Raw genomic sequence first — 115,343 nt, forward strand, 5'->3', positions numbered from 1 at the left:
TAAGTACCCTATAAAAGTTTAAAAAAATACCCTAATATCAGAAAATATGATATTAGGGTATTTTTAAGGCTCTTTTTTTAGAATGTCCTTGACACAGGGTCCACTTTATTAACGGAATGTATGTTTAGCTTCTTTTATTGGTTTATTGTTAACTGGTTCATCTTCAGCATCTTTAATTCCAGGTTTATTATGTCGTTTATTCAAATCATGTTGTATATTCATCTTTGTAGCTTTATTTGGCATTAAAAACTCCCCTTTCTAGGATTATATTAACCACCAGGGACAGTTTTTATTCTAAACTTTTAATATTTGATTTTTTTACATATTAAAGTTTGAACTTCTTTACTATCTCGTCTAATTTAGCCACAATCTTCTCAAGATTTTCAGCGGTATTCGATATTTCTTCCATTGCACTAGTTTGTTCTTCCATAGATGCAGATATTTCCTGCGTTGAGGCTGCAGATTGTTCTGATATTGCTGACATTCCTTCTATCGATTGTAATACCCTATCTTTATTTCTGTCTACATTACTGATATTAGAAACCAAGGTATCTATTTGAGTAATCATATTAGCAATAGCTTTTTCTATTACATTAAAAGATTTTTGTGATAGCTCCATAGATAAATTTGCTTCTTTATTTATATTTGCTCCCTTATTTATATTCATTGTTACTTTACTAATTTCTCCTTGAATTTCTCCAATCATATCTGTAATTTCATTAGTAGCTTCAGCGGTTTTCTCTGCAAGTTTCCTCACTTCTTCAGCTACTACTGCAAATCCTCTTCCAGCTTCTCCAGCTCTTGCTGCTTCAATAGCGGCATTTAGCGCCAAAAGATTAGTTTGTTCTGCTACAGCTTGTATTGTGCTTATAATTTCTCCAATGGAATTTGATTTATTTGCAAGCTCAGATATATTTTCCACTACTTCCTCATTAGACTTATTACTTTCTTTAAATCTTTGAGTAAGCACCATCATAGATTGTAGTCCCTCTGCATTTACTAATTTAGTCTCATTAGAATAATCTTTTAAAAGCTTCGAACTATTTACAGCAGTATTAATTTCTTCCGCAAGATTTGTGAGCTCCCTAGCACCACTTTGTGCATCTTGTACTTGGTTTGTTGCTCCCTTTGCTAGTTCCTCAATTGCCACAGATACTGCTTCTATTGATTGAACAGTTTCATCTGTAGCAATCGTCATATCTTTTGAATATTGCAGAACCTCTTGAGAATTGTTTTGCAAATTAATGGTTATGTCCCTAAGTGCACTTCTTAAGTTAACAACCGCTTTTCCAATAATGCCTGTTTCATCTTTATATTCTAAAACCTTTTCATAACTTTTGTCATAAACTAAATCGAGTTTTGCTGTCTTATCCACTAGCTTACTTATAATTAAAATAGGATTAGATATTTTTTTACTAAAATAAAATGCAATAATTACAGATAACCCTATAACTGATATAGCTAAAATTATAAAGTAGATTACACTCTCAATAAAGGATTTAAACAAAGTGGTCTTTTCCTTTGAAATAAATTTATCTATATCGTCCACATAATTACCTGTACCAATAACCCAATTAAAATCTTTAAAGGCTTTACTATATCCTCTTTTGGGTAATGGTGTTTGTTCTCCTTTTTTAGGGAACCAATAATCTGTATATCCACCTTGTTCTTTTAATCCGTTTTCTATAATTTCTTTGATAATATATTTTTCTTTTACATCCTTTAACTCAAGTCTGTTTGTGCCTTCGGAGACTCCACCAAGAAGAACTACATTTACTCCCTCAACGGTATCTATCCAAAAATACCCACCTTCTCCATATTTCATTTCACGTGTTAAATCTGCTCCAAGCTTCTTAGCCTGTTCTAAAGTCATTTCTCCGGCTTTATATTTTTTGTTAATTCCCTCTAGCATGGTTATAACGTTCTCTACTCCATTTTTGATTTTTTCATCATAATCATTTCTAACGGTGGCATCAATGGTTGTAATATTATTATTACTTAAAACTGACATTCTATAGGCCGCCATTCCCCCAATTAATATTGCTGTTAATAGTACTAATAAAACGTTTAAAGCAATTATTTTAGTGCTTATTTTTCTCATCTACCATCACTCCCTCTTTTAGTGAGTTTCCCCCCATATGTTTTATAAAATCCAACAAACTAATGTACATTTTTTATAATTAACTAAAAATATGTAATTTTATGTATTATAAACTATTATTTTAATTATATTATACATTATATGTAGAAAATGTACACTATAGATGTTCCAAATTTATGTACAATACTCATTTATCAGCCATATCCAGTAGCTTTTTACTTATTGATGTTTTAAATAGATAACAGCTAATCAATATAAAAACCCTATTAGACTTAATAATATAGAAATTCTATAATTAAATTGTTATGGAATAATTTTAAAAGAGTTTTAAGGAGGGTAATACACTATGAATGATTTACCTAAAATATTTAATGAATTCAATGAAGCAAGACAAAAGGGGTTTGTTGATGTAAAAAATTTAAAAGATGATGGAAAAAAAATAGTAGGAACTTATTGCACATATAGTCCCTGGGAGCTTATAATGGCTGCCGGTGCTATTCCTATTTCACTTTGTAGTATGAGTGATGAGCCTATTGCTGAAGCTGAAAAGCACCTTCCGAAAAATTTATGTCCACTTATTAAATCAAGCTATGGCTTTGGTTTAACAGATAAATGTCCGTATTTTTATTTTTCAGATATGATAGTTGGAGAAACTACTTGTGATGGAAAGAAAAAAATGTATGAATATCTTGGACAAATTAAACCAATGCACGTAATGCAATTACCCCAAACTAACAAGGGGGAGGCGGCCTTTAATGCTTGGAAAAATGAAATGATTTTATTTAAAGAGAGATTAGAAAGTGAATTCAACGTAGAAATCACTCAGGAAAAGCTTAAGGAAGCCATTAATCTTAGAAATAGAGAAAGAAAAGCACTAATAGACTTTTATGAACTAGGGAAAATGTGCCCACCTCCTATTACTGGAACTGAAATGTTACAAGTTCTATATGGTGCTACTTTTAAAACAGACAAAGAAGCCCACATAAAAACTCTTACAAAGTTCACCCAAGATATAAAAGAAGACTATGAAAATGGTAATAAAAAAGTAAGTGAAAACACAAAAAGGATATTAATTACTGGTTGTCCTTTAGGGGGAGCTACTGAGAAAATCATTAAAATCATAGAAGAAAATGAGGGCGTAGTTGTTTGTTATGAAAACTGCACAGGGATAAAAGCAACTCAAGAATTAGTAGATGAAAGCATTGATCCAATAGACGCTCTAACTAAAAAATATTTAAACATACCTTGTTCATGTATGAGCCCTAATGATGGAAGAATAAATTCTCTTTCAACTTTAGTAGATGAATACAAAGTGGATGGTGTAATAGATGTAATTCTACAAGCCTGCCATACTTATAGTGTGGAAAGTTATTCAATCAATAAATTTATGAAAGAAGAAAAACATACTCCATATATGAGTTTAGAAACAGATTATTCTCAAAATGATGTAGGACAACTGAAAACAAGAATTGCTGCATTTATTGAAATGCTATAATTTATAAACTTATATAAACAATTAAAAAGAACTGCTCATCTCTAACAATGAGTTCGCTTTTGAGGTGCATATAGAGTAATTATCACATCAAATAGCATATGTTTTAACAATAGAATAAGCAGAAGGTTTAACACAACCTTTCTGCTTATTCTTATTTTATAATATTTAGTTAAACTTAAAATTTTTGACCTCACTTAATTCGGATTTAATGAATGTTGTGAACTATGTACAAACATAGATTATATTTATAACAAACGATTTATAAGGAAAACTCTAATTGAAAATCTCTTATGTCACTTTCGTATAGTTCTTTGTTTATTTCTTCCGCCTCTTTACATCCTATTGCAAAATAAAATGCAATTGTTTCCTCAGCCGAACCAGCACAAATATAAATTTTATCTGCGTTCCATTCACTTGCTATATTTACAGAAAGCATAAATAATTTTTTACCTATTCCTTTATTTCTATATTCTAATGTTATAAACAATTGGTCTAATAAAACATAATTATGCCTTTCGCCAAAGAACTGGCGATTAATTGTTGCAAATCCTAATAATTTATTATCGCTATCAAAAGCACCAATTGCACTTCCCCCATTTAAAATAGTTTCTTTTAAATGGCTAATGTGATATTCATAACCATTCGGCCAATCGCAATCTTGGTAATTTATTTCTACTAACTGCCTTTTTCCATCTACTTCTCTCCATGCTTTTCCTATATATTGAGATGGGTCCATTTCATTTATAAACCGACACTCTTCTACTGATAATTTTCTGTATATAACACTACTCATAAATTACCTCCACATATCTATAATTTTTGCCTTATACAAGAATTAATTCATAATCAAATACAAGGCTGTATGTATCTTGTTTTTAGAATATAGACAACCTATAAGGAAATTATAACATGTTTTCTACATATTAGTAATAAAATAACCTGCAAATAATGTAATAAGGCAAAATTAAAGATTTTATTTGAAATATATTATATCGTTTAGCTCAAGTTTTTTATTTGTTATACCTAATTGTTGAGCAGGGGTTAAGAGTTGTTTATTTAATGTTTTGTAAGGCATACAAAAATTATAGTATGTCCTTAATATTGTAATAGAATATTGTGCATATTTGGGGTTAAAATTAGCATAAACGTAACTTTTTCCATCTGCTCTTGCTGTAGTTAACGGTCTTTCAAGTATTGATAATCTACGATGGATTTGTTGCATAAAAGAGTTAACTGCATAATTATTTACTTTTATGAGTAACCTCGCTAAATGTTCTGTGTCATATCCAGAAACATTAGTTGTACAGTTTATAATTCTTGTACCTTCATCAATGGATGGTAGCGGGTGTTTGAGCGGTCTGTTAGCCCATACTGGATAACTATGTCCTTCATGTTCTATAAAGTTATGGAACTTATGAAATTTTAACTTCTTCGCCATTTTTAAAATGGCAAGATTGGTTTCAGATATATTATTAATCCCATTTATCTTCTTCCATTCTTTTAATGACTCTCTTGCTTCAACATATTCATTAAAGGATTCTTTCTTTGTTTTTCCTTTCTCAACTTGGCAAAGAAAATGTAAAGCATTGCCTTCTTTAATTTCAGGAGCAAAACCCTAAATAATGGTGTTATTATCGAATTATCATCATCTGAAACAAATCTCCATTTATTAGCCTTTATTGTATTCTTAATAAGCCAGTAGTGAGCAAATGCAGTATATGGAGATATAATATGTAAACCATCAATATAACTATCTCTGATATTGAATTTTCTGTGTTTTTCTTTATATTCTTCATATGATTGTGTATCGTTAGCTGTTGGTACTTGTGGACAGTATGAAAATCTATATTTTGCATTTTTACAGGCAAAATCATATAGGTGGTCTTCCTTTAGTAATTTTGTATCAGATGTTATTTCCTCTTGTGTTATATTTCAATCATAAGCAATATCTGCTCTAAAGATATATTTTAAATTTGAATCTCCACTCACTACAATGTAGGTAGGAAACTTCAATTCTTCTACGTCATCATATCTTGTCCCTCCTTTGCCACATCTTCTAACATTATTTAAACTATAAACCATTTTATCAGTATTTAACCATATTCTTTCAAAAGTGTGATTTTCAAACGCTTTACGTTCATGGCTATCCAGGAATTCAAGACATTTTTTATAAAGCCACTCTAATTTATTATAATATGTAGTGGGAGAAACCTGTAGTATTTCACAACTTCTTTTAACAGGAGTACGGTTCAATAAGAGTTTAGCAAATAAAGGTATAATATCATTTTTCTTTTGATGATAACCAAAATTTTCTTCTCTCAAAGGAAGTACATTAGTCATTTTACCACAAGATTTACATTGCCATTTTATTGAGTTTGAACTGCTTTTACCCCTTTTTCTAAAGCTATCTACATTTATATATGGGGTATCTCTTTAAGATTGCATTGCTCTCTATGAAAGTTATATTCAGGAATCCAATCTACGATTTTATCAATGTGTATCAACCGCTTAATTTCTTCTGCTATAGACCAATTAGAATAAGCAGTAGTAGTACATTCTAAAGATATTCCTCCTACGGTATCTGTCTTATTAGGATTGCAAACCATCTTTTTCTTTTCACCCATACCTGACAACTTATACCTAAAAGGTTTATTCTTTATATTATCAAATCTAACTTGTGATTCACCTAACCACTTACAAAATGGATTACTACAATAGTTGAGTTGGATAATATGAATTGTATCATTTATAGATATAGTAATTGGTGTAAACAATGTACCTCTATACTTTTTAGCAAAATCGACAGGTGATAAAATAGGATAATCTTTGTCTCTGTTTTCAATATCCTCATTGGATACAGGTGGCATTATTCTTACTAGAGTGTCGTCTTTCACAATAAGGCGTTTAAGTTTAGCCATGTTGTTCATCCTCTATATTTTGATTTGGGAATGTTTTAGTATATACACGTTTTTTATTTCTTTTATTATGTATCCAATTAAGAAAATTACTATCATCAATAATATTTTTTAAAAATATGTCTACAATTTCTTCCTCGCTGTATCCTGTATATTCAGCATAGTATCGTACAATTGCTCTTGAATGTTCAGATACTATCCAATTTACCTTTTGACCATTTTTATTCTTTGGTTCAATGAAATTCATTTATTAGCCTCCATAAACTTATGGAAGAATAAATATTGATGTTAATTGCAATGTTAATAAGTATAACATTATTAAAAATAACGTTATTAAATCTTCTAATATCAACAAAAATAACGTGCTAATTGTAATGTTAATTAGCACGTTAAATATCATGTTATTTTATTAAATGCACCTCAAAAGCGAACCCGTTGCATCTCTAAAGCAGTTCTCTTTAATTATATAAAATACTATTACTAAGCTCACCAATCATTTAGAATATATTAACGAATAAAGTTCATGAATATTTTTTCTTCTCTTTCTGGTGCTTTAACACTTTCTTTTCCATTTTCAACTAATTTCATAAGCCATGCCATATTCTTACCAAGCACTCTCATGATTTGAGCACCTTCTTCATCTTGCAATGCTTCTCCAGGTCTTGTTCCATTAATAACATTCCAATAATTTGAAGTTGGCATTAACATTTCCGAATAATTAATAAAATTATTCAACTGGTTAAAAGTCGGAATCCCGCCTGCACGCCTTACAGCAACAACAGATGCACCAACCTTATGTCTTAACATTCCATCATTATTACCTGCAACATAAAAAGCTCTATCTAAAAATGATTTCATTGTTCCTCCCATTGCTGAGTAATGAACAGGGGATCCTAAAATTATTCCATCTGCACTCTTCAACTTTTGAATCCACTCATTAACCTCATCACCTGTAAGCACGCATTTTTCATTTTTATTTTTCGCACATTGATTACAAGCAATACATCCTCTAATTGACTTATTACCTACATGTATGATCTCTGTTTGTATTCCTTCTTTTTCTAGTTCATTTAAAACCATCTTAATTGCGTGATAAGTGTTTCCTTCTTTATTTGGACTTCCGTTAAATGCTACAACTCTCATTAGTCTTACCTACCTTCCAATTATATTACTTTATACAAGTTGATTTCTGATTGGCTTTCTTTGAATTCTCCAAATTTTGGAACAATACTAGTGAAATGTTCTGATTTATTATGTAGGTTAATTGCTTCACTATTTTCCCAGACTTCTATAAATGTTAATATATTGCAATTATTTGAATCCTCATATAAGCTGTAAGATATACATCCACTTTCTTTTCTGCTTTCATTTACAAGCCTTTCCGCTAAAACTTTAAATTCCTCAGCTTTACCTTGCTTTATCAAATTTTTTGCAACTATAGTTATCATTAAATTCACTCCTCACAATTTTGTAAATTAAACACATTTCTATTTTAAAGTATACGCTATGAAGAATTATAGAACAAGTACGCACTTTTTTGTAAGGTAACTTACCAAAAGGTATGAATTGTTGTATCATCGGGATTCTTAACATATTTTTTTATATGAATTTGATACTATAGCTCAAATGTTATATACTAATGTTTATTTATAATGTTTACTCTTCATAAATTTTTAATAAGGCAGTGATAACGATGATCATACATAATGGTAAAAATTACGTTTGTAATATTGATCTTGGAATGGAGTTAATTCGTGGCAAATGGAAAGCAGTTATCTTATGTCACCTAAATGATGGTCCAAAGAGATTTTTAGAACTTCAAAGAATAACTTGCGGTGTTAGTCAGAAAGTTCTTAATGAGAAATTACAAGAGCTCCAAAAGGATGGTTTAATTTTAAAAATAGTTTACCCTGAAGTTCCTCCTAAAGTGGAGTTTCTACTAACCGAAATTGGTAAAGACCTTTTCCCGGCATTAGAAATGATACAAAATTGGTCAATTAAGAATTTTCCTAGTGCAAATGAATTATTTTAGTTAGTAAATCTATAAAAATAAGATAGCCTCCCCCTTACTAAACCGTCCTTAACATAAGGTCCATTTTATAACAGGAAAGGCTATCTTTTCTTATAAATCAAACTTCTACAAAGAAGCTATTACATTATAAACTCCATCATCATTATTGCTCTCAGCAATAAAGTTAGCATGTTTCTTAACCTCTTCTGGAGCATTGCCCATGGCATAACTATGGTGAGCTGCTTTAAACATAGTCAAATCATTATAATAATCTCCAAAAACAATGGTGCTTTTTTTATCTATTTTAAATTTATCTTGAAGTATTTTTATAGCATTTCCTTTACTTATACCTTTATTCATTATATCTATCCACTTGCCTCCAGATACAACAAATTCAAGCTTGCCATTCAAGTTTTCTTTTAGATAATCAACTATAGGTGAATTTACACCATCAGCCATATAATAAGTAATCTTATATATTGTTTTTTTTACTTCACTAAAAGATTTTAGTATTATTACAGGCACCCCACAAGATGTAAATTCATTCAACATAATTTCTGATGGATTTACTATATACGCTTCATTTTCTCCAGCTAAGAATAATTCTTCTCCCAACTCTGGTTTTAAATTTATTACGTGCTCTAGTTCTTCCTTATCAATGCTGTTTGCATAAAGGGTCTTCCCTTTGTTATTATACTTAACAAGAGCTCCATTATGAGCAATGAATATCATATCCGTATTTACCTTGTCGAAGTTTTTGCTCAGTTGAGAGTAAAACCTACCACTGGCTGCTGCAAATTTTATATCTTTCTCATTAAAAGCATGAATTAAATCAAATATTTTTTCATTTATATTTCCATTGTCATTTAACAATGTGCCATCCATATCAGTTGCAATGAGTTTAACCATATATGTGTTTCCTCCCTTTTGCTTTTATTTACTTTCAATAGTTGTTAACCGTCCCCACTGTATTAAAAAAAAAGAGCTATAAACGAACTAATGTCCATTTATAGCTCATAAATATGTTTTAATTTTTATTAAAGGTGTTACTTGATTATATCATTATTTTACATACATTGTTTGTAAATTCTACTGGGTCATTAATTGGAAGCCCCTCGATAAGCAATGCTTGATTATATAGTATACTGGTATATAAATTAAACTTATCTTTATCATTTTCAAAAGACTCTTTAAGCGCTTTAAACATATCATGGTTTATATTTATTTCTAAAACCTTGTCTGCTTTTATATTTTCGCTGTTAGGCATAGCATTTAATACTTTTTCCATTTCTATTGTAAGGTCACCATCATTTGATAAACATACTGGGTAGTTCTTAAGTCTCTTTGATGCCCTAACATCTTTAACCTTATCTGATAAAAGTTTTTTCATGTTTTCAAATAATTCTTTACTTTCTTTGTCATCCACTTTAGAAGCGTCTTCTTTTTCTTCTACTTCTATACCTAAGTCACCACTTGATACAGACTTAAACTCTTTTTCTTTATATGCCATTATCATTCTTATTGCAAATTCATCTACATCATCTGTAAAGTATAGAATTTCAAATCCCTTATCTGATACCATTTCAATTTGTGGCAATTTTTCTATTCGCTCGTTTGAGTCTCCAGCAGCATAATAAATATATTTTTGATCTTCAGGCATTCTAGAAACATATTCATCTAAAGAGACCATTTTTTTCTCTTTTGATGAATAAAATAGTAATAAGTCTTGTAATACTTCTTTATTACTTCCAAAATCGCTATAAATACCATATTTTAATTGTCTTCCGAAGGATTTATAAAATTCATCATATTTTTCTCTTTCATTTTTCAATAAATTGTCTAACTCGTTCTTAATTTTAGTTTTTATGTTTTTAGCTATTAGTTTCAGCTGTCTATCATGTTGCAATACCTCTCTTGATATATTAAGTGATAGATCCTCTGAATCAACTATTCCTTTTACAAAACTAAAATAATCAGGTAATAAATCTGCACACTTATTCATAATTAAGACGCCGCTTGAATATAACTCTAGGCCCTTTTCATATTCTTTTGTATAGAAATCATAAGGCATTTTTTCTGGTATATACAATATTGCGTTATAACTTATAGCTCCATCAACACTGATATGAATATGCTTTGTTGGTTTATCAAAACCATAGTGTTTTTCTGCATAAAAGTTGTTATAATCTTCATCTGTAAGTTCACCTTTATTTTTTCTCCATATAGGAACCATGCTATTTACAGTCTTTTCCACTGTGAAGTCCTCATGTTCTGTTTCACTGCCTTCTTTAAGTCTTGATTCACTTACTTCCATTTTAATTGGATATCTAATAAAATCGGAGTATTTCTTTATAATAGATTTTATTCCGTATTCTTCAAGGTATTCATCAAAGTTTTCATCTTCTGTATTTTCTTTTATCTTAAGTATAATCTCCGTACCAATTGAATCTTTTTCACAAGGTTCTATGGTATAACCATCTGCACCATTAGATTCCCACTTGTGTGCTTCATCACTACCTAAAACTTTACTAATAACAGTAATTTTATCAGCTACCATAAACGCAGAATAGAATCCTACGCCAAACTGTCCAATTATGTCATATCCATCTTTTATATCATTTTCTTTTTTAAAGGCCAAAGATCCGCTCTTAGCTATAACACCAAGGTTATCACTAAGTTCCTCTTCTGACATTCCAATGCCTGTATCAGAAATTTTTAATATTCTGTTTTCCTTGTCATTTGCTATTGTAATGTAGTAGTTCTCTTTATCAAAAGTTAGAGTTTCATCTGTCAATGTCTTATAATAAATTTTATCAATAGCATCACTAGCATTAGAAATAAGTTCTCTTAAAAAAATATCTCTATGAGTATATATTGAATTTACCATCATATCCAGAATTCTTTTAGACTCCGTTTTAAACTGTTTCTTTTCCAATTAAAAAATCCCCTTTCGTAACAAATCCTATTGTTTTTTTATTTGTTAGCACTCTATCTTGTCGAGTGCTAAATATACTACTAAAATACACCTTTTTTTATAATTTGTCAATGCACTATTTTCCATTTGCATTATTTAGTCTTCTACTTGTAAACAATTATTTTATTCAATTCTCTATATTTTATCATATTTAACTATTATAATGCAAAAATGATTTAATAATTTAAAAAACAAATGCATTATTTTTTTCCATTATAATAGAATTAAAGGAAATATTCAAGTAACTTTTAGGCCACAAAAATATAGGCATTCCTCATTTGGAATGCCTATATTTATTAGTGTATTCCTACAATATCTTCTCTCTTTTGTTTTTTATTGCATATCTTTTTCCTTCTTGTTTCAAGTTCAGTAACAACATCTTCTACTTTTACACCTTGCGACACCATAAGTACTAAAATGTGATATGCTAAATCTGATATTTCTGAAACTATTTCTTTAGTGTCATTGTTCTTGCTGCTAATTATAACTTCCGCACTTTCTTCGCCTATTTTTTTTAAGATTTTATCCAAGCCTTCTTCAAAAAGATAACTTGTGTAAGAGCCTTCTATAGGATTTTCTTTTCTTTCTTCAATTATTTTATAAAGCTCCTGTACTACGTTTATTTCATTCATTTTTAAATCCCCTTCTCTATTGATTTTAGCATCTATATCTTCTTTGATATTGATTTTGATTTTTTATCTAAGCTTCAACCTTCGAAATTTCCCTGTAAAAACAACTTTCATTTCCAGTATGGCAAGCTACTCCAATTTGTTCTACTTTTATAAGAATTGTATCTCCATCACAATCAATCAACATTTTTTTTACATATTGAAAATGCCCTGAGGTTTCTCCTTTATTCCATAACTTATTTCTAGCTCTACTAAAGAACCAAGTTGTTCCAGTTTCAATAGTTTTTTTCAAGGATTCTTCGTTCATATATGCAAGCATCAAAATCTTTCCACTATTATGATCCTGCACTATTACAGGTACCAACCCATTATTATATTGGATTTCCACTATGTCATCCACGACCTCACCACATTTCTTTATTTTTCATTAGATTCTAATTTGTACACCACTATTTTTAAGATACTCTTTTACTTTTCTAATGGATAGTTCTTTATAATGAAACAATGAAGCTGCTAGTGCAGCATCTGCACCACTTTTTTCGAAAACCTCATAAAAGTCCTCTATTTTCCCACAGCCACCGGATGCAATCACAGGAATATTTACGCTGCTTGTAATTGCATTTATGAATTCTATATCAAATCCTTGTTTTGTTCCATCTGCATCCATACTTGTTAAGAGTATTTCTCCTGCCCCTAGCTCTTCTACCTTTTTTGCCCACTTCACTGCATCAAGGCCCGTATTTATTCTTCCACCATTTATTACTACATGCCACCCTAAACCGTTCTCATTCTTTTTTCCATCTATAGCAACCACTACACATTGGCTTCCAAATTTTGCTGTTGCCTCGTAAATAAGCTCTGGCCTTCGAATTGCAGCAGAGTTTATAGATATTTTATCTGCTCCAGCTCTTAATGTTTCTTTAAAATCCTCTATACTCTTAATTCCTCCACCTACTGTCAAGGGAATAAACACCTTTTCGGCAGTTCGCTTTACTATATCCAACATATTTTTTCTGCCCTCATGAGTGGCTGTAATATCTAGAAATACAATTTCATCTGCCCCTTCACTGTTATAAAATTCTGCGATTTCTACGGGGTCTCCTACATCTGTTAGATTTATAAAATTGATTCCCTTCATCACCCTTCCCATAGTTACATCTAGGCAAGGAATGATTCGCTTAGTAAGCATAGGGCATCCTCCTTCCCTCAGAGATTGCTTCTGCTAGAGATATATTCCCAGTGTATAGTGCTTTTCCTATAATGGCTCCATACATATTCATCTTCGCAAGTTTTTTTATATCGTCAATGTCTTTCATACCACCAGAGGCAATAATATTACAAGACACCTCATCGTTTATCTTCCCTGTTGCTTCAAAATTAGGACCAGTCAAAGTGCCATCCCTACTTATATCTGTAAAAATAATAGTTTTCACGCCTATGCTTTCCATTTGTTTTGCAAAATATATATATTCTATTTTGCTACTGGTTCTCCAACCTTGCACTGCTACATAGCCATCCCTTGCATCAATTCCAATGGCAATTTTATCTCCAAATTTTTTTACTGCCTCTTTTACTAGTGACGGATTGTTCAAAGCTGCAGTACCCAATATTACTCGATTCAAACCCTTTTTAAGTAGCATTTCAATGGTATCCAAACTCCTTATACCACCACCTAACTGTATAGGTATATTTATATTTGTTATAACTTTATTTATACTATTTGCATTCCCAATAGTTCCACTTAGAGCTCCATCCAAATCTACCATATGTAGATATTCTGCTCCCTGGGCTTCGAAGCTTAGGGCTGTTTGTAGTGGTTCTTCCCCTACTACCTCTGATGAAGAAAATTCTCCTTGATAAAGTCTAACGCATTTTCCATTCTTCATGTCTATAGCTGGAAATATCTTCATTAAATTATCCCTCCAAAGTTTTTAAGTAAATTCATTCCAGCCTCTCCACTTTTCTCTGGATGGAACTGCAAACCAAATATATTACCCTTACTTACTATTACTGGTATCTTTTTTTCATACATACTATAGGCATTTACTATGTTGTCCTCGGCAACTTGCGCATAATAAGAATGAACGAAATATACATAACTATTCTCTATTACACCTTCCAGAAGTGGTGAATTAGTTTCAAAAAACAAATCATTCCAACCCATATGAGGAATTTTTATAGAACCATCTAGTTTCACAATGGTTCCTTTTAAAAGTCCTAAGCCTTCGCATTTTTCAATTTCTTCACTTCTATCAAAGAATAGTTGCATACCTAGACATATACCAAGTATTGGCTTACCTTCCTTCGCTGCTCTTTTTATTACTACATCAAGTCCACTATCCCTTAGATTTTTCATTGCATCAGGAAATGCCCCTACACCGGGAACAATAATACTTCTACTATTTGCGATTTCTTCCTTTTCTGAAGATATTATAGATTTAATATTCAAAGCATTAAGCGCATTTTGAACACTTTTCAAATTTCCCACACCATAATCCACTATAGCTATCATAGTATTCCTCCTTATAGACATCCTTTCGTAGAAAGTACGCCTTTTATTCGCTGGTCATAGGTTAAGGCTTCACTTAATGCTTTTCCAAAAGCTTTGAATAGTGCTTCCACCATATGATGATTATTTTTACCATAAAGTACTCTCGCATGAAGTGTTATTCCACCATTTATTGCAACAGCCCTAAAAAACTCCTCCACCATCTCTGTATCAAAACCTCCAAGGTGATCTACTGTAAAATCCCCTTCAAATACAAGGTAAGGTCTACCACTCAAATCTAGCGACACTGTGGCCAAAGTTTCATCCATAGGTACAAAACTGCTTCCATATCTTTTTATTCCCTCTTTGGCCTTCATTGCCTCTTTTATAACACTGCCAAGTACTATACCTACATCTTCAATTGTATGATGAGAATCCACATTTAAATCCCCTACTACAGCTACATATAAATCCAAAAGCCCATGTTTTGCAAAAAGACATAACATATGATCAAAGAAACCTATGCCCGTATCTCCTTCATATTTTCCAGAACCATCTAAGTTTATACTGATATCAATCTTTGTTTCGTTACTTGCTCTAACAATTTTTGCTTGTCTTGAAATCACATACCTCACCCCTCTAATTCTTGAAGTCAATATATACAAAGCTTATGAAATTACTTTATTTTCCTGGGAAATATTGTTTAATAAATATTCATTTTCTTCTCTACTTCCTATTGTTATTCTTAAACAATTTTGTAATGCATAGGACGTAAACCTTCGTACATTTATGCCACTGTCTAAAAGTCGTTGTTTCATTATTTGTGCATTTTCAACTTCAATTAATATAAAATTTGCTTGTGCATTATAGAGTTTTATTCCATTAATATCTTTCAATTTATCCCATAAATATACTCTTTCTTTGAGTATACCTTCCACATTATTATGTATTACTTGTGAATCTTTTAAGACAACAGTTGCAATACATTGCGAAATCGCATTCACATTATAAGGAGGCTTTACTTTCTTAAGTTCTCCCATTAGAATGGAACTCGTAATCAAAAATCCCAGTCTTATTGCAGCAAGTCCAATCTTAGAACAGGTTCTAAGTACAATTAAGTTTTCATAATCTTGAATTTTATCTACCATGCTTTCACCATAAAATTCAAAGTAAGCCTCATCTATAACTACAATGCAGCTGCATCCTTCTATTATTTTTATAATGTCAGTTCTTTTAATAATTCCACCTGTAGGATTATTTGGATTTGATAAAAATACAATTTTAACATTTTCCCCGTTGGCCATTGAAATAAAAGCATTTACATCTAATTTTAAATCTTCATCTAGTGGAAATTCAATGGGAATTCCTCCTGCAACTTTAGTATATAATCCATACATTGAAAAATCAGGACTTTGTACTGCTACCTTATCTCCTGTATTTATAAAAGTATTTGCAATAATTTGTATACATTCATCTGAACCATTTCCCGCCATTACATTAATACTTTTAACATTTGCATATTGTGCATAGAGATCACATACCGTAGATGCGCTTGCATCAGGATACCTATTAAAAATAGAATCCTCTATAGCCCAACTTATTTTCGTCCTAATCTCTTGAGGAAGGTTACTAAAGCACTCATTGGCATCCAACCTGACTTTATAATCAGTTTTTGAAGCTTCATATGCCTTAAAATCACTTAAATCGCTTCTAAAATAATCCTGTATCATGATTCTAACCTCACTTTTATAGAATTTCCATGGGCAGTTAAGCCTTCAACCTCTGTAAGTTTTATTACTTTATCCGCAACCTCACACAATGCATCCTTTGTATAGTATATATAACTTGATTTCTTTATAAAATCATCTACAGATAATGGGGAAAAGAATCTTGCGCTGCCACTGGTTGGAAGAACATGGTTGGGGCCTGCAATATAGTCTCCGAGTGGTTCTGGTGAATACTTACCTAAAAATATGGAACCTGCATTTTTTATATCCCCTAAAAAATCAAATGGATTGTTTAATAGAACTTCAAGATGTTCTGGTGCAATTTTATTGGCCAAATCTATAGCCTCTTTTATATTTTGGGAAATTAAGATAACTCCGTATTTTTCCAAGGATTCACTTATAATATCTTTCCTACTCATAGTTTTTATCTGAATTTCTAGCTCGCACGCGACCTTTTCTGCAAGTTCTCTTGAAGTGGTTATAAGCATTGCAGAGGCTAGCACATCATGCTCTGCTTGAGACATTAAATCCGCTGCAATAAACTTTTCATTGGCAGTATCATCTGCAATAATTAATATTTCACTGGGACCTGCAATCATATCTATATCTACATATCCAAATACGCTTTTTTTTGCCATGGCAACGTAAATGTTTCCTGGCCCTACTATTTTATCAACTTTAGAAATACATTTCGTCCCAAATGCAAGTCCGGCGATTGCTTGAGCACCGCCTACTTTATAAATTTTGTCCACTCCTGCTATATCTGCTGCCACTAAAATATGAGGATTCACACTTCCGTCAGCTGTGGGTGGGGTTACCATCACTAGATTTTTAACACCAGCCACCTTTGCCGGAATTGCGTTCATAATAACTGTGGATGGATAGGCGGCTGTACCACCAGGTACATATATCCCTACACTTTCAAGACCTCTTACAGTTTGGCCTAAAATAACACCCTTTTCTTTTGTCATCATCCAAGAGTTCTTCACTTGATTTTCATGAAATTCCTTCACATTTTGCTTTGCTAGGGTTATTGCGTCTAAAAAATCTTTGTCTACCATTTCATACGCTTTTTTAATTTCATCGGATGTTACAATAAGATTCTCTAAGGTAACAAATTTGCTATCAAATTTTTGTGTATACTCTATTATTGCATCATCGCCTCTAGTTTTTACATCTTCTAAAATTTTATCCACTATAATATTTACATCCCTTTGAACCTCTTCTGCTCTTTTTTTTAGAAATTCTATGTACTCTTTTCCCTCATTGCTACTTGCCTCAGTAATTTTCATCATGATACCGTCACCTCATTCCTATCTACGTATTGTTGAACCTTGTCTATCAAATTGCTGATTTTTTCCTTTTTCATCTTCATACTGGCTCTGTTTACGATCATTCTTGCACTAATATCACAAATTTTTTCTATAATAATTAATCCATTTTCTTTTAAAGTGTCTCCTGTTTCAACTAAATCTACAATTGCATCAGATAACCCTAATATAGGGGCAAGTTCTACTGACCCATCAAGTTTAATAATTTCTATATCCTCATTATTTCTTTTAAAATATCCCTTTGCTATTGTGGGATATTTGGTAGCTATTTTTTTACGGTTGCATCCATCATAGCTTAGAAAATTTGGTAAGGATGCCACAGCAAACATACATTTGCCAACCTTTAAATCTACTACTTCATAAAATTCCTTATTCTGTTCCATTAAAGTATCCTTACCAACGATTCCAATATCCGCCGCACCATGTTCTACATAGGTTAAAACATCTGTAGATTTAACAAGGATAAATTCTATATTGCTTTTTACATCCTTAAAGATTAATTTTCTTCCTTTATTTTTCAGCTCAGTACAATCTATTCCCAGGTCTTCAAACATTGTGATAGCATACTTTTCTAGTCTTCCTTTTGTTAATGCTATTCTTATTGCTTTCATACTTACTCCTCCAAACTCTTAATAAATTCCTGCATATCTACCTTCCAACTTTTTTTACTTTTAATATCTGTTATTTCAACTTTTTCATCTTCAAAGATATAAATCATTTTATCTAGTTTTTTTTGCTCACCATAGATTAAAGTTTTTTCTTTTTCGTCATATAAGCACAATTCACAAACAAAGCTTTTTTCTCTAATTTGTGCTGCAAATTTGAATGCATCTCCTACTTGTGAATTTTTATAATGAATAAGAAATTTCAACCTACCTTTTTCATTATTATTTCCTTGTTTTTCAAGAACAGATAATATGTTGTCCACATCTATGGCAAATCCAACTGCTGGCATAGTTTCACCAAACTTTGAGATTAAATTGTCATATCTTCCTCCACTTATAATTGTATTTCCAACTTCACTACTGTATCCTCTAAAAGTAATGCCTGTGTAATAATCAATATGCTGTACCATTCCTAAATCTATAGAAATATATTTGCCCAGGCCTACATTTTCTATCCTTTCATGTATTTTTTCTATAGTATCTAATGCAGCTTGTGCTCTTTTATTTCCGGTTAACTTTCTTGCCTTTGCAAGTATTTCAATGCCACCAAATAGCTCTGGCAATTTTTTTAAAGCTAATATATCTTTTGCACCAAATTTTCCTTCTTTTTCTTCTATAAACTCTCGTAGTGCTCCAAAGTTTTTATTTTCAACAAACCTTCTTAATTTTTCCATTTCATCTTCAGTAAGATCTATATCCTCAATAAGACCTTTGAAAAACTCAGCTTGTCCTATTTCAAGTTCGAATTTTTTTACCCCTATAGCAAGTAGTGCCTGAATAGCAGTTATAATTACTTCTTCGTCTGCCTTTGGGCTTTCACTTCCTATTATTTCAATTCCAGATTGAGTGGTTTCACTGACCTTTCCCTCCCAATTTTCATTCATTCTAAATATATTTCCGCTGTAGCATATTCGAAGTGGATATAATGAATCTTTAAGCTTTGTTGCAACAATTCTTGCTATTGGCATTGTCATATCTGGTCTTAACACCAATATCCTTCCTACATTATCAAAAAATTTATACATTTTTTCCTGTTCAATGAATATATTATCTCCCTGAAAAACGTCATAAAATTCTAAGGTAGGGGATATTACTTCTGTGAAACCAGAATTTATATATAATTTCCTAAGTACATTTATAATTTTTATTTTATTATTACAATCCTCAAAAAGTATATCTCTTGAACCTTCCGGTATATGTCTTTTCCAATTATTCAAAATCTCGCTCCTCCGCCTAACTTTATCACTGTATTGCGTTACCTTGTTAAACTAATAAGATAGTACCATCTTTCTTTTTGGAAGTCAAGCCTTGTTTTCTATTTGACTTTCCTCTTGCATTTTATATCCCTGGAAAGTTATTCATAAATGGGGATTTCAAAAAAAATCACTATAGCAACTTAAATTTCAAGCTACTGTAGTGATTAATATATATTTTATATTAGTGACTTACCTTTGACATCTGCCTTATTAAATATATAAATTATTATTCCGCTGCATACAATCCCCAAGACTGCTCCCGATAAAACATCTGTAGGATAAAGGTCTTTGTATTAAAAGATCAAATGCTGGTATATTTGATGAAGGCCTTATGCGTTTAACTATATGTTATAATATATCATTTTATTATTCCCCTTTTTTCTTACTACACTTATATCTCTTTACATTATCATATATTTATAAGATTAAAATCAGATTAAAAATTTCTTATATCTAGCTTAAAAACTAATAAAGCTTAGGAATGTTTTTATAAGTCCTAAGCTTTATTATCAAGTATATCTATTTATTGGTGATGATGTTCACCATGATGATTGCAGGTTACATCTCTATCTTCCAAGGTTCCATTAATATACTCTTCAATTACTTTTTTATATTCTCCAGATGCTCCCTTTATTACTTTAAGGCCATTCTGTTGTAAGCCACTAATTGCGCCTCCACCAATTCCTCCAGTAATAACTACCGTTGCTCCATGTGCTGCAAGTAAGTCTGCTAATCCTTGGTGCTTATGTGCAAGCTCTACTGAAGATATTTCTTCAATACTTACAATTTTTTTATCTTCTATAGTTGCAATTACAAAACTTTCACTCATTCCAAAATGTTGATTTACCATATTACCCTTATTAGGTAGTGCTATTTTCATATTTTTTACCTCCATTTTTATTTTTGTTATGTATGTTTTTTATTTTTTTACATTATTGATAGCATACGCCAATAAAATATTACATCATATTAAGATGCATGTCAATTTCCACCTTTAGCTTTTAACTTATTATCTAATATTTCTAAGAATTTACTAGGTACTTTATTTGCTAATGATTTACCAAATCTCTTTTTCTTGCTGAATTTACCAGTTTTCTCATTAGTAGTTGTATTTTAACGCGTTTTTGTAGTCCTTTAAAATTCATTTGTTCAACATAAACTACATTACATTTTTTTACTATTTCATTTGTCATTACATTATGATTTTAAGCTTACTATTTATAATCATTGTCTTAAATATCTTCAATTATATCCATCCCACACCTGAAGGAGTGGGCTTTTCGCACAAATTCTGTAATCTATATGGCCATATTTTATACACCGTCAACTAAAAAAGAATGCCCTATTTAGGACATTCTTTAAAATGATTTTAGAGTTATTTTTCTAATGCCTGTATCAAATCTTCCATTATATCATCAGCATTTTCGACCCCTACAGATAATCTTATTAAATTATCAGTTATGCCAATTTCTTGTCTCATCACAGAAGGAATTGCAGCATGAGTCATAGTGGCTGGATGGCAAATTAATGACTCCACCCCTCCTAAGCTTTCTCCAAAAGTTATTAACTCTAAGTTACCTAGGAACTCTTTATAAGAGTACCCTTCTTTTATAAGAAAAGAAATAATACCGCCATAGCCTTTAGCTTGCTTTGATTGTATTTTATATCCTGGATGATCTTCAAACCCTGGATAATATACTTTTTCAACTTCTTTTCTATCTTTTAAAAACTTTGCAATAACCATTGCGTTTGAATTATGCCTATCCATTCTTAAAGCTAGTGTCTTAATACCTCTTATTAATAAGAAGGAATCAAATGGAGACAAAACTCCCCCTGTTGAATTTTGTATAAAACCTATTTTTTCAGCTAGTTCCTTATTATTCACTACCACAAGACCAGCAATTAAATCACTATGTCCACCTAGATACTTTGTGGCACTGTGAATAACAATATCTGCACCTAGGGTAATAGGTTTTTGTAGGTACGGTGTCATAAAAGTATTGTCCACAATAGTAATTAAATTATTTTTCTTTGCTATTTTTGCAACCTCTTCAATATCTGTAATACCCATTAGTGGATTGGTTGGAGTTTCAATAAAAATAGCCTTTACATTTTCATCAATATTATTTTTTAGTTCTTCAATGTTTGATGAATTAAATACACTATAATGTATACCAAAATTACTAAAATATTTATCTAAAACTCTAAATGTTCCACCATAAATATTGTTTGATATAAGTATTTTATCTCCTGTTTTAAATAATGATAATACAGCGGTGGTAGCCGCCATTCCTGAACCAAAAGCAAAGCCAGCATACCCTTCCTCAAGTTCTGCAATTAGTTTTTCGAGTGCTGCTCTGGTAGGATTTCCTGATCTTGAATACTCGTAAGCATTATCAGCATCAAACTTACCTTTCTTAAATGTAGATGTTTGGTAAATCGGTACATTTACTGCACCAGTACTAACGTCACCATCTATTCCGCCATGTATTAATAATGATTCAAATTTCATATTTTATTCCTCCTCAAATGTTCTTTAACCTAATCTGAAACTAAATTTAAAAATTGTTTAATTCGTAGGTTAGTTGTGTCCCTTAATAATTGCTCAGGTGTTCCCTTATCAATAATAAGTCCATTATCCATAAATATTATATTGTCCCCTACTTCTCTTGCAAAACTCATATTATGAGTAACAACAACCATTGTCATACCTTCAAGAGAAAGCTGCTTCATAACCTTAAGTACCTCTGCTGCAAGCTCAGGATCCAGTGCGGAGGTTGGTTCATCAAATAACAGAACTAATGGTTCTATAGCCATAGCACGTGCTATTGCAACACGCTGTTGTTGTCCTCCGGAAAGCTCATGAGGATAGCTGTCGAACTTTTCTGAAAGTCCAACCTTTTCTAGTAGGCTAAGGGCCTTATCACGCGCTTCCTTCTTAGATTGCTTAAGTACAGTAACAAGGCCTTCCATAATATTTTCAGAAGCGGTCTTATTAGGAAATAAATGAAAGCCTTGAAATACCATACCTGTTTTTTTGCGTAGTGTTAATACTTCTTTTTCGGTTGAATTTTTGGTTTCACCGAATGTAAGCTTACTATCTCCAATGCTTATGCTTCCACAGCTTGGCACTTCTAACAAATTCATACACCTTAAAAGGGTTGTTTTACCTGAACCTGAAGGTCCTATTACAATTGTTGTTTCACCCTTTTTAATTTGTAAATCAATACCTTTTAAAATTTCATTATCTCCAAAGCTTTTGTGTAAGTTTTGTATATTAATCATGAAGTTCCTCCAATTACCTAGCCACATATCTTTCAAGTTTTTTCTCTATATTCTTTTGAAGTGTGGATAGTATAGTACAAAATATTAGGTATATAAATGCTGCTTCACAATACAACACAAGTGGTTCATAAGTTGCTGCCGTTATTCTTTGAGCAATTTGAAACATTTCAGTTAAAGTAATTGCAGCAGCAAGTGATGTATCTTTTACAAGACTTATAAAGGAATTTGAAAGCGGTGGTACAGATACCCTAGCTGCCTGTGGCAAAATTATACGGAGCAATGCTTGTGTATGTGTCATACCAATAGAAGATGCTGCCTCCCACTGGCCCTTTGGTATAGATAGAATCGCAGCTCTAATTACTTCTGAATTATAAGCCCCCACATTTAATGTAAAACCTATAATTGCTGCGGGTAGTGCACCTATTGTTATACCAGCCGCTGGTAATCCGTAAAATATTATAAATAGTTGTACGAGAAGTGGTGTTCCTCTTATTATCCAAACATAAAAACTTGATACTAAAACTAATGATTTATGTTTTGATATACGCGCAAGAGCCGTTGCCATAGCCAACATTGAACCAAGTATGAAAGAAACTATTGCCAGTGGAATTGTAAATTTCACACCTGCTATTAGTAAAGGAAAGAAAGAATCTTTAATTATATCTAATATTCTTAATGTTTCTGCATCAAAATTCATCTTATCTCCTTATTATTTTGATACATCAGTACCAAACCACTTTTTCGATATTTTTGAATAAGCACCATCTGCTTTCATCTCAGTAAGTGCTTTATTAGTTGCATCTACTAATTCTTTATTTCCCTTATTAAACATAATTGCACTTGGTTGCGCATTTCCTTCTTCATCAACAACTTTTATAGCAAGGTCCGGCTTTTGCTTTTTAAGATCAAGGTAAGATAAACTATCATTAACTGTAGCATCCACTCTTTTAGAAGTTAAAAGATCAATTGCTTGATTAAAACTGTCAACAGGTTGTAGTATAGCTCCATTAGTTTCTGCAATTTTAGCTAGATTACTAGTTAATGATTGAGCTGATTTCTTGCCCTTCAAATCTTCAAACTTTTTAATAGTATTATCAGTACTACTTACTATAAGTACTGCTTTTGAAACTATATAAGAATCTGAGAAATCATATTTCTTTTGTCTATCAGGTTTAACTCCAACTTGATTCACTACCATGTTAAATCTCTTTGCATCCAGACCAGCAAACATACCGTCCCACTTTGTTTCCACAAATTCTGGTTTTACTCCGATACGCTTAGACACTTCCTCTGCAATTTCAACATCGAATCCAGTTAATTTTCCTGATTTATCATGGAATGTATATGGTGCATATGTACCCTCAGTACCAATTCGTATTTTTCCTTCACTCTTTATTTTTGATAATAGATCTTTTGATTCAGTATTTTTACTGCCGCTTGACCCACATCCTACAAGTACTATTGATGCTATTAATAGAGTACTAATTAATATAGATAATTTTTTCATTTGATTTCCTCCTAGTATTCCTACCGATTTAGTAAGGTATTGTTTATATAATACCACAGGTCTTCTTTTATTGTCAATATAGATTTTTAGGTAGATAATATGAAAGTAACAAAGAGAAAACTTCAGTTGGAGAATAAATCTCCATCTGAAGCCATTAATGTTGTATCATCGAAGATGATGAAGATCTTCAATGATGATTTAACTTTTCTCAACACTTTCAATATACTCGATATTTTTCATTTCGGATAGTGCATCTTGTACTGATGTATCATCTACAATTCTTCCAGTAAGAATTAACCCTTTATTTATATCTTCATCCCACTCAAAGTCAGTCATAACACTATCTATCCCTAGATCTTCAGCCATATCTTTTGCGCTAATAGTATCATTTTTGTAATTATCTAGCCCTTCATCTGTGATTGTAATTTCATAAATTGTATTTTTAGTTGGCATTTTTTATTCCTCCATAAAATATAGTTTAATATGTTTTAACATATTAAATATAATATTCTACAAAAACCTTAAAATATCCATCTATTTTCGTACATAGAAAAAGAGCCTATTTCTAAGCTCTTAAATACTCTTCTATAAGAAGGTACCACCTTTTTAATATATACAAACTTACTGTGTCTCTAATCTACCCCAAATAAATCCCTAGTATAAACTTTCTCTCTACATCAATCAAATCCTTAGAGGGCATATTTGACTTCATTTGATAGTCCTACATAACCAGTCCCTGCTATTGTAATTTTAATTTTCAAAAACCCTTATCCTCCCAAATTTAGATCTTATAAAAATCTTTATACCAATCTACAAATTTTTCTAATCCACTTTCAATGCTAGTACTAGGTTTAAAGTTAATCTCCTTTTCCAAATCCGCCACATTTGCATAAGTTCTAATCACATCACCTGTTTGCATCTCCATATATATTTTTTTAGCTTTTTTACCTAGTTTATCTTCTAAAACTGAGATGAATTTTTCTAATTGTACCGGCTGATTGTTGCCAATATTATAGATTTTATAAGGCGCAAAGCTACTGCTTAAATCATCATTAGTTTCATCCCAATCAGGGTTGCCCTTAGGAACTAAGGGTAGAAGTTTATATATTCCTTCTACAATATCATCAACATAGGTGAAATCTCTCTCCATTTTCCCATGATTGAAGACTTTTATTGGCTGGCCGCTTAGAATTGCATCTGTAAATAAAAAATATGCCATGTCTGGTCTTCCCCAAGGACCATATACAGTAAAAAATCTCAAACCCGTTGTTGGGATTTTATAAAGTTCACTGTATGCATGGGCAAATAGTTCATTTGATTTTTTAGTTGCAGCATACAGACTCACGGGGTGATCTACATTGTGATTAGTAGAAAATGGTACTTCCTTGTTTCCACCATAAACTGAACTTGATGATGCGTACAGTAAATGTTTTACTGGGTTATTTCTGCAGGCCTCAAGAATATTTACAAAGCCAATAAGATTGGAATCCACATAAGCATAGGGGTTTGTAATACTGTATCTTACTCCAGCCTGAGCAGCTAAATTAATAACGTAATCAAATTTATGTCTGTTAAATAAATCATCTATAGCTTCTTTATCCTTTAAATCTATTTTATAAAAACTAAAGTTCTCATGCTTTTTTAATAAAGCTAGCCTTCCTTCTTTAAGAGCCACGTCATAGTAATCATTCATATTATCTATTCCCATAACCTGATAGTCTTTTCCGATTAATAAAGCAGAGAGATGAAACCCTATAAACCCTGCAGCTCCTGTAATTAAAACTTTCATTTTTTTATTACTATTTTTTTCCATAAACAACTCCTTTATACTTCTTATTATTACCTTTTATTATATGTTTACTTCTTCTGATAAATATTTAATTCTTTCAGTTTTATGCACATCAATAGTATAATAAAAGGTAAAATGTCAAAATAAAAGCAAGAGAGGTTTTTTCATTTACATATCCTCCTGGCACAACAAAAAAAATACCACAGGATTAAAAATCCCGAAAGAAATTTAATCATGTGGTATATTTTATGATTTCTAACAGTTTAAAAGCCTCTAACCCGTTGATATATCTAGGTTTGGTCTGAGTGACAAGAATCGAACTTGCGACCTCATGAACCCCATTCATGCGCGCTACCAACTGCGCTACACCCAGTTAACAACTTATTATAGCATGAAATTTTATATTGATTCAACATAAAATTCAGCTTTGAGTTATAAGATTATTTCCCTATAACTCAAAACTACTATATAATAAATAATATTATTATAATATTATACATATTAAGCTGCCATTCCCCTCATTTATAATTCTTTGTAATGTCTTTTGAATTTTTACTTGAACATCATCTGGCATCTTAAATAGTTTATTTTGAAGTCCTTCTTTAACCAATACTTCTAAAGATTTACCAAACATATTACTCTGCCAAATTTGAGATTTATCGTTCTCAAACTGGTCTAAGATAGATTTATAGAATTCTTCACTTTGCTTTTCTGTCCCCATAATAGGTGATACTTCTGTGGTTATATCTGCTTTTATAAAATGTAACGACGGTGCTGAAGCCTTTAATTTAACTCCATATCTTCCACCATGTTGTACTAGTTCAGGTTCTTCTAATGTCATTTCTGAAAGCTGTGGTGCAACTAAGCCATAGCCTTTTTCCTTTACATCCCTTAGTGCATCTGCGATTTTATCATATTCTACTTTTGCGCTAGAGAATTCACCCATTAATGTTAATAGATCGTTTTCGCCTTTTATTTCTCGATCACAAGTTTCACCTAGTATTTTGTAAAATAATTCGTGTTTAGGAACTATATTAACTCTAGCAGTGCCTTCTCCCATGTTCATCTCATCAAGTCTTGCAGAATCTAAAAAGTCTACTTCACTAAAACTTAGTAGAGATTTATTTATATCCCTAACTTTAAAGATATCCTTGCACATGTCTTTTAAAAACTTCATAAAACTGATTTTTACCCAATGCTTAGAACTCAAGTTTTCAATCCATTCTGGCATATCTATGTTAATTTCTTTAACTGGAAATTCTCTAAGAATTCTTTGGAATATATTAGCAATATCCTCTTCTTTCATGTTTAGAACGTCCATAACTTGAACTGGAACATCATATTTTTCTTCCAGCTCTCTTGCTAAAGCTTCTGTTTCAGGAGCAGCAGCATTTTTAGAATTTAACACCATTATGAAAGGTTTATTGATGCATTTAAGTTCATCAACTACTCTTTTTTCAGCATCTAAGTATTCTTCTCTTTCTATTCCTGTGATGGAGCCATCTGTAGTAATTAAAAGACCAATAGTTGAATGCTCATTTATTACCTTTTTTGTTCCAAGTTCAGCCGCTTCTTCAAATGGAATCTCATAGTCATACCAAGGAGTTGTAACCATTTTAGGTGTCTCCCCTTCTTCGTATCCTAGCGCTCCTTTAACAATATATCCAACACAATCAACCATTCTAACTTTGAACTTAGTACCGCCGTCAAAATCAATTTCCACTGCTTCGTTGGGTACAAATTTAGGCTCAGTAGTATGAATTGATTTCCCTGAACCACTTTGAGGAAGTTCATCTTTTGCTCTTTCTTTTTTGTGGGGATTGTCAATTCTAGGAATTACCATAAGCTCCATAAATCTTTTTATAAATGTAGATTTTCCAGTTCTTACTGGACCAACAACACCTACGTAAATATCCCCCTGTGTTCTCTCTGCTATATCTTTGTATATATCAAAATTATCCAAGATATACCCTCCCAATAATTATTATTAACATTATAAATATATTTTAGAGAACAATAAATTATTACTACAGATTAAAAATATATAAAAAAAACCAATCTTCCATTAACTTCTTAAGGGAAAATTGGTTTTTAATACTAGTGATTTTATAAACTGGCCTTAAAACTCATCTTTTTTATTTCTTGACATAAGCTCGTGTACTCCATCTTTAGGATCTTTACCTTCAAATAGTACTTTGTAAAGCACATCTGTGATAGGCATAGATACTTGCTCTTTTTCTTTAAGTTCATAAAAGGCTCTTGTGGCTTTTATACCTTCAACTACCATGCCTATTTCCTCACAAGCCGCATCCATTGGAAGACCCTTTCCAATTAAAATACCCGCTCTTCTATTCCTACTATGCATACTAGTACAAGTTACGATAAGATCGCCCATACCTGTTAAGCCATAGAATGTTTCAGCTTTACCGCCAAGAACAGTTCCTATTTTTATAATCTCACTCATTCCTCTTGTCATAAGTGCAGCTTTAGAATTATCGCCGTAGCCTATTCCATCTGACACACCTGCAGCGAGTGCAATAATGTTTTTAACTGCCCCACCTATTTCTACTCCAATAATGTCTTCATTAGTGTAAACCCTAAATTTACTTGTCATAAATAAATCTTGAACTATTTTTGCATACTCCATTTTTTTAGATGTAACTACTACTGTTGTAGGTATATCTAAAGCAACCTCTTCTGCATGACTCGGTCCTGAAAGTATTACTATAGGATTATTCGGAATCTCTTCTTCTATAACCTGTGAAATCCTTTTTGAGGAACCTTCTTCGATTCCCTTTGCAATGCTAACCACAATTTGATTTTGCTTTAAATATGGCGCTAGTTTCACACTTAAGTCTCTTATTGCATGGGATGGCACTGATAAAACAATTATGTCACTATCACGTGTAGCCTTTTCTATATCAATGAATGCTGTTACTCCTGCTGGCATGATAACCTTGGGCAAATATTTAATATTTTCTCTTTTAATGTTAATATCATCAATAACACTAAGTTTTCTGTCCCATATGTTAACTTTCATTCCTTTTTTGGCAAGCATTACAGATAATGCGCTACCGAAACTACCACCACCTAAAAAAGCAACTTTTAGCATTCTATTCCTTCCTTTCCCTAAATATAAGCTTTATACCTGTTCCCATAAATTCAAAGCTATTTCTCAATTGATTTTCTAAATATCTTTCATAAGAGAAATGTAGTAAATTTTCATTATTTACAAAGAACACAAATGTTGGTGGTTTAGATGCTACCTGAGTAACATAAAATATTTTTAATCTCTTATTTGCTACTGTTGGAGGTTCTTTCATTAGTACAGCCTTATTTACAACCTCATTAAGTATTCCTGTAGAAATTCTTTTTGAATAATTTTCATAACATTCTTTTACTGTTGAAAGTACCTTATGTACTCTTTGGCCTGTTTTTGCAGATATAAATAAATAAGGTGCATATGCCATAAAATTTAACCCTGCTTGTATTCTCTTTTTATACTCAATCATAGTTTTGTCATCTTTTTCGATAAGATCCCATTTATTTACTATTACTAAGATAGCTTTTTTCATCTCATGAGCATAACCTATAATTTTTTCATCTTGATCACTTAATTCTTCTGTAGCAGTAATCATGAGTATAACTACATCAGCTCTCTCCACTGCTGCTAAGGATCTAATAACACTATATCTCTCAATTCCTTCTTCTACTTTGCTTTTTCTTCTTATTCCTGCAGTATCTATTAGAACGAACTTTCCTTCTTCAGTTTCAATTTTACTATCAATTGCATCTCTAGTTGTACCTGCAATTTCAGTTACAATATTTCTTTCTTCTCCAAGCATTCTATTTATCAATGATGATTTACCAACATTCGGCTTACCTACCACTGCAACTTGAATATATTCTTCATCTTCTGTTTGTGAATAAATACTATCAAAATGTGTTACTACCTCATCCAGCATATCTCCAAGTCCAAGTGCTTGAGTTGCAGAAATAGAAAAAGGTGTCCCTATACCTAAATTATAGAATTCAAAGGCATTTGCTTCTAATTGAAGGTGGTCTATTTTGTTTACTACAAGCACTATTGGTTTTTTGCTTTGCCTAAGCATTTGAGCAACTTCATAATCTGCACCTGTAAGTCCTTGCTTTCCGTCTACAATAAATATTATAACATCTGATGTTTCTATAGCTATCTGTGCCTGTCTTCTCATTTGCGCTAAAATAATATCTTGACTTTCTACTTCAATACCACCTGTATCAATTAGTGTAAAATTGTGTCTAAGCCAATCTGCATCAGCATACACTCTATCTCTTGTTACACCTGGTTTATCATCAACTATTGATATTCTTCTACCTGCTAATTTATTAAATAAGGTAGATTTACCTACATTAGGCCTTCCTACTATTGCTACTATTGGTTTTGCCATTATTCTTCCTCCCGACTATTTTGGTTTATTATATGGATTAAATCTTCTCCTGAATAATCACATATTAAAACTTTTGTATTTAAGCTTTTTTCTAAGTCCCTTACTGTAATATTATCTAAGAATATTTGCTGATCATAGTCACCTAATTCATATCCACTTTTCAACATATTACTAGGAATTATTACATGGTCCCCTAGCTTTTCATCCTTCAGCTGTTCTATAATATCTTTTCCAGTTAAAAGACCTGCTACTGTAATGGTTTCTCCAAAAAATGCATTTACTATTTTTTTAACTTGGATATTAATATTGATATTAATATCAGTAATTTTCTGTGCTACCTTTAATATTTCTGCGTAGGCTGAATGCCCTGTTATAAAGGTAAAACTTCCACTCTTGTTTAACTCAAGGCTTGACACATCTTCATCGATAACACTTCTTAGCATTCTTATCATGCCAATACCGTCTTCTAACTGATCATATCCATCATAAAATTCTTCACTTGGAACATCAATTCCAGCTGTAACATAGAATTCATCGGATAACCTTACAAAAGGTGACCCAATTTCATTAATATATTTTTCTTGTAATTCTTTTACGCCTTCAATTTCTTGCGTTGCAGTGTTTTTGTCATACAATATTAAATTATATAGACCTTCCCTATATTTAGTGATTCCAACGGGCACCACTGCTAAATTTTCAATGTTTGGGTAAAGTTTATATAAATCCTCAATGGTTTTTATAAGCTCGGGTCCATTATTAATACCTGGACATGAAACCACTTGACAATTAATTTTAATGGAAGCTTCAGCCAGCCTCTTCAACCTGTCATAAACATCTCCAGCAAATTTATTGTTCAGCATTATCTTTCTAAGCTCTGGATCAGTAGTATGGACAGAAACATTAATTGGGCTTATTTTATATCGTATTATTCGGTCAATGTCCTCTTCCTTCATATTAGTTAAGGTTACAAAGTTACCTTGAAAAAATGATAATCTGGAATCATCATCTTTAAAATATAGTGTTTCTCTCATTCCTTGTGGCAATTGATCAATAAAACAGAATATACATTTATTATGACAGCTTTTGGGTTTATCCAAAATTGCATCAATAAATTGGATTCCTAAATCTTCATCATATTCCTTTTCAACTTCAATCTCCCAAACTTCTCCATCTGCCTTCTCAATCTCAATGCATATAAGTTCATCTGTAATTAAAAATTTATAATCAATAATGTCTATTACAGCATTGCCATTTATACTAATTAATCTATCTCCCACTTCTAACTCAATTTCTTCTGCAATACTCCCTGGAAGTATCTTAGCTATCTGATTTTTCATTTTTACCTCCTGTTTAACAATAACCTCTCATATAAAAGGTTTTATGAGGAATTAGAAATATATTAAAATTAAATACTTTTTTTGAAATATATAGTACTAAATATATAATATTTAATTTATAATAAGCAATTAGTTCAATAATAAATTATAGCATTCCATTAAATATATTACATGAATTCATTATTTAAGTCAACGTTATTAGTCTTTAAAAGAAGAAAAAATGCATATATCGCAAATTTTGCGCTTTTTCACGTACTACTACTAGGGATTTTGTGATTAATACATAATTTACTACAGAATAAAAATACCTCCTAAGAAGGAGGTACTAAAATGCTTCTATGCAATATTTTCTTATAATTTTCTTACCATCTTCGCTTTTAAAATACTGAAAAAGATCCTTTAGACTATCTTTTTTTTCTTTGGAATAATACATTCTTATTGGAAATCTTAGAGAATACAGTTCATTCTTTAAATTTGATGTTGTAATTTCAATTCCATTTAATTTTAAAAAAACACTTTCTTTATTATACCACTGTCCTGGCATAAAACCTATAGCATTTTTATTTTGAGCAACAAAATTTTTCATTTCTTCTACACTCTCTACATACTGTATAGTACTGCTCATTTGTTCTTTTACGGGAGTATCCATTATTTTTCTATCAAAAGCATATTGAACTGAGTTCAATGTGCTTTTAAAAGCTACAGGAATTAGTACCTTTGATTCTCCCTTTAGCTTTTCCCAATTTACTATATTTCCTGTATATATTTTTTTCAAGTCAGAAGTTCCCACACTATTCACTTTATTACTAGAGTTAACAATAATACCGATACCATCATAAGCCAGAATTTCATTCTCAATTCCCTTATTGTCGGGCTGAACATATCCAAGTAATAACTCCACTTCAGAGCCGTTTAGTTTATTAAAAGCCCTTTCTCTGTCAATGGATTCCACAGTAACTACAGGGTCATTATTTGAATTATAATCCCGTACCAAATCATTTACCATAGGAAAAACTGTATCTTCACAAAGTATTTTAATGCTTTTAGGCTGCTCGCCTTTTGTTTCTGTATCTTTTTTACATCCTACACTTAACAATACAATAGTAACACTAAATATTATCCAAAGTATTTTTAATTTTTTTTTCTTCATAATCACTACTCCACTACAATATTTTAAATATTTATTGTAATTGTAGTTTCTGTATTTCACGTAAAAACTATTCGTTTAAATTAACCTTTTCTCCAGTAACTAAATAAATTGTCCATTCACATATGTTTGTCGTGTGATCTGCAATTCTTTCTAGCCACTTACAAATAAATAAAAATTGAGTAGCTTGATTTACTGTATCTTGATTTTTAAACATTAATTGTAGAAGTTCTGCAAATACTTCCTTATAAATATCATCTACTTGATCGTCTCGTTTGCAAACTTCATATGCCTTTTCAACATCTCCTGCCACATAAGCGTCCAAGGAATCCTTTATCATAAGTATTACTATATCAGCCATTCTTGGTATATCTATTAGTTGCTTTATATATTTCTCATCTTTTAATCTTACTGTAATTTTAGCAACGTCAACAGCATAATCCGCCATCCTCTCAAGGTCTGTTACTATTTTTGTAGTGGTAAATATGTTTCTTAAGTCTATGGCTAAAGGTTGCTGCATGGCGATTAATCTTATTGCTTTATCTTCTATCTCTCGTTCCAGTGCATCAACTATGTCATCATTAATCATTATTCTTTCAGCCTTTTCAGCGTTTTGAGTTACTAAGGCATCAATGCAGTCATGAATTTGTTTTTCTACTATACTTCCCATTCTAATTAAATCATTATGAAGCTCTTCAAGACTTGCTTCAAATACTTTTCTTGCCATATTATCACCTTCCCTGTTATATTTTAACCAAATCTTCCTGTAATATAATCCTCAGTTCTTTTATCTTGCGGTTTGTAAAATATATTTTCTGTTTTGCCATTTTCAACTATTTCTCCATTGAGAAAAAATGCGGTATAATCAGATATTCTACCTGCTTGTTGCATATTATGAGTAACAATTATAACCGTATACTTCTTTTTAAGCACATCCATTAATTCTTCAATCTTTAATGTAGAAATAGGGTCTAAGGCAGAAGTTGGCTCATCCATTAATAAAACTTCAGGCTGCACAGCTAAAGTCCTAGCTATGCATAGACGTTGTTGCTGCCCACCAGATAACCCTAGTGCACTCTTTTTAAGTCTGTCTTTTACTTCACCCCAGAGGGCAGCTCCCTTCAAACTATCCTCTACAATTTCATCAAGGTATTTTTTATTAGTTAGGCCGTGAATTTTAGGGCCATAAGCTACATTGTCGTATATTGACATAGGGAAGGGATTAGGTTTTTGGAATACCATTCCTACTTTTTTCCTTAAATCTATAACATCATAATCCGGACTATATATATTTTTATTTTCATATAACACTTCTCCATCTATTTTAACAGAATCTATTAAATCATTCATTCTGTTAATAGTACGTAAAAATGTTGATTTACCGCAACCAGATGGTCCTATAAGTGCAGTAACTGAATTTTTTTCTATATTAATATTTACATTTTTAAGTGCTTGAACATTTCCATAATATAGGTTTAAATCCTTTGCTATAACTATTCCCATGTCGCTTACCTCCCTATTTACTTCCTGTGTGAGATTCATATAATTTTTTCCCGATTATTCTTGCAGATACATTAAATATAAGCACTGCTATTATTAAAACTGCTGAAGCTCCATTTGCTATCTTAGCAGCATCAGGCACCATTCCTTCAGAATTCAGCTTCCATATATAGACAGACAAAGTTTCAGCGGGCCTTAATAAACTATAAGCTGAAGCTTTACTGGTTAAGCTTAAATTAGTAAAATTTAAAGTTGGTGCACTCATACCAGCAGTATAAAGTAATGCCGCTGCTTCTCCAAATATCCTTCCTGCTGCTAGTATAATACCTGTTAGAATTTGAGGCATTGCAGAGGGTAACACAACATTTTTAATAGTTTGCCACCTAGTAGCACCCAGGCCTAAACTGGCTTCTTTAACACCAAATGATGCAGCTTTAATAGCATTTTCACAAACTCTAGTCATACCCGGTAAATTTATTATCGTTATAGCTAATGCTCCAGCAATAAGAGAATATCCCCATTTTGTCATATTAACAAAAACTAATAGTCCGAATAAGCCTACTACTATAGAAGGCAGAGATGCCATAGTTTCAATACTCAATCTTATAATATTTAATAGCTTTCCCTCTTTTGCGTATTCAGCTAAATATATTCCAGCCCCTACCCCTAGCGGTACTGTAATTATAAGAGTTACTAGTAGCAAATGTATTGAATTATATAATTGACGTCCAATTCCTCCACCGGCCTCACCGATTTTGGGTTCACCAAATAAAAATTTCAAATTTAAGGATTGTCTCCCATTATATATTATATATCCTATGAGGCTTATAAGCAAAAGAATCACTAAGGCAGAAATTATGTATAAAACTATAGTTGCTATTTTATCTTTAACTTTAGCATTCATTATATCTCACCTCTTTTTCCAAGTTTTCTAATTAGAAGTATAAATACAAAGGATATTATTAGTAATAATAGTGCCATTGACCATAATGCGTCATTCCACGCTGTACCATAAATCGTATTTGCCATATCCATTGTTAGTATGCTTGTTAATGTAGCTGTGGTTCCAAGTAACCCCTTAGGGAAGGTAACGGAGTTCCCTATAACCATTTGAACTGCCAGTGCTTCTCCAAAGGCTCTTGAAACTCCCAGGACTATGCCTGTTAATATTCCACTTTTAGCTGCTGGAATAATTACTTTAATTATAGTTTGCCATCTAGTTGCGCCAAGTCCATAGGATGCTTCTATATAATCTTTAGGTATAGTTTTTATAGCATCTGAAGAAATACTTGTTATTGTTGGTAAAATCATTACACTAATAACTAATACTCCTGCAAGTAGACTAAACCCTATTCCTCCAAAAAAAATCTTAATAATAGGTACTAATACACTTACTCCTATCCAGCCATAAACAACAGAAGGTATTCCCACAAATAACTCAATGGCAGGTTGAAGAACTTTTGTGCCGAGTTTTGGTGAAATTACATTCATAAATACGGCTAGTGCTACCCCTATTGGTGCACTTACTAGCACTGCAAGGAAAGAAACCACTGTTGACCCAAGAATAAATACCAAAGTTCCAAATTGAGGAGATAAAGATTCTCCGCTGCCCTCTGGATTCCAATTCCCCGAGAATATAAAATTAAATATTGAATATCCATGCTTTATAAAGGTATTCAAGCCTTTAGTAGTTAGGAATAATATGATTGAAAAGGTAAGAATGACTATAATTGCACCACAAAATATTGCAAAACCTCGTCCTAAATATTCATTTTTAAGTTTTAATAATATTTTTTTCATATCGGCTTTAAGTTTTAAAAACATTGATTTCCTATCATTTTTTTTCATATCATTTTACCTCTAAAAATTATTTTAACCACATTTCAGAAGGAAAGTTCACCATTTTCCATAAATAAGAACTTACTACCCTAGTAAAAAGAAAACTTCGGTGGGGGGGTATAAAGCTCCTTCTAAAATCGTTAATAGGACAAGTACCGAAGGGTAGAATTTAATGCAAATAAAGACTGGTTTTACCCAGCCTTTTGAGAACATTAATCTCTTTTAGCCTTCATATCTGCCATTGGAATATATCCCAGTTTTTTTATTCCTGCTTTCATTTCATCACTTACCATATAATCCAAATATGCTTTTGTTATTCCTGTAGGTTCACCTTTAGTGTACATATGCTCATATGCCCAAATTTTATATTTATCTGTGCTTATGTTTTCTGCGTTTGCTTCAATACCATCAATTTTCAATACATTTAAACCTTCTTTATTAGCTGCATCAGAGAAGTATGATAATGCTAAGTAGCTTATTGCTCCTTCTGTTTTTGTGACCATTCCTTTAACAGCTCCACTTGAATCTGAAGTTAAGCCTGCAACTTCTTCCTTGCCATCTAAGCCAAATTGTTTAAATGTTGCTCTTGTTCCTGAAGATGCTGGTCTATTTATAACTGTAACCGCTATGTCAGCTCCGCCGACTTCTTTCCAGTTTTTTATCTTTCCTGTAAATATATCTAGTAATTGCTTCTTTGTTAAAGATTCTACTTTAACTTTTGGATTTGTTACCGCTGCAATTCCTATAACACATACCTTATGATCTTTTAATGCAGTAGCATCAATTCCTGCTTTGTCTTTTGCATATATATCTGAATTCCCTATTTCTACACTACTTTCTAATACTAATTTAAGTCCTGTACCACTTCCGCCACCCTGGACATTAACAGTTGCTCCTGGGTTTTTATCTAGGAAACTTTTAGCACCGAGTTCAGCTAGTGGCTGAAGTGCAGTTGATCCTGCTGCAGTTATTGAACCATTTAATTCACCTGTTTTAGTTTCAGGTGTAGTCCCAGTTTTGCCTGAACAACCCGTGAAAATCCCTGCTGTCATTGCAACTGCTATTGCAGCCAACATTAATTTAAAGTTTTTTCTTTTCATTTATAATTCCCCCAATCGTTAATTTTAATTTTTATATTAGCTGTTTAACTATTCCTTACATTTACAATATTATACCCTGAAAGTTAACTTTGTATTATGTAAAAGTTAATTTAAGTTTAACCAATGTTAATTAAACTTTACAATTGAGGATGTTCCTTTTGTCATTATTCAGAATATGGTATTTCAACTATGAATTTACTACCTTTGCCCAGTTCACTTTCTACATATATTTTTCCATTTAACTGAAGCACTATATGTTTAACAATAGCAAGACCAAGCCCTGTTCCGCCGTTTGATCTAGAACGAGCCTTATCCACTCTATAAAATCTCTCGAAAATACGCGGGATTTGTTTTTTATCTATTCCAACCCCAGTATCCTCAACCCATAGAATGAACCTATCTTTTTTGCTCTCCATGCCAATGCAAACACTATCCCCTGTTTCTGAGTAGTTTATTGCATTACCTACTAAGTTAATTAACATTTGTTTGAACCTATCAGCATCACCAATCAAGGTTTTTATGTTTTGCTCTTGTATGGTTAAATGGATTTTTTTCACATCCGACATGTTTTTCATCAAATTGTACACGTCTCTTATAATTTTATTAACATCAATTTTTTCCTTTTTGACTTCTTTTTGTTGTTCTATATGTGAAAGTATTAAAATATCTGAAATTAATCTAGTCAATCTTTCAGCTTCTTCATTGATTATATTTAAAAATTTTTCCTTTGTATCAGCATCATCCACATATTTTAGTGTTTCTGCAAAGCCTTTAATAGATGTTAAAGGCGTTTTAAGCTCATGGGAAACATTAGCAACAAATTGCGTTCTCATTATCTCTAATTTTTTCACTTCAGTAATGTCTTGAACCACAGCAACAGTGCCAATATGTTCACTTCTGTTTATTATATCTGCAGTCTTTATTCTAAGTTCCCTTTCTTGTGGCCAAACTATTTTTATTTCTTTATAATCATCATCACTTTGATGGAAGATATCTTCTAATTGAAAATCTCTTATATTATCTAGAAGATTTTGTCCTATAATATCTTTAGTGATTCCGAACATTTTTTTAGCATAAGGGTTAATCATTATCACTCTATTTTTTCTATCCACAGCAATGACTCCACTGTCCATACTTTGCAGAATAGCCTCTAGCCTGTTTTGCTTGTCTGTAACTTCATTTAATGTAAATTCTAGTTTATCTGCCATCTCATTAAAGTTCTTAGCTAACTGCCCTATTTCACCATCCGATAATATTCTGGCGCGTCTACTAAATTCCCCCTTACTAATTCTTGAAGTAATAAAAATCAAGTCTGTAATGGGTTTTACTATAATATAGGATAGTTTTAGAGAAAACCAAATTGACATTAGCGCTGAAAAAAATATAGCTAGGATGTAAAACTTAAAATATTTACTACCCAGTCCATTTACAATCTTAAGTGGCATAGAACTTCTAATAATAAGACCATCTCCAAAAGTCGTTGCAAAATACATCATATTCTTTTCTGTAGAGTTACTATATCTCATCGTAAATCCACTACCACTTTTTCTTGCTACTATTATTTCCTGCCTATCATTGTGATTACCCATAGTTTCCTGATTTACAGTTGAATCATAAATAACTTTCCCCTTCTTATCTATGTAGGTTACTCTCAACTGTGAATTAGCTAAGTTCTTAGTGAAAAACTTCTTAGTGTCTCTTAAATTATTACTTTGCAATAAGCTAATTATCATATTATTATTTATTTGAAGTTTATCTTTTAGATTTTGTTGATATTCATAGTTAAATATAGATACAAATAGAGCCGTTACTACTATAAATATAAAAATTACAGTACCTAGCAAATATACAACTAATTTTTTTTTCATTATCAATCACCAAAATTAAATCTATAACCTATACCCCTAATAGTTTGGATATACGCTGGATTTTTATCATCCTCTTCAATCTTTTGTCTTAGATGTCTTATATGAACGTCTACAGTCCTTGTTTCACCTAAGTATTCATAACCCCATATTTTGTCTAATAAGAAGTCTCTCGTCATAACTCTACCTTTATTTTTTATTAGGATTTCCAATAACTCAAATTCTTTTAAGGTTAAATCAATTTTACTTTCACTTTTAATTACCTCGTGTTTACCAAAATCAATAGCCAAATTACCAATATTGAAAGTCTTCTCAACTAGTTGCATATTGGTTCTTCTAAGTATAGCTTTAATCCTTGCAACTAGCTCTCTTACTGAAAATGGCTTTGTAATATAATCATCTGCACCTAGCTCAAGACCTATTATTTTGTCTATTTCTTCGCCTTTGGCCGTTATCATTATTATTGGCATATTTGCCATAGATGAGTCTTTTCTAATTTCCTTGCATACATCCAGGCCATCCATTCCAGGCAACATCAAATCTAGCAACATCAATTGTGGCAATTGTTCTTTAAGAAGTTTTATAGCTTCTATACCATCGCCAGCGCATATAACCTTATACCCACTTTTTTCAAGATTAAACTTAATTAACTCCTGTATATGTTCTTCATCGTCTACCACTAATATTTTTTCTCCAGCCATGTTAATCCCTCCATATTTCTCCTACGTAAGTTATTATGTTAAATATACAAAAGAAAACATCCTCCCTTGTTTATTTTCACTATTTCTATAGGAATATAATTCAAATTGGTTATTACAGACAGTGCAAATATTGGTAGTAGTAATATTTTCTTCTTTAATACCTTTCTCCACAAGCTGTGCCAAAATGCACTTTTCTAAATCCAATTTATTATTATTGCTAATTTTAATATTACTATAAATATCCTCACTAGTAAACTCTTCTATCAGCTCATTACTAACTTCATAGCAACAGCCACCTATATGTGGACCAATGTAAACCTTAATATCCTTAGCATTTGAGCCGTAATCTTGTTCTAGTTTTTTTATAGTTTTACTTACAATTGATGCTTTTGTACCTTTCCATCCACTATGTACTGCGGCTATTGCTCCCTTTTTATTGTCTACTAATATTACTGGAACACAATCTGCTGTAAACACACCTATAGCTATTCTGATTTTATTTGTTATTAGCGCATCTCCGTCATTAACATTTTCATCAAAATTGAAAATTGTATCACTGTGAATTTGATTTAAATAACCAATACCTTGTAAATTGTAATGTGCCTTAATTTTTTCTAAATTTAGTAATCCACCCTCAGTATTTTTATTAAAGTTTAGATTATCCTTTGCTGTAGAAAACAAAATCACTGCATTCTCATACTGGAATTTAATAAATTCATAATTATTAATAGTTTCAATTTGCATTATTTCACCTCATTTATAATTACAGTATCAAAAATTTTATAATTTCTCAAAGTGCAAAAAAATGCCTAAAGGCATTTTTATTCCTTAGACATTAATTTTCTTATCTCTTCCATAAAGGTATTAATATCTTTGAATTGCCTATAAACTGAAGCAAATCTAACATAAGAAACCTCATCTACATTTTTTAGTATACTCATAATGATTTCTCCTATATAGTCAGATTTTACTTCTGTAAGCATTTCATTATTCAGCTGTTTCTCTACTTCATCGCAAATGGCTTCAATTTGCATCCTTGATACTGGCCTCTTTTGACAGGCCTTCATAAGGCCATTTATTATTTTTGTTCTGTCAAAATATTCTCTATTAAAATCTTTTTTTATAACTAAAATAGGTATATCCTCCACTTTTTCAAAAGTAGTATATCGTTTAAAACAACTTAAACACTCGCGTCTTCTTCTAGTTGCAATATTATCTTCTGTAGATCTAGAATCAACAACCTTACTTTCTTCACAGCTACAATATGGACACTTCAATGTTTTTCACGCCCTTTTCCTTGTATAGTTAGCAAATATACTAACATTATACACTTTTTTTTGTAAATTAAAATACTTTAGGCACATAAAAACAAATAACAAATCTACTGACTTGTTATTTGTTTTTATGTGCCTTACTATTCATTCTCTATATTTACATCACTACCATCCACAAGAATAACATCCACACCAATTTTTTTAACTTTTTCCCAAGGTATTTCAATGCTATTATTTTTATTGAACCAAGATGATTTTAGAGTTGGAAGTAGGATTGATATAATTCTATATTCCTCACAATCAACTTTTAAATCTTTGATGTATCCCATTTTCGAGCCTGAATTTATATCTATAATTTCCATCTGTCTTAAGTTATTTAATGCAAACATTAAGCTATCCACTTTATTACCCCCCATAAGTTTTTGTAAAACCACTTTTTAAAGATAACTAGCTATACTAGTCTATTTTTAAAAATAATTAACACTTTATATTATTTATATTCATAAGTTATGAAAAATATTATTTAGTTTTTAAAAATATTATTTATAATTAGAACATTTTAAATTTTTAAGATAAGGCATATATTTTAAGTATGATTTAAAATGAGATTGCAAAAGGCCCCACAAGGGGACCTCATACCATTTTAGTAATTTCTTTTTTTAATCTTTTTATAATTCTTTTTTCAAGTCTTGAGATATAAGACTGGGATATTCCAAGAATATCAGCCACTTCCTTTTGCGTTTTTTCTGTAGTTCCATTTAAACCAAATCTTAGCTGTACAATCTCTTTTTCTCTTGCATTTAAACGTTGCATAGCAAGCCAAAGCAATTGTTTATCTACATCATCTTCAATAATATTGTAAACCACATCATTGTCTGTGCCAAGAATGTCAGAAAGTAATAATTCATTACCATCCCAATCAACATTTAAGGGCTCATAAAAAGAAATTTCCGTTTTAATTTTACTATTCCGCCTAAGATACATTAAAATTTCATTTTCAATACATCTTGAAGCGTATGTAGCTAGCTTAATTTTTTTTTCAGGATCAAAAGTATTAACTGCTTTGATTAGCCCTATGGTTCCTACAGAAATTAAATCTTCAACATTTACGCCTGTATTTTCAAACTTCCTAGCTATATATACTACTAGTCTTAAATTTCTTTCAATTAAGGTTGCTCTAACCTTTTTATCCCCTGTATCTAATCTGACTACTAATTCATCCTCTTCATCCTTAGTTAATGGAGGTGGTAGTGCATCATTACCCCCTATATAAAACAAATTTTTTGAAAATACTTTGAATTTAACAATCAACTTGTTTAACACTACTTTAAAATTGAACATAATATCCTCCTTATCACTATTATTTATCTATAATAATTATTATTATTTGAACCTATTAGCTGAGTATCCCCCTAGACATAAGCCCGTTATAGTCATTATCTTTGCTTAGTTTATACTCACAAAAGGCTATAATCACATCTCTTGTTTCAATATTTTTTTTATCAATATGAATATTAATATACTCTGGTTTAAACCCTACCAGTCTTCCATTTGTACCATTTAGTACAGTATAGGGGATGTAATAGGTATTGTTTTTTTCAAGCATTACCTCACTTAAAATATCCCGTTCAACAATTAATACCGGCAAATTAGTAGCAGGCTCTCGAAGCTCATTTCCGGTATCTAAAAATGCCTTAATACTTTTTTTGTAACTTTTATTTATTATGTCAATAGTATATATAAGGGTTGTTATTTTTTTTCTATCCCCTATAAAAATGATAATCCTATATATCAATATGTAAATTATCATTACTGAAAGAAGTAACTTTTCATAAGGAAAATCTATTATAATTACATCAAATGACATATTTTTACTATTGCTTATTTGAATAAATAAACACATTCCAGCTAAAAGAATTGAATATAATATAAAGATTAGACAAGCTTTAATATTGAATAAAAAATTTTTCTCTCTAAAAGCAATTAAAATCATTACAATAACTATTAATATTTTAAAAGGCATATATGACAAATATTTTAGATCTGGGTAAACTACTGTTAAAACATATAAGCTACCAACAAAACTTGAAAGGCAAATCCAAATAAACTTTACTCTTTTTCTTAATGTTTGAACAGTAACATGCAATATGAATAGATTAACTATAAAATTTACTAATATAAGAACATCTACATATACTATCACTCGTCCTTCCTCCTTTAAAAACATTATATAACTTATGACTTTAAAATTTTGTCATTTTTTACCACAATTTTAATTTTTATTCTTCTATAAACCGTCACTAATTCCCATATTCTGTTTAATGTATAGGTAATAAAAAAAGACCTATGTCCTACAAATCAACTGCCAACCTAAACTTATTAAAATAGGTTTAGATAAAGCGTTAGTATTGTAAAAGCAATATAGTCTTTTTAGTAATTAAAATTGTTTTAGACGCAAATAAAGTGCCAAAAGGCACTTTATTGTTTGTTTTGCAGACTCAAATAAATAACAAGCCAGTGCTCTAGTCTATTCTACCCTTGTCCATTTAATTAAATGTAGTTTACTTACTCTGTCTTCTTAAAAAAGCTGGAATTTCTAAGTCAGAAGCTTCATAATCTTTAGTATATGCAGCTTCTTCAATAGGCTTAATAAATTCTTTTTCTTTTGTCTTTGGCGCAGTTTTAACTTTTAACATTTTTTCATTTTCAAAGCCAGTGGCAATAACTGTTATTCTTATTTCATCTTTTAAATTCTCATCTATTACTGCACCAAATATAATATTAGCATCTGGATCTGCAGCACCTTGTACAATTTCTGCAGCTTCATTTATTTCAAGGAGTCCGAGATCCGTTCCACCAGTAATATTTAAAAGTACACCAGTAGCACCCACTATAGAAGTTTCGAGTAATGGACTTGAAATAGCTTGCTTTGCTGCTTCTTGGGATCTATTATCACCTGACGCTCTACCAACACCCATATGTGCAAGACCTTTTGCAAGCATAATTGTTCTTACATCTGCAAAGTCTAGATTTACAAGACCAGGTATAGTAATTAAATCAGATATACCTTGTATACCTTGTCTTAAAACATCATCAGCCATTTTAAAAGAGTCCATCAATGTAGTTTTCTTATCTACCATGGTTAATAATCTTTCATTTGGAATTGTTACCAAAGTATCTACTGTTTCTTTAAGAGTTTTTATCCCTATTTCAGCATTAATCATTCTTTTTCTACCTTCAAAAGGAAATGGCTTTGTTACAACTCCTACAGTTAGTATTCCCATAGATTTAGCAATTTCTGCAACCACAGGTGCAGCTCCAGTACCCGTACCGCCTCCCATACCTGCAGTAATAAATACCATATCTGCGCCTTTAATAGCTTGAGATATTTCATCTCTACTTTCTTCTGCTGCTTTCATACCAATCTCTGGATTGGCTCCTGCTCCTAGCCCCTTAGTAAGTTTATCACCAATTTGAATTTTTTGTACCGCATGAGAAAGAATTAGAGCTTGTTTATCAGTATTTATAGCTATAAACTCTACGTTTTTAAGTCCCTCCATAATCATTCTGTTTATAGCGTTATTTCCTCCGCCACCACACCCAATTACTTTAATTTGAGCAAATTCTTGAACATCAACATCAAAATCTAGCACAACACTACCTCCTTATTAGAAAAAGTCTGCAAAAAACCCTTTGATTTTTGCTGCAAATTCGTTTTTTCCACTTTTATTTTGTTTTTTTGACCATTTACCTTCATCTAGTTCTTCAGAAAAACTATTAGTAGTTTTAATATTATTAGCAGCTTGTACAACTATTCCAACTGCTGTAACGTAAATAGGGCTAGCAGCCCCAACATAATCTGGAGAACCTATTCTTACTGATTTATTAAATATCTCTTTACTTAGCTCAGTGGTGCCTCTAAATAAAGAGATACCCCCACCAACTATAACTACACCAGAAATTTCTTTATAAAATCCACTATTTAGTAAGTTTATTTTAATTAAATTTAATAATTCTTCTACTCTAGCCTCAATTATATCAACTAATAAATTATTATCAATTTCAGTGAAATTATCATAAGAATCTTTAACTCTAATTTTCTCTAAATCAGTTTCATTGCCTTTAACTAAACTTCCATATTTAAGCTTTAATCTTTCGCCTTCGCTAAAAGGAACTTTAAGACAAACTGATATATCATTGGTTATATTATTTCCACCTAATTGAAGAATAGAAGTATATTTTAGTTTTGCACCCTTATATATAGAGATATCAATGGTCTCTGCTCCAACATCTACAATTGCTATGCCCATATCTTTCTCTTCTCTTCGTAGAACCGCCTCTGAAATAGCTGACGGCCCAAGTACTATACCATTAACTTTAATCCCAGCATGTTTTACACTTTTCAACAAATTACTAACTACTGTAGACTTAGCCATGACTACTTGTGCTTCAACTTCTAGTCTTACTCCACTCATTCCTCTAGGGTCTTTGATATTGTCATATCCATCAACAATATATTGTTCAGGTTCGACACCAACTATTTCTTTATCGGATGGAACTGATATAAGTTTAGCTGCTTCAATCACCCTGTCTACATCAGATTGTTTAATCTCTCTATCTTCAGAAGATATTGCAATCATTCCAGTATTTCTTACTAGTTCACAAATCCCTCCAGGTAGTGATATATACCCATCACTTATTTGAGTATCTGTCATACGCTCTAATTGTGTGATACATTGCTTTATAGCTTCAGCTGTACTATCAATATCTATTACAACTGATTTATTTAAACCACTACATACCACTGATGTAATGCCTATAATCTGAAGTTTTCCATTGCTAGCAATCTTACCAACTGCTCCGCATATTTTCGATGATCCTAAATCTATTCCCACTAAATGTTCATTCATTAAGTTTATCCCCCCTCATAAGAGAAACCTCAAGTGTATATATTCAACAAATAAATAAATTTTCCTCTTATTTATTTGAATTTTTATAAATTTTATTATAAATTTAAATACAATTAAAGTCACTTGCATTCTGTTCCATATTTGTATATGTCTATAAACTTAATTTAGAAGTAGTAAACTACATTATAATAATAATGTTAAAATGTTAACTTTTCTTCTAGGCTTAGTATAATAGCAATATATAAAAAAAGCAATATTATATTACTAAGGTAACTTTACCCAGTTAATATATGACTGAACCTTGGTTTAAAGTAAAAATAAAGCTAAAAGCTATCATTCCTCTATGCTTTTAGCTCAGTTTAATTTTTGACTAAAGGGATAGCATTCTTACCATCATTTCATTATCTACTGAGTATGTCATTGCCTCATCCTTTGATATAATGCCTTTTTTATATAAATCTGCAATGGACATGTCCATTGTTTTCATACCATATTTCCCTCCAGTTTGAACACAAGACTGTAATTGATGTGTTTTACCTTCCCTTATAAGGTTTTGAATTGCTGGAGTTGATATCATTACCTCAAGAGCCGCAGCTCTTCCTTTTTCATTAACCTTTGGTATTAATTGTTGAGAAACTATTCCCTGCATCACTGCTGCCAATTGGACTTTAATCTGTTGCTGCTGATGCGGAGGAAATACATCCACTATTCTATCAACTGTTTTTGCTGCACCTATAGTATGTAGCGTAGAGAAAACCAAATGTCCAGTTTCAGCTGCGGTAATAGCGATAGAAATTGTTTCAAGATCTCGCATTTCGCCTACTAATATAACATCCGGGTCTTCTCTAAGGATAGCTCTTAAGGCATTTTTATAATTTTTACTGTCTTTTCCAATTTCCCTTTGATTAATGATGGATTTGTTATGTTTATGCAAATATTCAATAGGATCCTCCAGGGTTATAATATTACATGCTCTAGTAGAATTAATTTCATTAACCATAGCAGCTAGTGTAGTACTTTTACCACTGCCTGTAGGTCCAGTAACTAAAACCAAACCTCTTTGCTTTACGGTAAGTGCGCGGACAACCTCTGGAAAATCAAGTTGTTTAAGCGTAGGTATTTTTAGCGCAACTACTCTAATAGCGATGGTGTCGCTTCCTCTTTGCTTATAAACATTAACCCTAAATCTCCCAAGCCCCCCAATAGAATAAGAAGTATCAATTTCTCCATTTTCATAGTATTCTTCATAAGAATCTTGTAAAATTTCTCTTGAGTACTTTTCAGTATCTGATGGAGTCAATTTATCTTTCCCTACTTGTATTAAATGTCCATTAACTCTAATAATTGGTACGGAACCAACTGTTAAGTGCAAATCTGATGCATTTTGTTCTGTGGTTTTCTCTAGTAATTCACTAAGTGATATCATTATTTGTCCTCCGTTCTTTTAATGAAGCTCTCCAAATATCTATTGCAAAATGCGCTTGAAATTTAAGCATATCCTTGCCATTTATAATCTTCGCACCATTTTCCTCACCGTGCTTTAAAAACAATGTTTTCTCAGGTATATAGTTTAAATCGTATAATATATTTTTTTCTGAAGTGTTTTCTAATTTTATTGTCAATTCCTCAAGATGATTTATTCCACCTAAGGGCGTACAATTCACAATTATATTATAGTTGTTACAATCAATAGTAGAATTAAATTCTACAAAATTATCCACTTTAGGGAATTGATTGAGAATTTTACACTTGTCTCTGCCTGTAATGTCTATGAATTCTATTCCCAGATCTTTAAGTGCAAAAAATATACTTTTTGCAGCCCCTCCATTTCCAATAATCAGTGCCCTACCCTTCAGAGAATTAACCCCCTCTACTTTTAGGCTTTCAATGAAACCTAAATAATCTGTGTTGTAGCCAATTAGCTTACTATTTTTTAACACAACTGTATTTACTGCTCCTATATCCTTTGCTGGACCCATAACCTGGTCTAGAAAATTAATAATATGCTCTTTATAGGGTATAGTTACATTAAATCCAATTATATTATTATCATCTAAATTTTCAATAAAATAAGTTATTTCATTCCTTTGTAAATCAAATAACTTATAATTAAAATCAAGTCCATTTAATTTGTAATACTCATTGTGAACTTTTGGTGACTGAGAATATTGTATATTATTACCAAGTAATCCAGTATACTTCACTTTATCATCTCCAAGTTATAATATAGACGAGTTATAATATTCGACGAAATTATATAATTCTCCTTTTTTTATTTTTTTAATCCCTATAACTATTTATTAGAACAATTAAGCCTAGGTTTATTATTATTATTATTATTATTTAATTCCCTAAAAAGCTTCTTTAGTGCTCTCTTTTCAATTCTAGATACATACGACCTAGAAATTCCTAGAATTAATGCAATTTCTCTTTGAGTTCTAGGGTTACCATCAAGTAATCCATAACGCATTTGAATTATTATTTTTTCTCTATCCATTAAAGCTAAGTTTATCTTACTATAAAGCTTTTTAATTTGTATTTTATTTTCTACTATCTCAATAATAGAATCCTCATCACTACTTAATACGTCCATAAGAGATATTTCATTTCCCTCTTTATCAATGCCAATAGGATCCTGCAAATACACTTCGCCTTTTGTTTTCTTATTATTGCGAATAAGCATGAGTATCTCATTTTCTATGCACCTTGCAGCATAGGTAGCAAGCCTTGTTCCCTTGCTTGTATCAAAGGAATCAATGGCTTTAATTAGACCCACGGTCCCAATGGATATAAGATCATCTACATCCTTCCCTGGATAGGAATATTTTTTTACTATATGCGCAACTAGTCTTAAATTTCGTTCAACTAATATACTTTTAGCTAGTAAATCGCCTTGTTTCAACTTTGTTAAATAGGATTTTTCTTCTTCTTCACTTAAAGGTTGCGGAAATGAACTACTACCAGTAATATAAGCTGTTAAAAATGTAACGTTTCCAATCATATCTAATAAACAATTCATGAAAAACACGGAGGTTCCTCCTAATAGTGCTTATTAATATAATATGATTTTTTTTATTAATATTGCCTGTACATAAAATTTATTTAAAAAAGTTTTTAATCAATCGCTTTAAGTGCATTAACTACTTCTTTAAATATTGGAGCAGCTGTACCTCCTCCTTCTTCATCCGCTACGCCTTTTACATTCATCTTAATATTATTCACAAATACAACCATAGAATATTTTTTTTCATTAAAAGTAAAGAAGCCAACAAACCATCCGTCAGATTTAGTTGTTTCGTTATCCTTATATGTAGTAGTTCCTGTTTTACCACCTATACTCATACCTTTAATATAAGCCGCGTCTCCAGTACCATAATCCTTGGTTACTACATCCATCATATGGGATTTCACTGTTTCGGCAGTTTCACTTTTTAATACACGAGATGATTTAGAAGTGAATTTCTCTAAAACTTCGTTATTGTCATCTACATATGCATCTATTATGCTTGGCTGAACATATATTCCATTGTTTATAATTGTATTGGGAATACTAATGGCTTGTAGTGGTGTTATTCTAGTCTTCTGCCCAATAGCAGCTAAACTTGTATCCCCAAAAGCAGGTTTTGATATATTCACTCCAAAGTCACCAATTTCCTCTTGTTGAAAATTTAATACTTTAGCTAACATTCCTTGTTTTTGTGCATAATTATACATGTTTTGCAAGGTAACAAATTTACCAAATTGACCGAATATGTTATTAGAAGATTTTGCTAGCGCCTCAGCAACAGTAAATGAATCGCCCTTAGGAGGCTCTTCTTTAAATATATTAGGATCTACTGTATATACCTTATTGACGTCTATTAAATTTAAATCCAGGCCAGCCTCTTCCACAATAACTTTAAAAATTGATCCTGGTAAAGCACCATTAGTACCGTTCATCCCTAGATTTGGATTATAGTCACTATCATCCTTTTGTGCCATCGCTCTTATCTTCCCAGTGCTACTCTCCATTAGTACAACACCAATTTGGCCATAATTCTTGTATTTATCTGCATGAAGAATCTCTTCAACACTAACCTGAATTTCTTTGTCTAAGGTAAGTCTTACATTAACATTGTTTTCAGGCTCGACGATTTTACCCTCAGATATCTCACCATCAACGCCTTTCGTATACCCAATTTTTGTGAATTTATTGTTCTTAGTTTTATTATATATTTGCATTTCTAAAGAGTCATCACTTTTTACAGTAAGCTTGCTAACCTCTTTTTTAGTTACAGGGTCTATTTGCGTTTTATTGTATGTTGTATTTATTAATAAATTTTCAATTTTCCAATATCTACCTTTTTTTACCTCATTACCTGCATAAGTATAAAAGCCTTTTACCCCTTTAATATCCTTAAGCTTATCAAACGTATCTTCGTTAATTTCATATTTTAATTTCTGCCCATTACCACTACCATTTATCTTTTCTAAATCATAGTTACTATTGTAATTTCTTAAAGTAATAGTTAAAGCTTCTAAATCATATTTGCTAGTGTAATCATTAAATCTCAAATAATCCAATGGATCAATAATTGCATAATATTTAACCTCATAATCTAAAAGAGGGTTATTTTTACAGTCAAGTAAATTATATTGCAAACCGTATTTTTCATCTATTGTATATTGTGCATCAGCCATAGCTTTAAGGGGTTCAGCTTTAAAATACATGTAATTTGTAATTTTCCAAATCAAAAAACAAAATAATAAGATAAATATACTCATTAACATCCACGTTCTTTTTTGAATTTCTCTCCTTTGATTTGAATCTCCGAATATACTATATCCTCTATACATAAAAACACCTCACTTAGCCTAATTCTAGCCCTAAATGAGATGTTTTATACTTTATAATTGTTATTTTTCTATTTCTTGCTTTTGAAGTGATTGCCTTATATTTGAAGTGATTATATCAATAGCTACCTTGTTATGTCCACCTTCTGGTATAATAATGTCAGCATGCCTTTTGGTAGGTTCAGTGAATTGTTCATGCATTGGTTTAACAACATTTAAATATTGTTTTATTACAGAATCTGTTGTTCTACCTCTCTCATTAATATCCCTAACAAGTCTTCTTATAAATCTGACGTCTGCATCCGTATCTACATATATTTTTATATCCAGCATATCTCGAAGAATCTTTTCAGAAAGTACAAGAATTCCTTCAACTATAATAATTTCCTTTGGCTGCACAGAAACTGTTTGTTGCATTCTGTTATGTATTTCAAAATTATATATAGGCTTTTCAATAGCCTGTCCTTCTAAAAGAAGATTAAGATGCTTAACTAAAAGTGAAGTATCAAAAGCATCTGGATGATCATAGTTTGTTTTTATTCTTTCTTCAAAAGAAAGACTACTTTGATCCTTATAATATGAATCTTGTTCAAGCATCGCAATACATGTGTCATCAAACTGTTTATAGATCTCTCTTGCAATGGTGCTTTTCCCGGATCCCGTTCCTCCAGTTATCCCTATTGAAATCGGACGATGCATTATTTTTCCTCCTTGCATTTTATAAGTATATCATTCTCATGAAGTTTTTCCATGACCTTTACAGTAAATAGCATCTGAGCATTTGGAGCAGAAGCTATGTTTTCTCCCTTAGAATTTCTCATATCATTCAGCACAATTACAACATTATCGCCTACTGGTCTTAATACTTCAACAGTATCACCTTGGAATACCTTATTTCTTTGCTCTATTATCGCAATATTAGTTTCTTCATTATATTCTCGTACAACTCCAACAATATCATAATCTCTAATGTATGATGATGATTCATATATCTGTTTGTTTGGATCTCCAAAATAAAATCCAGTATAATATTGTCTATGGCTAGGCTTTAAGAGATTATCCATCCACTTTTGCTGAAATTTATAATTTACTGAATCCTCTATATACGCATCCACAGCCTCTCTATAAGATTTACATACAGAAGCAACATAATATGAGCTTTTCATTCTTCCTTCTATTTTGAAGGACATTATACCTGATTCCATAAGTTCTGGTACGTGTTCTATCATGCATAAGTCCTTTGAATTCATTATGTAAGTACCTTTATCATCTTCAATTACAGGAAAGTATTCTCCTACTCTTTTTTCTTCCATTAAAAAATATTTATATCTACATGGTTGGGCGCATTGTCCCCTGTTAGCATCTCTTCCTGTCATATAGTTCGACAAAAGACATCTTCCGGAATAAGACATACACATAGATCCATGAACGAATGCTTCCAGTTCACACGTATCCGGTAATTTTTCTCTAATTTCTTTAATTTCTTTTAGTGATAATTCTCTTGCAAGAACAATTCTTTTTACGCCTTGTTTATGCCAAAAAATAGCTGATTTATAGTTAACATTGTTAGATTGAGTACTAAGGTGAATTTCTAAATTTGGTACAACTTCCCTAGCTGTCATGATAATTCCTGGGTCAGAAACAATTATAGCATCTGCACCTAGTTCATATACCTCTTTTAGGTACTCCTCAAGGCCATCTAAATCCTCATTATGTGGTATTACATTTAAGGTAACATAGACCTTTTTTTCTCTTGAATGGGCAAAAGCTATACCTTCTTTTAATTGTTCATTAGTAAAATTATCTGCAAAAGCTCTTAAATTTAATTTACTGCCACCTAAATAAACTGCATCTGCACCAAAATTTATAGCTGCTTTTAATTTTTCTAAATTTCCTGCTGGTGCTAGTATTTCTGGTTTCATTGGTTTCATTCCTCCTTGCTGATATCTGGATTTTTTCTTACAGTAACTGAGATTCCATCTCCCATTGGTATTACAGAAGTTATAAGTTCATCGTTATTAGATACTAATTCTAAATAGCTTTTCATGCGTTTTATTATAGTTACTTTTCTACGTGTTGCAAGGTCTTTTGATGCAACCATTCCCCTAAAAAGAACATTATCAGCAATAAGAACTCCTTGTTTTTTTAGAAGTCTAAGGCAGTGCGGAAGAAAATGATTATAGTGTGCTTTACCTGCATCCATAAAAATCATATCATATTCATCCACAAGATTTTCTAAAATTTCTAGGCAGTCTCCTTGTAGAATAATGATTTTATTTTGTAATCCATATTTTTTTATATTAGCCTTTGCAAGCTCTATCATTTTTTCATCTCTTTCAATAGTTGTAATTTCACACAAACCACCAAGAGTAAGATTCATTAAAATTGCAGAATATCCTATGGCCGTACCGAGTTCTAATATCTTTTTAGGTCTATTCATTGTTATCATTAATTCTAAAAATTTAGCAGTTTCCTTTTGTACTATAGGAACTCTATGTTCTAGAGCAAAATTTTCTAAATCCTCTAAAATACCAGTATTACTAGGAATCAATTCTCTTAAATATTCTTCCATATAATCATGTGTTACCCCACTCATTTAATTTCCTCCAAAACTTAATTAAGGCACATGAAAATAAATAACAAGACAAAGCTGTTAGTCTATTTATTTTCATGTGCCTAACACAGTTAACTAAAATCCTTGTGTTACAGCTTTTACTTTTAAAAACTCATTATAGTTATCTGTAAAAAAATGTTTTCCATCATTATCTAAAACAAAGTATAAATAATTTGTTTTAGCAGGCGATAGAACTGCTTTAATAGAGGCTTTTCCTGGGCTACATATTGGTCCTACAGGAAGTCCTTCTACCTTGTATGTATTATAAGGCGATTTAACTTCTAAATCCTTATTATATAGTTTTTCTTTGTGTTTACCTATTGAATATAAAACAGTTGCACAAGATTGCAGTTTCATATTTTTATCTAATCTATTATAAAAAACAGATGCTACTTTATTTCGTTCACGTGTATCACTAGTTTCTCGTTCAACAATTGATGCCATTATTATTATATCATCTATTTTTTTCATATCTATAGGTTTTTCTTTATTTAGTTCATTTATAGTGCTATAAAATTTATCCACCATCAGTTTTATTATTACTTGCCCACTCATACCAGCTTTAAGCTCATATGTAGCTGGAAAAAGAAAACCTTCCAAGTTAAAATTCTGGTTTTTATTTTCATGTATATAAGCTGGTAGCTTATAACTTTTACAATTCTCCATAAATATTTCACTATCTATTATGCCTTTTTCTTGTAATGCCTTTGCAATTTCTTTTATATCAAACCCCTCAGGTATAGTTACTTTAATAATATCTTCCTCTTTTCCTATAGTTGATAAAATAGTTATGAGGCCACCAACTGTAGCATTATTTGGAATAAAGAACTTTCCTGAGTGAATATTGGATTTAACCCCATTTATTTTGATATAAAACTTTATAATACTTGAGTTTTTAATAACCCCGTTTTGGTTTAAATCATCTAGTATACTATATAAAGTGTCACCATCTTTAACATTAACATGGATATCCTCGCTAGTTACAATAGGATGTTGTATTATTTTCTTATACTGAAAAGTACCAGCTAATACACAAACTATTAAAACCCCAATTAATAGCCCTATCTTTTTCATTAAACCACCCCATAATCAAACTATTTATTTGATTTACTACTTGCTCTTTTTCTTTCTCCTGAGTCTAATAGTCTTTTTCTCATTCTAATATTTAGAGGAGTAATTTCAACTAACTCATCATTAGCTACAAATTCTAAGCACTGCTCTAAAGACATAGGTCTTAATGGAGTTAGTTTTAGTGCATCATCTGCTCCTGAAGATCTAGTGTTTGTTAACTGTTTCTTTCTACATACATTTACTTCTATGTCTCCAGCTCTTGCACATTCCCCTGCAATCATTCCTGCATATACAGGCACTCCTGATGGTATGAAAAGAGTTCCTCTTTCTTGAGCATTGTATAATCCGTAAGTTACTGATTCTCCCCCTTCAAATACAATTAGTGAACCACGACTTCTATCTGGAATTTCTCCCTTAAACCTATCGTAGCCATCTAGAACGTGATTCATTATACCATTACCTCTAGTATCAGTCATAAGTTCACTTCTAAACCCTATTAATCCTCTTGAAGGCACTTTAAATTCTAATCTAGTGTATCCATTTATAGCAGAAGTCATATTTACCATCTCTGCTTTTCTTGGTCCCATTTTTTCCATTACTACGCCCATAAATTCTTCTGGCACGTCAATTGTAAGGTGCTCAATTGGCTCTGTTTTATGGCCATTTTCCTCTTTAAATATAACATTTGCTTTTGAAACTTGGAATTCATATCCTTCACGTCTCATAGTTTCAATTAGAACTGAAAGATGAAGTTCTCCTCTTCCACTTACTTCAAAACCTTCTGCATCTTCCGTTTCTTCTACTCTTAAGCTAACATTAGTTTCAAGTTCTTTCATAAGTCTATCTCTTATGTGTCTTGATGTAACATAAGTTCCTTCTTGACCTGCAAAAGGAGAATTATTAACCATAAAATTCATAGTTAGTGTAGGCTCATCAATTTCAACGAATGGTAGTGCTTCTGGTTCATTAATATCAGCTATTGTTTCACCGATGTTAATGTCTGGAATACCAGAAACTGCTACGATATCACCAAGCATTGCTTCTTCAGTTTCTTCTCTCTTAAGACCATTGTAAACGAAAAGAGCTGAAACTTTAACATTGTTTATTGTGCCATCTTTTCTTATAAGTGCTATTTGTTGATTTCTTTTGATTGAACCTCTTTCAATTTTTCCTATTCCAATTTTTCCAACATACTCATTATAATCAATAGTTGAAATAAGCAATTGAAGTGGCATATCTAAATATCCTTCTGGTGCTTTTACATTCTTTATTATAGAATCAAATAATGGTTCCATGTTGTCACTTACATCATCAACTTCTAATTTAGCAAACCCTTCTCTAGCAGAAGCATATACCACTGCAAAGTCTAATTGATCATCATCTGCTCCAAGTTCAACAAATAGGTCAAAGACTTCATCAAGTACATCTGTAGGACGAGCATCTTTTCTATCAATTTTGTTTATAACAACTATAGGTTGAAGATTTAGTTCTAAAGCTTTTTTCAAAACAAATTTAGTTTGTGGCATTGGACCTTCATATGCATCAACTACAAGAAGTACGCTATCAACCATCTTAAGTACTCGTTCAACCTCTCCACCAAAATCTGCGTGGCCAGGAGTATCAACTATATTTATTTTAATTCCATTATGCATTACTGCTGTATTCTTAGAAAGAATTGTTATTCCTCTTTCTTTTTCTAAATCATTAGAGTCCATTACTCTCTCTTGAACTCTTTCGTTTTCTCTAAAAACATGGCTTTGTTTAAGTAGACAATCCACCAGAGTTGTCTTGCCGTGATCTACGTGCGCAATTATTGCTATATTTCTAACATCATTTCTTGTAAATAAATTCATATTAATCCTCCAATTTTTTTTCGTAAGTTTACACATTTTCTACAAACAAAAATTGGATACGTCATGAAGTATCCAATTTTCACATTACTATACTTATTCTAATATTATCTTGCAAAAAAGTCAACTAGGTCTATTATACATTATTACCAAAAGATAAGTCTACCCCCAATTGCATCATTTAAAACATTAAATAAATAATATTATATAATCCAAATAATGATTTTGAGCAAAAACTAAAATTGCCTATATTACTTTTCTAAACATTTATCACAAACACCATAGAATTTCAAACTATGATCTTCAACTTTAAAATTGTATTTTTTTTCAACAATTGTTTCTAGCTCATCAAGCAAATCTCCCTGTACCTCTAATACTTTACCACAGTGATTGCAAATTAAGTGATGGTGTTGATGGTTCTCATCTTCATGGATAAGTTCGTATCTACTACATCCATCATCTAAATCTAGCTTTCGAATTACATTCATTTCTTCTAAAAGTTGAATTGTCCTATAAACTGTAGCAAGACCTATTTCTGGGCAGTCAGATTTAACCAAGTCGTATAGTTCTTCCGCAGTGAGATGGCTACCTTCGCTCTTAATTATTCCGTTTAAAATAGCTCTCCTCTGCGGAGTAAGCTTATATCCCTCTTGTTTTAATGTTTCCTTTAAACTCTCAATCGTCTCTGGAGATAAATTTGACATATATGTACCTCTCTTCCACAAATATCATTTGGCCTAACAAAATAAAATATATATACTATACTATACTATTATTTTAATACTTTATCGCGATATTGTCAATTGATAATCATTTAGCTTCAAGAAAAAAGATAAATTGTATGAAAATTCACCAAATTTGATTAATCTTCCTCAGAAAAAATTGTTTCATAAGCTTCCGAAATCATTTCAAACTCTTCATCGTCTTCTATTGTTACTAAGATATCATTACCCTCTGCATCCTTATCAATTCTTAATGCTATTGCATCAATATCCTCTTCGCCAGTTGGTGCAACTATTATATATTCCTTATCCTCAATGTCTAATTTAGTTAGTACATCAAATTCTATTTCATTGCCCTCTTCGTCATTTAATAATATAGTTTCAACATTGTTATCCATTTTATTTTCTCCCTTCAATCATATAATTATTATTATCTTAGTTTTATATACACATTTTGTAAACAAAGTAGGTTATAGACGTGTCCCTAAACTATCTAAATATCCTTGCAAAATGAATGTAGCTGCAATTTTATCTACAATTTTTTTACGTTTTGACCTAGATAAATCACCCTCTAGCATCACTCTATTAGCAGCTACTGTAGTTAATCTTTCATCCCACATTTTTATTGGTAAATCTAAGGTTTCTTTTAGCTCTACGCAAAAGCGTTGAACCTTTTCCCCTTGTGGTCCTACAGTTCCGTTCATATTTTTAGGAAGTCCAGAAACAATAGTTTCTACACCATATTCCTTGCATATTTTATCAATTTCTTGAATATCTAAAACTATGCTTTTTCTTTTAATTGTTGTGATTCCTTGTGCTGTTAGTCCTAAAGGATCGCATACAGCTACTCCTATTGTTCTATCTCCAATATCTAAACCTAATACTCTCATTCACATACTCCTTTAATAATAGCTTAATTAATCTATTGCATAACCATTAAAAAATAAAATGCCCCTAGGGGCATTTTATTTTTTAATGTCTAGATAAGATTTCAAAACTTCTTCTAAGATTTCATCCCTCTCTAGCTTTCTTACTAACGCTCTTGCTCCATTGTAATTCGTTATATATGTGGGATCTCCCGAAATCAAATAACCTACCATTTGATTTACAGGGTTATATCCCTTTTTTATAAGTGAATTATATACGTCAGTCAAAATAGTTTTTGTTAAATCTTTTTTATCTTTTACAAAATCAAATTGGACTGTATTTTGATTAGTATCCATTGTATACACCCCTTTCCTCATTATAAACTAAATACTGCAAAATATATATTTTAAATATATCAGCACTGAATCTTCTAATATATTACAGTTTTTCAGTTACAATAATTCCATAATTACATACTAACGATAATTAATTTACTTATTACTAACTATATTATAAAACAACTGTTGCAAAAAGTATACTATTTTACAAAGGTTTCAATTATAGAAGGTACATTATTTATTGCCTCGTCTAATTTTTCTGGAAGCTTTCCACCTGCTTGAGCCATGTCCGGTCTACCACCGCCACCACCACCAGCAATTTTAGCAACTTCTTTAATTATTTTTCCACAGTGGATACCACTATCTATAGCGGACTTAGATGCCATTGCAACAAATTCCACTTTATCATTTGAGGTACTTCCTAGTACCACTATGCCATCACCAAGTTTATCACGAAGTTTGTCAGCTAATTCTCTTAGTGCATCACCATCAATACCTTTAACAGCTCCACAGATAACTTTAACGCCCTTAATTACTTTAATGTCATCTAAAATTTCTTCAATTGAAGAAATAGCTAACTTGCCTTTTAAGGATAGAATTTCTTTTTCTTTGTCTTTTAATTCTGCCAATTGAATTTGTAATTTATTTGTTATGTCTTTTTCTGAGCATTTTAATGTACTAGCAATTTCTTTTATTAAATTATTTTTATCTTCTAAATATTTTATAGAATTACTACCTGTTATAGCTTCAATTCGTCTAACTCCTGCAGCTACTCCTGCTTCAGATAAAATTTTAAATAGACCAATTTCTCCTGAGTTTCTTACATGAGTACCACCACAAAGTTCCTTACTATATGCTCCAACAGACACTACTCTAACATCCTCTTGATATTTTTCATCAAATAAGGCTATAGCTCCACTTTCCTTAGCTTTTTTTATTGTCATAACATTAGTTTCTACCTTATATGACTGCATAATATTGTTATTTACAATTTCTTCTACTTCAATAATTTCTTTTTCCGTCAGTGCAGAAAAATGAGTAAAATCGAATCTTAATCTATCTTCATCTACAGAAGATCCTGATTGATGAACATGATCCCCTAAAACTCTTTTCAATGCTTCTTGTAGCATGTGAGTCGCAGTATGATTTCTAGAAATTTCAGTTCGTCTTTCCTTGTCAACCTTGAGAGTTACGGATTCATCTGTTTGTAATGCTCCTTCTAGAACCTCGACAAAGTGTACAATCTTACCTGAAGCATTTTTTTGACAATCGTAAACCTCTGCCTTGAAATTATCATTAAAGATTACTCCTCTGTCGAAAGTTTGGCCTCCCATTTCAGCATAGAAAGGAGTAACTTCTGTTACGATAATACCTTTTGACCCCTTTGTTATCTCAGAAACAAGTTCTTCGCCTACAATTATAACTTTAGCCACAGCTTGCAATTGAGTTTTATCATACCCATTAAAGTTTGTTTCTATATCTTTAGGAATTAAATTTAGTTCATTTTCTCCATTACCCATATAATTTGAATGTCCTCTAGCGGATCTTGCTCTTTGCTTTTGACTTTGCATTTCACTATTAAAACCCTCTAAATCAATGCCTATTCCAGCATCTTCTAGAATTTCTTCTGTAAGTTCATATGGAAAACCAAAGGTATCGTATAATTTAAAAGCTTTGTCACCACTTAAAACTTTGTTTTTACTGCTTTCAAGCTCTTCTATATAAGCTTTTAAAATATCCATACCAGAATCTAAAGTTTCTGAAAATCTTTCCTCTTCAAGTTTTATAACCTTTTTAATATAACCTGCTTTTTCTTTTAATTCAGGATATGCTTTAAAGGAATTTTCAATAACAGTGCTACAAAGTTTATTTAAAAAGGAATTTTTAATCCCAAGTAATTTACCATGTCTTGCTGCGCGCCTAAGTAATCGCCTAAGAACATAGCCTCTTCCCTCATTAGATGGAAGTACCCCGTCACTAATCATAAAAGTTGTGCTTCTAACATGGTCTGTTATAATTCGGAGTGATATATCCTCTTTACTGCTTACTCCATATTTTACTTTTGACACCCTTGAAACTTCTTCTAAAATATTTTTTATAGTATCTACTTCAAAAATGCTATTAGTACCTTGCATTATGGCAGCTATTCTTTCAAGTCCCATGCCTGTATCTATGTTGGGATTCTTTAATTTGTTATAGTTACCCTGTTCATCCTTGTCAAATTGGGTGAATACTAAATTCCAAAATTCTATTACCCTATCTTCATTTCCTGCCTTAACAAACTCTTCTGCAGTTTTTATTTGGCCTAGTTCTACATTTCTATCAAAATGTATTTCAGAACTTGGTCCACAAGGTCCCTGACCTATTTCCCAAAAGTTATCTTTTCCTAATCTAAAAATTCGTGCAGCATCAATATCCGTATTTTTACTCCATATATCAAAAGCTTCGTCGTCCTCTAAATATATAGTTACATATAAATTTTCTTTTGGTATTTTTAAAACCTCTGTTATATACTCCCAAGCCCATGGAATCATTTCTTTTTTAAAATAATCTCCAAAAGAAAAATTTCCAAGCATTTCAAAAAAAGTACCATGTCTTGAGGTCTTTCCTACATTCTCGATATCGCCTGTTCGAATACATTTTTGACAATTAGTTATTCTAATACTCGGTGGTGTTTGTATCCCTGTAAAATATGGCTTAAGTGGTTGCATACCTGCATTTACAAGTAATAAACTGGCATCATTTTTAGGCACTAGAGGAAAACTCTCCAGTCTAAGATGATCTTTACCTTCAAAAAATTTGAGAAAGGATTCTCTAATTTCATTTAATCCTAAATTTTCCATAATATCTCCTCCGTTTATTTATCATATTTTTGTTGTAGAATTCAAAAGCTTATAATTTTCTATAATAAAAAAACCTTCACTTCCCTAAAACAAGGGACGAAAGTTTTCCGCGTTACCACCCTAATTATACCGCCATATAATTAATATAGATTAATTACACTGCAATATCTCTCAAGAGACATGGTTCAAAGATAGCTTCAATATGTCTAGCAAGAAGTTTTCACCAACCACTTCCTCTCTATATGCACAAATATATTTACTAGTTCTTATCATCACCAAGTATTAAATTATATTACTATATTATAGCATATTTTACCTCAACTCTTCAATATATACAATACATAAAAAAAATATATTTGTAAAGTTTAAAACAAATAATAGTTTAAGTCCTTGTATATAACTTTAATCACTACTCCTAGCGGCACTGCTAGGATCATACCTAAGACCCCTCCAACATTTCCACCTACCAGTAATAATATTATTACTGTTAAAGGATGCATACTTATACTATCTCCAATTATTTTTGGTGATAATATGTCCCCTTCAATTTGTTGAAGTACAAAAAAACACAACACTACATATAAAGCTGTTTTAGGGGAAATTAAAAGCCCTATTAAAATAGCAGGTATTATCCCAAATATGGGTCCGAAATAAGGTATTATGTTGAAAATTCCATTTATTAAGGAAAGTATTAAAGGAAAATCGATTTTCAAAAAAATCAAAATAAAAAAACTTGCAACAGTTATGAATCCACATAAGATAAGTTGACTTATGATATATTTTCCCAAGACCTTATCAATGTCCTCTATGATTTTCTTTATTACATTTCTACTCTCTGGCGGGAAAATTATTAATGACTTATTGATCATATTTTCACTATCGCTTAAGAAGTAGTATATTATTAAAGGCGAAACCATATAAGTTATCATATTTTCACCAAGGCTCATGATAGAATTTAATAATTTATCAAATATTACAATTATTTGGCCATTTGCTTTGTTATATATGGTGTTTATAATACTACTCATGATTTTATTTTTGTTTAACACTTTTATCTTCATATTTATATTAGTCAAATAATTTCCTAAGTCATTAATTGACTTATCCATATTTAAACTTTCACTAAACAAGGCCGGAATAAGCAACATAAATGATAATAATACTAAACCTGCTAAACCAACTATTATTAAAGAAGAAGCTACTTTTTTATTTAAACCTTTTTTAATTAAAACCATATACAGAGGTCTTAGTATATAAGATATAATGAAAGAAATAAATACTAAATTTATTAATTGTTTAATAATAGATATTTTCATTGCCATAGTGATTATAATTACCAAAATAATAATACAGATAATAGTAATGCTCAATTTTCTTTTGTTAATTTTTTTCATTGGCTTTTTCCTCTACAAAAAAATTATGTGGAACGCTTTTAAAAGAGTACTCATTACAATTTGGAATGTATAAAAGATTTTCTTCACCAAGAATAAGTTCATTTATTAGCATTATTCTTTTTCCTCTAAGTAAATTTATAATAAATCCTGAAGATACTATGATACCCTTTATATCAAAGGTATCATGAGTAAAAGTAATCTCCTCCACCATACCAAATATATTATTACATTTGTCTATTACATCCATATTAATAAAGCTATGCAAACATAAATATTCATTTTTATCCACTTTCTTAACTACCATGCGCTTATTGGAATATATAATGTCTTGTTTTAATACACTTACATTTTTATGAAAAAGTTTATAGGGCGATACTAAAAACCCAATTACTTTTCCAGCACTAAAATCTATTAACAGGTCTTTGATAAAACCAATTTTTTTACCCTCTACTGTCACAACATCCATTAATATAAAATCTTTACTTTTAAACATAATATCTCCTACATAAAAACAATTAATTATTATATAGTTATGTTTGCCAATTAGTCTAAAAATTATTACATAAGCTAAAGATAAATGTTGAAAATGAATATTCAACTTCAGTTTAAAACATATGCTTTTGTAAAATATTCGAATAATTATATTGATATACTATATGATTGAATAAGGAAATCTAGTGTTTTGCCTTCGAAATATATAAAATAAGACTTTCGTTTTATTCACTATTTTGTTAATTCAAATCATTCCTGAGTATCTTGCTTATGAATATGTAAATATTTGAAACAAACTCTTTTTTTCTTAGAGAATGCTAACAAAAGTATATATCGCGTAGAATGCGTTGAACAAGCCATAGTAATTCACAATTTATTTTATTTTCAGATGCGTAAAGAAACCCGTATGTCTGAGCGAAGCGAGTTTACGGGTTTTAGCATTTGCGAATAAAATAAATTGTAGAATTACTTAGCGACGTGAACGCATTCCTAGCGATATATACTTTTCGTTATAGCATCCTCTAAGAAAAAATTCCATTCTATTTTAAATCATCTTTCCAAAGCTCAAGATTCTGTGCCCCTCTATAATTATTTATTGCATTATGTATAGTTTGTTCTGCCAGCACTGAGCAATGCACTTTTGAGGATGGTAATCCTTCCAGAGCTTCAATAACTGATTTATTGGTTAGTTTCCATGCCTCCTCTGTGGTTTTACCCTTTACAAGTTCTGTAGCTATGCTAGAAGACGCTATGGCAGACCCGCAACCAAAAGCCTTAAACTTAACATTCTTTATTATATTATTTTCAACTTTTATATAAATTTTCATTATATCCCCACAATTTGGATCTCCTGCCTCTCCAATACCGTTAGCATCACCTAGTATTCCAACATTTCTCGGACTGTAAAAATGCTCCATAACCTTATCGCTATACATCATAATTATTCTCCTTTTCTCTTTATAAATACAGAGGGATACCTAGTCTTTTAACTAGATATCCCTGCTTAAATTTTCCACCAAAGTAGTTTTATTTATAAAAAGCACATTCAAATAAATAACAAGGCAGCATGCTAGTATGTTTATTTATTATTTATTTGAATGTGCCATGTATTTATAAAACTTCTTCTATTATACCTCCACCCACTACTAGGTTTTCCGAATAAAAAACTACTGATTGTCCTTTAGTTATAGCTCTTTGCTTATCATCAAAAACAAGTTTTACCCTATTGTTTTCTAATGGAATCAAAGTAGCAGGTTGTGGTTGTGCAGAATACCTAATCTTAGCTGAAACTCTTAAACTAGCCTTAAGTTTATCAAATAGAATGAAATTTAAATCTTTTGCGATAAGTTCGGTCTTAAAAATATCTTCTTCGTCACCTAAAACCACTTGGTTAGTTAGTGGGTTAATATCAGTAACAAAAACAGGCTTTCCTAGTGCTATACCTAGGCCTTTTCGCTGACCTATAGTATAGTACACTATTCCTTTATGTGCTCCTAAAACTTTTCCCTTCTTATCAACAAAGTTACCTGCTTTTATTTCCCTACCACTGTACTTTTTAATATAAGCTCCATGGTCGTTGTCAGGTATAAAACAAATCTCTTGGCTATCCTTTTTTCTAAAAACTTCTAGTCCAATTTTTTCTGCAATATTCCGTATTTCTGGCTTTGAATAGTCTCCACAGGGCATTAAAGTATGACTTAATTGATATTGGGTTAAACTATACAAAGCATAGGTTTGATCTTTATGATTATCATCTGCTTTTTTAAGCACATATCTGTCTTCTTGTTTTTCAATTTTAGCATAGTGACCTGTAGCTATATAATCTGCTCCAAGTGCCTCCGCTTTCCTTAAAAATTCTTTGAATTTAATATCCTTATTACATACAATACAGGGATTAGGTGTTCTACCTTCCATATATTCATCAATAAAGTTATCGATAACATTTGTTTTAAAAGCATCCTTAAAATTCATAACATAAAAGGGTATATCTAATACATCTGCAACACGCCTTGCATCATTCGCAGCAGAAATAGAACAACATCCACCTTCATTTTCTTCATAATCAGGATTATCCTCAGAGAGCTTCATCATAATTCCTATAACTTCATAGCCTTGCTCTTTCAAAAGATATGCAGCTACAGAGCTATCCACTCCTCCACTCATTCCAATAACTACTTTTTTTTTCATCTAATATCCCCTATTCTCCGTGCACCTCGGCATGTATATCATCGTGTTCTGTGTAATTCCATACTTCAAGTCCAGCTTTGCTTCTATAATCATTAATCGCTTTGTGAATAGCTTCTTCAGCAAGGACTGAGCAATGCATTTTTATTGGTGGAAGTCCATCTAAAGCTTCAGCTACAGCTTGATTTGTTAATGTCCATGCATCATCTACAGATTTCCCTTTAATAAGTTCAGTAGCCATACTTGAAGATGCTATAGCAGATCCACAACCAAAAGTTTTAAATTTTGCATCGATTACTATATTATTCTCTACTTTTAAATAAACCTTCATAATGTCTCCACATTTAGCGTTACCAACTTCACCAATTCCGCTTGCATTCTCAATTTCTCCTACATTTCTTGGGTTTGTAAAATGGTCCATAACTTTTTCGCTGTATATCATATTAATTTTCCCCTTTCCTTAAGTAGTCATCGTATAATGGTGACATATCTCTTAATCTTTGAATAATCTTTGGCACAGTTGCTAATACAAAATCTACTTCTTCTTCAGTGGTCGCATCACCTAAAGATAATCTTAGGGAACCGTGAGCTATTTCATGTTCAAGACCTATTGCTAGTAGCACGTGAGATGGATCTAAAGACCCAGATGTACATGCACTTCCGCTAGAAGCTGCTATACCGTTCGCATCTAACATAAGTAGTATGGATTCGCCTTCTATAAACCTAAAGCATATATTTGAATTACCAGGAAGTCTATTTTCTCCTCTTGGTCCATTTAATCTTGTATGCGGTATTTCTAATAATCCATTCATAAGTTTATCGCTTAAATAAACTAGCTTTTTATTGTTTTCTTCCATGTTTTGAGTTGCAAGTTCTATAGCTTTACCAAAACCCACTATACAAGCCACATTCTCAGTACCGGCTCTTCTATTTCTTTCTTGTCCACCACCGTGTATTAAATTATCTATTTTGATACCTTTTTTTACATATAGTGCTCCAACGCCTTTAGGACCATAAAATTTGTGAGCAGCTATTGATAATAGATCAATATTCATTTCTTTTACGTCTACAGGAATATGTCCTACAGCTTGAACTGCGTCTGTATGGAAAAGTATTTTCTTACTTCTGCATAATGCGCCTATTTCTTTAATTGGTTCTATTGTTCCAATTTCATTGTTAGCAAACATTACTGATACTAGGATAGTTTTATCTGTAATAGCGTTTTCTAAATCTTTAATACTAATAAGACCATATTCATCTACCGGTAAATATGTAATTTCATATCCATTTTTAGCTAAATATTCACAAGTATGTAATACAGCATGATGTTCAATTGTTGTTGTTATTATATGATTACCCTTTTTCTTATAAGCAGATGCTATTCCTTTTATTGCCCAGTTATCTGCTTCTGATCCTCCACCAGTAAAGAAAATTTCATTTTCACTGGCATTTATAGCTCTTGCAATCTTTTCTCTTGAAACATCAATGGCTTTTTTAGTTTCTCTTGCTAGAGTATAAATTGAAGATGGATTTCCAAAGTATGTTGTGAAATAAGGAATCATCTCTTCTAAAACTTCTGGTTTAGTATAAGTGGTTGCAGCATGGTCCATGTAAATTGATTTATTCATTATCTTTCACTCCTTTATTTAATGTTATTTCATTATAATCATCAACAATATCCTGCAGCGTTATTGAAGAAGTTACACTATCTATACTGTTTTTAATTTTTTTCCATAATAATCTGGTAGCACAACAATCAACTTTATTGCAGGCACCGTCTTCAACACAATCTGAGATTTCAATTGGTCCTTCAAGCACATTAATAACATCATAAATAGTTATTTCCTCTGGTGCTCTATTGAGTATATAACCACCTTGAGCTCCCCTTACGCTTTTAATGAGTTTAGCACGCCTGAGAGACGAAAATAATTGCTCTAAATAATATTCAGAAATACTTTGTCTTTCAGATATACTTTTTATAGATATAGGTTGTTCTCCATAATTTATAGCTAAATCTACCATGGCTTTAACACCATATCTTCCCTTAGTAGATAATTTCATATAATCACTCCTTCAAAGTAGAGTGTTTTACTATACTTTCTAGAATTATAATATCAAATCCTAGTAATCGTGTCAACTATAAATATCATGATTTTTCATGATTATTTGCATTTATAAGCTGAATTATTGATTTGTCCATTAATAATCCACCTGTACATCCAGAATGCTCAAAATATTATATTATAATTAAAGTTATTACATGTTTTATATTCAAACAAAAATTCATATAAAAAGAAATCTTTATTAATTGTTGAATGGATTAATTATGTATAGTATAATTTATAAAACGATTTGACAGGAGACCCTTCACGCATTTACATCCCATACACTGGGATTTTTATAATTTTAGAGGAGGTATTAAGAATGAAAGTTGACATTGTAAAACCATCTATTTTACCTGGGTTTATGGAGTTACTGCCAGGGGATCAAATTCAATTTAACAAATTAGCAGATACAATAAGGAAGACTTATGAGTGCTTTGGATTTATGCCAATAGATACACCAGTAATAGAGAAATCAGAAATTCTACTGGCAAAAGGAGGAGGCGAAACTGAAAAGCAAATTTACAGATTTTTAAAGGGTAGTACTGATTTATCCCTTAGATTTGATTTAACTGTGCCCTTAGCAAGATATGTCGCTCAAAATTATAGTTCTTTGACTTTCCCTTTTAGAAGGTACCAAATTGGCAAAGTTTATAGGGGGGAGAGAAATCAAAAGGGTCGCTTCCGTGAATTTTATCAATGTGACATTGATATTGTTGGAAACAACAATTTGAATATTTTGAATGATGCTGAAATACCAAGTATTATTTATTCAGTATTCAATAACCTTGGTTTTCAGGATTTCACCATAAAAATAAGTAATAGAAAACTATTAAATGGATTTTTTGAAGCACTAGAAATTGAAGATAGCGCTGATATTTTAAGGGTTATTGATAAGCTAGATAAAATTGGGGCATCAAATGCCTCTCAGGAGCTATTAAATTGTGGCTTAAGTAATGAAATCGTAGAAAAGATCTTCGAATTTATTAATATAAGTGGGAGTAATCAGGATATTTTAACAATACTGAAAAATTTAAATATTTCTAATTCAAACTTTAAAGATGGTGTAGAGGAAATCTCATTAGTTACTAAATATGTAAAATCCTTCGGAGTCCCTGACGCAAATTTTAAAATAGATTTAAAAATAACCAGAGGTCTTGATTATTATACAGGGACGGTTTATGAAACATTTTTAAATGAATATCCTTCTATTGGCTCTGTGTGTTCAGGTGGACGCTATGACAACTTAGCAGAATATTATACAAAACAAAAACTACCGGGAGTAGGAATATCAATTGGTCTCACTAGATTGTTTTATCAATTAAATGAGGCTGGATTCTTTAAAAGCGATACTGATAAGTCTATAACAAAAGTTCTAGTAATACCCCTTGATAATAATATTGATTATGGAATTTCTCTTGCAAATATTTTAAGGGATAAGGGAGTAATTACAGAAATATATCTTGAGGATGCGAAGATAGTAAAGAAACTTGGCTATGCAGATAAATTGGGTATTCCTTTTGTAATTTTAATGGGTGAAAAAGAAGCTGAAAATAAAACAGCTACTATAAAAAATATGTTTACTGGTGAGCAAGTAACTGTTGATTTTAATGATGCATATGAAATAGTCAATGCATAAACCAAAATCTCATAAAAAATATTATTGTCTCTCAAATGTATTAACTTTTGCGAGACAATAATAGGTATAAGCCTAACCAAAGGAGATTAATATATGGATTTAAATAGGAATAAAAAGTGGGTAGAGGATATTAATTTCTTATCCTCTGAGCTTCCACTAAAACATAAGAATTTATTTTTTCAAAAGAGTAAAGAGGATTTTTTCAAGGAAATAGCTAGTTTAAAAATGAACATTGACTCACTTAGTGATTATGAAATAAAACTGCAAATCGCGAAAATTGTTGCCTCGATGCGAGATGCTCACACCTCTGTGCCCTTAAACGTTACTCTCCTACTCCCCCTAGAATTGTATTGGTTTTCTGATGGAATCTACGTAACAGCTACACTTCCACAGTACAAGGAAATACTATATTGTAAAATAACAAAAGTAAATAAACTTGAGATAGAAGAAGTTATTAATAGTTTAAGCTCCATTATTTCCTATGAAAACGAAACCTACCTCAAATCACAACTTCCTAAATACTTCCCTGCTATTGAACTACTATACGATTTGGGACTTGTTAATGATATTGATACTTTAGAATTAACCTTTGAAGACAAAAACAAGAAAACAAGAACTTTAGAACTAAAATCTCTGCCACTTAGAGACTGGAGAGAAAAACATAGTTTAATTAATAATGATTTAGTACATAGCAATAATTTACCGCTTTATAGAAGAAACAGCTCCAAAAATTACTGGTTCGAATACATAGATGTTGCAAGCATTGTGTACCTTAAATATAATGCTTGTAGGGACATGTTACCTATAGATGTGTTTACCTTTTGCAAAAAACTGGTACAGTTCATTGAAGATCATGCTGTAGAAAAACTAATAATTGATTTGCGAAATAACTTTGGCGGCAACTCCTCATTATTAACTCCCTTTATTGAGGATATAAAAGCTTGTGATAAAATCAATAAAATAGGCAAACTTTTTGTAATAATAGGACGAGAGACCTTTTCTTCTGCCCTGCTAAATGCCTTTTTCTTCAAAAAAAACACCTCAGCAATATTTTTAGGTGAACCCACTGGTGGAAAGCCCAACTGCTATGGTGAGCTAAAGAGGTTTACTTTAAAAAATTCTGGACTTACAGTTTGTTACTCTACTCAATATTACAAAATTATTGAAGATGATACTCTGCCATCACTTTTACCAGATGTTAATATAGCTCTAACTATACAAGATTATGTTAATAATCAGGATCCATGTTTTGAATACATTATTAATAAAGTCACCTTTTCCACATAAACCTAATACTATATACTGTGAATAATAATGCGGGAGGAGTATTATGTCTCTTAAAGATATTAGTCCAAGCTACAGAGATTTGATCCTTGGCATAGACAAGAAAGTCCCTCTTATATCTGGAAAAAGTGTTACTGCAATTAATTTTGATAATGCAGCTACCACACCACCTTTTAAATCTGTTATGAAAGATATTATAGAGTTTGCTCCGTGGTATTCCTCCATTCATCGGGGGGAAGGATTTAAGTCTCAACTTACTACTAGATTATATGAGGATTCGAGAAATATTGTCAGGAAATTTGTTAATGCTGATTCTAATACTACAGTTATTTATGTTAAAAATTCCACTGAAGCCTTTAATAAGCTTTCCAACTTATTATACGATCCTTATAAAAAAAATGTTATTCTAACAACAGACATGGAACATCACTCCAACGATCTACCGTGGAGAGATAAATATATTATAGACTATATTTCAATAGATGAAGCTGGTAGGTTGTCTTTAGATGATTTAGAAGCTAAGTTAAGTAAATATGATAATTATGTAAAACTAGTTACAATTACAGGTGCTTCAAATATAACTGGCTATAAAAACCCTATTTATGATGTAGCTAAATTAGTTCATAGATTCGGTTCAAAACTACTTGTGGACGGTGCACAATTAATACCCCACGCACCTTTTATTATGAATAGCGTCAATACGGAAAATAATATAGATTTTTTAGTATTTTCTGCCCATAAAATGTATGCCCCCTTTGGGACAGGAGTATTAATTGGACCAAAGGTTATTTTAGATAATTGTGACCCTGATTTGGTAGGTGGTGGAACAGTAGATATTGTAACTCATGATTTTATAAAATGGAATGCTTCTCCTGAGAGGCATGAGGCTGGCTCGCCCAATGTTATTGGCACTATAGCTCTGTGCTCAGCCATTAAAACCTTGAGTAAGCTCGGTATGGCTAATGTTGAGCATATTGAAAAAAAATTGACTTCTTACGCCATTTCTCAAATAGAAAATATTCCAAATTTAAAAATTTATTGTGACACTTCTAAAAAAGTTGACAGGGTTAGCATAATCCCCTTTAATATTGATGGAATTCACCACGCTACAGTTGCAAAAATCCTTTCCTATGAATGGGGAATATCAGTAAGAAGTGGGTGTTTTTGCGCTCAGCCTTACTTGGCTAAGCTATTAAATATTTCTAGCGAATTTGCAGTTAATCGTATAGCAAATCCTGATTTATACCGTCCTGGAATGGTTAGAATCAGTTTTGGACTATATAATAGTTACTCAGAAATTGATAAATTAGCTTATGCCCTAAATAAAATTTCATTAAAAAGAGATTATTATATTTTAAAATATCAAAATATGAAAAAAACTCTTTTTGATGAATAAATCTAAAATCATTTGTAAATAAAAAAAGGTACACAGATATCTGTGTACCTTTTTTATGATTGTTTTTCTACTTCATATAAGTTTCTACTATTTCTCCGTAATAAACAGTATGGTAATCTCCTGTTTTATAAGCGCTGTCTACAATATCTTTTGATAACAGCTCAGGATTCATTTCCTGTTTATATACAATTTTACATTCATAATGAAGTTCACACTCACCAATTATTGGAGTATCTACCTTTTTACTCTTCTCTAAGGTTAAATTACACTCCTTAAATTTGTCAATGTCCCTACCTGATTTGCTACCACACACTGCCAGGGCACTCTTTTGATTTTTACTTAAAGGTATACTCACAGTGAAATTATCTGAATTTTCCATAAGATCATAAGTGTATCTTGATTTTCTTACCAAAACCGTAAATATAGGCCTATTCCATTCGTAACCCACATTCCCCCAGCTTATAGTCATGGTATTAACCTTGTCACCAGATTTCACTGTTAAAAACGCTCCTTGAGTATGTAAAAACTCCATACCATTTTCTAAATGTTCCGTAAAATTAACTTTCATTTGTAAAACCTCCATTCAATGTCTAGTTTACTTATTTATAAAGTGATTAACTCAATTATTCTATAAAAATAATATTACTATAGGTATTGTCATCCCAGAAACTATTGTAGTTATAAATACACACTGTGAGGCTACTAAACTATCACCACTGTATTTTTCAGCAATTATTGGTGCCATTACTGCCGCCGGCATTGCTTGAAGTATAACGCATATGTTAAGTAACAATGTATCAACCTTTAAAAATTTTAACACTGCATAAATAATCATTGGAACTATTAAAAGTCTAACTACTGTAGCATAGTATATAGAAAAATCAGAAAAAGCAGTCTTAAATTGCATCTCCGCCAGCATTGAACCGACAATTATCATAGATATTGGTGTTGTGGTAGTTCCCACAAGTTTTAGCGAAGTTGCAATAGGTAGTGGTAAGTTTATTGAAAACAAGAATAAAATTAAACCAATAAACACTGCTATAAGTGCTGGATTCGCTACTGCTTTCCTCATGGATTTCAAATTTTTTTCTCCTGTGAATAGCATTACTCCTACTGTCCACACTAAAATATTAAAGGGAATATTGAATATTGCTGCATAAAAAACACCTATTGATCCATAAATACTATCAAGTACTGGATAACCCATAAACCCGACATTGCAAAAAATTGTTGTAAATCTGAATACCTGTTGTTTATTCTTCGGAAACTTAAAGAAAAACATCTTACTAATGAATATTAAACTTATGTGTATTAAAAAAGAGTAAATTAATATCTTCTTAGCATTACTAACCATGGCCGCTTCGTATTTAATATTAAATGATGTGACTATCATAAAGGGCAAGGTTATATTTAGTAGCAATTCTGATAGACCTTTATCAACGGTATTATTAAGAAATTTCTTTTTCTTAGCGTAAAAACCTACCATCATAATAATAAATAATACCATAACTTGATTAATTAACAGACTATTTCCCATTTTTATTCTCCTTAATTCAAAACATCCTAGTAAATTAATATTAACATTAATTGCGGACAGTTAACAACTATTTAAAATTAATTATAAGTAATACAACAATTGATTATTAACCGTCCACAATAATCATATACTTTATAAAGAATTCATTTTTAAGAAATAATCTGCTAAAGTTATCGTTAATTAAAGGGGGCATTTAAAATGTATATTAATATGGATCAATATATGTATGAAATTTATAAAGAGGCTGAATATTGTAAATATAATATGATGTGTACAAATACATTTGATGATGAAATTTTTTATAAAAATTCACTTAAGAAAAAGCTACGTGAAATAAGTGATTTACTAGGAGAATATTCTGAATTTTCAATTAACATATCCTCTGCGAATACAGATATTAGACAACAAGAATTCACCTTAGCTGAACTTGCTAAATATAATGGTACTAGCGGGAATCCACCCTACGTATCAATAAATGGAATAGTCTATGACCTAAGTGAATTCACATCTTGGGAGGGTGGTGTTCATTTTGGTGTATCTGCTGGAGGTGACTCCACGGAAAATTTTATTACCTGCCATGGTGATTCAAAGCTACTCCATAAATTACCCATGGTTGGCATATTGAAAATTTAGATAATTGATATAATTAAAACAAGGCACCTTCAAATTAATTAGAATCAAAGGCTTGTCTAATTATTTGAAGGTACCTAAAATACATCTTATAACAGTGGCATATACTCCATTTTTCTATTCTTAAAATAAACAGGCTTCAAGTTGCATATCTCACATATCCTATTAGCTAACATAAAGTTGTTACCAATATCCTCTGCATGATGAGCATCGGAACCTATAGTTACGTATTTTCCTCCTATTTCTTTGTATGCACTATAAATATGGATTAGATTTTTATATGCTTCCACATTGTTAAGTCTTCTAGTATTAATCTCCATTACTTTTTCATTATGTACTATAGCTTTTAGAACCTCATCTATATATTCCTTAAACTCATGGTAATGTATTTCATTATCCTGGTAGGTAGCATATCTGGATATATAATCAATATGCCCTAAACTATCAATAAAGTCATACTGTTTTACGCAATTCACCATACTTGAAAAGTATTGTTCAAATGCTTCTTTTTTAGTTTTACCTACATAAGTTTTCGGATTAAAAATATCCGCTCCCTTAGCTACATGTATGGATCCTATTATATAGTCAAAAGGATATTTATTTATTATCTCTCTATTTCCCTCTAAACAAATCTCCTGCATGCCAATTTCAATTCCAAGCATAAAATTACTACTTTTGTATTTCTCATATTCATTAAAATATTTATCTATATCAAAAGTAAAATCTGTTCCTGTTGGGAAATTCAAATCTAGATGCTCTGTAATAGTCATTCCTAAACCGATCTTTCTCCCATGGTCCAGCCCGCTTTGAAGTTTCATTTCAGAGTCTGAAGAAAACTCTGTGTGTATATGTGAGTCAATCATAAGTCATCCTCCTAATTTTCCTGATTATATAAAAATAATTATCTAAGTTTACCTATCTAATTATAGCATAGTTTACAAATATACAATTTTGAGTTAAAAATGACAGCGCTACTAATTTCAATTTACATTACCATCATTCTGTTCTAACTCATAAAAAAGAGATTACTAAAAAGTAATCCCAGGGATTTCTTATGATATTGCTTCATTAGAAAAACTTATTGAACCTTATATAATCCTTTGCTTTCCATATATTTAAATATAGCTTCTCCGTGTTTTTGTTCTTCCTTTTGTATGTGATTGAGTACATCCCGAGCTCCAGTGTCTCTAAATTCAAAGATTGTAGTATCATAGCTTCCAGAAACATATTTTTCTGTCATTAACAAATCTGTACAAATATCCTTGTCTGATAAATTTATTCCACTTGCTTGAGTAGTATTGACATTTTGCGTTGAATTTTGACTTTGATTCTGTTTTTGATTAAGGTCAGGTATATTACCACTTAATAATTGGTTAATGCTATCTAGATGACTTCTCTCTACCTGCCCATTTGCGTTGCATATTTGTTTTAATTGAATGTCTTTAGCTTGTTTTTCATAATTAGTGTATTTTTCTATACAGAGTTCTTCATGGCTTTTTTGATCTTCTAGTAACATTCTTTCCTTTTGACTTAAAGTTATTTGCATAAACAACACCTTCCTTTATACTCATATTTTGTGTGGATTTTATTATTTTATACAAAAAACATATTATTTAATTATTAAAAACAAAAGCCACAGTCATATGCAAATATTTTTGCAGAAAAATGTGGTTTTTATAAATTAATATTTAAGAACGGTGTGGTCTGTATTAATTATATCCCCACCCCCAGATATTGTGGCGGCATATGATCCCGCAGTAGTTTCTTTGCTAACAACCCAATTAAATGTAGCCACTCCTGTTCTGTCTGTAGTACGCCATTGAATAACTGAAACTGTTTTATTTTTTATCTTATATGAAGTCTTTATATTGTATAGTGTATTGGGTGTTCCTTGTATTGTTATAACACCAGTTACTCCATGCTTAACAGTGGATACAGCACTTATAATTTTCAAATTGTTTTGAGATAATATAAATTGTTTTTGTGTCATATTCACTGCTTTTACCATAGATATCGCTCCATTGGTACTATGGTACCCCATGATGCACATACTTAAAAACAAAATCCCCACTACCTTGATTTTCATAAAATCACCTCTTATTATATATTGTACCCATGTTAATAATTAATATTAGTAGCCTTTCCAGGTGAGAATTATTTAGCTACATTTACTTCGAGTCTGCTGGGAAAACCAACCCTATTTGTTTTCTTGTTTCATCCATCGTCTCCATTACCCACTTAGAAATTTGTAATAACTTCGAGCTTCCCTCTATGTCACCATTTTTAATCATGGTTATAAAGGTCTCTATTTCATAGCACATATCATGTTCATTATGAAATTCTGTTAGATCTTCTTCTTTTCCATCCCTAAAAACTAAAGTTATTTTTTCAAATTTATTAATACTTTTAATTATTATATTTCCATCTTCTCCTTGGATCTCCGAATGCAATGTTGAATTTGTTATTTTTGAATACATAGCAATAGCATCCATTTCATCATACTTAAATATTATGCTACCTTCCCCATCAACACCAGATTCCAAAATTAAAGCATTTGCTTTTATTTCCTTTGGTTTACCAAATAAATTTATCATGGGATGAATACAATAAACACCTATGTCCATTAATCCCCCATTGGATAGTTTTTGATTAAATGCATTTAACACTATTCCTTCCCTGTATTTATCATAACGAGAAGAATACTGACAATAGCTCCCAAAATATTTCCTTACCTTACCTATCCTATGTAGATTAGCTTTTATAATTTTGAAATTTGGAAATTCTGTTGTTTTCATTGCCTCCATTAAAATAACCTGGTTGTCTTTTGCAGCCTTTATCATTTTAATTACTTGTAATGCATTTGATGCAAAAGCTTTTTCACATAATACATGTTTTTTATGGTTTAAAAATAATATAGCTTGCTCTGAATGAACCGCATTCGGTGATGCAATATATACTGCATCAATTAAATCACTTTTTGCCATTTCAATTAAATCAGTAAAAACATGTTGTACATTATGTTTTTCTGCAAAAGCCTTTCCTTTTTCTTCACTTCTTGAATATACTGCTGTTAAAACAAAATCTTTGACCTGCGCTGCACCATTTAAAAACCACTCTGTAATATTGTTTGTTCCTATAACTCCAAATCTTATAACATCCTTATTCATTAATCTCATCTCCTATAATATATCTTACATATATAAAGTAGCACACTATTACATTATTTAATATATTCTTGACAAAATATACAATAAAGCTTATTCTAATTGGACAATAATCATTATTAAATCAGAATAATTTAATGTAATTGAATTTTGCATAAAAATGTTTTCAGTATTTGTACAACTAAAAATAATATAGATGAGGTGTTATTTTGAGTAATAAAAAAATTCTAACAGGCAATGAAGCAATAAGTAGAGGTTTTTGGGAAGGTGGCGGAATGATCGCTTCCAGTTATCCGGGATCACCTACTGTACAAATTTTAGATTCATTAAAACAATTTGAGGAAATTTATAGTGACTGGGGAACTAATGAAAAAGTAGCAATGGAAATCGCAATGGGTGGAAGTATTGCAGGTGCAAGATCAATGGTTTCTATGAAACACGTAGGCGTAAACATTGCAAGTGATCCCTTTATGACTTTTACACAAACAAAAACAAAGGGTGGACTATTACTCGTGGTAGGTGATGATCCAGGACTTTCAAGTTCACAAAATGAACAGGATAGCAGGTTTTGGGGTAAATTTGCAAATATACCCATTTTAGATCCAAGCAGTCCTCAAGAAGCAAAAGATTTTGCAATAGAAGGTTTAAAACTTAGTGAAAATTTCCATACACCAGTGCTAATAAGAATGATGAGTAGGTTATGTCATTGTAGATCAGTGGTAGAATTAGGTTCCCGAGAAGAATTGGTACCCGAGGGATTTGTACCAGAACAAGGTCGGTACAGCATGCTCCCCCCCTACTCTAACGCGCAACAATATTTTATGAAAGAAAGAATGGAAAAACTTCAAAATTACAATGAAGATTATGAATATAATTATTTAGAAGAAGGAAAAGATAAGGATTTTTTAATCATTACTTCTGGACTTATATATGAATCCTTAAAGGAATTAGAATTAGAAAACATAAGTATACTAAAATTAGGTATGATTTGGCCTCTTCCTATAGAAAAAATCAAAAAATTAAGTGAAGAATATAAAAATGTAATCGTTCTCGAAGAAATGTTACCATTTATGGAAGAACAACTTAAAATCAATGGAATTGCAGCAAAAGGCAAAGACTACTTCTCCTTTACAGGAGAAATCACTATTGAAGATATAAAAATAGGGTTAGAAAAAGCAGGGGTTTTGATAAAGCGTAAAGACTTAGAAGTATCACAAAAAGAAGAAATCATTACAAGAACTCCTATGCTATGCTCAGGATGCCCTCACAGACCTATTTTTCATATTTTAAAAGCTAACAATGCAACGGTTATAGGTGATATAGGTTGTTACTCTCTAGGAATACAGGAGCCCTTCGAAGTACATAAAACTAATATAAGTATGGGAGCCTCTCTTGGGATGGCTCTTGGGGTTGCTACCGTCCATTCAAAGATAAATAAACAAAAACCAATAGTGGCTACAATTGGAGATGGAACATTTTTTCATTCTGGAATGACTGGCTTTATACAACTTGCAAAAACCACAGAAAATATAACAGTTATTATTATGGATAACAGGACTACTGCAATGACTGGTGGCCAAAATACTCCAACTACAGGAGATTATTTTAAAGAAGAGCTTGGATATCATGTGAGTATACCCGATATTTTAAAATCTTTTGGAATAGTGGATATTACGGTAGCAGATCAATTTAAATATAAGGAAACGAAAGAAACCATTAATAATGCAATGAAAAGACCAGGTCTTTCTGTAGTTGTAACCACTCGGCCATGTGCATTGAATTTCAAAATTAAAAGTCCTCATTTTTACGTAGATGAAGATATTTGTATTAGTTGTAGAAGTTGTTTGCGTTCCAACTGCCCACCGATTTCTATGAAAATGTATCCTGGGAAGGAAAAGAAAAATTCTTATATAAATCCAGACATGTGTGTTGGTTGCTCCGTATGTTCTCAAGTTTGCCCTGTGGGTGCAATCAAATGCAGTAGTGAAAGCCATACTGAAACAAAGCAAGAAGGGGTGAACTAATATGGGAGTTACAAATATTTATATGGCTGGTGTTGGTGGACAAGGACTAGTGCTTACTACAGAAATAGTAGTAGAAGTTGCTTTCTTAGAAGGTTATGATGTAAAAAGCAATGATGTAATTGGACTATCACAAAGAGGTGGAAAAGTTTGGGGAAGCGTAAGGTTTGGTGAAAAAGTACATTCTGCTTTAATCCCTGAAGGGGAAGGAGATCTGCTCCTTGCAATGGAAGAGTTAGAAGGGTTAAGATTATCTTCCGCTTTAAAAAAAGGTGCAAAAATTATATTTAATGAGGAAATCATTTTCCCAAACAGAGTACTAATTGAAAAGGATGAATATCCAGAAAATATAAGTGAGAAACTAGTAGAAAATGGATATGAAGTTATTTCTTTAAATGCACAAGAAATAGCTAAGGACCTTGGAAATATTAAAACAGCCAACATTGTTCTTTTGGGTAGGCTCTCTAAGTATTTGCCTTTCAAAGAAGAAACTTGGTTAAAAGTTATACAAAATAAAGTCCCAGCAAAAACTGTAGAAGTAAATTTTTCTGCCTTTAAAGCTGGCAGAGAAGCATAAAAAAAACAGGGGATTCTTAATTGGAATTCCCTGTTTTTTTGACCTTTTTAATTATTATATTATATAATTTATTACTATGCATCTGTTCCAAAAATAGCTAAATTCTGATTGTCTAAAACAAACATATTATCCTTCCATTTTAGAGTATTCAATACATAGCCTAAAGCATCTGCATTGTATCTACCAGCTATTTTTTGATATGCCAATAACTCATATACTCCATTTGAATCAAAATCCACAGGATATAAGCCACTTAGCGGATTTACAAATCCGTTGATTGGCTTCTTTAGCTTTCCATTCTCGTAGTATATTTCATTTAAATAATCCGCATCTTTATTGGATATATCTATAATGTATTTTTCATTATTTTTCTTGCTGAAAACATGAACCTTGTAGTTATCTTTATAAATAACATCATATTCGTATTGCTCATTATACAAATTAAAATCAAACACTAATTGTGCTGTATTGCCAATAAAGGAATAAATGTAGTGGTACATTATTCCACCACTACCACCAGTCGTAATACCTATTAAGATATCATTCACACCATCTCCTGTAAAATCCCCTAAAAATAATGTAGGGTTGTATCCTGCATTTTCCTTGAGTGCTACACTAGTAAATCCACCGGTAATTCCATCTTGTATTACAAGGGTAATGTTTTGAGTAAATGGACTATCTGGTGTTTTAATACCTGTTAAATAGACATTATCAGGCATTCCATCGCCGTTTACATCGCCCCTTGAATAAGAGACAATACTGGGAAATATCATATTAGCTCTAAAATAACAATTATTCATAACAGCTCCTTTTTAATATAAGCATTGTATAATAGCTTACGATGAATTCGAATAATATGTTACAGTTATAAAAAAAACTTCTTATCATAAGATAAGAAGAATTATAACCATTTATTCTTTTTTATTTTCAAGAAATCTGTGCAACTCCTTAAGAGGTAATAATACCGTCTTTTATTTCAATTACTCTATCTGTTTTTATTGCTATTCTTTCATCATGAGTTATTATTATAAAAGTAGTACCAAAATTTTTATTTATATCTCTAAATATATTGTATATAGCTTCTGAAGAATTGGAGTCTAAATTTCCTGTAGGCTCATCTGCAAGTATTATTTTAGGGTTATTCATAAGTGCTCTAGCAATTGCAACTCTTTGCTGCTCTCCACCTGACAAATCATATACTTTGTTCTTAATGACCGATTTAAGTCCCACGAGTTCAAGAAGTTCTTTTGCTTTTTCATGAGATTTTCTACCACAAAATAAATTTCTAATAGCGCGAGGCATAAGCACATTTTCTATTGCATTAAACTCAGGTAATAAATAATGAAATTGAAATACAAAACCTATATCCTTATTTCTAATGGAGGCTAAAGACCTTCTGTTCATTTTGTCTATTCTTTTACCTTCCATTTCTACTTGTCCACTTGTAGGCTTGTCAAGCATTCCTATTATATTTAACAATGAAGTTTTACCACTACCGGATTCTCCTATAATTGAATTAAAGGAGCCCTTATCAATAGATAAATTTATATCACTTAATACCTGGGTTTTAACTCTTCTTCCATATATTTTATTTATATTTTTTAGTTTTATAATACTATCCATTTTTTATGACCTCCACAGGAGTTAATTTAAAGGATTTTATAGCTGGAAGAAATGCTGCGAGTGTTGATGCTAGTATGTCAATAATAGATAACTTAATTATAAAACTATAATTTATAATTATAGTAACTAAAGGTGTTCCATCCGATGAACTTGTATATCTATTAAAGCCTTTAATATATAAATAGGTTAAACCCAAACCAAGGCAAGTACCAAGTACACCTAATATAAAAGCTTGAATTAAAAATATAGCTGCAGCAGAACCGTCTTTTATTCCCATTGCCTTTAAAATGCCTATTTGCTTGTATTTCTGAACCACACTTATACTCATTATGCTTATTATACTTAAAACTGCTGCAATCATTACGGAAAGTTGTATTATTATACTACATACCTTTTCACCCATAATGGCACTTACCAATAGCTTATTTTGATCCTTCCAATTTTCTATCTTTAGATTCTTATCCGAAAGTCCTTTTTCTATTTTACTTGCAATAACATCCGCATTATAAGGATCATTTGTAGATAATTCCATGGAGGTTGCAGCATCACCAAAACCCGCTAAATCTTGAGCAGCTTTTAGATCTGTAATAACTAGTGTTTTATTAACCTTCATTGTTTCAAAATCATAAAGTCCTACCACTTTTAGGACCTTTTTTCTTCTATCTGCAGTTATTATGTAAATATCATCATTTATTTTTAAGCCTAATTTTTCACTAAGTTCCTTTCCAATTAATGTTTCTCCAGGATTTTCAATGGCTTTTCCCTTATAAATTTTATTTTTTATACTATATAATGAATCCAAATCTTTAGAAATAAAACCTCTAACTTGTATTGGTTCAGTCATGTGTTTAAAATTAATAGATGCATTATACTCCACTACAGGTGCCACTGATAATATTGTATTATCCAGTTTTTTGATCTTTTCCTCCGTTTTGTGGTAATTTTCTATTTTATTATTCTTAGGATAAATTGTTATATGAGTTGAATTGCCAACCACTTTATCGAGTAGTGAGGTTTCAAGTCCCATACTTAGTAGCCCCACGAATATTTGTACAGAAATACCTATTGCAATACCTGAAATTATTACTAATGTTTGAATTTTACTCTTTGTTAAAAATCTCCAGGCTATTTTTAATGCTGTAAACATACTGCTAGCCTCCAATATCTCTTTATTGAAGTTTTCATAACTAATTAGTTTTTGCATTAAAATTATTATACCAACTTCTAATGATTATTCTAACATATAATATCATAGCATTTTATAAACAAAGGATTAATTCACTAAATTTCGGCACTTTAACCATAAATTCGACTTAAATTGGTGATTAAATTATTCAGCGACATCTTGCCACTTGCCACGTGGGTGGCACTTTGTATATAATGGATAAGTACCTATAAGGAGAGGATTTTAATGGTTACCGATAATAAAAAAACTTTTACTAATAAAAAAATAGTGGCGTTAATAGCAACCCTATGTTGCTTTTTATGGGGAAGTGCATACCCTGCAGTAAAGAATGGGTATCTACTGCTTCGTATTGCGCCCGCAGATATTTCTTCAAAACTTGTATTTGCTGGATATAGGTTTATTCTTGCAGGAATTATTCTACTTATTGTTGCACAATTATCTGGCATAAAAATATTTGCTATTACAAAGGATGCTATTTTCAAAATATTTATTTTGGGTCTTACTCAAACAATGCTACAATATATATTTTTTTATGTAGGGCTTGCAAATACTACTGGTGTGAAGGGTTCTATTATGAACTCTATGGGCACTTTCTTCAGTGTTGTTTTAGCTCATTACCTATATAAAAACGATAAATTAAGCGCGAAAAAAATCATAGGTTGTATTGTTGGATTTCTAGGTGTCATGATAGCAAATTTCAGCATGGAATTATTCAATTTTTCTTTTAACATTGTTGGCGAAGGATTTATAGTAATTGCTGCTTTTATTTTTTCTGCTTCTGCTATTTATGGAAAGAAGCTTACTGGAAATATAGATGTAATGCTCATAACTGGATATAATCTTTTTATGGGGGGTGTTATGTTAGCCTTAATAGGACTAGCCTCTGGTGGTAGAGTGAGTCACTTCACACCTGCCTCATCAGCATTGTTAATTTATATGGCAATTTTATCAGCAACAGCCTTTTCATTATGGACCTTGCTTTTAAAATATAATAAGGTAGGAGTTGTATCCATTTATAATTTTTTAATTCCTATCTTTGGAGTAATGCTTTCTTCTATATTTTTAGGTGAAAACATTTTGGAAGTTAAGAATATGGTTGCCCTTTTGTTAGTATGTGCAGGAATTTGGATGGTAAATAAATCCAACTAAACGCCATAATCTCTAATAATCACTATGGGTCTTATTGCTGAACTTGATATGTAAATGACTGTCACTGAAATTATTAATTCAGTAACAGTCATTTATTAATTTAAATATAAAAAAGGTATATTCAGGATCATATACCTTTTTAAAATTATCTTTAATGCTATTTATACAGCTTTTAATACTTTCAGCACCTCTACGCCATGGTCATCTGGCTTAACTTTCTCGTAGCTCTTAATTATAGTTCCATTTTCATCAATAACAAATGTGGAACGTACAATTCCCATATATGTTTTACCAAACATTTTTTTCTCCTGCCATGCTCCGTAAGATTCAATAACACTATGGTCTGCATCAGTTAACAAGTAAAAAGGCAATGTATGTTTATCCTTAAATTTTTGATGTGAACTAGAGCTATCTGCACTAATCCCAATAACAACAGCTCCAGCATCCAGTATGTCATCATAGACATCTCTAAAACTACAGGCTTCCGTTGTGCAACCAGGAGTATTATCCTTTGGATAAAAATAAATAACTACTTTTTTACCCTTAAAATCACTTAGGGTTATATCCTTATTTTCCTCATTTTTCAATGTAAAACTAGGTGCTTTGTCTCCTTCTTTTATCATAGTTATAACTCCTTTCATAAACTCATTTTTTTATTTCAAAACTTACCAAGTAAATTTAGTTTAATGGCAATAAATATTATAATTCGTATCATGTAACATTATTGTTTTATTTTACAACGGAATACTCTTAAATGCAATAATAACTTCTAGTATCTAATAATAACTTTAAATATCCAATAATTAAATATTAAAATATTGATTTAAATCACATGTTTCTAAAAATATAAAAGATATAATGATCCTATAGTAAAGAAGCGTGTGCAAGTTAACAATTAATAGTTGATATATAAATTAGACAAATTTCCAATAGGAAAATAAGGAGGCCAATTATGAATAATAAATTTAAAACAGAAGATGCCATAGGTCAAATCGTTGCAGCATTTCCAGGTGCAAGTGAGGTTTTTTATAAATACAATATAGATTTTTGTTGTGGAGGAGATAGGCCATTAAGCCTAGCAATAAGCACGCAAGGTCTTGATGAAAAAGCAATAATTGAGGAGTTAAATACTAAATACCAAGGTTTTGAAGAAAACAACGAAAAATTTACGGATTGGGCAAAAGAAAGTCCAAGCAAATTAATAGAATACGTGGTAAATAATCACCATGCATATTTAAATGTAGAGTTACCAAAAATATCAAAATTACTGCTAAAGATATTAGGTGTACATGGCAAACATCATAAAGAATTGTTTAAAGTACATCGATTATTTAATAATTTAAGAACAGAGCTAGAGGAACATCTAGTTAAAGAGGAAGAATTTTTATTTCCACTTATAATAGAGTATGAAAAAGGAAAAGAAGAAAAAGTTAGAAGGGCTGCATTAGAATTCATAGATGAAATCGAACAGGAGCATACAGGTGCTGGAGATATTATAAAAGAGCTGAGAGAAATAACAGATCACTACAGTACACCTAAAGATGGATGTGGAACCTTTGAACTTACCTATAGGAATTTGCTAGAGCTTGAAGTAGATTTATTCCAGCATATACACTTGGAAAATAATATATTATTTAATAATTTTTAAAAAGAAACGTAATAAAAAAAATCAGTATAAAGACAATAGTCTTCATGCTGATTTTTTTTAATTAATTTTAATCTTCATTTCATATATGGTTATTAAATATTTAAAGTTTATATTTTATTCACCTAAATAGCAGGTTGTTACATATCATATACTATAATATTTTTTAGAGGGGATTTAATGTACAATATAAAACCAGAAATTTTTGATTTTAAATCAGTCAAAGGCATTTCTATGAAACAACTGGAGGAACATTACAAATTATATACAGGGTATGTAAGCAAATTAAATGAAATTTGGAACACTCCTTATATACCTGATAATTATACTGATAGCAATGCCACTTATTCCAAAATGCGCAGCTTAAAACTAGGAGAAACATATTCACTAAACGGTGTAAAACTTCACAATCTTTATTTTGAAAATATAGTCGGCGGCAATAACGTTCCTTATGGCCCCTTATATAATGCTATAATAAATCAGTTTTCTTCTTATGATGATTTTATCTCTTACCTTACAAATGTAGCCTTATCCATGAGAGGTTGGGTAATCCTTTCTCTTGATCTGCTTGATAACAGGCTACACATAATAGGAAGCGATTTACACGATACTGGCTCTGTATGGCTTTCTTTCCCAATATTAATCATGGACGTTTATGAGCATGCATATTTCATGGATTTTGGAACAGATAAAAGAAAATATATTTCTACTTTTATTGAAAATATAAATTGGAAGGTTTTAAATGATAGATTGCAAAAATACGTATCAACTACACAGTTTATGCAAATGAACCAACAAAGATATTGGTCCTATAGATATTTTTAATGGATCATTTTCTAATTCTAAATTGAATAAAGAGTGCAGTAAAATCTACACTCTTTATAATTGCCTGCAACTCCTATTATATAACATCATTCCACCTTTATTCAATGGGCGAAAGGACCATATCTATGGAGCACTTGAACAACTCTCCACTATTTACATCAACACAATATGCAAAATCCTCTAGTGTATATCCATCCGTGTTTAGAGTGTATAAATAGTAGGTTTTTTCATTAATATCCCTTTGTGAATCATAAAGCACCTGTAGGTTCACCTCAATTTTAACCTTCGATGTTACGATTTCCAAGCCCTTTTCTTTAGATATCCAATAATTAGATATCTCGCCACTATTACTATTAGCTATTGGTAGTTTCATACTGTTATTTTCAGTTACATTTTCTATTTCATAACTATCACTGTTACCAGCTACCGTAATCTTATATTCATTATTACTATTCACTTTATTATCATTAGACGCAGATGCAGCTATAGGTATTGATATACCTGTAACAAGTATAACTGCTGATACAACAAGTCCAATAGTAGGTATCCTCTTTTTGTTTTTAGTAATTAATGCAATAATAATCCAAACCAAAAACATAAAAAATCCAAACAAGCCAAGTGAGCTAAAAAATATAAACATAAACCCATCCCCTTATTTTTTATTTTAGATATATTCATTTATAACAATTTGGATTATGCTTGAAAATCGAGCTTTTGTTTTAGTGAATTGTATTTTTAAGCAAATTCTATAATCCTATAAATAACTCTGAATAATATAACCAATTGTCATAATATTCTTGTTATTGTTTTATTATATAACATTTTCAGTCAAATTTCAACCAATATTATTATTAATTAGTTGTAAGGATTACTATCTTAAAACATGATTAATCTTTTATAACATCTTAAAATGATAGCACTGTTAAATCTATGATAGATAGAGGACTAGTTAGAACATATAACAAAATTTTACAAGGCAATATACCAGTATTAATGACCATTGCTACAAACTAGTTAGTTTATGGTATAATGGCCTTAATTACACCAACGAGGTTACTATCATTCAAGGTCCTTATTATAAGACCTTTTAGTAATAAGTTATTTATTTTTAAAAAAGAAAATGCATTTTTAACAAACACTTTTATTTCAAAAAATAAAATATTAGGAGATGCTAAAATGTCAAATAATGAAAATAAAGTATATGAAGTCCTTAAAGAATTAAATATTAATTTTGAAAAAAGAGAACATCCTGCTGTATTCACCTGTGAAGAGGCAGAAGAGTTTACTGGTGATATGAGGGGAGTACATACTAAAAATTTATTTCTTAGAAATTACAAAGGCAACAATCATTATCTTGTTGTGACAAAGGATAGTAAAACTTTGAATATTAAAGAATTCGAAAAAAGAATAGGCGAAAAAAATATGAGTTTTGCTTCTAAAGAACGCTTAATGAAATATTTGGGATTAACTCCAGGAGGAGTTAGCATATTTGGACTAATCAATGACGAAACAAATTCTGTAAAATTAATTATGGATAAGAGTATTTTGGAAAATGAATATATTAATTCCCATCCAAATGCTAATACTGCTACAGTGAATTTATCAGTTAATGATTTAAAAAAATTTGTAAAGTGGAGTGGGAATGAAGTTGAATATTTAGATATCTAATAAAATGTTCAAGTAGGGGTAGCATACACAATAATGTTATTTCGAAGTGAAGAATAATATTTTTTAAAAAAAGCCCCCTATTGCAGATACTATACCGCAATAGGGAGCTTAATAGGTGTAAAAATACTGTGATTTAGTTTCTATTTATTGATAACTATTTCTTTTTTTTCTTTACGCCGCGTCTTTATTGATAATGATTTTTTTTCCTTCTTTACGCCAATTAGCAAACTCTGCAGCTGCAGTAAAAAGTGCATCTGTAGATGAGTTAACTGCAGTTTCACAAGAGTCTTGAACAACTCCTACTATAAAGCCTACACCAACTACCTGCATAGCAATGTCAGATGGAATTCCGAATAAGCTACATGCAAGAGGAATAAGTAATAATGAACCACCCGCAACTCCTGAAGCACCAGCAGCAGATACTGCAGATAGTACACTAAGAATTAATGCTGTAGGGAAATCCACTGGAATACCAAGTGTGTTAACTGCTGCAAGTGTTAACACAGAAATTGTAACAGCTGCACCAGCCATATTAACAGTAGAACCTAATGGAATAGATACAGAATAAGTATCTTTGTCTAAACCAAGACTTTCACACAATTTCATGTTTACAGGGATGTTTGCAGCTGAGCTACGTGTAAAGAATGCAGTAATACCACTTTCTCTTAAGCATTTAAACACAAGTGGATATGGGTTTTGACGAATACAATAGAATACGATAATTGGATTCATAATAAGAGCTACAAACGCCATACTACCTACAAGAAGTATAAGTAATTTTCCATAGCTTACTAATGCTACGAGACCACTTGTAGCAATAGCATCAAATACTAGTCCCATGATTCCAAGTGGTGCAAAGCTTATAACCCATATAACCACTTGAGATAATGCATCTGAAAAATTATTAATCATTGATTTTGTTGAAGTTGCTGCATTTTTCAAGGCAAACCCAAGAATTATCGCCCATGATAATATACCAATATAGTTAGCACTGGAAAGTGCTTTTACTGGATTATCTACAAGGTTTAATAATAATGATTTAAGAACCTCAACCACACCACTAGGTGGTGTAACCTCCGTAACGCCTGCAACAAGTGTTAAGCTTAATGGGAACATAAAGCTCGCAACTACTCCAACAAATCCAGCGAAAAGTGTTCCTACAGCATAAAGAACTACAATAGATTTTATATTAGTCTTATGCCCAGCCTTATGTTGAGAAATAGCTCCCATTACCAAAAATAATACCAATATCGGTGCAATCGCTTTCAGAGCACCTACAAATAAAGAACCAAAAATAATGACAAATTTTGCTTTTTCTGGAACCGTTAATGCCAAGATAACACCAATAATTAAACCAATAATTATTTGTTTAACTAAACTAATTTGATTCCACTTACTCATGAGTTTTTTCATAAATTAATTTCCTCCTCAGATTTGATAGAAATGAACTTGTGCACAGCCTCTTTAGATAAACAATCATTCGACATATTATTCTCAATACTCTGCGATAAAAATAATTCTACCACAAATTTTAACTCATGGGAAGTAAAAATTTTAGCATTGAATCTTGGCAACTTACCATTCCAAACCTAGTTGTACTACAACTTTGGATACAATGTAAAATTTTTCATAATTAATTATAAGAAGTCTGATATTAATCCCATATAAATCTACAACTAGAAATATAGATTATTATTATAATTTAAAAATACAGTTACCGAAATATTTTCAGTCACTTTATTTATCCTTAAATAACCATATTAAAAACAGAATGAACTAATTTTCATTTCCAAAAATCATAAATTTTCTTCCTTTTACTTCAGGATGTCTTAGAAGAAATAGGATGAACCAACTTGCTAGTATTAAGCCTTTTAAGACACTGCTAAGGCTTATGCTCCACCATACCCCACTCAGTCCTAGCACCGTTGACAATAAGAGCGCTCCTGGAATTCTCATAGCATTTAGCACAATGCCTACTATTGACGGAGGAATTGTCCTTCCAAGACCATTAAAGGCTCCTGCAGTTGTTATTTCTATGCACATAAATAGCTGTGAAACTCCAAGTATTCTCAAATATATTATTCCATCCTTTATTACCGCTTCCTCTGAAATAAAAATAGAAAAAATAGGTTCGGGAAAAAATATTAAAAGACAGGATGTCATTGTTCCAATAACTGCAATAATACCTAGATCAGTAAAATAACCCTTATATATTCTATCCCATTTTTTCGCCCCAAAATTTTGCCCTACAAATGCACTTAGAGCAGTTTGGAAACCTCCAGCTGTCATCCAAGATATTGATTCTATTTGTGCCCCCACGCTTTGCACAGCAATGGGAGTTGATCCCCACCGAGAAAGTATCCTTGCTATTATCATTGCTATAAACGTAAATACGCCGCTTTGAATAGCAACAGGCATGCCAAACTTAACAATTTTTCTCATATGCTTCCAATCAGGTTTTTGCAGAAAATTTAATCCAACAAAATAATCGATTTTCTTTATGATTACAAAAATAAAAACTATTGTTACAACAAACTGCGCAAAAATTGTTGCAACAGCTGCTCCTGGAACTCCCATTCTTGGAAATGGTCCAAGACCTAATATCAAAATAGGATCAAGTATTATATTAACCATAAGCCCAATTGTGTTTATTCTAAAAGGCGTATGACTGTCTCCATGTCCATTAAATATTGCTGTAAGTACAGGGGTGTCCATCATAATTTCCACAAATTTTTTTTAAACCTTATTTAAATATAAAAGGCTCATGGAATAATATAAAATCCATGAGCCAATGTATATAAATTTAATAATAGATGAAGTATATAACTTAATTTTTTGGCTATATTAAAGTTACAAGGATAATATTTAAGACAAGTTCATATAATATTATGGCATGAAATATAATGGAGGAAAAAATGTTTAATAAAAAAAATAAAATTGAAAATAAAAGATTTAAAACTGAAGATACTTATCCTGATGCAATGGCGGTAAGTAGTAAAATAATTGTAGATAAAGGAACTATAACATACTATTTGATTAATATTATAGATTACGCTGGAGGAACCACTGTATTATTAGATAAAGAAGGTAATCCTATGCTTTCACAAGTAAAGCTATAATATTTTTATACTGGAGTATAAAATAGCACCCATTTCAGAGTGCCTACACTGATTTTGTATTTTTATTCATCAGTTCTTCTATTTCACTAGCTGACATGGGTTTATAATAGTAGTACCCTTGTATTTCGTCGCACATTTGCTCTCTCAGAAAATCTAGCTGCTGCTTTGTTTCTACTCCTTCAGCAATTACCTTTAATCCTAGATTTTTAGCGAGTACAATTATAACTTTAATAATTGCTTCATCCTTGTGATTTATGTTTATACCTTGAATAAACGACATAGCAATTTTTATTTTATCTACTGGTAATTGCTTAATGTAATTTAAGGAGGAATATTCTGTTCCAAAATCATCTATTGCAATAATTACTCCAAGTTCTTTTAATTGTTTTAAAGATTCAATGATATATTCTGGTTCCTTTATAATTATGTTTTCTGTTATTTCTAATTCTAATTTTTTTGGATCTAGATCTGTTTGTGTTAAAATTTCAGTGATTTCTTGAACTATTTTTATGTTTTGAAATTGATTTACCGAAAGGTTCACTGCAATGGGTACATTTAATATTCCCACATTCTGCCATGCCTTGTTTTGACTACAGGCACTTCTTATTACCCATTCACCAATTGGAAGTATAAGTCCAGTCTTTTCAGCTATATATATAAATTCCCCTGGATTTACTATTCCGAGTTCTGTGTTATGCCATCTAATTAATGCTTCCAGGCCTATAATTTCCCCTGATACTATATTTACTTGAGGTTGATAATATAATTCTAGTTCATTTCGCTCTAGTGCATGATATAAACTATTGGTTAATTTCATTTCTTCAATCAAGCTATTTTTAACAATTGAAGTACAAAGTTAAAAATTATTTCTACCTTCTTCTTTTGCTTTATACATTGCAATATCAGCTTAACAAAAAAACCACTGAAATATTTATATATTTCAGTAGTTTAATTAGTAACGCAGTGGACAATTTGCTATCACGGTGGCTTAGATTTGATGATTTTGAAAGTTAACCGTTACCTTACAGATTTCGCATCTTAATAACTTTCTTATACCATAATGCACTATCCTTCAAAATTCTTTCTTGAGTATCATAATCCACATACACCATTCCAAAACGCTTTGAATATCCATATGCCCATTCAAAATTATCCATAAAAGACCATAAATAGTAGCCTTTAAAATTTCCACCGACCTCGATAAATCTTTGTATCACCTCAAGATGAGCTTTAATAAAGTTTATTCTATCTATATCATGAACCTTATTATCCTCTGTTACTTTATCTTCAAAAGCAGCACCATTTTCGGTAATGTATAATGGTAGTCTTGTAAATTCAACCTTTATTCTTATAAGTAATTCATACAATGAATCAGGACAAATTTCCCACCCCATTGCAGTTTTTTCTTTCCCACCATCAATCCCCTTAAACTTAAGTTCCGAATCGGCACAATATTCTATTTTACCGCTACTGTAATAGTTTATACCTAAAAAATCCATATCAGTAGATATAATATCTAAATCTCCCTCTAAAATAAAATCTAGTTGTCCAACCATTCCCTCATATAATTCAATCATGTCTTTTGGATAGCTACCCTTAAGCACTGGATCCAAAAACCATCTATTTACAAATCCATCACTTATTTTTGTGGCTACTATATCCTCTTCTTTTTTTGAAGCTTCATATGCAGGTGTTAAATTCAAGGTGATCCCTATACTACTATTTGCAAATTGAAACTTTCTAAAAGCTCTTACTACTTGGCCATGAGATAATAGCAAATGGTGTGACACCCTTAGTGCTTTTTTTAAGTCTTTATTTCCCGGTGCATGTATTCCTATATAATTTCCAAGCAAAGATGCACAAAAGGGTTCATTATGCGTTATCCACAAAGATACCTCCTTTCCCAATTCTTCAAAGACTTTTATGCAATAATCTTGAAACCAGTATACACACTCTCTATTCTCCCATCCGCCTAAATCCTGAGCCCATTGTGGTAAATCCCAATGATATAAGGTCAAAGCTGGAATGATTTCTTTCTCTTTTAATTCCCTGATTATATCTTTATAGAATTTTATTCCTTCTGGGTTATATTCACCCTTTGAAGGGAATATTCTTGGCCAAGATATAGAAAGTCTATAGGAATCTACCCCTATTTCTTTTAAAATCTTTACGTCTTCTTTAAACCTATGGTAATGATCACAAGCTATGTCTCCAGTATGTCCACAATAAGTTTTTTTTTCGGTTTTTGAAAAGGTATCCCAAATAGAGGGTGTTCTTCCACCTTCATTAAATCCACCCTCTATTTGGTACGCTGCTGTAGCTGTTCCAAATATGAAATCATTTTTAAATTTGTCCATCCTTATGCCTCCTGTTTAAACTCGCATTTAGCAAAATAAATTGGTATAAAAATTACCCCTTTACTCCTCCTATTGTTAGTCCTCCCACTATTTTCTTTGATAAGAAAATAAATGCTATCATTATAGGTACAATGGAAATAGCTACACCTGCAAAAACTGCACCATATTCTGTTTGGTATGTTCCTCTAGCTAGCATTACCATTATAGGAAGTGTAAATTTCTTAGGGTCAAATAGTAATATAAGTGGTATTAAAAAGTTATTCCAAGTGTTAATAAAAGTAAATATAGACATTGTAGCAACAGATGGAAATATTAAAGGTAAAACTATCCTGTTAAATATTTTTAACTCATTGCACCCGTCTATTCTAGCAGCTTCTATAAGTGAATTGCTAATTGCTCCATCTGTATATCCTTTAATGAAGAATACCGCAGCTGGGCTTGCAATAGCAGGTATAATTAGTGGCAAATAAGAATCAAGTAATTTAAAAGTTTTTACTAATTGAAATAATCCTATCATACCTAATTGTGTAGGTATCATCATTGTACCCAATAGTATCCAAAAGAGAATGGTATTACCTTTAAATTTGAACTTAGAAAAACCATAGGCAGTTACCGCACTAAAATAACCACTTACAACTGTAACACAACTTGCTATTATTAAACTGTTAAAAAGCCCCTTCCAAATAGGTTGACTTTCTAGTAACCTTTTGTAATTTGCCATAAGTGCAGTTCCAGGTTTTAAAGACAAAGTTGTAGCTATTTCTCCATTAGTATGGGTGGCATTAATTATCATGATAAAAAAAGGCAAAAAGCATATTATGGCAAGGGCTATCAAAGCTATATACGAAAGTGTTTTCTTTATAATACTACTTATTGATTTTGTATTTGTTTTTAATATATTATTATTTTTCATCCCTTCACCTCTATTCGTAATCAGCATTTTTGTTTATAAACTTAAAAGATATTAGCGCAAATACAAGTATTATTACAAATAATGCATATCCCACAGCAGCACCATACCCATAGTTATTGTTTACAAATGCAGTCCTGTAAAGATACATTACCATAGTCATAGTTGCATTATTAGGGTCTCCTGCTCCCTTTGATAGTGCATAAGGTATATCAAAAGATTGCATTCCACCTATTAATGAGGTTATAAAAGAAAATAAAATTGTTGGTCTTAGTAATGGAATTGTTATTGACCAAAAAGTTTGTATTTTAGATGCCCCATCAACAGTTGCAGCTTCATAAAGTTCTTCAGGTATATTTTTAATTCCCGCCATGAATATTATCATGCTATATCCAAACCACATCCAAAAGGAAGTAAATGACACTATTCCTCTCGAGTAATTTTCACTCATTAGAAAGTTTATCGGTTCCTTTATTAAATGAATATTCATAAGTATCTTATTAACTGAACCTGCTTGCCAATCAAATAAGAAAGCAAACAAAATACCAATTGAAGTTGCAGTAACTAGATTAGGAAAGAAATATACTGCTCTAAAAATATCTTTACCTTTTAATCTTGCTTCATTTAACACTACAGCCAAGGTTAACGCTAAAATCATTTGAGGAATAACCCCTCCAAGCCACATGATCCAGGTATTAGCTATGGTCTTTATAAAAATCTTATCTGAAAACAACCTTGAGTAATTTGCCAGGCCCACAAACTTAATATTTTTCGACATACCGTCCCATTTAATAAAACTCACATAAAAAGAATAAATCATAGGATATAATTGAAAAATTAAAAAGGTTATAAAAAATGGAGAAATAAACAATAGTCCGTATTTTTCTTTATTTATTTTAGCCTTATCCAAAGTAACACCCCCTATTTAAAAAGCCTTATTAATTGTAAACAGTTAATAAGGCTTTTTTATTTATCTTCTTAGATATCTTATAAATTAATCTACTTGCATGTCAGGATATGCACTTTTTACAGCAGCTTTAAAGGCTTTAAGCATTGCATCTTTAGAAGCTGTTTTCCCTAAAATTAACAAGTCCACTTCTTTGTTCCAAGCATTGTTAATTGTATCATCATATTCTGTGAATAATTTACCATTAACACCCTTGACAAGTTCTGTATAAGCTTTGTATACATTTTGTCCCTTTAGGTATTTATTATTTCCATCAGCAGAGCTTGACAATGCTGCTTGAACATATGTGTTATTCATGAAATCACCCTTATCTTTAGCTTGTGCTGCCATGAAGTCTGCATCTGAAGTTATATACTTAACAAACTGCCAAGCATTATCTTTTTGTGTACTCTTGCTTGATACTCCAAGCCAAGTTCCGCCCCAATAATAAGGTGTTGGAGCCTGTACGAATGCATAGTCCCCCTCTAACTTTGGAGCATTTATTCCTAAAACAAAAGGAAGTCCCCAGGTTGGAAGCATGTATCCAAATGTAGTTTTATCTGACATAGATCCAGTCCAAGCTGGTGTCCATTGATTAAATTTAGCATCTAAACCTTCTTTTCTAATTGTAGTTGCTTGATCAACATAATCTATCATCTTTTGATCGATAACTAATTTATTATCTTTTACCCAGCCCTCAGTACGACTACCAATAGCGACATTTACTAATTCATTATAACCAGCTAATAACTTAACAGCTCCAGAACTTTTCTCTTTAAGCGTTTGCCCTAATTTAATAAAGTCTTCTGTTGTTGCCATCATCTTTTGAATATCCTCAGGGTTGTCTGTACCAAGATATTGCTTAGCGATGCTTCTCTTATAGAAGAACCCGCCTGGCGTTGCCTGCCAAGTTAAAGCTCTAATTGACTTATCTTCATCATTTCGTCCCAAATCTATAGTATATGGTACCATTTTGCCTATAAGTTTTTCTGCATTATACGGTGCTTTTGACAAGTCCTCATAGAAATCTAAATTTGTAAATTTCTTTACATATGCAGCTTCTGATAAGAAAACGTCAGGTACTCCTACTCCAGCACTCATTGTAGATGAAATTTTAGTTGTATATGCACTATTGTCATTTGGTATTGATACAAGCTCCACCTTAATATTAGGATATACTTTGTTAAACTTATCGATGATACCTAAATCTTTAAGTTCAGTATTCCAGGACCAAATTTTTATAGTTCCTTTGTAATCTGATGGTAACCTGGTATCCCCTTCAGTTACAGCTGGAGCTGGAGCTGCAGTTGGAGCTGGAGTTTTAGATCCACAACCAGCTAACATTGAAGTAACCATCATTGTTGATAGTGTTAACATTGCAATTCTCTTCAAATAATTTTTTTTCATTATTGTCCCCCCTTAAATATTTGGTTTATCTATTAATAAATAACACCCTTAATCGGATATTATAGTACTAACAAGTTATTAATAAACTCGCGTTTATTAATAATTAAAGAAAATGTAAAACAATTTACTTTAGGGTCTTACATGAATTTCTTTGGATCAAATCAATAGGTAAGGTATAATTTGCTGAAAAATTCGAATTATTCTCTATAGATGTTATTAGTGTATTTGTTGCTATTGAAGCCATTTCAAGTAAATTCATTTTTACAGTAGTTAATGATGGGCTTATATACCTTGCAACCTCTATATCATCAAAGCCTACTATAGAGATATCTTCTGGCACTCTTAAATTAGCTTCTTGAATTGCTTGAAGCGCTCCAATTGCCATGTTATCATTTCCACAAAATATTGCAGTAGGGATTTCCTTTTGGAGCAATTTTTTTGTAGCATTAAAACCTCCACTGATAGTAAAATCACCTTTAACAATTAAGTTGTTTTTTATAGGAATTCCCGCATCTGTTAGTGCTTTTTTATAAGCGTCCAATCTTTCCATAGCAGATAAATGTTCTGATACTCCCATTATATGTGCAATTTTAGAATGTCCAAGGCTAATTAAATAATTAGTAGCTTTATATGCTCCACAATAATTATCAGCATTAACAATTATACATTTTGTATAAACTTCTTCATCTAATTTCACAGATTGGTCCAAAAGTGCCACTCGATAACCAGAATTTATAATTTCTTTTATTTCTGGCTCTCCGTTTTTTTCTCCAATAAAAATTCCACCAGATATTGTCTTATTATAAAAAGTTTCTTTTACTTTTTTGTAATCCTTTTGTTTACTTACAATGGAAACAAGTACGTTATAACCCATTTTGCTCGCATTATCTATAACTGAACCGGTAAAGGGTGTAAAGTAAGAACTACCAGTAACCTGTTTACCGTTAGAATCAACCTTCATATCAATTATAAAAAGACCAATTACTCTATTTTTAACTCCTGCAAGCATTCTAGCTGACGCGTGCGGTACATAATTGTTTTCCTTGATTATTTGTTGAATTCTTTTTCTAGTATCTTCTGGAACATTGTCATAATTATTAATTACCCTTGAAACAGTGCTTCTTGAAACTCCTGCAATTTTCGCTATATCTATACTGTTCATATCAGCACCTCTTCAGAATGATTTTAAACGCGTGTTTATAATATAATAATACATTATTTTCTAATAGATTTCAAGTTCATTTAAGTTGATTTAACTTTAAATATCCTACTTTAAATGGTATTTTCTTCATTTATATCCAAATTGCTCTGTTTCTTTGAAAATCGTTTACACATGTTATTAAAATTCTCTAATATCTCTTTAAGCATTTGACTCAGCTAGCATCGATATATTACTTATATTATTTGATAAAGCTGAACATTTAAGTATCGCTATTTGCCCATTTCTATTTCTATTTTATGTGCAGCCCCATCACCAAATATAGGTAGTATTTTCTGCTTTATAATTTCTCCATCTACTTTTATTATTTTAATGCCCTTTGAAACATGCTGTGGATTTTTAACTTCAATGTTGTAGGTGTCTCCTCTATATACTCTCACAACCTTAAACCCATTCATTGCGCTGGGAATGCAAGGATTTACACAAAGTCCATCATATTCGGGTTTAACCCCCAATATCCACTGAGTAACAGCAAAATAATTCCAAGCAGCTGTTCCTGTAAGCCAAGAGTTTTTAGCTTCTCCATGCCTTACTGCATCTTTTCCAGCTACCATTTGTGAATAAACATAAGGTTCAGTTCTATGGATTTCGCTTATTTCCTCAACGTAGGCTGGAGCTATTCTCTTATACAAATCAAAGGCTCTATCTCCTCTACCTAGAACAGTTTCTGCAATCATTATCCACGGGTTATTGTGGCAGAAGATACCTCCATTTTCCTTATATCCTGGTGGATAAGATGAAATTTCGCCAATGTTTACATCATACTTACTATAAGCTGGGGATTGAAGCATGATACCATACTTAGTGTCCAATCTTTCCTTAACAGAATCTAACGCTTTTAATGCTAACCCTTCTTCTACACCGATACCTGCCATCACGCAAAAACCTTGTGATTCGATATATATCTGGCCCTCTTCACATTTTTTACTACCCACCTTATTACCAAATGCATCATATGCTCTTAAAAACCACTCTCCATCAAAACCATTTTCTATAACATTCTTTCTCATAACCTCAATGTGATTTTGTGCTATTATGGCTTCTTTATTTAATCCTCGCCTCTTGCATAACTCTACATATTCAGGCCCAATAAACACAAACATTCCAGCTATTAGCACAGATTCAGCAACTCTGCCATCTGGATCTCCAAAGGTTTGAAAAGACTCATCAGGTTCTTTAGAAAAACAATTTAAATTCAAGCAATCATTCCAATCAGCTCTTCCGATTAGTGGAAGTCCATTAGGTCCAAGATTATTAATAACATGATAAAAAGACCGTTTTAAATGCTCCATTAATGTGCCTTTTATATTATCATCACAATTGAATGCCACGTGTTCATTAAGAATATTAAAATCTCCAGTTTCCTTTATATAGGCGGCTGTACCTAAAATTAACCATAATGGATCATCATTAAAGCCCCCTCCAACTTCAAAGTTCCCCTTTTTAGTCAGAGGTTGATATTGATGATAAGCTCCACCATCTTCAAATTGTGTTGCAGCTATATCTAATATTCTTTCTCTCGCTCTTTCAGGAATTTGATGTACAAACCCAAGTAAGTCTTGATTAGAGTCCCTAAATCCCATGCCTCTTCCAATTCCGGACTCAAAATATGACGCACTTCTGGACATATTAAAAGTTACCATACACTGATAGGGATTCCATATATTCACCATACGGTTTAACTTATCATCATCACTGTTTATACTATATTTTGATAATAAATTCTCCCAATATTTACTCAAAGCCTCGAGTCCATCTTCTACTTGAAGATCCGTGCTAAATTTAGCTATCATAGCTTTAGCCTTAGACTTATTAATAACACCAGGACTTTCCCACTTTTGCTCTTCTTCATTTTCTACATATCCAATTATAAAGATTAAACTTATTTCTTCACCAGGTTTAAGCTTTAATACTTTACTATGTGAGGCTACAGGTGACCATCCACTAGCCACAGAATTATTAGATTTTCCTTGAGTAACTGCTTGAGGTGAATCAAACCCATTATACAATCCAAGAAATGACTCTCTATCACTATCAAATCCATCTATGTCTGTATTAGTAGAGTAGAATGAATAATGATTTCGTCTTTCTCTATATTCAGTTTTATGATAGATTACAGAATTATCCATTTCTACTTCACCGGTACTAAAGTTTCTTTGAAAATTAGTCATATCATCATAAGCATTCCATAAACAGAACTCAATAAATGAAAAAATTGTGATTTTCTTAGACTCACTTGAGGTATTTTTTATTTTAAGTCTATTTACTTCCCCATGATACTTTAAAGGTACAAACATCAATTGTTCTACTTCAATACCCTTTCTTTGACTTTTAATTTTAGTGTATCCAAGTCCATGCCTACATTCATAGGAATCTAATTCAGCTTTTACTGGCATATATCCTGGTGTCCAAACATCCCCTCCATCATTTATGTAATAGTATCTTCCCCCATTATCAACTGGTGTACTATTATACCTATATCTAGTCAGACGTCTAAGACGAGCATCCTTATAAAAACAATACCCACCGCTAGTATTTGAAATTAGCGAGAAAAAGTCCTCTGTTCCAAGATAATTAATCCACGGATACGGAGTCTTAGGAGTACTAATAACATATTCTTTTTTAAAGTCATCGAAATAGCCAAATTTCATAGTTCATCCCCCCTTATATTTGAATAATTCTATTTTATATAGAATCCACAAATATATCAATTATCATAGGAGCTAAAATTACCTCTCTTGCTTAGATTACATTTAATTAACGCGCGTTTTTAAGATATTCTATAGTTTTAACATTTATTTAAAAAATGCAAAACCAAACACCAGATACATTTCCATCTGGTGCTTATAACATATATTCAATTTATTGTTATACTCATTTAGAACCTGGAAGTTTCTGTTTGCTGCATATTTTAAATTTTTAAGTTTTTATATAAATTTTCTAAAGGCTTTCCCTCAATGTTTAAACTCTCGTCACCATTTTCACCAATATGGTTTTTTTCAATAAAAGTTTTCTTGGTATCTTTCTCATTTTCAGTTTTCTCAGTTCTAACATCATTATTCTTTGATTTCTCTAACAGGTTATCAATATGCGATGCCATAGCCGCTGGTTCAGTTGTAGGTTCATATCTATCAGCTATATTGCCATCCCTGTCAATAAGGAATTTGGTGAAATTCCATTTAACAGAATTCTCTTCTAGAAACTTAGGGTAGTTTTCCTTAAGAAAGTTATTAAATTTTTTCTCATTAGGTTGCTCTAGATCAAACCCTTTAAAAGTCGTTTTTTCTGTCAAATATCTGAAGAGTGGTTGAGCATTTTCTCCTCTTACATCATTCTTCTTAAACAGTTGAAAACTCACTCCATAATTAAGTGTACAGAATTTTTTTATTTCCTGGCTTTCACCAGGTTCCTGCCCAGCGAATTGATTGCTTGGAAAGCCTAGTATTTCAAAGCCTTTATCCTTGTACTGTTCATAAAGTTTCTCCAAACCCTCGTATTGTGGTGTAAAGCCACATTCACTCGCTGTATTAACTATAACCAGTACCTTTCCCCTATATTGTTCCATTGATACTTCATCGCCATCGATTGTAATTGCGTTAAAATTATAAATTGACATACATTATCCCTCCATTTCATATAAATTTAAACACTTTCATTTATTTCATCATATTAATTATAAGAAATTGATAATTGATAAAACCAGACTTGGCGTTTTTTGCAGAACATTTAGAATATTCTTACTTTATTATACCATTGATTCCATTATATTTCAACATTTTCAGACCAAAGCTCTTATTTAAACACAATAAAATGTGTCAAAATATAAGTTCTCATCGTCAGTCCTAAGAAAAAAAGTATTTCATTAAATTTTACTTTAATGAAATACTTGTACCTGAATGCTTTTATATACTCGCATATTTAAATTGCTTACTTAAATTGCTTATTTCCCTGTACTCCTCTTCTTCAAGTTGCCTAATATATTCATATTCTTTTAGATACATTAATCGAATTTTTGTTTCTTCTTTACTTAAAGTTTGAAGCTCTATCTTATTATCATCTGTTTCAATTATATCTGCCTCAAATAACCTGTCATCCTCAATACTTATTCTAAATTTATATGTATTAGCAACGTTCTTATTCCAAGATTCCAGATGCACCGTTTGCATTATTGTATTCCCACATTTTGAGCACTTTATGTATAGATGCTGTTCAACTTTATCAATGATCACTTTATTGTTATCGCACTCTTTACATACTATAGTTCTATTCATATCTAACCACCTCAACTATTCATATGTGCAAATGCAAAAAAATATTACATATAAAATAGCACCCGTTTCCAAGTAGCTTTATCAAAATACACCAAGGCTGCGTGCTATTTATTTGAAGTTAATTCTGATTTCATACCTAAAGCATCAGCTCTAAACTCTTCATCAGTGGTAGTCTTTATAATAAAGTCTAAACATTTAATTGCCTGCGTATCATCTTCTAACGAATTATATGCATAAACTTTATAATAATAAATACTACAAATTGATTCTACATCGCTTTTATCTACTAGCTGTAGCATTCTATCACAGATTTTAACCGCCTTTATAAATTGATCAGTATTCATATACAGACATTGTAAATAATATAATGAATCTGCTTTATCCCCTTCCATAAAAGAAGCGTCTTCAAAAGCTACTATAGCTCTACTAAACATATTCAAACCTATTAGCGATTCACCTACCCCAAATAAAGCATCTGCCGAGTCATTAATTTCCCTTGCAGTGTTGTAATAGAGAAGTGCATTATAAAAATCTCCCTTATTAATTAATTCCTCTCCTTTGTCTATAAGAGGTTGATACTCCATAGATGCCCTGTTTAAGGTCTTTTGAAGCATTTCTTCTGAATAGGCTGTATTTGCAAATCCTCCTTTGTATGACTCCATAAACCCTAAAACCTCTGGAATAAAGATTGTTTTAGCATAACCAGATTCTGCATACCATATATTAGGTTTATCCATACCCATATCTTTTTCAACAACTGCAGATCTAGGTATTTCAAATGTTCTTTCTGATTCAGGTAGTAAAAAACAATCTTTACTCCAGGCTTCCGTACTGAAATATAAATCTCTACCTATTCCCCCATAAGGGTAAATTTCTTGTGAGTATTTATATAAAGTGGCATTTTTGTACCAACCAACAACAACATTTTTACCTGTTTTAGACTGTTTTGCAACCCATATTACAAGAACATTATCTACAATATCATCGTTTACTGTTGCTTTTTCAAATCTTTCTAAATGCAAAGAACCCCCTCTATTTGATACGTATCCATAACACTTACCGTTATAATCATGAAAGTTATATGATTCATTAGCCTCATTATTTTCATCTTTGTCCACTCCGCAAGTTTTAACCAGTTTATCATCATCACTTACACCCATATAATTTTTTAACCATGTAACGTTACAAAATATAATCCTCATTTTAATACTCCCCCTACATTCAAATTTACTTAAATTATAAACTAAAATGAATACACGTTTTTCTCTATTATACATAAAAACACCCTATAAAGTAGACTTTTTTTAAATGTCTAATCTATAGGATACATTTTAGAGTCACATTAACTTTTTAAAATTTCAAAAAACAACTTGTATAGGTTTTAAATCGATAATTTTGCTATTTTCAAAGCACTCTCCATGCTTTTAGCTGATGCTATAAATCCTGCTTTATGACAAAATATAGCATCATCTATTTTAATTATGGAATTTATTTCTTCCATTGATTTTCCTCTAATGGATTCTAATATATCTTTTCTTGCTTCAAAAGTATCAGCAGATTTCTTTACAGTCTGAATCTTATACTCTGAATTATTATCCTCTGGAGAAATAACAAACAATACCTCATTATTTATATCGATTTTAAGTAACTGTTGGAGCCAAGGGCAGCCATTTTTCAAAACCATTATTTCATTAATATCTCTATTTTGAAAGGCCTCATTTACTATGGTCCTTGCTTTTATAACAGAAACTTGCTTATTTATTATTCTCTTTATAACTTCTGTAGCATACCAAGTAGCTTTTTCAAATGCCTCATCTTTGGAAGAGTCAGAATCCCATGTTGGATTAAAATTTTGTATAATATCACTTATAGAAGTTACTTTAATTTCTGATTTTATATCTACACCATTGTCTGTAGCGTCAATGCCCTGCACTAAATTTTTATCAACATAATCAAAAATCGAGATTATATCATTTTCATCTAACTCCGAATTAAACTTTCTTATTACTCGAGGACCAAACTCTCGCCAAACTAAACCACAAGCAGCATAGGGAATATCATTTTCTCTCATTTCTTTATTTAATTGGTGGTGGTCGAATTCTCCTAGGGCTATGTCATAAACAAAGTCTAATTTTCTAAGTGCATCTTCATCTCTTGTTCTTGTTACCTTTGTATCCCCAAGTAATAGGCTAAGTATAGAAGTAGCCATAACATCATCTGCGTGGAATTTCCCGCTATGTGTTCCTAAAGTTTTAATATTTTTTTCATTTATCATCATTTACCTCTTTCATATTTTATAGTATAAGTATTTCAATATCATGAATTTAAGTAGTTTTTTCTAAATCTAAATGGTCATATAAATATACCTTCATTTCCGTATTCTAATAACAATTAATCCTATAATGCATCAATTTATCAGTATATCACAACATTCAGGTATTTACTTGAAAAATCTATTCTTCCTTTTATAATACCATTTATTACAAAGTAAATGGATCGTAAAGTTAGATAAAATTAGCCATAGAATCAAATTTAAGCTCTTAAAACTCAATTTTGAATCCATGGCATTTCTTTCAGTATCTTATATAAGTATGATGAAGTATACAAATATGCGAGATATTTTTACAAATAAACATTTGTTTTTAAACATTACTTTTATTTAATTCTTTAACTTCATCTAGGTTTTTAGATAAGTAACTTAGATATATCCAGAGGATTGTTGGTATATAACTTCTAGTTAAGAGAATTGCATTCTCAAATAATCCATTCACCGCAATAGATAATATTAACCCAAGTATAAAAAACAAAAAAATCTTTTTATTATTATCAGCTGTATTTTTTTTGCTTAACAGAAATATTAATGAATCTTTGATAATTAATATAATAAAGGCTCCAAAAGCAATAAATGCTAGAATTCCATTTGATAAAAGTATTTGTAGATATCCATTATGCATATCATTTGTAATCATATATTTAGTTTTATCATTAGGATATATTTTTTGTTTTGCTAAACCTATGTTATCTGGACCATGTCCAAAAAGAGGGTTCAGCTTTAATGTATTTAACCCATATGTCCATATTTCCATTCGACCAGTTGTAACATGACCGTCTTGAATTTCACGATCTATTATTAGGTTGTCAGGATCCTCTCCTGTTAGACCAGGATCTGTATTATTAATAAGTTTCTGAATTGATTTAGGGATATATGATAATCCAATTTTAGAAACAGACACCGCTAGGTTAAATGTAGAGAAAATAATAATGGTTAACAGTAATGATATCATTACTGATTTAAATCTATTAAATTTTTTCTTTTGTTCAAAAATATTTATAAATAAATAAAATGAAGCAAATAGGACGAAAGCTAGTAATGATAATAAAGCGCCCCTCGAATTACAAAGAAGTAGACATAGCCATTGTACTAATATATTAAAATAGTAATAAGACTTTTTTAACTTACCAAAATTTTTAACATGGATTTTATTACATAAATAGATGTTAAAAAATGTAACTATTATGGAAACTACTGCAACCATTCCACCAGAGTTTGGGTTTCTATAGAATCCCCATAATGCAGGAGCGTGTGGATATACAAAACCTTGAGGTGTACCACTATATGTAAATTGAATTAAAAACATAAATGTTAGTAATGAAGCAAAGGATGCTATAGAGCTTATTGTTATTATTATTGTATTTATATTATATATTTCAGATTGCATTGTTTTATCTGAATAATCTTTTCTATAGGAATATAAAACAAATAAAAATAAACCTGTGTATGCAAATGTTTTTATATTTCCTATAAGGTTTACTTTAAAGTTAATTATAATACTTATTAAAAATAGTATCATATAAATTTTTAAATAAAATGAGTATCTAGATTTCATACAGTTCTTTTCTTTGAAAAAATCATATAGTAGATATAATGCTCCCCATGCTAGAATTACTATATTAAATTTAGTTGTAACTGGCGAAATAATAGCTATTGTCGATAACATCATTAAGGTTATTAAGGTATAAACTATATTTGTCTTGTTTAGAATTTGTTTTTTCAAGCTGTCCATTAATTAATCTCCTTCTTAACAAATATTCATAAAATATTTATCTCTGAAATTTTTGACCTAGATTCCACGTTAAATTAAATCTACCTTCTATTTCAATTTAATCTATGAGGGATTTAGGAAACCATTTTTACATTGTACCATTTCCATCACCATCTTACAATGAATTTGATGAAACCGCTTGATTGGGAAGAACATTGTAGTTTATTTTACATAACTGTAAAAATAAACACCCCGTGGTAGTTTCAAAGGAGAAATGACTGAATTTTATCACCAAAAGGTCATCTTTTTCTTAATTCTACTAACGTACATCCCTCTATTGCTTGAATTTCATTTTCTCTACAAAAGTTAAGTATTTCAGTGCTTTCAGCCCCAGGTTGAATAAGTACTTTATCTATTTTTAACTGGCAAGCCTCCTGAAGTATTTTAATACCTTTATTTGGATTAATGCATAAATTTAAAACTTCTATCTTATATGGTACATCACTTAACCTAGTATACGCCTCTTCATTTTTAACAGAAGGGTTTAAACCCACTACATTAAATCCAGCTTCTTTTAAGGAACTCAATATTTTGTAAGCATATTTTAAATTATTTAATACATCCCCCACCACAACCCAGTTTGTGTATTCTAAAAGTTCATTAGCCTTCAATATTACCATCTCCTAATATAATTTTTTTACTCATAGTAATCTTCACAATGTTAGTTTCCCATCTATTACACTTACTATTCTATCACAGTATGATGCAATATTTAAATCATGTATTAGAATAATAATTGTCTTCCTACTTTCGTGAATAAATGATAATATCAGGTACCTAACCAAAAATCATTTATTCACCTGTTTCTTATTATTTACTTAATATTATACTTGTATACTTTTTAATTGCTACAAATAGCAGTTTTAGCTGGAATATTATCATATATAACCTCAGTACAATCTGCTAACATGGATTAGCACTTATGCAGATGTGGCGGGATTGGTAGACGCACTAGAATCAGGGTTCTTATTGGCATCCCACTTTAGACAAGAAATAGCATCATTATAATTCACCCATTTATATTCTGTGTGCTCATGTGAAAGTTTCTAATATTTGTTTATAATTTCAACCCCGTAACAATTTTCATTTATCACATAAACATTTTCACCCCAATGGATACTATCTGTTATATTTTTTAAATAATACTATGATTTTTATTGCATAAACATCTGTAAAGTATTATATTTGAATAATGAAATTAATTAAGATGTTAGTTATAATAACTAGCCTTTTAGATAATGTATATACATTAAGCTAATTACAATTTTTTTTTAGAAAGAGGTGTTCCTTATCAATAGATTAGAAAACAGCAGTTTGATTATAGAAGTCAATGAGCATGGAGCTGAATTAAACAAATTATTTTCGAAAAAGCATAATATAGATTTCCTATGGTGCGGCGATTCAAAATTTTGGGGAAGAAAATCTCCTATTTTATTCCCTATAGTAGGTAGACTTAAAGATAATGAGGCAATAATAGATGATAAAATTTATAATATGAATCAGCACGGTTTTGCAAGAGATTGTACTTTCGAATTAATAAACGAAAGCAAAAACAGCATAACATATTCATTTATTGCTAATGAAGAGACCCAAAAAAAATTTCCGTATAATTTTGAATTGTTAATTTCTTATAAATTAAATAGGAATAGTATTGAAGTGTTTTGGACTGTGAAGAATAATGATTCCAAAACTATGTATTTTTCAATAGGCGCTCATCCTGCATTTAATGTACCTTTTAATATTGGAGAAAAATTAGAAGATTATTATTTAGCTTTTAAAACCGATAAAAATGTGGAAGAATATATACTCCAAGGCCCTTATGTAAAAGAGAAAAATAAAGTTAACCCACCTGAAAATATTTTTATAGAACCGGAACTATTCACTAATGATGCTTTAATTTATAGTGGAATTGATGAAGTAACAATAAAATCCAAGAATAATGATGTAGCTCTTAAAGTTTCTTTTAAAAATTTTCCTTTTGTTGGCATATGGTCCCCCTTTTATAAAGAAACTAGTACAATGGCTCCATTTGTATGTATTGAACCTTGGCATGGAATAACAGATTTAAAAAATACTACAAAGGCTTTTAAAAATAAACTTGGTGTCAACAAAATAGAAGTTGGCGAAGAATTTAATGCTAATTATGATATAACAATAACATAATTATAATCAAGTAGTGAGCAATTTCTGTTTGCGATCAGCATCAGCACCTAAAAAATAGAACTAGCAGATAATTAATTATCTGCTAGTTCTATTTTACTAACTCCTTTTATCTGGTAAATACCAACTCTGTATCAGAAGATAGATAATCATTATAACTATATCCCTCTTTATTAAATTCTTTCAGTTCACTTGGCAAAATAATATTATTCTCAATTATAAACCGACTCATAAGTCCTCTTGCCCGCTTTGTGTAAATAGTAATGCCTTTGTGAGCCCCATTTTTATAATCCTTAAAGACTGGTGTTATAACCTGTACATTGATTTTACTCAAATCAATTACACAGGAATATTCCTTTGATGCTAAATCTATTAGTATGTTATCGTTTTGCCTTTCTAATTCTTTTTTTAGATAAGTAGTAAGCTTATGTTTCCAAAAACTATATAAATTATTACCTCGTCTATTTTTTAACTTAGTTCCCATTTCTAACCTATAAGGTTGGATTAGGTCCAATGGCCTCAATGCACCATATAAACCTGAAAATATTCTTATATGGTCATTAGCAAAAGATAACTGCAGCTGGCTTAAATTATCTGCACTTATTCCTTGATATACTGCACCATCAAATGCTAATAAAGCTTGTTTAGCATTTGATAAGTCATGTTCTGGTTGCCACATAATATGCCTCATGAAATTCTGCTGCGCAAGTTTATTGTTTACTTTCATTAGTGTTTCCATTTCTGGTGGAGAATATTTTACAAGTTCCTTAATTAAAGAATTGGCTTCCTTGACGAATAAAGGTTCTGTATATAAGTTTGTATTAAGTGCCTTTTCCATTTTCAAAGTTTTCGCTGACGATAATAGGGTAATCATTCAAATTCACCTCATTATGATTATACCTATTAAACGGACAATTAAAAAATAGTTGCCTAGTTTATTTAATTGGGGTTAAACTAAATGCTGTAGATATGTATTTAGAACATAAATAGGGATTAGTGAATATATTAACTTATCAAGCTTTAAAGTGCATAGTATATAATATCTTGTTACTTACGGGGGGCGGTCATTATAAAAAAAATTTTAATTATATTAATTCCTGCTCTAATCATATTAAGTTTAATATTATATAGTTCAAAAGCAGAAATAAAAAATCTTAAAACTACACTTAGTTATGAGGTTAATAAAAATAAACAATTAGAGGTTACCACCAAGGCTCTTAAAATATCAATAATTAATTCAGAATCAAAGGTAAATGACTTGAATAAAACTATTGATATATTACTAAGCGACCCTAAGCATATAGCTAATAACCTAATAAAGGTAGGCGAAAAGGAAGTGTTTCTTACATTCGATGATGGTCCTTCCGAGAACACTTCCAGAGTGTTGAAAATTTTAAAGGATAATGATGTTAATGCAACATTTTTCGTAAATGGACACCCTGGATATGATGACGTATACAAACAAATTATAAATCAAGGAAATGTTATAGGTAATCATACTTATTCACATGATTACAAAACGGAATACTCATCTATCAATGGCTATAATGAAGACGTAGATAAATTGAATTCTTTTTTAGAAGGTATTGGGATCCCTAAGCCTACGTTTATGAGGTTCCCTGGCGGGTCAAACAATACAATAAGTAATAACTATGGTGGCAAAGATATAATGAACAAATTAACCAAAGAACAAATAAAAAAAGGCTACCAATATATTGACTGGAATGTTTATTCGGGAGATTCAGATAAAATGACAGCAAGTAAAGATGTTATTATAGAAAATGTTATGAGAGGGGCTAAGGGTATGACGTCTATTGTGATTTTATTTCACGATTCAAAACCAAAGACAACTACCGTCGAGGCTTTGCCTATAATAATTAAAAACTTAAAAGAACAAGGATATGTATTTAAGGCCTTATCAATAAACAGTCCTGTTATTCACTTTAAATAGAACATATATGCAAAAAAAGACATCCCTGGGTGTCTTTTTTATTTTTATAAGAGAATTGGCTAATTATATTAATTTAAACTTGGTTTTGTGTATTAATTTATTTCTTATGTCTATTACAAAATTCTAATAAAGCAATGCTTATTAGGTCTTGTTTCTTATAGCTTGGATAACTCTTACATACTTCATCAAATAACTTATATACTGGCCCGTACATCTTTATAGACTTATTAATGATATCCATTTTGACTTCTGCTTGTTTGCATTCATTTTGTGATTTTAGAAATTCTATAGCATTAGCACCTATCAGTGAACTTAAAGATACTCCTAGTGTAGATTTACTTGACAATTTATTTACCTCCCATCATTTCCGAAATTCTACTTTTGTATTAATATTCTATATTAGTATTAATATACCTTTATTTTGCCAAAATTAAAAAGAAGTGGAATTAGGCTTTTCAAAGATGGGAAACCCCACCAATGATTGAATCTAAAAAGCACAAAGGAATTTACATCAGGTCTTGTACAATTGTGCTATGAAAAGTTAGTCTTATAACGACGTTAGAAAATAAACCACCCATAAAGCAACTACAGGTTGCTTTTAGAAACACTGAGTTGGTTTGTATTTTCACTACAGAATGCTACAATTAAAGCATAAACTCGAAAGGAGAGAACAAAATGAAAACAGGCGAAAAAATAGCTAAGGCAAGAAAAGATATCAATTTGACACAAGACCAATTAGCTGAATTATTGGAGGTTACAAGACAGACTATTTCCAAATGGGAATCCGACTTAACTTTTCCAGAAACCTCAAAAATTTCAAAATTAGCTGACGCGTTGAAAGTAAGTTGTGATTATCTATTGAGGGATGATCAGTCAGTTACAGCTGAAGTATCTATGAAGAGTTCAAATGGTTATGTTGTTGACTGGACTAAACTTTATCCGATTCTTAGCGAATACCAAATCACCGTAGATTGTAAGCAATATCATAGAATATTCACTGAGATGATAAAAGAGATGATGACAACATATAATTACTCTTTAGATGATACAATTTTGGTTCTCAAGGATTTTCTATACAAAGCATATCTAGATATGCAGAAGGAAGAAAAATAAAGCAATAAAAAAACAAAATTTAAAGTCATAAATGCCGTATATTCATAACAATTTTACGGCATTTTTACGTCGCACTTCAATAATTTAAAATCAAAAAAATCTTCTTATCCTAGGATAAGAAGAAGGATGAATGTCATATTAAATTTTATATAACAATGAGACCTAGTATAGTAGAAAGAGAAACGGCTTGCATGGTGGTAACCTTTGCGCCCTTCACATCAGCAATATTTACACCTATACCTTCAATATCACAACTACTAAAATCTATTCCTTTAAGACTTGTGAAATTCATTTGAGACTGCGTTAGATTAGATTCTTTAAATTCAACCTTTAAAAATTTTGAATTTTGAAAATCTGAAGAACGTAAATGACATTGAAAAAATGCAACTTGCTTACAATTAGAATAATTAAAAAAAGCAAATTCACCATTACAATTTTCAAAAATTACATCTCTCAAAGTGGCTTCACTTAAATTCATGCCAATAATTTTACAATTATCAAATTCTACTCTACTTAATGAAGCCTCATTAAAATCTACATTTGATAAATCACAATTTTCAAATCTCACATCTAGCATTTCTATACGTCTGAAAGCTATTTTATTAAAAATGACTTTTTTAAATATTACTTGTTTAAAAGCCACTCTGTCTGCTTTATAGTTTTCTAAAGAACAATCACTAACTGTTCCAAAAGAAAATACACTTTCATCTTCAATATTTTCTTTAGATAACTCTAAAATATCTAAATCGCAATCAAATTTAGGTCTTAAAATTTTTGTTTTTGTTTTCTTCTGTTCCATATGTACTTACCCCCATTTTATTCTTTAAACAAATAAGCTTAAGTAAAGGTATTCTCCAGACTAGGCTTTATTTGTTTTTTAATTTGAAATATAATTATACCATGTTTTCATCAAATTTATTTTTTCAAAAAAATAAAATGTATCAGTAAAAATAAACGCCCAGTGATGTAAGGTAGAAAAAAGAATACTAAAAACGAAGGGTCAAATTATAAAAACCCTGTTAACAAAAGTTAACAGGGTTTTTATTCTAATATTAATTAATTTTCAGTTTTTAAATTTCTCATATACATTCTAAAAACAAGCTCTTCTAAAAAGTTAAACAGACTTGTGGTTATTAAATATATACCCACTGCAATTGGAGCTGCTTTAGCAACAAATAGACCGAATACCGCCATTATTATTATATTATTCTTACTAATTGTAGCCTGACCTTCAATTTTTAATAAAGTCACATATGACAGCAAGCTTGGAGATAAAGATACAAGCACATATATCAATGGAACGATAAAATAACTGTCAGAGATATTAATACTAGAAACCCAAGGTATAAGATATGTTCCCACATTCACAGGAATTTTATTAAATACACTCCACATAGTCATTAATATAGGCAGTTGAAGTAGCGTTACTAAACACCCCAACATACTTTTTGCACTTTCAGCAGATTGCTTTTTAGTTTCTGCTTCAAGTCTTTCTTTATTATCCTTATACTTTTCCTTAAGTTCTTGCATTTTTATAGCAAATTTTTGCTGCTGTTGCATAGACTTTTTTTGTTTAAAAGACATTGGTGAGAGTACTAACCTCACTGCTAGGGTAAGTAAAACTATTGCTAGTCCCCAATCCCCTGTAAAACTAAAAATTGAATTTAATAAACTACTTAAAAAATTAAAAATGATGTTCATTTTTATCCTCCTTCGAATAATTTTGGCTAAAACATCATTTCAATTTTAAAACGTTCTAAATATATCCATAAACCATATTTTTCATAAATTATATAATCTTCAGGAAGTAATTTTTTTATAAATCCAAGCCACTGAATTAGAATGTTTCTTGTAACATTTTCTTCAGCTTTATGCCTTAGATTTTTATAGGAGTATACAGTATAAGAAAATATGCTTGCAATACACAGCACTATAAACATTAACTGAATTAAATTTATTAAGTCATAATTCAACTTACACTCCTCCTTACCTACTATTTTCAATTATTATAGCATTATTAGTTTAATTTAACAATAGCCTCTTTTCATAGGTTTCTTGCATTATTTTAGGCTATGTTAGATAATATTTAATATACTAAGCTTGATAGAATATTAGGGTCAAAAAATTATCTTTAAAATGATATAATGCTTAATAATTTTACATAATAAGTATAAACAATTGGTATTATATTTGTATTTGAAGTATAATAATAGTGAAAAATTGTAATTTCATCTGAAGTAAACATAATAATTTTTTGTGAGGTGATGTAGTGAAGTTAATAGCAAATTATGTATCAATTGCGAGAATATTTCTTTCCCTTACATTGGCTTTTACAAAACCATTAAGTATAGCGTTTTCTGTAATCTATCTCATTTGTGGAATTAGCGATGTCTTTGATGGATATATAGCAAGAAAAACCGAAACCACAAGCAAATTGGGCGAGAAACTTGACTCCGTTGCAGATTTGATAATGCTAGTGGTACTGATGATTGTACTATATCCCATCATTAATCTAAAAGTTCAAATAATTGTTTGGATTGTTATCATCGCAATAACCAGATTAGTGTCAATGATGGTGGTATTTGTAAAGTATAAAACTTTTGGGATACTTCATACTTATGCTAATAAAATTACAGGCCTTGTGCTCTTTGCATTACCACTATCATTCGATTTTATAGACCCAGATGTGTTTATGTATATAATTTGTGTGGTTGCAAGTATTTCTGCTATTGAAGAATTATTCATTCATCTATCTTCAACTGAATTGCGAATAAACAAGAAAAGCATATTCTCAAAACAAACATTATCTATATTATAAAGTTAAGAAAAATGCGTTACATTTAGATTAGTTGCGCTAGTATCAAAACTATGAGACATGACTGATATTAATCAGGCCATAAATATAAAAACACACCTTACGATACAAGGTATGTTTTATACATTTAATCTTCTTTACCATTAAAAATCCACTAAAGCGTCCTAAAAGATTCAAAAGTAGATTTATACTATTTGACTTAAAGAGGTGATGAATTTCCATCTGAAATTTCATTAAATAATATTGGCTTTAATGGAGTTATCGTAGAAATAGCATGTTTATATATCATCATTTGTTTTCCATCGCAATTTAATATTACTGTGAAACTATCAAATCCAGTTACATTTCCCTTTAGCTGAAAACCATTCATCAAATATAAAGTAACAGGTATTTTGTTTTTTCTTGACCCATTCAAAACTATATCTTGTAAATTATTAGTAGATTTATTCATAGGTTCACCTCCACAATTAGTATTTTAAGAATATTCTATAAATAAACTAAAAATCCTTTTAATTATATAAAAATATAGTAATTTATAGTTTATAATTTTTTCATAGAATTCAGCTGACTAACAATGTAATCTACAATTTTATCATCACTTTTGAAATCATCTTTATTAATCCAATTTATTCTTGGATCTTTTCTAAACCAAGTTAACTGTCTTTTAGCGTAATTTCTGCTTCCTTGTTTAATCATTTCTATAGCCTCATCTAAGGATATTTCATGGTTTAAATAATATAATAGCTCTTTATAGCCTATGCCCTTCATTGACTGCATATCTGAATTATAGCCCATTTTTTTAAGTTCTATAACTTCTTGGACTAAATTATTTTTTACCATTACATCTACGCGGGAATTTATTCTACTATATAGCTTTTGTCTATCCATATTTAGCACAAAATAATATACATTATAAGGGATATCTAAAATGTTTTGTTCCTCTTTAAACACACTCATAGGTTTTCCACTAATTCTATACACTTCTAAAGCTCTAATAACTCTTTTTAAATCATTAGGATATAATTTGTTAAAGGATTCTTCA

The 115,343-nt window shown here is 31.0% G+C and carries 117 protein-coding genes, 1 tRNA gene, 1 pseudogene and 1 other annotated feature (1 of these 120 running past the window's edge); of the genes and pseudogenes, 17 read left to right on the top strand and 102 right to left on the bottom strand.

Annotation, left to right across the window (positions count from 1 at the left end; genetic code table 11):
* Positions 1-108 precede the first annotated feature (108 nt).
* Positions 109-243 carry a hypothetical protein gene (locus KPL50_RS27350; protein ID WP_290443180.1) on the bottom strand — a complete coding sequence of 45 codons (135 nt, stop codon included), beginning with the start codon at positions 241-243 and terminating at the stop codon, positions 109-111.
* 82 nt (positions 244-325) lie between these two features.
* Positions 326-2,101, bottom strand: a complete 1,776-nt coding sequence (locus KPL50_RS00005) for a methyl-accepting chemotaxis protein (RefSeq protein ID WP_216296389.1) — start codon at positions 2,099-2,101, stop codon at positions 326-328.
* Between the two features lie 346 nt (positions 2,102-2,447).
* On the opposite strand from KPL50_RS00005, the gene KPL50_RS00010 reads away from it, so the two are divergent.
* Positions 2,448-3,596, top strand: a complete 1,149-nt coding sequence (locus KPL50_RS00010; RefSeq protein ID WP_216296390.1) for a double-cubane-cluster-containing anaerobic reductase — start codon at positions 2,448-2,450, stop codon at positions 3,594-3,596.
* Between the two features lie 259 nt (positions 3,597-3,855).
* Here KPL50_RS00010 and KPL50_RS00015 read toward each other — a convergent pair whose 3' ends face one another.
* From KPL50_RS00015 to KPL50_RS00045, 7 genes are all read right to left on the bottom strand, one after another.
* Complete coding sequence (locus KPL50_RS00015) at positions 3,856-4,389, bottom strand: GNAT family N-acetyltransferase (RefSeq protein WP_216296391.1); 534 nt, start codon at positions 4,387-4,389, stop codon at positions 3,856-3,858.
* 180 nt (positions 4,390-4,569) lie between these two features.
* On the bottom strand, positions 4,570-5,034 hold the full coding sequence (locus tag KPL50_RS00020) for a hypothetical protein (RefSeq protein WP_216296392.1): 465 nt from the start codon (positions 5,032-5,034) through the stop codon (positions 4,570-4,572).
* Positions 5,035-5,528: 494 nt separating this feature from the next.
* On the bottom strand, positions 5,529-5,918 hold the full coding sequence (locus tag KPL50_RS00025) for a hypothetical protein (RefSeq protein WP_216296393.1): 390 nt from the start codon (positions 5,916-5,918) through the stop codon (positions 5,529-5,531).
* Between the two features lie 92 nt (positions 5,919-6,010).
* On the bottom strand, positions 6,011-6,514 hold the full coding sequence (locus KPL50_RS00030) for a hypothetical protein (RefSeq protein ID WP_216296394.1): 504 nt from the start codon (positions 6,512-6,514) through the stop codon (positions 6,011-6,013).
* The gene (locus KPL50_RS00035) at positions 6,507-6,758 is read right to left on the bottom strand and encodes a hypothetical protein (protein ID WP_216296395.1); all 252 of its coding nucleotides are present in this window, start codon (positions 6,756-6,758) and stop codon (positions 6,507-6,509) included. Before KPL50_RS00035 ends, KPL50_RS00030 begins: the two co-directional genes overlap by 8 nt.
* 260 nt (positions 6,759-7,018) lie before the next feature.
* Positions 7,019-7,654: a flavodoxin family protein gene (locus tag KPL50_RS00040; RefSeq protein WP_216296396.1), complete on the bottom strand. Its 636-nt coding sequence runs from the start codon at positions 7,652-7,654 to the stop codon at positions 7,019-7,021.
* A gap of 20 nt (positions 7,655-7,674) precedes the next feature.
* Complete coding sequence (locus KPL50_RS00045; protein WP_216296397.1) at positions 7,675-7,959, bottom strand: putative quinol monooxygenase; 285 nt, start codon at positions 7,957-7,959, stop codon at positions 7,675-7,677.
* Positions 7,960-8,204: 245 nt separating this feature from the next.
* Between KPL50_RS00045 and KPL50_RS00050 the strand changes: the two genes are divergently transcribed.
* Entirely contained in the window at positions 8,205-8,543 is a 339-nt protein-coding gene (locus KPL50_RS00050) for a helix-turn-helix domain-containing protein (protein ID WP_216296398.1), read from the top strand.
* Positions 8,544-8,648: 105 nt separating this feature from the next.
* Here the strand turns inward: KPL50_RS00050 and KPL50_RS00055 are convergent, their stop codons facing one another.
* From KPL50_RS00055 to KPL50_RS00350, 60 genes are all read right to left on the bottom strand, one after another.
* Positions 8,649-9,431, bottom strand: a complete 783-nt coding sequence (locus tag KPL50_RS00055; protein ID WP_216296399.1) for an HAD family hydrolase — start codon at positions 9,429-9,431, stop codon at positions 8,649-8,651.
* 145 nt (positions 9,432-9,576) lie between these two features.
* Positions 9,577-11,457, bottom strand: a complete 1,881-nt coding sequence (gene htpG, locus KPL50_RS00060) for a molecular chaperone HtpG (protein WP_216296400.1) — start codon at positions 11,455-11,457, stop codon at positions 9,577-9,579.
* Positions 11,458-11,792: 335 nt separating this feature from the next.
* Positions 11,793-12,128 (bottom strand): phosphoribosyl-ATP diphosphatase, encoded by a 336-nt coding sequence (gene hisE / locus KPL50_RS00065; RefSeq protein WP_216296401.1) that lies wholly within the window; start codon positions 12,126-12,128, stop codon positions 11,793-11,795.
* Positions 12,129-12,195: 67 nt separating this feature from the next.
* Positions 12,196-12,525 carry a phosphoribosyl-AMP cyclohydrolase gene (gene hisI, locus KPL50_RS00070; protein ID WP_216296402.1) on the bottom strand — a complete coding sequence of 110 codons (330 nt, stop codon included), beginning with the start codon at positions 12,523-12,525 and terminating at the stop codon, positions 12,196-12,198.
* 27 nt (positions 12,526-12,552) lie between these two features.
* Positions 12,553-13,314: an imidazole glycerol phosphate synthase subunit HisF gene (gene hisF / locus KPL50_RS00075; protein ID WP_216296403.1), complete on the bottom strand. Its 762-nt coding sequence runs from the start codon at positions 13,312-13,314 to the stop codon at positions 12,553-12,555.
* Positions 13,304-14,035, bottom strand: a complete 732-nt coding sequence (gene hisA / locus KPL50_RS00080; protein WP_216296404.1) for a 1-(5-phosphoribosyl)-5-[(5-phosphoribosylamino)methylideneamino]imidazole-4-carboxamide isomerase — start codon at positions 14,033-14,035, stop codon at positions 13,304-13,306. Before hisA ends, hisF begins: the two co-directional genes overlap by 11 nt.
* Entirely contained in the window at positions 14,035-14,637 is a 603-nt protein-coding gene (gene hisH, locus KPL50_RS00085) for an imidazole glycerol phosphate synthase subunit HisH (RefSeq protein ID WP_216296405.1), read from the bottom strand. The genes hisA and hisH overlap by 1 nt, the downstream gene beginning before the upstream one ends.
* Positions 14,638-14,648: 11 nt before the next feature.
* Complete coding sequence (hisB, locus tag KPL50_RS00090) at positions 14,649-15,236, bottom strand: imidazoleglycerol-phosphate dehydratase HisB (RefSeq protein WP_216296870.1); 588 nt, start codon at positions 15,234-15,236, stop codon at positions 14,649-14,651.
* 45 nt (positions 15,237-15,281) lie between these two features.
* Positions 15,282-16,343: a histidinol-phosphate transaminase gene (gene hisC, locus KPL50_RS00095; RefSeq protein ID WP_216296406.1), complete on the bottom strand. Its 1,062-nt coding sequence runs from the start codon at positions 16,341-16,343 to the stop codon at positions 15,282-15,284.
* The gene (hisD, locus tag KPL50_RS00100) at positions 16,340-17,635 is read right to left on the bottom strand and encodes a histidinol dehydrogenase (protein ID WP_216296407.1); all 1,296 of its coding nucleotides are present in this window, start codon (positions 17,633-17,635) and stop codon (positions 16,340-16,342) included. Before hisD ends, hisC begins: the two co-directional genes overlap by 4 nt.
* Entirely contained in the window at positions 17,632-18,282 is a 651-nt protein-coding gene (hisG, locus tag KPL50_RS00105) for an ATP phosphoribosyltransferase (protein WP_216296408.1), read from the bottom strand. Before hisG ends, hisD begins: the two co-directional genes overlap by 4 nt.
* Positions 18,283-18,284: 2 nt before the next feature.
* Entirely contained in the window at positions 18,285-19,553 is a 1,269-nt protein-coding gene (locus tag KPL50_RS00110; protein ID WP_216296409.1) for an ATP phosphoribosyltransferase regulatory subunit, read from the bottom strand.
* A gap of 562 nt (positions 19,554-20,115) precedes the next feature.
* A complete protein-coding gene (locus KPL50_RS00115; RefSeq protein ID WP_216296410.1) occupies positions 20,116-20,472 on the bottom strand; it encodes a NifB/NifX family molybdenum-iron cluster-binding protein in 357 nt (118 codons plus the stop codon).
* A gap of 495 nt (positions 20,473-20,967) precedes the next feature.
* Complete coding sequence (locus tag KPL50_RS00120) at positions 20,968-22,104, bottom strand: PLP-dependent aspartate aminotransferase family protein (protein WP_216296411.1); 1,137 nt, start codon at positions 22,102-22,104, stop codon at positions 20,968-20,970.
* A 29-nt stretch (positions 22,105-22,133) separates the two neighbouring features.
* Positions 22,134-22,877, bottom strand: coding sequence for an amino acid ABC transporter ATP-binding protein (locus KPL50_RS00125; protein ID WP_216296412.1), 744 nt, complete (start codon positions 22,875-22,877; stop codon positions 22,134-22,136).
* Positions 22,878-22,890: 13 nt separating this feature from the next.
* Positions 22,891-23,574, bottom strand: coding sequence for an amino acid ABC transporter permease (locus KPL50_RS00130; protein WP_216296413.1), 684 nt, complete (start codon positions 23,572-23,574; stop codon positions 22,891-22,893).
* Between the two features lie 12 nt (positions 23,575-23,586).
* A complete protein-coding gene (locus KPL50_RS00135; RefSeq protein WP_216296414.1) occupies positions 23,587-24,384 on the bottom strand; it encodes an amino acid ABC transporter substrate-binding protein in 798 nt (265 codons plus the stop codon).
* Between the two features lie 198 nt (positions 24,385-24,582).
* Positions 24,583-24,837, bottom strand: coding sequence for a hypothetical protein (locus KPL50_RS00140; RefSeq protein WP_216296415.1), 255 nt, complete (start codon positions 24,835-24,837; stop codon positions 24,583-24,585).
* A gap of 328 nt (positions 24,838-25,165) precedes the next feature.
* The gene (locus KPL50_RS00145) at positions 25,166-26,197 is read right to left on the bottom strand and encodes an NAD-dependent epimerase (protein WP_253200388.1); all 1,032 of its coding nucleotides are present in this window, start codon (positions 26,195-26,197) and stop codon (positions 25,166-25,168) included.
* Positions 26,198-26,470: 273 nt separating this feature from the next.
* Positions 26,471-26,546: transfer RNA gene (locus KPL50_RS00150), tRNA-Pro, on the bottom strand.
* A gap of 111 nt (positions 26,547-26,657) precedes the next feature.
* Complete coding sequence (gene spoIVA, locus KPL50_RS00155) at positions 26,658-28,136, bottom strand: stage IV sporulation protein A (RefSeq protein ID WP_216296416.1); 1,479 nt, start codon at positions 28,134-28,136, stop codon at positions 26,658-26,660.
* A gap of 156 nt (positions 28,137-28,292) precedes the next feature.
* Positions 28,293-29,285, bottom strand: a complete 993-nt coding sequence (locus KPL50_RS00160; protein WP_216296417.1) for an NAD(P)H-dependent glycerol-3-phosphate dehydrogenase — start codon at positions 29,283-29,285, stop codon at positions 28,293-28,295.
* 1 nt (position 29,286) lies between these two features.
* Positions 29,287-30,603, bottom strand: a complete 1,317-nt coding sequence (gene der / locus KPL50_RS00165) for a ribosome biogenesis GTPase Der (RefSeq protein WP_216296418.1) — start codon at positions 30,601-30,603, stop codon at positions 29,287-29,289.
* Complete coding sequence (locus KPL50_RS00170; protein ID WP_216296419.1) at positions 30,603-31,940, bottom strand: DUF512 domain-containing protein; 1,338 nt, start codon at positions 31,938-31,940, stop codon at positions 30,603-30,605. Before KPL50_RS00170 ends, der begins: the two co-directional genes overlap by 1 nt.
* Before the next feature lie 325 nt (positions 31,941-32,265).
* The gene (locus tag KPL50_RS00175; protein ID WP_216296420.1) at positions 32,266-33,090 is read right to left on the bottom strand and encodes a substrate-binding domain-containing protein; all 825 of its coding nucleotides are present in this window, start codon (positions 33,088-33,090) and stop codon (positions 32,266-32,268) included.
* 67 nt (positions 33,091-33,157) lie between these two features.
* A complete protein-coding gene (gene phoU / locus KPL50_RS00180) occupies positions 33,158-33,814 on the bottom strand; it encodes a phosphate signaling complex protein PhoU (RefSeq protein WP_216296421.1) in 657 nt (218 codons plus the stop codon).
* 23 nt (positions 33,815-33,837) lie between these two features.
* Entirely contained in the window at positions 33,838-34,590 is a 753-nt protein-coding gene (pstB, locus tag KPL50_RS00185; protein ID WP_216296422.1) for a phosphate ABC transporter ATP-binding protein PstB, read from the bottom strand.
* 13 nt (positions 34,591-34,603) lie between these two features.
* Positions 34,604-35,491, bottom strand: coding sequence for a phosphate ABC transporter permease PstA (gene pstA / locus KPL50_RS00190; RefSeq protein ID WP_216296423.1), 888 nt, complete (start codon positions 35,489-35,491; stop codon positions 34,604-34,606).
* Positions 35,491-36,387 (bottom strand): phosphate ABC transporter permease subunit PstC, encoded by an 897-nt coding sequence (gene pstC / locus KPL50_RS00195; protein ID WP_216296872.1) that lies wholly within the window; start codon positions 36,385-36,387, stop codon positions 35,491-35,493. The genes pstA and pstC overlap by 1 nt, the downstream gene beginning before the upstream one ends.
* A gap of 251 nt (positions 36,388-36,638) precedes the next feature.
* On the bottom strand, positions 36,639-37,526 hold the full coding sequence (locus KPL50_RS00200) for a phosphate ABC transporter substrate-binding protein (RefSeq protein ID WP_216296424.1): 888 nt from the start codon (positions 37,524-37,526) through the stop codon (positions 36,639-36,641).
* Positions 37,527-37,690: 164 nt separating this feature from the next.
* On the bottom strand, positions 37,691-39,394 hold the full coding sequence (gene pnpS / locus KPL50_RS00205; RefSeq protein WP_216296425.1) for a two-component system histidine kinase PnpS: 1,704 nt from the start codon (positions 39,392-39,394) through the stop codon (positions 37,691-37,693).
* A gap of 2 nt (positions 39,395-39,396) precedes the next feature.
* Positions 39,397-40,092, bottom strand: a complete 696-nt coding sequence (locus KPL50_RS00210; protein ID WP_216296426.1) for a response regulator — start codon at positions 40,090-40,092, stop codon at positions 39,397-39,399.
* 33 nt (positions 40,093-40,125) lie between these two features.
* On the bottom strand, positions 40,126-40,836 hold the full coding sequence (gene pgeF / locus KPL50_RS00215; protein ID WP_216296427.1) for a peptidoglycan editing factor PgeF: 711 nt from the start codon (positions 40,834-40,836) through the stop codon (positions 40,126-40,128).
* Positions 40,837-40,913: 77 nt separating this feature from the next.
* Positions 40,914-41,369 (bottom strand): transcriptional regulator NrdR, encoded by a 456-nt coding sequence (nrdR, locus tag KPL50_RS00220; RefSeq protein WP_216296428.1) that lies wholly within the window; start codon positions 41,367-41,369, stop codon positions 40,914-40,916.
* Between the two features lie 137 nt (positions 41,370-41,506).
* A complete protein-coding gene (locus tag KPL50_RS00225; protein ID WP_375372897.1) occupies positions 41,507-41,755 on the bottom strand; it encodes a YlmC/YmxH family sporulation protein in 249 nt (82 codons plus the stop codon).
* Between the two features lie 244 nt (positions 41,756-41,999).
* Entirely contained in the window at positions 42,000-42,707 is a 708-nt protein-coding gene (gene sigE / locus KPL50_RS00230) for an RNA polymerase sporulation sigma factor SigE (protein WP_216296430.1), read from the bottom strand.
* 55 nt (positions 42,708-42,762) lie between these two features.
* Positions 42,763-43,569 carry a sigma-E processing peptidase SpoIIGA gene (spoIIGA, locus tag KPL50_RS00235; protein WP_216296431.1) on the bottom strand — a complete coding sequence of 269 codons (807 nt, stop codon included), beginning with the start codon at positions 43,567-43,569 and terminating at the stop codon, positions 42,763-42,765.
* A gap of 358 nt (positions 43,570-43,927) precedes the next feature.
* Complete coding sequence (gene ftsZ / locus KPL50_RS00240; protein WP_216296432.1) at positions 43,928-45,019, bottom strand: cell division protein FtsZ; 1,092 nt, start codon at positions 45,017-45,019, stop codon at positions 43,928-43,930.
* A gap of 15 nt (positions 45,020-45,034) precedes the next feature.
* Entirely contained in the window at positions 45,035-46,276 is a 1,242-nt protein-coding gene (ftsA, locus tag KPL50_RS00245; RefSeq protein WP_216296433.1) for a cell division protein FtsA, read from the bottom strand.
* A 370-nt stretch (positions 46,277-46,646) separates the two neighbouring features.
* A complete protein-coding gene (locus KPL50_RS00250; protein WP_216296434.1) occupies positions 46,647-47,702 on the bottom strand; it encodes a type IV pilus twitching motility protein PilT in 1,056 nt (351 codons plus the stop codon).
* Positions 47,689-48,480: a shikimate dehydrogenase gene (gene aroE, locus KPL50_RS00255; RefSeq protein ID WP_216296435.1), complete on the bottom strand. Its 792-nt coding sequence runs from the start codon at positions 48,478-48,480 to the stop codon at positions 47,689-47,691. Before aroE ends, KPL50_RS00250 begins: the two co-directional genes overlap by 14 nt.
* Before the next feature lie 89 nt (positions 48,481-48,569).
* Positions 48,570-49,295 (bottom strand): RNA polymerase sporulation sigma factor SigK, encoded by a 726-nt coding sequence (gene sigK / locus KPL50_RS00260; RefSeq protein ID WP_253200410.1) that lies wholly within the window; start codon positions 49,293-49,295, stop codon positions 48,570-48,572.
* Positions 49,296-49,390: 95 nt separating this feature from the next.
* Positions 49,391-51,112, bottom strand: a complete 1,722-nt coding sequence (locus KPL50_RS00265; RefSeq protein WP_216296437.1) for a penicillin-binding transpeptidase domain-containing protein — start codon at positions 51,110-51,112, stop codon at positions 49,391-49,393.
* Between the two features lie 60 nt (positions 51,113-51,172).
* A complete protein-coding gene (gene udk, locus KPL50_RS00270; protein WP_216296438.1) occupies positions 51,173-51,808 on the bottom strand; it encodes a uridine kinase in 636 nt (211 codons plus the stop codon).
* A complete protein-coding gene (locus tag KPL50_RS00275) occupies positions 51,808-53,031 on the bottom strand; it encodes a U32 family peptidase (protein ID WP_375372893.1) in 1,224 nt (407 codons plus the stop codon). Before KPL50_RS00275 ends, udk begins: the two co-directional genes overlap by 1 nt.
* A gap of 5 nt (positions 53,032-53,036) precedes the next feature.
* On the bottom strand, positions 53,037-53,705 hold the full coding sequence (locus KPL50_RS00280; RefSeq protein WP_216296440.1) for an O-methyltransferase: 669 nt from the start codon (positions 53,703-53,705) through the stop codon (positions 53,037-53,039).
* A 93-nt stretch (positions 53,706-53,798) separates the two neighbouring features.
* Complete coding sequence (gene mltG, locus KPL50_RS00285; RefSeq protein ID WP_216296441.1) at positions 53,799-54,797, bottom strand: endolytic transglycosylase MltG; 999 nt, start codon at positions 54,795-54,797, stop codon at positions 53,799-53,801.
* Positions 54,798-54,817: 20 nt separating this feature from the next.
* Positions 54,818-56,647 (bottom strand): translational GTPase TypA, encoded by a 1,830-nt coding sequence (gene typA / locus KPL50_RS00290; protein WP_216296442.1) that lies wholly within the window; start codon positions 56,645-56,647, stop codon positions 54,818-54,820.
* Between the two features lie 248 nt (positions 56,648-56,895).
* Positions 56,896-57,348 carry a Fur family transcriptional regulator gene (locus KPL50_RS00295; protein WP_216296443.1) on the bottom strand — a complete coding sequence of 151 codons (453 nt, stop codon included), beginning with the start codon at positions 57,346-57,348 and terminating at the stop codon, positions 56,896-56,898.
* Positions 57,349-57,506: 158 nt separating this feature from the next.
* Positions 57,507-57,764, bottom strand: coding sequence for a DUF1292 domain-containing protein (locus tag KPL50_RS00300; RefSeq protein WP_216296444.1), 258 nt, complete (start codon positions 57,762-57,764; stop codon positions 57,507-57,509).
* 72 nt (positions 57,765-57,836) lie between these two features.
* The gene (gene ruvX, locus KPL50_RS00305; protein ID WP_216296445.1) at positions 57,837-58,256 is read right to left on the bottom strand and encodes a Holliday junction resolvase RuvX; all 420 of its coding nucleotides are present in this window, start codon (positions 58,254-58,256) and stop codon (positions 57,837-57,839) included.
* Positions 58,257-58,331: 75 nt separating this feature from the next.
* Positions 58,332-58,589, bottom strand: a complete 258-nt coding sequence (locus tag KPL50_RS00310; protein WP_125004709.1) for an IreB family regulatory phosphoprotein — start codon at positions 58,587-58,589, stop codon at positions 58,332-58,334.
* A gap of 182 nt (positions 58,590-58,771) precedes the next feature.
* On the bottom strand, positions 58,772-61,414 hold the full coding sequence (gene alaS / locus KPL50_RS00315) for an alanine--tRNA ligase (RefSeq protein WP_216296446.1): 2,643 nt from the start codon (positions 61,412-61,414) through the stop codon (positions 58,772-58,774).
* Between the two features lie 89 nt (positions 61,415-61,503).
* Positions 61,504-61,696: a binding site (T-box leader), on the bottom strand.
* Positions 61,697-61,779: 83 nt separating this feature from the next.
* Positions 61,780-62,808: an AI-2E family transporter gene (locus KPL50_RS00320; RefSeq protein ID WP_216296447.1), complete on the bottom strand. Its 1,029-nt coding sequence runs from the start codon at positions 62,806-62,808 to the stop codon at positions 61,780-61,782.
* Positions 62,795-63,301, bottom strand: coding sequence for a PRC-barrel domain-containing protein (locus tag KPL50_RS00325; protein ID WP_216296448.1), 507 nt, complete (start codon positions 63,299-63,301; stop codon positions 62,795-62,797). Before KPL50_RS00325 ends, KPL50_RS00320 begins: the two co-directional genes overlap by 14 nt.
* 538 nt (positions 63,302-63,839) lie before the next feature.
* A complete protein-coding gene (gene nifU / locus KPL50_RS00330) occupies positions 63,840-64,238 on the bottom strand; it encodes a Fe-S cluster assembly scaffold protein NifU (RefSeq protein WP_216296449.1) in 399 nt (132 codons plus the stop codon).
* 172 nt (positions 64,239-64,410) lie between these two features.
* The gene (gene mnmA / locus KPL50_RS00335) at positions 64,411-65,487 is read right to left on the bottom strand and encodes a tRNA 2-thiouridine(34) synthase MnmA (RefSeq protein ID WP_216296450.1); all 1,077 of its coding nucleotides are present in this window, start codon (positions 65,485-65,487) and stop codon (positions 64,411-64,413) included.
* A 10-nt stretch (positions 65,488-65,497) separates the two neighbouring features.
* Positions 65,498-65,926: a Fe-S cluster assembly scaffold protein NifU gene (nifU, locus tag KPL50_RS00340; protein ID WP_216296451.1), complete on the bottom strand. Its 429-nt coding sequence runs from the start codon at positions 65,924-65,926 to the stop codon at positions 65,498-65,500.
* 1 nt (position 65,927) lies between these two features.
* Positions 65,928-67,112 carry a cysteine desulfurase NifS gene (gene nifS / locus KPL50_RS00345; protein ID WP_216296452.1) on the bottom strand — a complete coding sequence of 395 codons (1,185 nt, stop codon included), beginning with the start codon at positions 67,110-67,112 and terminating at the stop codon, positions 65,928-65,930.
* Positions 67,105-67,545, bottom strand: coding sequence for an Rrf2 family transcriptional regulator (locus KPL50_RS00350; RefSeq protein ID WP_216296453.1), 441 nt, complete (start codon positions 67,543-67,545; stop codon positions 67,105-67,107). The genes nifS and KPL50_RS00350 overlap by 8 nt, the downstream gene beginning before the upstream one ends.
* A 363-nt stretch (positions 67,546-67,908) precedes the next feature.
* On the opposite strand from KPL50_RS00350, the gene hisS reads away from it, so the two are divergent.
* The 3 genes from hisS to KPL50_RS00365 all read left to right on the top strand — a co-directional run bounded on the left by hisS (position 67,909) and on the right by KPL50_RS00365 (position 71,905).
* Positions 67,909-69,225: a histidine--tRNA ligase gene (gene hisS, locus KPL50_RS00355; RefSeq protein WP_216296454.1), complete on the top strand. Its 1,317-nt coding sequence runs from the start codon at positions 67,909-67,911 to the stop codon at positions 69,223-69,225.
* 93 nt (positions 69,226-69,318) lie between these two features.
* Complete coding sequence (locus KPL50_RS00360; protein ID WP_216296455.1) at positions 69,319-70,512, top strand: S41 family peptidase; 1,194 nt, start codon at positions 69,319-69,321, stop codon at positions 70,510-70,512.
* A 43-nt stretch (positions 70,513-70,555) separates the two neighbouring features.
* Positions 70,556-71,905 (top strand): aminotransferase class V-fold PLP-dependent enzyme, encoded by a 1,350-nt coding sequence (locus KPL50_RS00365; RefSeq protein WP_216296456.1) that lies wholly within the window; start codon positions 70,556-70,558, stop codon positions 71,903-71,905.
* 67 nt (positions 71,906-71,972) lie between these two features.
* On the opposite strand, the gene KPL50_RS00370 is transcribed toward KPL50_RS00365, so the two are convergent.
* Both KPL50_RS00370 and KPL50_RS00375 read right to left on the bottom strand, forming a co-directional pair.
* Entirely contained in the window at positions 71,973-72,473 is a 501-nt protein-coding gene (locus KPL50_RS00370; RefSeq protein ID WP_216296457.1) for a flavin reductase family protein, read from the bottom strand.
* Between the two features lie 60 nt (positions 72,474-72,533).
* Positions 72,534-73,442 (bottom strand): AEC family transporter, encoded by a 909-nt coding sequence (locus KPL50_RS00375; RefSeq protein ID WP_216296458.1) that lies wholly within the window; start codon positions 73,440-73,442, stop codon positions 72,534-72,536.
* Between the two features lie 198 nt (positions 73,443-73,640).
* Between KPL50_RS00375 and KPL50_RS00380 the strand changes: the two genes are divergently transcribed.
* Complete coding sequence (locus KPL50_RS00380; RefSeq protein WP_216296459.1) at positions 73,641-74,075, top strand: cytochrome b5 domain-containing protein; 435 nt, start codon at positions 73,641-73,643, stop codon at positions 74,073-74,075.
* An 86-nt stretch (positions 74,076-74,161) separates the two neighbouring features.
* Here KPL50_RS00380 and KPL50_RS00385 read toward each other — a convergent pair whose 3' ends face one another.
* The 4 genes from KPL50_RS00385 to KPL50_RS00400 form a co-directional block, all read right to left on the bottom strand.
* Complete coding sequence (locus KPL50_RS00385; protein ID WP_216296460.1) at positions 74,162-74,935, bottom strand: histidinol phosphate phosphatase; 774 nt, start codon at positions 74,933-74,935, stop codon at positions 74,162-74,164.
* A 215-nt stretch (positions 74,936-75,150) separates the two neighbouring features.
* Positions 75,151-75,618: a spore coat protein gene (locus tag KPL50_RS00390; RefSeq protein WP_216296461.1), complete on the bottom strand. Its 468-nt coding sequence runs from the start codon at positions 75,616-75,618 to the stop codon at positions 75,151-75,153.
* Between the two features lie 135 nt (positions 75,619-75,753).
* Positions 75,754-76,158, bottom strand: coding sequence for a hypothetical protein (locus KPL50_RS00395; RefSeq protein WP_216296462.1), 405 nt, complete (start codon positions 76,156-76,158; stop codon positions 75,754-75,756).
* Positions 76,159-76,240: 82 nt separating this feature from the next.
* Positions 76,241-77,239, bottom strand: a complete 999-nt coding sequence (locus tag KPL50_RS00400; protein ID WP_216296463.1) for a Gfo/Idh/MocA family protein — start codon at positions 77,237-77,239, stop codon at positions 76,241-76,243.
* A gap of 206 nt (positions 77,240-77,445) precedes the next feature.
* Here KPL50_RS00400 and KPL50_RS00405 point away from each other — a divergent pair, with 206 nt between their 5' ends.
* The gene (locus KPL50_RS00405) at positions 77,446-79,260 is read left to right on the top strand and encodes an indolepyruvate ferredoxin oxidoreductase subunit alpha (RefSeq protein ID WP_216296464.1); all 1,815 of its coding nucleotides are present in this window, start codon (positions 77,446-77,448) and stop codon (positions 79,258-79,260) included.
* 1 nt (position 79,261) lies between these two features.
* Positions 79,262-79,834, top strand: a complete 573-nt coding sequence (locus KPL50_RS00410) for an indolepyruvate oxidoreductase subunit beta (protein WP_216296465.1) — start codon at positions 79,262-79,264, stop codon at positions 79,832-79,834.
* A gap of 74 nt (positions 79,835-79,908) precedes the next feature.
* Here the strand turns inward: KPL50_RS00410 and KPL50_RS00415 are convergent, their stop codons facing one another.
* The 3 genes from KPL50_RS00415 to KPL50_RS00425 all read right to left on the bottom strand — a co-directional run bounded on the left by KPL50_RS00415 (position 79,909) and on the right by KPL50_RS00425 (position 82,661).
* A complete protein-coding gene (locus KPL50_RS00415; protein ID WP_216296466.1) occupies positions 79,909-80,634 on the bottom strand; it encodes an FG-GAP-like repeat-containing protein in 726 nt (241 codons plus the stop codon).
* A 148-nt stretch (positions 80,635-80,782) separates the two neighbouring features.
* Entirely contained in the window at positions 80,783-81,457 is a 675-nt protein-coding gene (locus tag KPL50_RS00420; protein ID WP_216296467.1) for an ABC transporter ATP-binding protein, read from the bottom strand.
* Positions 81,450-82,661, bottom strand: a complete 1,212-nt coding sequence (locus KPL50_RS00425) for an ABC transporter permease (RefSeq protein WP_253200390.1) — start codon at positions 82,659-82,661, stop codon at positions 81,450-81,452. The genes KPL50_RS00420 and KPL50_RS00425 overlap by 8 nt, the downstream gene beginning before the upstream one ends.
* 207 nt (positions 82,662-82,868) lie before the next feature.
* Here KPL50_RS00425 and KPL50_RS00430 point away from each other — a divergent pair, with 207 nt between their 5' ends.
* On the top strand, positions 82,869-83,792 hold the full coding sequence (locus KPL50_RS00430; protein WP_216296468.1) for a DMT family transporter: 924 nt from the start codon (positions 82,869-82,871) through the stop codon (positions 83,790-83,792).
* Between the two features lie 161 nt (positions 83,793-83,953).
* Here the strand turns inward: KPL50_RS00430 and bcp are convergent, their stop codons facing one another.
* Positions 83,954-84,415: a thioredoxin-dependent thiol peroxidase gene (bcp, locus tag KPL50_RS00435; protein ID WP_216296469.1), complete on the bottom strand. Its 462-nt coding sequence runs from the start codon at positions 84,413-84,415 to the stop codon at positions 83,954-83,956.
* A 329-nt stretch (positions 84,416-84,744) separates the two neighbouring features.
* Between bcp and ric the strand changes: the two genes are divergently transcribed.
* Entirely contained in the window at positions 84,745-85,440 is a 696-nt protein-coding gene (gene ric, locus KPL50_RS00440) for an iron-sulfur cluster repair di-iron protein (protein ID WP_216296470.1), read from the top strand.
* 177 nt (positions 85,441-85,617) lie between these two features.
* Positions 85,618-86,262, top strand: a complete 645-nt coding sequence (locus KPL50_RS00445) for a superoxide dismutase (RefSeq protein ID WP_216296471.1) — start codon at positions 85,618-85,620, stop codon at positions 86,260-86,262.
* 97 nt (positions 86,263-86,359) lie between these two features.
* Here KPL50_RS00445 and KPL50_RS00450 read toward each other — a convergent pair whose 3' ends face one another.
* Positions 86,360-86,902: a hypothetical protein gene (locus tag KPL50_RS00450; protein ID WP_216296472.1), complete on the bottom strand. Its 543-nt coding sequence runs from the start codon at positions 86,900-86,902 to the stop codon at positions 86,360-86,362.
* Between the two features lie 536 nt (positions 86,903-87,438).
* Between KPL50_RS00450 and KPL50_RS00455 the strand changes: the two genes are divergently transcribed.
* Positions 87,439-87,930: a prolyl-tRNA synthetase associated domain-containing protein gene (locus KPL50_RS00455; RefSeq protein ID WP_216296473.1), complete on the top strand. Its 492-nt coding sequence runs from the start codon at positions 87,439-87,441 to the stop codon at positions 87,928-87,930.
* Between the two features lie 171 nt (positions 87,931-88,101).
* On the opposite strand, the gene sstT is transcribed toward KPL50_RS00455, so the two are convergent.
* Together sstT and KPL50_RS00465 are read right to left on the bottom strand one after the other, a co-directional pair.
* Positions 88,102-89,343 (bottom strand): serine/threonine transporter SstT, encoded by a 1,242-nt coding sequence (sstT, locus tag KPL50_RS00460; RefSeq protein ID WP_216296474.1) that lies wholly within the window; start codon positions 89,341-89,343, stop codon positions 88,102-88,104.
* 363 nt (positions 89,344-89,706) lie between these two features.
* Positions 89,707-90,648, bottom strand: coding sequence for an MATE family efflux transporter (locus KPL50_RS00465; protein ID WP_216296475.1), 942 nt, complete (start codon positions 90,646-90,648; stop codon positions 89,707-89,709).
* 197 nt (positions 90,649-90,845) lie between these two features.
* Here KPL50_RS00465 and KPL50_RS00470 point away from each other — a divergent pair, with 197 nt between their 5' ends.
* On the top strand, positions 90,846-91,049 hold the full coding sequence (locus tag KPL50_RS00470; RefSeq protein WP_216296476.1) for a DUF6440 family protein: 204 nt from the start codon (positions 90,846-90,848) through the stop codon (positions 91,047-91,049).
* A 43-nt stretch (positions 91,050-91,092) separates the two neighbouring features.
* Here KPL50_RS00470 and KPL50_RS00475 read toward each other — a convergent pair whose 3' ends face one another.
* From KPL50_RS00475 to KPL50_RS00535, 13 genes and pseudogenes are all read right to left on the bottom strand, one after another.
* The gene (locus tag KPL50_RS00475) at positions 91,093-91,866 is read right to left on the bottom strand and encodes a bifunctional diguanylate cyclase/phosphodiesterase (RefSeq protein ID WP_216296477.1); all 774 of its coding nucleotides are present in this window, start codon (positions 91,864-91,866) and stop codon (positions 91,093-91,095) included.
* A 205-nt stretch (positions 91,867-92,071) separates the two neighbouring features.
* Positions 92,072-93,406 (bottom strand): GH1 family beta-glucosidase, encoded by a 1,335-nt coding sequence (locus KPL50_RS00480; protein WP_216296478.1) that lies wholly within the window; start codon positions 93,404-93,406, stop codon positions 92,072-92,074.
* 52 nt (positions 93,407-93,458) lie between these two features.
* Positions 93,459-94,319: a carbohydrate ABC transporter permease gene (locus KPL50_RS00485; protein ID WP_216296479.1), complete on the bottom strand. Its 861-nt coding sequence runs from the start codon at positions 94,317-94,319 to the stop codon at positions 93,459-93,461.
* A 10-nt stretch (positions 94,320-94,329) separates the two neighbouring features.
* Positions 94,330-95,226: a carbohydrate ABC transporter permease gene (locus KPL50_RS00490; RefSeq protein WP_253200391.1), complete on the bottom strand. Its 897-nt coding sequence runs from the start codon at positions 95,224-95,226 to the stop codon at positions 94,330-94,332.
* An 84-nt stretch (positions 95,227-95,310) separates the two neighbouring features.
* On the bottom strand, positions 95,311-96,669 hold the full coding sequence (locus KPL50_RS00495; RefSeq protein WP_216296480.1) for an ABC transporter substrate-binding protein: 1,359 nt from the start codon (positions 96,667-96,669) through the stop codon (positions 95,311-95,313).
* A gap of 124 nt (positions 96,670-96,793) precedes the next feature.
* Positions 96,794-97,831 carry a LacI family DNA-binding transcriptional regulator gene (locus tag KPL50_RS00500; RefSeq protein WP_216296481.1) on the bottom strand — a complete coding sequence of 346 codons (1,038 nt, stop codon included), beginning with the start codon at positions 97,829-97,831 and terminating at the stop codon, positions 96,794-96,796.
* Between the two features lie 269 nt (positions 97,832-98,100).
* Positions 98,101-100,539 (bottom strand): GH36-type glycosyl hydrolase domain-containing protein, encoded by a 2,439-nt coding sequence (locus KPL50_RS00505; RefSeq protein WP_216296482.1) that lies wholly within the window; start codon positions 100,537-100,539, stop codon positions 98,101-98,103.
* A gap of 422 nt (positions 100,540-100,961) precedes the next feature.
* Positions 100,962-101,504: pseudogene (locus KPL50_RS00510) on the bottom strand (glutathione peroxidase); the annotation flags it as partial.
* Between the two features lie 286 nt (positions 101,505-101,790).
* Positions 101,791-102,159 (bottom strand): hypothetical protein, encoded by a 369-nt coding sequence (locus KPL50_RS00515; RefSeq protein WP_216296484.1) that lies wholly within the window; start codon positions 102,157-102,159, stop codon positions 101,791-101,793.
* A gap of 104 nt (positions 102,160-102,263) precedes the next feature.
* Positions 102,264-103,361, bottom strand: a complete 1,098-nt coding sequence (locus tag KPL50_RS00520; protein WP_216296485.1) for a tetratricopeptide repeat protein — start codon at positions 103,359-103,361, stop codon at positions 102,264-102,266.
* Between the two features lie 179 nt (positions 103,362-103,540).
* A complete protein-coding gene (locus KPL50_RS00525; protein ID WP_216296486.1) occupies positions 103,541-104,434 on the bottom strand; it encodes an MYG1 family protein in 894 nt (297 codons plus the stop codon).
* A gap of 367 nt (positions 104,435-104,801) precedes the next feature.
* Positions 104,802-106,223 carry an O-antigen ligase gene (locus tag KPL50_RS00530; RefSeq protein WP_216296487.1) on the bottom strand — a complete coding sequence of 474 codons (1,422 nt, stop codon included), beginning with the start codon at positions 106,221-106,223 and terminating at the stop codon, positions 104,802-104,804.
* Between the two features lie 278 nt (positions 106,224-106,501).
* Positions 106,502-106,873: a CoA-binding protein gene (locus tag KPL50_RS00535; protein ID WP_216296488.1), complete on the bottom strand. Its 372-nt coding sequence runs from the start codon at positions 106,871-106,873 to the stop codon at positions 106,502-106,504.
* A 670-nt stretch (positions 106,874-107,543) separates the two neighbouring features.
* Here KPL50_RS00535 and KPL50_RS00540 point away from each other — a divergent pair.
* Positions 107,544-108,425 carry an aldose 1-epimerase family protein gene (locus KPL50_RS00540; RefSeq protein WP_309245133.1) on the top strand — a complete coding sequence of 294 codons (882 nt, stop codon included), beginning with the start codon at positions 107,544-107,546 and terminating at the stop codon, positions 108,423-108,425.
* A 106-nt stretch (positions 108,426-108,531) separates the two neighbouring features.
* On the opposite strand, the gene yaaA is transcribed toward KPL50_RS00540, so the two are convergent.
* Complete coding sequence (gene yaaA / locus KPL50_RS00545) at positions 108,532-109,296, bottom strand: peroxide stress protein YaaA (protein ID WP_216296489.1); 765 nt, start codon at positions 109,294-109,296, stop codon at positions 108,532-108,534.
* A gap of 384 nt (positions 109,297-109,680) precedes the next feature.
* On the opposite strand from yaaA, the gene KPL50_RS00550 reads away from it, so the two are divergent.
* Entirely contained in the window at positions 109,681-110,373 is a 693-nt protein-coding gene (locus KPL50_RS00550) for a polysaccharide deacetylase family protein (RefSeq protein ID WP_216296490.1), read from the top strand.
* Between the two features lie 97 nt (positions 110,374-110,470).
* On the opposite strand, the gene KPL50_RS00555 is transcribed toward KPL50_RS00550, so the two are convergent.
* On the bottom strand, positions 110,471-110,719 hold the full coding sequence (locus KPL50_RS00555; protein WP_216296491.1) for a hypothetical protein: 249 nt from the start codon (positions 110,717-110,719) through the stop codon (positions 110,471-110,473).
* A 329-nt stretch (positions 110,720-111,048) separates the two neighbouring features.
* On the opposite strand from KPL50_RS00555, the gene KPL50_RS00560 reads away from it, so the two are divergent.
* Positions 111,049-111,486, top strand: coding sequence for a helix-turn-helix domain-containing protein (locus KPL50_RS00560; protein ID WP_253200393.1), 438 nt, complete (start codon positions 111,049-111,051; stop codon positions 111,484-111,486).
* Between the two features lie 145 nt (positions 111,487-111,631).
* On the opposite strand, the gene KPL50_RS00565 is transcribed toward KPL50_RS00560, so the two are convergent.
* The 3 genes from KPL50_RS00565 to KPL50_RS00575 form a co-directional block, all read right to left on the bottom strand.
* Positions 111,632-112,285, bottom strand: coding sequence for a pentapeptide repeat-containing protein (locus KPL50_RS00565; protein ID WP_216296492.1), 654 nt, complete (start codon positions 112,283-112,285; stop codon positions 111,632-111,634).
* Between the two features lie 257 nt (positions 112,286-112,542).
* The gene (locus tag KPL50_RS00570) at positions 112,543-113,187 is read right to left on the bottom strand and encodes a membrane protein insertase YidC (RefSeq protein WP_216296493.1); all 645 of its coding nucleotides are present in this window, start codon (positions 113,185-113,187) and stop codon (positions 112,543-112,545) included.
* 26 nt (positions 113,188-113,213) lie between these two features.
* Positions 113,214-113,459: a hypothetical protein gene (locus tag KPL50_RS00575; RefSeq protein ID WP_216296494.1), complete on the bottom strand. Its 246-nt coding sequence runs from the start codon at positions 113,457-113,459 to the stop codon at positions 113,214-113,216.
* A 296-nt stretch (positions 113,460-113,755) separates the two neighbouring features.
* Here KPL50_RS00575 and KPL50_RS00580 point away from each other — a divergent pair, with 296 nt between their 5' ends.
* Positions 113,756-114,304, top strand: a complete 549-nt coding sequence (locus KPL50_RS00580; RefSeq protein WP_216296495.1) for a CDP-alcohol phosphatidyltransferase family protein — start codon at positions 113,756-113,758, stop codon at positions 114,302-114,304.
* Between the two features lie 196 nt (positions 114,305-114,500).
* Here the strand turns inward: KPL50_RS00580 and hfq are convergent, their stop codons facing one another.
* Positions 114,501-114,752 carry an RNA chaperone Hfq gene (hfq, locus tag KPL50_RS00585; RefSeq protein WP_216296496.1) on the bottom strand — a complete coding sequence of 84 codons (252 nt, stop codon included), beginning with the start codon at positions 114,750-114,752 and terminating at the stop codon, positions 114,501-114,503.
* An 89-nt stretch (positions 114,753-114,841) separates the two neighbouring features.
* A protein-coding gene (gene miaA, locus KPL50_RS00590; protein WP_216296497.1) for a tRNA (adenosine(37)-N6)-dimethylallyltransferase MiaA crosses the window boundary here: on the bottom strand, positions 114,842-115,343 show its 3' portion. The gene runs 437 nt beyond the window's last position; the window shows 502 of its 939 coding nt (coding positions 438-939); its start codon lies off the right edge, out of view — the gene reads right to left on this strand; the stop codon is at positions 114,842-114,844.

The sequence above is a fragment of the Clostridium sp. CF012 genome, assembly GCF_018861755.1.
Classification (GTDB): Bacteria; Bacillota; Clostridia; order Clostridiales; family Clostridiaceae; genus Clostridium_AD.

Bases quoted from the DNA above. Each gene is read 5' to 3' on its own strand.
- KPL50_RS27350 (WP_290443180.1), bottom strand. From the start codon at position 243: ATGCCAAATAAAGCTACAAAGATGAATATACAACATGATTTGAATAAA.
- KPL50_RS00005 (WP_216296389.1), bottom strand. From the start codon at position 2,101: ATGAGAAAAATAAGCACTAAAATAATTGCTTTAAACGTTTTATTAGTA.
- KPL50_RS00010 (WP_216296390.1), top strand. From the start codon at position 2,448: ATGAATGATTTACCTAAAATATTTAATGAATTCAATGAAGCAAGACAA.
- KPL50_RS00015 (WP_216296391.1), bottom strand. From the start codon at position 4,389: ATGAGTAGTGTTATATACAGAAAATTATCAGTAGAAGAGTGTCGGTTT.
- KPL50_RS00020 (WP_216296392.1), bottom strand. From the start codon at position 5,034: ATGGCGAAGAAGTTAAAATTTCATAAGTTCCATAACTTTATAGAACAT.
- KPL50_RS00030 (WP_216296394.1), bottom strand. From the start codon at position 6,514: ATGGCTAAACTTAAACGCCTTATTGTGAAAGACGACACTCTAGTAAGA.
- KPL50_RS00035 (WP_216296395.1), bottom strand. From the start codon at position 6,758: ATGAATTTCATTGAACCAAAGAATAAAAATGGTCAAAAGGTAAATTGG.
- KPL50_RS00040 (WP_216296396.1), bottom strand. From the start codon at position 7,654: ATGAGAGTTGTAGCATTTAACGGAAGTCCAAATAAAGAAGGAAACACT.
- KPL50_RS00045 (WP_216296397.1), bottom strand. From the start codon at position 7,959: ATGATAACTATAGTTGCAAAAAATTTGATAAAGCAAGGTAAAGCTGAG.
- KPL50_RS00050 (WP_216296398.1), top strand. From the start codon at position 8,205: ATGATCATACATAATGGTAAAAATTACGTTTGTAATATTGATCTTGGA.
- KPL50_RS00055 (WP_216296399.1), bottom strand. From the start codon at position 9,431: ATGGTTAAACTCATTGCAACTGATATGGATGGCACATTGTTAAATGAC.
- hisE (WP_216296401.1), bottom strand. From the start codon at position 12,128: ATGAATGAAATAAACGTAGTACAGGAGCTTTATAAAATAATTGAAGAA.
- hisF (WP_216296403.1), bottom strand. From the start codon at position 13,314: ATGCTTACTAAGCGAATCATTCCTTGCCTAGATGTAACTATGGGAAGG.
- hisA (WP_216296404.1), bottom strand. From the start codon at position 14,035: ATGAAGATATTTCCAGCTATAGACATGAAGAATGGAAAATGCGTTAGA.
- hisH (WP_216296405.1), bottom strand. From the start codon at position 14,637: ATGATAGCTATAGTGGATTATGGTGTGGGAAATTTGAAAAGTGTTCAA.
- hisC (WP_216296406.1), bottom strand. From the start codon at position 16,343: ATGATACAGGATTATTTTAGAAGCGATTTAAGTGATTTTAAGGCATAT.
- hisD (WP_216296407.1), bottom strand. From the start codon at position 17,635: ATGATGAAAATTACTGAGGCAAGTAGCAATGAGGGAAAAGAGTACATA.
- hisG (WP_216296408.1), bottom strand. From the start codon at position 18,282: ATGAAAGCAATAAGAATAGCATTAACAAAAGGAAGACTAGAAAAGTAT.
- KPL50_RS00115 (WP_216296410.1), bottom strand. From the start codon at position 20,472: ATGAAAATAGCACTACCTAATAAGGGTAATATGGTAAATCAACATTTT.
- KPL50_RS00120 (WP_216296411.1), bottom strand. From the start codon at position 22,104: ATGAAATTTGAATCATTATTAATACATGGCGGAATAGATGGTGACGTT.
- KPL50_RS00125 (WP_216296412.1), bottom strand. From the start codon at position 22,877: ATGATTAATATACAAAACTTACACAAAAGCTTTGGAGATAATGAAATT.
- KPL50_RS00130 (WP_216296413.1), bottom strand. From the start codon at position 23,574: ATGAATTTTGATGCAGAAACATTAAGAATATTAGATATAATTAAAGAT.
- KPL50_RS00135 (WP_216296414.1), bottom strand. From the start codon at position 24,384: ATGAAAAAATTATCTATATTAATTAGTACTCTATTAATAGCATCAATA.
- KPL50_RS00140 (WP_216296415.1), bottom strand. From the start codon at position 24,837: ATGCCAACTAAAAATACAATTTATGAAATTACAATCACAGATGAAGGG.
- KPL50_RS00145 (WP_253200388.1), bottom strand. From the start codon at position 26,197: ATGGAAAAAAATAGTAATAAAAAAATGAAAGTTTTAATTACAGGAGCT.
- KPL50_RS00160 (WP_216296417.1), bottom strand. From the start codon at position 29,285: ATGCTAAAAGTTGCTTTTTTAGGTGGTGGTAGTTTCGGTAGCGCATTA.
- der (WP_216296418.1), bottom strand. From the start codon at position 30,603: ATGGCAAAACCAATAGTAGCAATAGTAGGAAGGCCTAATGTAGGTAAA.
- KPL50_RS00170 (WP_216296419.1), bottom strand. From the start codon at position 31,940: ATGAAAAATCAGATAGCTAAGATACTTCCAGGGAGTATTGCAGAAGAA.
- KPL50_RS00175 (WP_216296420.1), bottom strand. From the start codon at position 33,090: ATGAAGAAAAAAAAATTAAAAATACTTTGGATAATATTTAGTGTTACT.
- phoU (WP_216296421.1), bottom strand. From the start codon at position 33,814: ATGGCAAGAAAAGTATTTGAAGCAAGTCTTGAAGAGCTTCATAATGAT.
- pstB (WP_216296422.1), bottom strand. From the start codon at position 34,590: ATGGGAATAGTTATAGCAAAGGATTTAAACCTATATTATGGAAATGTT.
- pstA (WP_216296423.1), bottom strand. From the start codon at position 35,491: ATGAATGCTAAAGTTAAAGATAAAATAGCAACTATAGTTTTATACATA.
- pstC (WP_216296872.1), bottom strand. From the start codon at position 36,387: ATGAAAAAAATATTATTAAAACTTAAAAATGAATATTTAGGACGAGGT.
- KPL50_RS00200 (WP_216296424.1), bottom strand. From the start codon at position 37,526: ATGAAAAGAAAAAACTTTAAATTAATGTTGGCTGCAATAGCAGTTGCA.
- pnpS (WP_216296425.1), bottom strand. From the start codon at position 39,394: ATGAAAAAAAAATTAGTTGTATATTTGCTAGGTACTGTAATTTTTATA.
- KPL50_RS00210 (WP_216296426.1), bottom strand. From the start codon at position 40,092: ATGGCTGGAGAAAAAATATTAGTGGTAGACGATGAAGAACATATACAG.
- pgeF (WP_216296427.1), bottom strand. From the start codon at position 40,836: ATGCAAATTGAAACTATTAATAATTATGAATTTATTAAATTCCAGTAT.
- KPL50_RS00225 (WP_375372897.1), bottom strand. From the start codon at position 41,755: ATGTTTGCATTAAATAACTTAAGACAGATGGAAATTATAGATATAAAT.
- sigE (WP_216296430.1), bottom strand. From the start codon at position 42,707: ATGTTCAATTTTAAAGTAGTGTTAAACAAGTTGATTGTTAAATTCAAA.
- ftsA (WP_216296433.1), bottom strand. From the start codon at position 46,276: ATGAATGAACATTTAGTGGGAATAGATTTAGGATCATCGAAAATATGC.
- KPL50_RS00250 (WP_216296434.1), bottom strand. From the start codon at position 47,702: ATGATATCACTTAGTGAATTACTAGAGAAAACCACAGAACAAAATGCA.
- sigK (WP_253200410.1), bottom strand. From the start codon at position 49,295: ATGAATTGTTTATTAGATATGATTGGAAACGTTACATTTTTAACAGCT.
- KPL50_RS00265 (WP_216296437.1), bottom strand. From the start codon at position 51,112: ATGTATAGAGGATATAGTATATTCGGAGATTCAAATCAAAGGAGAGAA.
- udk (WP_216296438.1), bottom strand. From the start codon at position 51,808: ATGCATCGTCCGATTTCAATAGGGATAACTGGAGGAACGGGATCCGGG.
- KPL50_RS00275 (WP_375372893.1), bottom strand. From the start codon at position 53,031: ATGAAACCAGAAATACTAGCACCAGCAGGAAATTTAGAAAAATTAAAA.
- KPL50_RS00280 (WP_216296440.1), bottom strand. From the start codon at position 53,705: ATGAGTGGGGTAACACATGATTATATGGAAGAATATTTAAGAGAATTG.
- mltG (WP_216296441.1), bottom strand. From the start codon at position 54,797: ATGAAAAAGATAGGGCTATTAATTGGGGTTTTAATAGTTTGTGTATTA.
- typA (WP_216296442.1), bottom strand. From the start codon at position 56,647: ATGAATTTATTTACAAGAAATGATGTTAGAAATATAGCAATAATTGCG.
- KPL50_RS00295 (WP_216296443.1), bottom strand. From the start codon at position 57,348: ATGTCAAATTTATCTCCAGAGACGATTGAGAGTTTAAAGGAAACATTA.
- KPL50_RS00300 (WP_216296444.1), bottom strand. From the start codon at position 57,764: ATGGATAACAATGTTGAAACTATATTATTAAATGACGAAGAGGGCAAT.
- ruvX (WP_216296445.1), bottom strand. From the start codon at position 58,256: ATGAGAGTATTAGGTTTAGATATTGGAGATAGAACAATAGGAGTAGCT.
- KPL50_RS00310 (WP_125004709.1), bottom strand. From the start codon at position 58,589: ATGGATACTAATCAAAATACAGTCCAATTTGATTTTGTAAAAGATAAA.
- alaS (WP_216296446.1), bottom strand. From the start codon at position 61,414: ATGGAAAATTTAGGATTAAATGAAATTAGAGAATCCTTTCTCAAATTT.
- KPL50_RS00320 (WP_216296447.1), bottom strand. From the start codon at position 62,808: ATGAAAAAAATTAACAAAAGAAAATTGAGCATTACTATTATCTGTATT.
- KPL50_RS00325 (WP_216296448.1), bottom strand. From the start codon at position 63,301: ATGTTTAAAAGTAAAGATTTTATATTAATGGATGTTGTGACAGTAGAG.
- nifU (WP_216296449.1), bottom strand. From the start codon at position 64,238: ATGATGTATAGCGATAAGGTTATGGAGCATTTTTACAGTCCGAGAAAT.
- mnmA (WP_216296450.1), bottom strand. From the start codon at position 65,487: ATGAAAAAAAAAGTAGTTATTGGAATGAGTGGAGGAGTGGATAGCTCT.
- nifU (WP_216296451.1), bottom strand. From the start codon at position 65,926: ATGATATACAGCGAAAAAGTTATGGACCATTTTACAAACCCAAGAAAT.
- nifS (WP_216296452.1), bottom strand. From the start codon at position 67,112: ATGAATAAATCAATTTACATGGACCATGCTGCAACCACTTATACTAAA.
- KPL50_RS00350 (WP_216296453.1), bottom strand. From the start codon at position 67,545: ATGAAATTATCTACTAAGGGAAGATATGGTGTTAAAGCCATGGTAGAT.
- hisS (WP_216296454.1), top strand. From the start codon at position 67,909: ATGAAAGTTGACATTGTAAAACCATCTATTTTACCTGGGTTTATGGAG.
- KPL50_RS00360 (WP_216296455.1), top strand. From the start codon at position 69,319: ATGGATTTAAATAGGAATAAAAAGTGGGTAGAGGATATTAATTTCTTA.
- KPL50_RS00365 (WP_216296456.1), top strand. From the start codon at position 70,556: ATGTCTCTTAAAGATATTAGTCCAAGCTACAGAGATTTGATCCTTGGC.
- KPL50_RS00370 (WP_216296457.1), bottom strand. From the start codon at position 72,473: ATGAAAGTTAATTTTACGGAACATTTAGAAAATGGTATGGAGTTTTTA.
- KPL50_RS00375 (WP_216296458.1), bottom strand. From the start codon at position 73,442: ATGGGAAATAGTCTGTTAATTAATCAAGTTATGGTATTATTTATTATT.
- KPL50_RS00380 (WP_216296459.1), top strand. From the start codon at position 73,641: ATGTATATTAATATGGATCAATATATGTATGAAATTTATAAAGAGGCT.
- KPL50_RS00385 (WP_216296460.1), bottom strand. From the start codon at position 74,935: ATGATTGACTCACATATACACACAGAGTTTTCTTCAGACTCTGAAATG.
- KPL50_RS00390 (WP_216296461.1), bottom strand. From the start codon at position 75,618: ATGCAAATAACTTTAAGTCAAAAGGAAAGAATGTTACTAGAAGATCAA.
- KPL50_RS00395 (WP_216296462.1), bottom strand. From the start codon at position 76,158: ATGAAAATCAAGGTAGTGGGGATTTTGTTTTTAAGTATGTGCATCATG.
- KPL50_RS00400 (WP_216296463.1), bottom strand. From the start codon at position 77,239: ATGAATAAGGATGTTATAAGATTTGGAGTTATAGGAACAAACAATATT.
- KPL50_RS00410 (WP_216296465.1), top strand. From the start codon at position 79,262: ATGGGAGTTACAAATATTTATATGGCTGGTGTTGGTGGACAAGGACTA.
- KPL50_RS00415 (WP_216296466.1), bottom strand. From the start codon at position 80,634: ATGAATAATTGTTATTTTAGAGCTAATATGATATTTCCCAGTATTGTC.
- KPL50_RS00420 (WP_216296467.1), bottom strand. From the start codon at position 81,457: ATGGATAGTATTATAAAACTAAAAAATATAAATAAAATATATGGAAGA.
- KPL50_RS00425 (WP_253200390.1), bottom strand. From the start codon at position 82,661: ATGCAAAAACTAATTAGTTATGAAAACTTCAATAAAGAGATATTGGAG.
- KPL50_RS00430 (WP_216296468.1), top strand. From the start codon at position 82,869: ATGGTTACCGATAATAAAAAAACTTTTACTAATAAAAAAATAGTGGCG.
- bcp (WP_216296469.1), bottom strand. From the start codon at position 84,415: ATGATAAAAGAAGGAGACAAAGCACCTAGTTTTACATTGAAAAATGAG.
- ric (WP_216296470.1), top strand. From the start codon at position 84,745: ATGAATAATAAATTTAAAACAGAAGATGCCATAGGTCAAATCGTTGCA.
- KPL50_RS00445 (WP_216296471.1), top strand. From the start codon at position 85,618: ATGTACAATATAAAACCAGAAATTTTTGATTTTAAATCAGTCAAAGGC.
- KPL50_RS00450 (WP_216296472.1), bottom strand. From the start codon at position 86,902: ATGTTTATATTTTTTAGCTCACTTGGCTTGTTTGGATTTTTTATGTTT.
- KPL50_RS00455 (WP_216296473.1), top strand. From the start codon at position 87,439: ATGTCAAATAATGAAAATAAAGTATATGAAGTCCTTAAAGAATTAAAT.
- sstT (WP_216296474.1), bottom strand. From the start codon at position 89,343: ATGAAAAAACTCATGAGTAAGTGGAATCAAATTAGTTTAGTTAAACAA.
- KPL50_RS00465 (WP_216296475.1), bottom strand. From the start codon at position 90,648: ATGATGGACACCCCTGTACTTACAGCAATATTTAATGGACATGGAGAC.
- KPL50_RS00470 (WP_216296476.1), top strand. From the start codon at position 90,846: ATGTTTAATAAAAAAAATAAAATTGAAAATAAAAGATTTAAAACTGAA.
- KPL50_RS00475 (WP_216296477.1), bottom strand. From the start codon at position 91,866: ATGAAATTAACCAATAGTTTATATCATGCACTAGAGCGAAATGAACTA.
- KPL50_RS00480 (WP_216296478.1), bottom strand. From the start codon at position 93,406: ATGGACAAATTTAAAAATGATTTCATATTTGGAACAGCTACAGCAGCG.
- KPL50_RS00485 (WP_216296479.1), bottom strand. From the start codon at position 94,319: ATGAAAAATAATAATATATTAAAAACAAATACAAAATCAATAAGTAGT.
- KPL50_RS00495 (WP_216296480.1), bottom strand. From the start codon at position 96,669: ATGAAAAAAAATTATTTGAAGAGAATTGCAATGTTAACACTATCAACA.
- KPL50_RS00500 (WP_216296481.1), bottom strand. From the start codon at position 97,831: ATGAACAGTATAGATATAGCGAAAATTGCAGGAGTTTCAAGAAGCACT.
- KPL50_RS00505 (WP_216296482.1), bottom strand. From the start codon at position 100,539: ATGAAATTTGGCTATTTCGATGACTTTAAAAAAGAATATGTTATTAGT.
- KPL50_RS00515 (WP_216296484.1), bottom strand. From the start codon at position 102,159: ATGAATAGAACTATAGTATGTAAAGAGTGCGATAACAATAAAGTGATC.
- KPL50_RS00520 (WP_216296485.1), bottom strand. From the start codon at position 103,361: ATGAGGATTATATTTTGTAACGTTACATGGTTAAAAAATTATATGGGT.
- KPL50_RS00525 (WP_216296486.1), bottom strand. From the start codon at position 104,434: ATGATAAATGAAAAAAATATTAAAACTTTAGGAACACATAGCGGGAAA.
- KPL50_RS00530 (WP_216296487.1), bottom strand. From the start codon at position 106,223: ATGGACAGCTTGAAAAAACAAATTCTAAACAAGACAAATATAGTTTAT.
- yaaA (WP_216296489.1), bottom strand. From the start codon at position 109,296: ATGATTACCCTATTATCGTCAGCGAAAACTTTGAAAATGGAAAAGGCA.
- KPL50_RS00560 (WP_253200393.1), top strand. From the start codon at position 111,049: ATGAAAACAGGCGAAAAAATAGCTAAGGCAAGAAAAGATATCAATTTG.
- KPL50_RS00565 (WP_216296492.1), bottom strand. From the start codon at position 112,285: ATGGAACAGAAGAAAACAAAAACAAAAATTTTAAGACCTAAATTTGAT.
- KPL50_RS00570 (WP_216296493.1), bottom strand. From the start codon at position 113,187: ATGAACATCATTTTTAATTTTTTAAGTAGTTTATTAAATTCAATTTTT.
- hfq (WP_216296496.1), bottom strand. From the start codon at position 114,752: ATGAATAAATCTACTAATAATTTACAAGATATAGTTTTGAATGGGTCA.